The organism is Ralstonia flatus (assembly GCF_958439105.1).
Lineage (GTDB): Bacteria > Pseudomonadota > Gammaproteobacteria > Burkholderiales > Burkholderiaceae > Ralstonia > Ralstonia flatus.
Window position 1 is genome coordinate 112,025 of sequence record NZ_CAUDLI010000008.1, and the last position, 115,343, is coordinate 227,367.

105 protein-coding genes, 1 tRNA gene and 3 pseudogenes (1 of these 109 cut by a window edge) are annotated in these 115,343 nt (G+C 59.4%); 54 read left to right on the plus strand and 55 right to left on the minus strand.

What is annotated here, in order from left to right:
• Positions 1-583 carry the 3' portion of a porin gene (locus R2676_RS18280; protein ID WP_206274101.1) on the plus strand. Its footprint begins 524 nt before the window's first position, so the window shows 583 of its 1,107 coding nt (coding positions 525-1,107); the start codon falls outside the window, past its left edge; it ends in the stop codon at positions 581-583.
• Between the two features lie 420 nt (positions 584-1,003).
• Here the strand turns inward: R2676_RS18280 and R2676_RS18285 are convergent, their stop codons facing one another.
• A complete protein-coding gene (locus R2676_RS18285) occupies positions 1,004-2,218 on the minus strand; it encodes a Do family serine endopeptidase (RefSeq protein WP_027680215.1) in 1,215 nt (404 codons plus the stop codon).
• 19 nt (positions 2,219-2,237) lie between these two features.
• Between R2676_RS18285 and R2676_RS18290 the strand changes: the two genes are divergently transcribed.
• The gene (locus tag R2676_RS18290; protein WP_206274100.1) at positions 2,238-2,984 is read left to right on the plus strand and encodes a Nif3-like dinuclear metal center hexameric protein; all 747 of its coding nucleotides are present in this window, start codon (positions 2,238-2,240) and stop codon (positions 2,982-2,984) included.
• Positions 2,985-2,996: 12 nt separating this feature from the next.
• On the opposite strand, the gene mscL is transcribed toward R2676_RS18290, so the two are convergent.
• Complete coding sequence (gene mscL, locus R2676_RS18295) at positions 2,997-3,425, minus strand: large conductance mechanosensitive channel protein MscL (protein WP_027680213.1); 429 nt, start codon at positions 3,423-3,425, stop codon at positions 2,997-2,999.
• Between the two features lie 245 nt (positions 3,426-3,670).
• Here mscL and petA point away from each other — a divergent pair, with 245 nt between their 5' ends.
• The 7 genes from petA (at position 3,671) to R2676_RS18330 (ending at position 9,038) form a co-directional block, all read left to right on the plus strand.
• Positions 3,671-4,279, plus strand: coding sequence for a ubiquinol-cytochrome c reductase iron-sulfur subunit (gene petA, locus R2676_RS18300; RefSeq protein ID WP_009241960.1), 609 nt, complete (start codon positions 3,671-3,673; stop codon positions 4,277-4,279).
• On the plus strand, positions 4,279-5,682 hold the full coding sequence (locus R2676_RS18305) for a cytochrome b (RefSeq protein WP_206274154.1): 1,404 nt from the start codon (positions 4,279-4,281) through the stop codon (positions 5,680-5,682). The genes petA and R2676_RS18305 overlap by 1 nt, the downstream gene beginning before the upstream one ends.
• 37 nt (positions 5,683-5,719) lie before the next feature.
• On the plus strand, positions 5,720-6,463 hold the full coding sequence (locus R2676_RS18310) for a cytochrome c1 (protein WP_206274099.1): 744 nt from the start codon (positions 5,720-5,722) through the stop codon (positions 6,461-6,463).
• A gap of 150 nt (positions 6,464-6,613) precedes the next feature.
• A complete protein-coding gene (locus R2676_RS18315) occupies positions 6,614-7,225 on the plus strand; it encodes a glutathione S-transferase N-terminal domain-containing protein (protein ID WP_004634649.1) in 612 nt (203 codons plus the stop codon).
• 72 nt (positions 7,226-7,297) lie between these two features.
• Positions 7,298-7,795: a ClpXP protease specificity-enhancing factor gene (locus tag R2676_RS18320; RefSeq protein WP_206274098.1), complete on the plus strand. Its 498-nt coding sequence runs from the start codon at positions 7,298-7,300 to the stop codon at positions 7,793-7,795.
• A gap of 29 nt (positions 7,796-7,824) precedes the next feature.
• Positions 7,825-7,900, plus strand: a tRNA-Thr gene (locus R2676_RS18325).
• Between the two features lie 97 nt (positions 7,901-7,997).
• Positions 7,998-9,038: a tyrosine-type recombinase/integrase gene (locus R2676_RS18330; RefSeq protein WP_316857406.1), complete on the plus strand. Its 1,041-nt coding sequence runs from the start codon at positions 7,998-8,000 to the stop codon at positions 9,036-9,038.
• Positions 9,039-9,120: 82 nt separating this feature from the next.
• Here the strand turns inward: R2676_RS18330 and R2676_RS18335 are convergent, their stop codons facing one another.
• Both R2676_RS18335 and R2676_RS18340 read right to left on the minus strand, forming a co-directional pair.
• Positions 9,121-10,869, minus strand: coding sequence for an SIR2 family protein (locus R2676_RS18335; protein ID WP_316857405.1), 1,749 nt, complete (start codon positions 10,867-10,869; stop codon positions 9,121-9,123).
• A 62-nt stretch (positions 10,870-10,931) separates the two neighbouring features.
• On the minus strand, positions 10,932-12,005 hold the full coding sequence (locus tag R2676_RS18340; RefSeq protein ID WP_316857404.1) for a hypothetical protein: 1,074 nt from the start codon (positions 12,003-12,005) through the stop codon (positions 10,932-10,934).
• Between the two features lie 92 nt (positions 12,006-12,097).
• On the opposite strand from R2676_RS18340, the gene R2676_RS18345 reads away from it, so the two are divergent.
• The 4 genes from R2676_RS18345 to R2676_RS18360 all read left to right on the plus strand — a co-directional run bounded on the left by R2676_RS18345 (position 12,098) and on the right by R2676_RS18360 (position 16,618).
• The gene (locus tag R2676_RS18345) at positions 12,098-12,313 is read left to right on the plus strand and encodes a DNA-binding protein (protein WP_316857402.1); all 216 of its coding nucleotides are present in this window, start codon (positions 12,098-12,100) and stop codon (positions 12,311-12,313) included.
• A gap of 10 nt (positions 12,314-12,323) precedes the next feature.
• Positions 12,324-13,370: a replication initiator protein A gene (locus R2676_RS18350; RefSeq protein WP_316857401.1), complete on the plus strand. Its 1,047-nt coding sequence runs from the start codon at positions 12,324-12,326 to the stop codon at positions 13,368-13,370.
• A gap of 725 nt (positions 13,371-14,095) precedes the next feature.
• A complete protein-coding gene (locus tag R2676_RS18355) occupies positions 14,096-15,427 on the plus strand; it encodes a Rieske 2Fe-2S domain-containing protein (RefSeq protein ID WP_316857400.1) in 1,332 nt (443 codons plus the stop codon).
• Between the two features lie 15 nt (positions 15,428-15,442).
• Entirely contained in the window at positions 15,443-16,618 is a 1,176-nt protein-coding gene (locus R2676_RS18360) for a Gfo/Idh/MocA family protein (RefSeq protein WP_316857399.1), read from the plus strand.
• A 93-nt stretch (positions 16,619-16,711) separates the two neighbouring features.
• Here R2676_RS18360 and nadC read toward each other — a convergent pair whose 3' ends face one another.
• The 5 genes from nadC to R2676_RS18385 all read right to left on the minus strand — a co-directional run bounded on the left by nadC (position 16,712) and on the right by R2676_RS18385 (position 21,940).
• Positions 16,712-17,557 (minus strand): carboxylating nicotinate-nucleotide diphosphorylase, encoded by an 846-nt coding sequence (gene nadC, locus R2676_RS18365; protein WP_316887274.1) that lies wholly within the window; start codon positions 17,555-17,557, stop codon positions 16,712-16,714.
• A gap of 138 nt (positions 17,558-17,695) precedes the next feature.
• The gene (locus R2676_RS18370) at positions 17,696-18,274 is read right to left on the minus strand and encodes a MarR family winged helix-turn-helix transcriptional regulator (RefSeq protein WP_316887276.1); all 579 of its coding nucleotides are present in this window, start codon (positions 18,272-18,274) and stop codon (positions 17,696-17,698) included.
• Between the two features lie 97 nt (positions 18,275-18,371).
• Complete coding sequence (locus R2676_RS18375) at positions 18,372-19,436, minus strand: porin (RefSeq protein WP_316857425.1); 1,065 nt, start codon at positions 19,434-19,436, stop codon at positions 18,372-18,374.
• 119 nt (positions 19,437-19,555) lie between these two features.
• Positions 19,556-20,548 carry a PhnD/SsuA/transferrin family substrate-binding protein gene (locus tag R2676_RS18380; RefSeq protein WP_316857396.1) on the minus strand — a complete coding sequence of 331 codons (993 nt, stop codon included), beginning with the start codon at positions 20,546-20,548 and terminating at the stop codon, positions 19,556-19,558.
• Between the two features lie 45 nt (positions 20,549-20,593).
• Positions 20,594-21,940, minus strand: a complete 1,347-nt coding sequence (locus tag R2676_RS18385; RefSeq protein WP_316857395.1) for an MFS transporter — start codon at positions 21,938-21,940, stop codon at positions 20,594-20,596.
• Positions 21,941-22,194: 254 nt separating this feature from the next.
• On the opposite strand from R2676_RS18385, the gene R2676_RS18390 reads away from it, so the two are divergent.
• Both R2676_RS18390 and R2676_RS18395 read left to right on the plus strand, forming a co-directional pair.
• Positions 22,195-23,157, plus strand: a complete 963-nt coding sequence (locus tag R2676_RS18390) for a PDR/VanB family oxidoreductase (protein WP_316857394.1) — start codon at positions 22,195-22,197, stop codon at positions 23,155-23,157.
• 45 nt (positions 23,158-23,202) lie between these two features.
• The gene (locus R2676_RS18395; protein ID WP_316857393.1) at positions 23,203-23,700 is read left to right on the plus strand and encodes a bacteriohemerythrin; all 498 of its coding nucleotides are present in this window, start codon (positions 23,203-23,205) and stop codon (positions 23,698-23,700) included.
• A gap of 681 nt (positions 23,701-24,381) precedes the next feature.
• Here R2676_RS18395 and R2676_RS18400 read toward each other — a convergent pair.
• The 9 genes from R2676_RS18400 to R2676_RS18440 form a co-directional block, all read right to left on the minus strand.
• On the minus strand, positions 24,382-24,642 hold the full coding sequence (locus tag R2676_RS18400; RefSeq protein ID WP_316857392.1) for a hypothetical protein: 261 nt from the start codon (positions 24,640-24,642) through the stop codon (positions 24,382-24,384).
• Between the two features lie 837 nt (positions 24,643-25,479).
• Positions 25,480-27,036: a hypothetical protein gene (locus R2676_RS18405; RefSeq protein ID WP_316857391.1), complete on the minus strand. Its 1,557-nt coding sequence runs from the start codon at positions 27,034-27,036 to the stop codon at positions 25,480-25,482.
• Positions 27,033-27,311: a hypothetical protein gene (locus tag R2676_RS18410; protein WP_316857390.1), complete on the minus strand. Its 279-nt coding sequence runs from the start codon at positions 27,309-27,311 to the stop codon at positions 27,033-27,035. The genes R2676_RS18405 and R2676_RS18410 overlap by 4 nt, the downstream gene beginning before the upstream one ends.
• 15 nt (positions 27,312-27,326) lie before the next feature.
• Positions 27,327-28,079 (minus strand): TrbJ/VirB5 family protein, encoded by a 753-nt coding sequence (locus R2676_RS18415; protein WP_316857389.1) that lies wholly within the window; start codon positions 28,077-28,079, stop codon positions 27,327-27,329.
• A 7-nt stretch (positions 28,080-28,086) separates the two neighbouring features.
• Complete coding sequence (locus R2676_RS18420; RefSeq protein WP_316857388.1) at positions 28,087-28,272, minus strand: hypothetical protein; 186 nt, start codon at positions 28,270-28,272, stop codon at positions 28,087-28,089.
• Between the two features lie 298 nt (positions 28,273-28,570).
• The gene (locus tag R2676_RS18425; protein WP_316857387.1) at positions 28,571-28,978 is read right to left on the minus strand and encodes a hypothetical protein; all 408 of its coding nucleotides are present in this window, start codon (positions 28,976-28,978) and stop codon (positions 28,571-28,573) included.
• On the minus strand, positions 28,968-29,426 hold the full coding sequence (locus tag R2676_RS18430; protein ID WP_316857386.1) for a hypothetical protein: 459 nt from the start codon (positions 29,424-29,426) through the stop codon (positions 28,968-28,970). Before R2676_RS18430 ends, R2676_RS18425 begins: the two co-directional genes overlap by 11 nt.
• Positions 29,423-30,157, minus strand: coding sequence for a nucleotide-binding protein (locus R2676_RS18435; RefSeq protein WP_316887278.1), 735 nt, complete (start codon positions 30,155-30,157; stop codon positions 29,423-29,425). Before R2676_RS18435 ends, R2676_RS18430 begins: the two co-directional genes overlap by 4 nt.
• A 1-nt stretch (position 30,158) precedes the next feature.
• Positions 30,159-30,545 (minus strand): hypothetical protein, encoded by a 387-nt coding sequence (locus tag R2676_RS18440; protein ID WP_316857384.1) that lies wholly within the window; start codon positions 30,543-30,545, stop codon positions 30,159-30,161.
• A gap of 395 nt (positions 30,546-30,940) precedes the next feature.
• Between R2676_RS18440 and R2676_RS18445 the strand changes: the two genes are divergently transcribed.
• The 15 genes from R2676_RS18445 to R2676_RS18515 all read left to right on the plus strand — a co-directional run bounded on the left by R2676_RS18445 (position 30,941) and on the right by R2676_RS18515 (position 47,662).
• The gene (locus tag R2676_RS18445) at positions 30,941-31,309 is read left to right on the plus strand and encodes a plasmid mobilization protein (RefSeq protein WP_316857383.1); all 369 of its coding nucleotides are present in this window, start codon (positions 30,941-30,943) and stop codon (positions 31,307-31,309) included.
• The gene (locus R2676_RS18450; RefSeq protein ID WP_316857381.1) at positions 31,306-34,155 is read left to right on the plus strand and encodes an LPD7 domain-containing protein; all 2,850 of its coding nucleotides are present in this window, start codon (positions 31,306-31,308) and stop codon (positions 34,153-34,155) included. The genes R2676_RS18445 and R2676_RS18450 overlap by 4 nt, the downstream gene beginning before the upstream one ends.
• 26 nt (positions 34,156-34,181) lie before the next feature.
• The gene (locus tag R2676_RS18455; protein WP_316857380.1) at positions 34,182-34,409 is read left to right on the plus strand and encodes a hypothetical protein; all 228 of its coding nucleotides are present in this window, start codon (positions 34,182-34,184) and stop codon (positions 34,407-34,409) included.
• Entirely contained in the window at positions 34,406-35,110 is a 705-nt protein-coding gene (locus R2676_RS18460; RefSeq protein WP_316857378.1) for a 3'-5' exoribonuclease, read from the plus strand. The genes R2676_RS18455 and R2676_RS18460 overlap by 4 nt, the downstream gene beginning before the upstream one ends.
• A gap of 20 nt (positions 35,111-35,130) precedes the next feature.
• Positions 35,131-35,367 carry a type II toxin-antitoxin system VapB family antitoxin gene (vapB, locus tag R2676_RS18465; RefSeq protein ID WP_316857377.1) on the plus strand — a complete coding sequence of 79 codons (237 nt, stop codon included), beginning with the start codon at positions 35,131-35,133 and terminating at the stop codon, positions 35,365-35,367.
• 357 nt (positions 35,368-35,724) lie between these two features.
• On the plus strand, positions 35,725-36,645 hold the full coding sequence (locus R2676_RS18470) for a hypothetical protein (protein WP_316857376.1): 921 nt from the start codon (positions 35,725-35,727) through the stop codon (positions 36,643-36,645).
• A gap of 385 nt (positions 36,646-37,030) precedes the next feature.
• Positions 37,031-37,552: a helix-turn-helix domain-containing protein gene (locus R2676_RS18475; protein WP_316857375.1), complete on the plus strand. Its 522-nt coding sequence runs from the start codon at positions 37,031-37,033 to the stop codon at positions 37,550-37,552.
• Between the two features lie 4 nt (positions 37,553-37,556).
• Positions 37,557-38,168, plus strand: coding sequence for a hypothetical protein (locus tag R2676_RS18480; protein ID WP_316857374.1), 612 nt, complete (start codon positions 37,557-37,559; stop codon positions 38,166-38,168).
• 709 nt (positions 38,169-38,877) lie between these two features.
• The gene (locus R2676_RS18485) at positions 38,878-40,095 is read left to right on the plus strand and encodes a tyrosine-type recombinase/integrase (RefSeq protein WP_206274097.1); all 1,218 of its coding nucleotides are present in this window, start codon (positions 38,878-38,880) and stop codon (positions 40,093-40,095) included.
• Positions 40,096-40,540: 445 nt separating this feature from the next.
• Positions 40,541-41,629, plus strand: coding sequence for a hypothetical protein (locus tag R2676_RS18490; protein WP_206274096.1), 1,089 nt, complete (start codon positions 40,541-40,543; stop codon positions 41,627-41,629).
• Positions 41,630-41,821: 192 nt separating this feature from the next.
• Positions 41,822-42,112: a helix-turn-helix transcriptional regulator gene (locus R2676_RS18495; RefSeq protein ID WP_206274095.1), complete on the plus strand. Its 291-nt coding sequence runs from the start codon at positions 41,822-41,824 to the stop codon at positions 42,110-42,112.
• Positions 42,113-42,123: 11 nt separating this feature from the next.
• Positions 42,124-43,425: a hypothetical protein gene (locus R2676_RS18500; RefSeq protein ID WP_206274094.1), complete on the plus strand. Its 1,302-nt coding sequence runs from the start codon at positions 42,124-42,126 to the stop codon at positions 43,423-43,425.
• 11 nt (positions 43,426-43,436) lie between these two features.
• Positions 43,437-45,014, plus strand: coding sequence for a DUF3987 domain-containing protein (locus R2676_RS18505; RefSeq protein WP_316887280.1), 1,578 nt, complete (start codon positions 43,437-43,439; stop codon positions 45,012-45,014).
• Between the two features lie 1,017 nt (positions 45,015-46,031).
• Complete coding sequence (locus tag R2676_RS18510; RefSeq protein WP_206274092.1) at positions 46,032-47,078, plus strand: hypothetical protein; 1,047 nt, start codon at positions 46,032-46,034, stop codon at positions 47,076-47,078.
• A gap of 17 nt (positions 47,079-47,095) precedes the next feature.
• The gene (locus tag R2676_RS18515; protein ID WP_316887281.1) at positions 47,096-47,662 is read left to right on the plus strand and encodes a hypothetical protein; all 567 of its coding nucleotides are present in this window, start codon (positions 47,096-47,098) and stop codon (positions 47,660-47,662) included.
• 10 nt (positions 47,663-47,672) lie between these two features.
• Here R2676_RS18515 and R2676_RS18520 read toward each other — a convergent pair whose 3' ends face one another.
• Positions 47,673-48,119: an OST-HTH/LOTUS domain-containing protein gene (locus R2676_RS18520; RefSeq protein ID WP_206274090.1), complete on the minus strand. Its 447-nt coding sequence runs from the start codon at positions 48,117-48,119 to the stop codon at positions 47,673-47,675.
• Here R2676_RS18520 and R2676_RS18525 point away from each other — a divergent pair.
• Positions 48,118-48,318 (plus strand): hypothetical protein, encoded by a 201-nt coding sequence (locus tag R2676_RS18525; protein ID WP_316887283.1) that lies wholly within the window; start codon positions 48,118-48,120, stop codon positions 48,316-48,318. The two genes, R2676_RS18520 and R2676_RS18525, sit on opposite strands and share 2 nt — an antisense overlap.
• A gap of 276 nt (positions 48,319-48,594) precedes the next feature.
• Here R2676_RS18525 and R2676_RS18530 read toward each other — a convergent pair whose 3' ends face one another.
• Positions 48,595-48,840, minus strand: a complete 246-nt coding sequence (locus tag R2676_RS18530) for a helix-turn-helix domain-containing protein (RefSeq protein ID WP_206274088.1) — start codon at positions 48,838-48,840, stop codon at positions 48,595-48,597.
• Between the two features lie 121 nt (positions 48,841-48,961).
• Here R2676_RS18530 and R2676_RS18535 point away from each other — a divergent pair, with 121 nt between their 5' ends.
• Entirely contained in the window at positions 48,962-50,167 is a 1,206-nt protein-coding gene (locus tag R2676_RS18535; protein WP_206274087.1) for a hypothetical protein, read from the plus strand.
• Positions 50,168-50,266: 99 nt separating this feature from the next.
• Here R2676_RS18535 and R2676_RS18540 read toward each other — a convergent pair whose 3' ends face one another.
• From R2676_RS18540 to R2676_RS18605, 14 genes are all read right to left on the minus strand, one after another.
• Positions 50,267-50,563: a hypothetical protein gene (locus R2676_RS18540; RefSeq protein ID WP_206274086.1), complete on the minus strand. Its 297-nt coding sequence runs from the start codon at positions 50,561-50,563 to the stop codon at positions 50,267-50,269.
• Positions 50,564-50,681: 118 nt separating this feature from the next.
• Positions 50,682-51,464 carry a hypothetical protein gene (locus R2676_RS18545; RefSeq protein ID WP_206274085.1) on the minus strand — a complete coding sequence of 261 codons (783 nt, stop codon included), beginning with the start codon at positions 51,462-51,464 and terminating at the stop codon, positions 50,682-50,684.
• A 50-nt stretch (positions 51,465-51,514) separates the two neighbouring features.
• On the minus strand, positions 51,515-52,291 hold the full coding sequence (locus R2676_RS18550) for a hypothetical protein (protein WP_316887285.1): 777 nt from the start codon (positions 52,289-52,291) through the stop codon (positions 51,515-51,517).
• Between the two features lie 220 nt (positions 52,292-52,511).
• Positions 52,512-53,915, minus strand: coding sequence for a caspase family protein (locus tag R2676_RS18555; protein WP_316887286.1), 1,404 nt, complete (start codon positions 53,913-53,915; stop codon positions 52,512-52,514).
• Positions 53,916-53,944: 29 nt separating this feature from the next.
• On the minus strand, positions 53,945-54,601 hold the full coding sequence (locus R2676_RS18560) for a hypothetical protein (RefSeq protein ID WP_206274082.1): 657 nt from the start codon (positions 54,599-54,601) through the stop codon (positions 53,945-53,947).
• Positions 54,598-55,317 (minus strand): RNA polymerase sigma factor, encoded by a 720-nt coding sequence (locus R2676_RS18565; RefSeq protein WP_206274081.1) that lies wholly within the window; start codon positions 55,315-55,317, stop codon positions 54,598-54,600. Before R2676_RS18565 ends, R2676_RS18560 begins: the two co-directional genes overlap by 4 nt.
• Positions 55,318-55,415: 98 nt before the next feature.
• Positions 55,416-55,838 (minus strand): T3SS (YopN, CesT) and YbjN peptide-binding chaperone 1, encoded by a 423-nt coding sequence (locus R2676_RS18570; RefSeq protein ID WP_206274080.1) that lies wholly within the window; start codon positions 55,836-55,838, stop codon positions 55,416-55,418.
• A 130-nt stretch (positions 55,839-55,968) separates the two neighbouring features.
• Entirely contained in the window at positions 55,969-56,415 is a 447-nt protein-coding gene (locus R2676_RS18575; RefSeq protein ID WP_206274079.1) for a PGDYG domain-containing protein, read from the minus strand.
• 45 nt (positions 56,416-56,460) lie between these two features.
• The gene (locus R2676_RS18580) at positions 56,461-57,510 is read right to left on the minus strand and encodes a hypothetical protein (protein WP_206274078.1); all 1,050 of its coding nucleotides are present in this window, start codon (positions 57,508-57,510) and stop codon (positions 56,461-56,463) included.
• 95 nt (positions 57,511-57,605) lie between these two features.
• Positions 57,606-60,830: a DUF4062 domain-containing protein gene (locus tag R2676_RS18585; protein WP_206274077.1), complete on the minus strand. Its 3,225-nt coding sequence runs from the start codon at positions 60,828-60,830 to the stop codon at positions 57,606-57,608.
• A 114-nt stretch (positions 60,831-60,944) separates the two neighbouring features.
• On the minus strand, positions 60,945-62,588 hold the full coding sequence (locus tag R2676_RS18590; protein ID WP_206274076.1) for a hypothetical protein: 1,644 nt from the start codon (positions 62,586-62,588) through the stop codon (positions 60,945-60,947).
• Positions 62,589-63,074: 486 nt separating this feature from the next.
• Positions 63,075-63,989: a hypothetical protein gene (locus tag R2676_RS18595; protein ID WP_316887288.1), complete on the minus strand. Its 915-nt coding sequence runs from the start codon at positions 63,987-63,989 to the stop codon at positions 63,075-63,077.
• 68 nt (positions 63,990-64,057) lie between these two features.
• A complete protein-coding gene (locus tag R2676_RS18600) occupies positions 64,058-64,816 on the minus strand; it encodes a hypothetical protein (RefSeq protein ID WP_206274075.1) in 759 nt (252 codons plus the stop codon).
• A 2-nt stretch (positions 64,817-64,818) separates the two neighbouring features.
• A complete protein-coding gene (locus tag R2676_RS18605) occupies positions 64,819-65,886 on the minus strand; it encodes a hypothetical protein (RefSeq protein WP_206274074.1) in 1,068 nt (355 codons plus the stop codon).
• A gap of 712 nt (positions 65,887-66,598) precedes the next feature.
• Between R2676_RS18605 and R2676_RS18610 the strand changes: the two genes are divergently transcribed.
• The 12 genes and pseudogenes from R2676_RS18610 to R2676_RS18665 form a co-directional block, all read left to right on the plus strand.
• Positions 66,599-67,621 carry a helix-turn-helix transcriptional regulator gene (locus tag R2676_RS18610; RefSeq protein ID WP_206274073.1) on the plus strand — a complete coding sequence of 341 codons (1,023 nt, stop codon included), beginning with the start codon at positions 66,599-66,601 and terminating at the stop codon, positions 67,619-67,621.
• Positions 67,622-67,714: 93 nt separating this feature from the next.
• Positions 67,715-67,849 (plus strand): hypothetical protein, encoded by a 135-nt coding sequence (locus R2676_RS18615; protein ID WP_316887290.1) that lies wholly within the window; start codon positions 67,715-67,717, stop codon positions 67,847-67,849.
• 35 nt (positions 67,850-67,884) lie between these two features.
• Positions 67,885-69,357 carry a nucleotide excision repair endonuclease gene (locus tag R2676_RS18620; RefSeq protein WP_206274072.1) on the plus strand — a complete coding sequence of 491 codons (1,473 nt, stop codon included), beginning with the start codon at positions 67,885-67,887 and terminating at the stop codon, positions 69,355-69,357.
• Between the two features lie 10 nt (positions 69,358-69,367).
• A complete protein-coding gene (locus tag R2676_RS18625; RefSeq protein WP_206274071.1) occupies positions 69,368-70,372 on the plus strand; it encodes a hypothetical protein in 1,005 nt (334 codons plus the stop codon).
• Positions 70,373-70,537: 165 nt separating this feature from the next.
• Positions 70,538-71,851 (plus strand): hypothetical protein, encoded by a 1,314-nt coding sequence (locus R2676_RS18630; RefSeq protein WP_206274070.1) that lies wholly within the window; start codon positions 70,538-70,540, stop codon positions 71,849-71,851.
• Positions 71,848-73,830 carry a phospholipase D-like domain-containing protein gene (locus R2676_RS18635; protein ID WP_206274069.1) on the plus strand — a complete coding sequence of 661 codons (1,983 nt, stop codon included), beginning with the start codon at positions 71,848-71,850 and terminating at the stop codon, positions 73,828-73,830. Before R2676_RS18630 ends, R2676_RS18635 begins: the two co-directional genes overlap by 4 nt.
• A complete protein-coding gene (locus R2676_RS18640; protein WP_316887293.1) occupies positions 73,827-76,484 on the plus strand; it encodes a helicase-related protein in 2,658 nt (885 codons plus the stop codon). Before R2676_RS18635 ends, R2676_RS18640 begins: the two co-directional genes overlap by 4 nt.
• Positions 76,485-76,939: 455 nt before the next feature.
• Entirely contained in the window at positions 76,940-77,497 is a 558-nt protein-coding gene (locus R2676_RS18645; RefSeq protein WP_316887294.1) for a lysis system i-spanin subunit Rz, read from the plus strand.
• A gap of 91 nt (positions 77,498-77,588) precedes the next feature.
• A complete protein-coding gene (locus R2676_RS18650; RefSeq protein WP_206274067.1) occupies positions 77,589-78,371 on the plus strand; it encodes a COG4705 family protein in 783 nt (260 codons plus the stop codon).
• A 30-nt stretch (positions 78,372-78,401) separates the two neighbouring features.
• Positions 78,402-78,851 carry a hypothetical protein gene (locus R2676_RS18655; protein WP_206274066.1) on the plus strand — a complete coding sequence of 150 codons (450 nt, stop codon included), beginning with the start codon at positions 78,402-78,404 and terminating at the stop codon, positions 78,849-78,851.
• A 17-nt stretch (positions 78,852-78,868) separates the two neighbouring features.
• Positions 78,869-79,627: a COG4705 family protein gene (locus tag R2676_RS18660; RefSeq protein WP_206274065.1), complete on the plus strand. Its 759-nt coding sequence runs from the start codon at positions 78,869-78,871 to the stop codon at positions 79,625-79,627.
• Positions 79,628-79,647: 20 nt separating this feature from the next.
• A pseudogene (locus R2676_RS18665) lies at positions 79,648-80,001 on the plus strand (sensor histidine kinase); the annotation flags it as partial.
• Positions 80,002-80,071: 70 nt separating this feature from the next.
• On the opposite strand, the gene R2676_RS18670 reads toward R2676_RS18665, so the two are convergent.
• The 4 genes from R2676_RS18670 to R2676_RS18685 are packed head-to-tail and all read right to left on the minus strand — an operon-like array spanning position 80,072 to position 83,102.
• Positions 80,072-80,326, minus strand: a complete 255-nt coding sequence (locus tag R2676_RS18670; protein WP_316887296.1) for a hypothetical protein — start codon at positions 80,324-80,326, stop codon at positions 80,072-80,074.
• A gap of 29 nt (positions 80,327-80,355) precedes the next feature.
• Positions 80,356-81,276 (minus strand): SDR family NAD(P)-dependent oxidoreductase, encoded by a 921-nt coding sequence (locus R2676_RS18675; RefSeq protein WP_206274063.1) that lies wholly within the window; start codon positions 81,274-81,276, stop codon positions 80,356-80,358.
• 3 nt (positions 81,277-81,279) lie between these two features.
• A complete protein-coding gene (locus R2676_RS18680; RefSeq protein ID WP_316887298.1) occupies positions 81,280-82,137 on the minus strand; it encodes an SDR family NAD(P)-dependent oxidoreductase in 858 nt (285 codons plus the stop codon).
• Positions 82,134-83,102, minus strand: coding sequence for an alpha/beta hydrolase (locus tag R2676_RS18685; RefSeq protein ID WP_316887299.1), 969 nt, complete (start codon positions 83,100-83,102; stop codon positions 82,134-82,136). Before R2676_RS18685 ends, R2676_RS18680 begins: the two co-directional genes overlap by 4 nt.
• 44 nt (positions 83,103-83,146) lie before the next feature.
• Between R2676_RS18685 and R2676_RS18690 the strand changes: the two genes are divergently transcribed.
• Positions 83,147-83,797, plus strand: a complete 651-nt coding sequence (locus R2676_RS18690; RefSeq protein ID WP_206274061.1) for a TetR/AcrR family transcriptional regulator — start codon at positions 83,147-83,149, stop codon at positions 83,795-83,797.
• Between the two features lie 176 nt (positions 83,798-83,973).
• Here R2676_RS18690 and R2676_RS18695 read toward each other — a convergent pair whose 3' ends face one another.
• Entirely contained in the window at positions 83,974-84,117 is a 144-nt protein-coding gene (locus tag R2676_RS18695) for a hypothetical protein (RefSeq protein WP_316887300.1), read from the minus strand.
• Between the two features lie 459 nt (positions 84,118-84,576).
• The gene (locus R2676_RS26205; RefSeq protein ID WP_410482518.1) at positions 84,577-85,311 is read right to left on the minus strand and encodes a plasmid fertility inhibition factor family protein; all 735 of its coding nucleotides are present in this window, start codon (positions 85,309-85,311) and stop codon (positions 84,577-84,579) included.
• Between the two features lie 607 nt (positions 85,312-85,918).
• Here R2676_RS26205 and R2676_RS18700 point away from each other — a divergent pair.
• Complete coding sequence (locus R2676_RS18700) at positions 85,919-88,114, plus strand: ankyrin repeat domain-containing protein (protein WP_206274059.1); 2,196 nt, start codon at positions 85,919-85,921, stop codon at positions 88,112-88,114.
• 49 nt (positions 88,115-88,163) lie between these two features.
• On the opposite strand, the gene R2676_RS18705 is transcribed toward R2676_RS18700, so the two are convergent.
• From R2676_RS18705 to R2676_RS18715, 3 genes are all read right to left on the minus strand, one after another.
• Complete coding sequence (locus R2676_RS18705) at positions 88,164-88,403, minus strand: hypothetical protein (RefSeq protein WP_206274058.1); 240 nt, start codon at positions 88,401-88,403, stop codon at positions 88,164-88,166.
• Positions 88,404-88,597: 194 nt separating this feature from the next.
• The gene (locus R2676_RS18710) at positions 88,598-89,509 is read right to left on the minus strand and encodes a toxin-antitoxin system YwqK family antitoxin (protein ID WP_206274057.1); all 912 of its coding nucleotides are present in this window, start codon (positions 89,507-89,509) and stop codon (positions 88,598-88,600) included.
• A gap of 150 nt (positions 89,510-89,659) precedes the next feature.
• On the minus strand, positions 89,660-91,648 hold the full coding sequence (locus R2676_RS18715; protein WP_316887301.1) for a cell wall anchor protein: 1,989 nt from the start codon (positions 91,646-91,648) through the stop codon (positions 89,660-89,662).
• A 199-nt stretch (positions 91,649-91,847) separates the two neighbouring features.
• Between R2676_RS18715 and R2676_RS18720 the strand changes: the two genes are divergently transcribed.
• A complete protein-coding gene (locus tag R2676_RS18720) occupies positions 91,848-92,192 on the plus strand; it encodes a helix-turn-helix domain-containing protein (RefSeq protein WP_206274149.1) in 345 nt (114 codons plus the stop codon).
• Here R2676_RS18720 and R2676_RS18725 read toward each other — a convergent pair whose 3' ends face one another.
• Positions 92,193-92,555 carry a hypothetical protein gene (locus tag R2676_RS18725; protein ID WP_316887302.1) on the minus strand — a complete coding sequence of 121 codons (363 nt, stop codon included), beginning with the start codon at positions 92,553-92,555 and terminating at the stop codon, positions 92,193-92,195. It abuts the gene before it with no gap.
• Between the two features lie 73 nt (positions 92,556-92,628).
• Between R2676_RS18725 and R2676_RS18730 the strand changes: the two genes are divergently transcribed.
• Complete coding sequence (locus tag R2676_RS18730) at positions 92,629-92,820, plus strand: hypothetical protein (RefSeq protein ID WP_316887303.1); 192 nt, start codon at positions 92,629-92,631, stop codon at positions 92,818-92,820.
• Here R2676_RS18730 and R2676_RS18735 read toward each other — a convergent pair.
• The 9 genes from R2676_RS18735 to R2676_RS26210 form a co-directional block, all read right to left on the minus strand.
• Complete coding sequence (locus R2676_RS18735) at positions 92,814-93,116, minus strand: plasmid related protein (protein ID WP_206274056.1); 303 nt, start codon at positions 93,114-93,116, stop codon at positions 92,814-92,816. The genes R2676_RS18730 and R2676_RS18735 overlap by 7 nt on opposite strands.
• A 257-nt stretch (positions 93,117-93,373) precedes the next feature.
• The gene (locus R2676_RS18740) at positions 93,374-94,102 is read right to left on the minus strand and encodes a glycine zipper 2TM domain-containing protein (RefSeq protein ID WP_206274055.1); all 729 of its coding nucleotides are present in this window, start codon (positions 94,100-94,102) and stop codon (positions 93,374-93,376) included.
• A 268-nt stretch (positions 94,103-94,370) separates the two neighbouring features.
• Complete coding sequence (locus tag R2676_RS18745; protein ID WP_206274054.1) at positions 94,371-95,066, minus strand: hypothetical protein; 696 nt, start codon at positions 95,064-95,066, stop codon at positions 94,371-94,373.
• Between the two features lie 25 nt (positions 95,067-95,091).
• Positions 95,092-95,478, minus strand: a complete 387-nt coding sequence (locus R2676_RS18750; RefSeq protein WP_206274053.1) for a hypothetical protein — start codon at positions 95,476-95,478, stop codon at positions 95,092-95,094.
• Positions 95,479-95,689: 211 nt separating this feature from the next.
• Positions 95,690-97,600, minus strand: a complete 1,911-nt coding sequence (locus tag R2676_RS18755) for a sensor histidine kinase (protein ID WP_206274052.1) — start codon at positions 97,598-97,600, stop codon at positions 95,690-95,692.
• Entirely contained in the window at positions 97,597-98,292 is a 696-nt protein-coding gene (locus R2676_RS18760; RefSeq protein ID WP_206274051.1) for a response regulator transcription factor, read from the minus strand. Before R2676_RS18760 ends, R2676_RS18755 begins: the two co-directional genes overlap by 4 nt.
• 484 nt (positions 98,293-98,776) lie before the next feature.
• The gene (locus tag R2676_RS18765; RefSeq protein WP_206274050.1) at positions 98,777-99,742 is read right to left on the minus strand and encodes a DUF932 domain-containing protein; all 966 of its coding nucleotides are present in this window, start codon (positions 99,740-99,742) and stop codon (positions 98,777-98,779) included.
• 96 nt (positions 99,743-99,838) lie between these two features.
• Positions 99,839-100,054: a hypothetical protein gene (locus tag R2676_RS18770; protein WP_316887305.1), complete on the minus strand. Its 216-nt coding sequence runs from the start codon at positions 100,052-100,054 to the stop codon at positions 99,839-99,841.
• 731 nt (positions 100,055-100,785) lie between these two features.
• Positions 100,786-101,001 carry a site-2 protease family protein gene (locus R2676_RS26210; RefSeq protein ID WP_410482519.1) on the minus strand — a complete coding sequence of 72 codons (216 nt, stop codon included), beginning with the start codon at positions 100,999-101,001 and terminating at the stop codon, positions 100,786-100,788.
• A 186-nt stretch (positions 101,002-101,187) separates the two neighbouring features.
• Between R2676_RS26210 and R2676_RS18775 the strand changes: the two are divergent.
• Positions 101,188-101,295, plus strand: a pseudogene (locus R2676_RS18775) (H-NS family nucleoid-associated regulatory protein); the annotation flags it as partial.
• A 59-nt stretch (positions 101,296-101,354) separates the two neighbouring features.
• On the opposite strand, the gene R2676_RS18780 reads toward R2676_RS18775, so the two are convergent.
• The gene (locus tag R2676_RS18780) at positions 101,355-104,690 is read right to left on the minus strand and encodes a sacsin N-terminal ATP-binding-like domain-containing protein (protein ID WP_316887306.1); all 3,336 of its coding nucleotides are present in this window, start codon (positions 104,688-104,690) and stop codon (positions 101,355-101,357) included.
• 74 nt (positions 104,691-104,764) lie between these two features.
• On the opposite strand from R2676_RS18780, the gene mads1 reads away from it, so the two are divergent.
• From mads1 to R2676_RS18805, 5 genes are all read left to right on the plus strand, one after another.
• Positions 104,765-104,980, plus strand: a complete 216-nt coding sequence (gene mads1, locus R2676_RS18785) for a methylation-associated defense system helix-turn-helix domain-containing protein MAD1 (protein WP_206274046.1) — start codon at positions 104,765-104,767, stop codon at positions 104,978-104,980.
• Positions 104,977-107,898: an ATP-dependent helicase gene (locus tag R2676_RS18790; protein WP_206274045.1), complete on the plus strand. Its 2,922-nt coding sequence runs from the start codon at positions 104,977-104,979 to the stop codon at positions 107,896-107,898. Before mads1 ends, R2676_RS18790 begins: the two co-directional genes overlap by 4 nt.
• Positions 107,898-109,883, plus strand: coding sequence for a site-specific DNA-methyltransferase (locus R2676_RS18795; protein ID WP_206274044.1), 1,986 nt, complete (start codon positions 107,898-107,900; stop codon positions 109,881-109,883). The genes R2676_RS18790 and R2676_RS18795 overlap by 1 nt, the downstream gene beginning before the upstream one ends.
• Positions 109,876-112,557 (plus strand): TnsA endonuclease N-terminal domain-containing protein, encoded by a 2,682-nt coding sequence (locus tag R2676_RS18800; RefSeq protein WP_206274043.1) that lies wholly within the window; start codon positions 109,876-109,878, stop codon positions 112,555-112,557. Before R2676_RS18795 ends, R2676_RS18800 begins: the two co-directional genes overlap by 8 nt.
• A 98-nt stretch (positions 112,558-112,655) precedes the next feature.
• Complete coding sequence (locus R2676_RS18805) at positions 112,656-114,653, plus strand: ATP-binding protein (RefSeq protein ID WP_316887308.1); 1,998 nt, start codon at positions 112,656-112,658, stop codon at positions 114,651-114,653.
• 414 nt (positions 114,654-115,067) lie between these two features.
• Here R2676_RS18805 and R2676_RS18810 read toward each other — a convergent pair.
• A pseudogene (locus R2676_RS18810) lies at positions 115,068-115,291 on the minus strand (hypothetical protein).
• Positions 115,292-115,343 lie beyond the last annotated feature (52 nt).

Here is a 115,343-nt window from a genome sequence, read left to right on the forward strand (position 1 = left end):
CTACAACGGCAACGAAGTCGCTGGCAGCAACAAGACCGGCCGCGAGTGGAGCCTGGGTGCTAACTACGCTGGCGGCCCGCTGGGTATCGGCGCAGTGTACGACCAAACCAACTCGACGACCGTTGGTAGCGACAACAAGGAACAACGCGCCACGATCGCTGGCACGTACGCTTTCGGCCCGGCTAAGCTGTACGCTGGCTACCGTTGGTACAAGGCTAACTACGCAACTGTTGCTGGCAACGGCAACCTGCGTTCGAACCTGTACTGGGCTGGCCTGGGTTACCAAGCTACTCCGGCTCTGTCGCTGACGGGTACGGCTTACTACCAACAGTTCAAGAACAGCGGCACGGGCAACCCGTGGCTGTTCGTGGTCGGCACCGACTACGCTCTGTCGAAGCGCACCGACGCGTACTTCAACCTGGCCTATGCTAAGAACAGCGGCGGCTCGGGTCTGGGCGTGATCGGCCTGAACGACTCCGGCTACGCTGGCACGACGCTGACGAACGGCAGCCAAGTGTTCTCGGGCCCGAACAACAGCAACAACCAGTTCGGCGCTACGGTTGGCCTGCGTCACAAGTTCTAATTTGACGCGCTCGTAAGGGCGCATCGAATTAAACGGTTAAACGCCGATCCCGAAAGGGATCGGCGTTTTTCTTTGTGTGGACGATTTGCAGTGCGCATGCATGGCGGAAACAGTGCCGCGAGTCGGCTTGGCTGGCATGCGAGCTTCAGCGGGTGAGATAGGCGTGCAGGCGAAGCAGGGGCAAGGGGCGCTTGCTGCCTTACGACGGGCATACGTTCAGGGCGGGCAGCGAAGGTGCGGGGCGAGGGTAGCTCGACGTACGTAGCCCAGCTTTTGGTACGTTGGATTGATTGTTCGTGGAGGAGGGAATGAAGCCAAAGTGGCCCTTTCCTCGCCAACGAGTCGGCTTGACGCTCAGCGTGCGGGCATAAAAAACGGCGGCACATCGGCCGCCGTTTGTGTATTCCGGAAACCAATCGCTTACTGCTGTTCTTCGTCGTCCTGCGAGGGCATCGGCACGTTGCGACGCGTAGGCGCGGGCCGTTTGCCGACCACGATGGTCAGTTCCACAGCCTTGCCCTTGCGCGATACCGTCACCTTGGCTTCCGCGCCGGGTTTCAGCTGCGCGATGCTGTTGAGCAGCGCCGTCGTATCCAGGATCGGCTCGCCGTTGACGCTGGTGAGAATGTCCCCCGGGCGCAGGCCAGCCTTGTCCGCTGGGCCGCCTTGAACCACGGCGGCAATGAGCGCGCCATCCTTGCGTGATAAGCCAAACGACTCGGCGATTTCCGGCGTTACATCCTGCGGCTCGACACCGATCCAGCCGCGGACCACGCTACCCGTCGAGATAATCGACTCCATCACCTGCTTGGCCAGCGAGACCGGAATCGCGAAGCCGATGCCCAGCGAACCGCCCGAGCGTGAGTAAATCGCTGTGTTGATCCCGAGGAGGTTGCCGTCAGCGTCGACGAGCGCACCGCCCGAGTTGCCGGGGTTGATCGCGGCGTCGGTCTGGATGAAGTTTTCGAAGGTGTTGATGCCCAAATGGCTGCGGCCCAGCGCGGAGACAATACCCATCGTCACCGTCTGGCCCACGCCGAACGGGTTGCCAATGGCCAGCACCACGTCGCCGACGCGCACATTCTCCAGCCGGCCCAGCGTAATGGCGGGCAAATTCGGGAGGTTGATCTTGAGGACCGCCAAGTCGGTTTCCGGATCGGAGCCGACCACCTTGGCGTTGGCCTTGCGGCCGTCGGTCAGGGCGACCTCGATTTCGTCGGCGCCGTCCACGACGTGGTGGTTCGTTAGAATGTAGCCTTCCGAGCTGACGATTACGCCTGAGCCGAGGCTGGCCGTGGGTTCCTGGCGTTGCTCAGGGGCGCGGTCGCCGAAGAAGAAGCGAAACCACGGGTCAGCGCTGGCTTGAGGGTTGCTGCCGCGCTTCGGCGCGTTCTTGCTGCTGAAGATGTTGACCACCGCCGGCATCGCGACCTTGGCAGCTTCCGCGTAGGAGTTGCTGGAGGTGCCGCCGTGGCCGATCGGCGCGACTTCCTTGAGCGCGACGATGGGCGAGCCGGATTGCACTGCGACCTTGCCGCGCTGCAGCCAATCAGGCTTGAGCGTGGCGATCACAAACCAGACGGCCAGGACGACCGTGACGGCTTGCGCAAAAAACAGCCAAAAGCGGCGCAACATAGAGCGAAATTGAGTCCAAATGGATCGAAAAGAACTTGAATTGTACTTGAACGACCTGTTGCAGGCGCCCCGTTTTCGGGACTATTGCCCCAACGGTCTGCAGGTGCAAGGGCGCGAAACCATTACGCACATCGTGACGGGGGTCACGGCCAGCCTGGCCTTGATCGAGGCCGCCATCGAAGCGCGTGCCGACGCCATCCTCGTGCACCACGGTTACTTCTGGAAGGGTGAGGACGGCCGTGTCGTGGGCCAAAAGCATGCGCGCCTGAAGCAACTCCTGGCGAACGATCTCAACTTGTTCGCATATCACCTGCCGCTCGATGCGCACCCTGATCTGGGCAACAACGCGCAGTTGGGCGCGTTGCTCGGCATCACGCCACAAGGCCGGTTCGGCGACGATGACCTGGGCTGGATTGGCGCGCTTCCCGAGGCGACCACGCTAGGCGCTTTCGCGCAGACGGTGTCGGCAAAGCTGAATCGGGCGCCGCTCTTGATCGGCGACGACAATCGTCCGGTGCGTACCGTCGGCTGGTGCACGGGCGGTGCTCAAGGCTGGTTTGATGCCGCCGTGGCCGCCGGTGTGGACGTGTATCTGAGTGGTGAAGCGTCGGAACAGACCACGCATCTGGCGCGTGAATCGGGTGTGGCCTATATCGGCGCCGGCCACCACGCCACCGAGCGGGGCGGCGTGCGGGCGCTCGGCAACCATCTCGCCGAGCGTTTTGGCGTACGTCACACCTTCATCGATATCCCGAATCCGGTGTGAAGCCGGCTCCAATTACGACTTGTTCTTGAGGCTGTCGCGAATCTCGCGCAGCAGCTGGATGTCTTCCGGCGTTTCGGCGGGGGCCGTCGGCGGGTTGGCGTCGATCACGCGCGTGACGGCGCGCACCATCAAGAACACGATAAACGCCAGAATCAGAAAATTGACCGCCACGGTGATGAAGTTGCCGTAGGCAAAGACTGGCACGCCGGCCTTCTTCAGATCAACCAAGGTATGAGGCACGCCCGCGGGCGCCTCTGCCAGTTGGATGAACAGATTCGAGAAATCCAGCTTGCCAACGATACGGCTGATCAGCGGCATGATCAGATCATTGACAAGCGAATCGACGATTTTGCCGAACGCCGCGCCGATGATCACGCCCACTGCGAGGTCGATCACGTTGCCGCGCATCGCGAATTTCTTGAAGTCTTGCATCAGTGCCATCGGTTTTCTCCGGATTGTTTGATTCGAGACAAACGGTCAAGCTAGCGAACGGTTGACCTGAATTGTTGAAAGCGAGGTTGCAAGAGACATGCCGAAGCCTTGCCTGGACTGGGCTGGCGGGCAATCGGTGCGTCCACTATATCCGCAACGGACGCCCCCCGCGACCGCTACCGTTGGCTAGGTACGCTCGGGTATAATTTTCGGTTGACGCGAATCTATCTTGATTTCTCACCCTGGGGTCTTGAATGAGTGACCAGCAAAACGTGGACAAGGGTCGCCGCAATCTATTGATTGCGACGTCCGTGGCTGGTGGTGTGGGAGGGGTTGCAGTTGCGGCCCCTTTCGTTTGCACATTCGCACCATCTGAAAAAGCCCGTGCAGCGGGCGCGCCCGTAGAGGCGGACGTGAGCGACCTGGCCCCGGGCCAGATGAAGGTGGTGGAATGGCGCGGCAAGCCGGTCTGGCTGCTCAAACGCACGCCCGACATGCTGGAGTCGCTCAAGAAGACCGATAACGAAGTCGCCGACCCCAAGTCCGACGTGCCCTTCACCATGAAGACGCCGGACTACTGCAAGAACGAAACCCGCTCCCGTGCCGAGCATAAAGACCTGCTGGTCGTGGTCGGCATCTGCTCCCATCTTGGCTGCTCCCCGTCCGGTCCGTTCCCCGCAGGTGCCAACGTGCAGCTTGCCGGAGACCCCGGCTTCGTCTGCCCGTGCCATGGCTCCACGTTCGACCTGGCTGGGCGCGTGTTCAAGAACAAGCCCGCGCCGCAGAACCTCGACGTTCCGCCGTACATGTTCCTGTCCGACACGAAGCTGGTGATCGGTAAAGACGAGAAAGGAGAGGCTTGATCATGGCCGAGAAGAAGGTGGAGACAACCGGGCTGCTGGGCTGGATCGATGCACGCTTCCCGGCATCGGATCTGTGGAAGGCGCATCTGTCCGAGTACTACGCGCCGAAGAATTTCAACTTCTGGTATTTCTTCGGGTCGCTGGCGCTGCTGGTGCTGGTGATCCAGATCGTCACGGGTATTTTCCTGGTGATGAACTACAAGCCGGACGGCACGCTCAACGCCGCCGGCATCCCCGTCGCCTATGCGAGCGTGGAGTTCATCATGCGCGAGGTGCCGTGGGGCTGGCTGGTGCGCTATATGCACTCGACCGGCGCGTCGGCGTTCTTCATCGTCGTGTATCTGCACATGTTCCGCGGCATGCTGTACGGCTCGTACCGTAAGCCGCGCGAGCTGGTCTGGATCTTCGGCTGCCTGATCTTCCTGTGCCTGATGGCCGAAGCCTTCATGGGCTATCTGCTGCCGTGGGGCCAGATGTCGTACTGGGGCGCGCAGGTCATCGTGAATCTGTTCTCCGCCATTCCGCTGATCGGCCCGGACCTGTCGCTGTGGATCCGCGGTGACTACGTGGTGTCGGACGCGACGCTGAACCGCTTCTTCTCGTTCCACGTCATCGCTGTGCCGCTGGTGCTGCTGGGCTTGGTGGTGGCGCACATCATCGCCCTGCACGAAGTGGGTTCGAACAACCCGGACGGCGTCGAGATCAAGGCCAAGAAGGACGAGCGCGGCATTCCGCTCGACGGCATTCCGTTCCACCCGTATTACTCGGTGCACGACATCGTCGGCGTGGCGGTGTTCCTGTTCATCTTCAGCGCGATTGTGTTCTTCGCGCCGGAAATGGGCGGCTACTTCCTGGAAGCCAACAACTTCATCCCGGCAGACTCGCTGAAGACCCCGCCGCACATTGCGCCGGTCTGGTACTTCACGCCGTTCTACTCGATGCTGCGCGCGACCACGTCGGACTTCCTGCCGTGGCTGTGGGGCTTCATCGCAATCATGCTGGGTCTGCTCTTCGTGCGCTCCAAGAGCATGAAGGTCAAGGGCGTGGCGGTGGCTGTGGCCGTGATTCTGGCGCTGGGCTTCGCGTTCATCGACGCGAAGTTCTGGGGCGTGGTCGTGATGGGCGGGTCGGTGGTGATCTTCTTCTTCCTGCCGTGGCTGGACCAGTCGCCGGTCAAGTCGATCCGTTATCGCCCGGGCTTCCACAAGACGCTGCTGATCGTCTTCGTGATCGCCTTTGCGGTGCTGGGCTACCTGGGTATCCAGCCGCCGAGCCCGATCGGTTCGATCGTTTCGCAGATCGGCACCATTCTTTACTTCGCGTTCTTCCTCGCGATGCCGATCTGGAGCCAGATCGGGACGTTCAAGCCAGTGCCCGAGCGCGTCACGTTCACGCCGCACTGATAGAGCCCGCGCACAAGGACCCATGAAGGACACAAGAATGAAAAAGCTGCTTGCGATTTTCGCCTTGGCCGGTCTCGTGTTTGCCGCGCCCGTGATGGCCAATGAGGGCGGCTTGCCGCTCGATCCGGCGCCCAACCAGTCCAGCGACACGTCTGCGCTGCAGCGCGGCGCCAAGCTGTTCGTCAATTACTGCCTGAATTGCCATGGCGCCAGCGCCATGCGCTACAACCGTCTGCGCGACATCGGTTTGAGCGAAGAGCAGATCAAGCAGAACCTGCTGTTCTCGTCGGACAAGGTCGGCGACACGATGCACATCGCCATGGACCGCGAGGACGCCAAGAAGTGGTTTGGCGCTGTACCTCCGGACCTTTCCGTGATTGCCCGGGCGCGCGGCAGCGACTGGCTCTACACCTATCTGCGCACGTTCTACCGTGACGACACGCGTCCGACCGGCTGGAACAACCTCGTCTTCGACAAGGTTGGCATGCCGCATGTGCTGTGGGAGCTGCAAGGCCAGCAAGTGCCGAAGTACGCCGAAGTGAAGTCCGAGCACGGCGAGGCCGAGAAGAAGCTCGTCGGCTTTGAGGTGTCGGTTCCGGGCAAGATGAACAAGGTCGAATATGACCAGGCAGTGGCCGATCTGGTCAGTTATCTGGACTGGATGGCGGAGCCCGCCGGCAACCTGCGCAAGCGTCTCGGTGTGTGGGTATTGTTGTTCATTGGCGTGTTCTTCGTGCTGGCCTGGCGCCTGAATGCGGCCTATTGGAAGGACATCAAGTAAAATCCGTGTTTTCCGGGCAAGGGCTAGGCCGGTGGAGAACTGGCTCTAGCCCTTTGCCTTTTCGCTTTTTGTGCCGTGGCGATGTCATTTGTCGTCACGGTTGTACCGTCATCGGGCCGCCCCCGGCCCATGCGCCAAGGAACTACAACCATGATGGTCTTGTACTCGGGCACCACTTGCCCGTTCTCGCAGCGTTGCCGCCTCGTCCTGTTCGAAAAGGGCATGGATTTCGAGATTCGCGACGTCGATCTCTTCAACAAGCCGGAAGATATCGCGGTGATGAACCCGTACGGCCAGGTGCCCATCCTGGTTGAGCGCGATCTGATTCTGTACGAGTCGAACATCATCAACGAATACATCGACGAGCGCTTCCCGCACCCGCAGCTGATGCCGGCTGATCCGGTGCAGCGCGCCCGCGCCCGCCTGTTCCTGTTCAACTTCGAAAAGGAACTGTTCACGCACGTTTCCGTGCTCGAGAACGAAAAGGGCAAGGCCGCCGAGAAGAACCACGAGAAGGCGCGTGCGGCCATCCGCGACCGGCTCACGCAGCTGGCTCCGATCTTCCTCAAGAACAAGTACATGCTGGGCGAAGAGTTCTCGATGCTGGACGTGGCGATTGCGCCGCTGCTGTGGCGCCTGGACCACTACGGCATTGAAGTCTCGAAGAATGCCGCCCCGTTGATGAAATACGCTGAGCGTATCTTCAGCCGTCCGGCGTATATTGAAGCGCTGACGCCGTCCGAAAAGGTCATGCGCCGCTGATCGCCGCCGGGTCGCTGGCCGTGCCCGGGCTGAGCCTGCGCGCGGCCGCGCCCAACGGTCACTGATTTCATCATGTCGGAAACTTCCACCAAGCCCTATCTGATCCGTGCAATCTACGAATGGTGCACGGACAACGGCTTCACGCCGTATATCGCTGTCTTCGTCGACAACAGCACCAACGTGCCGCGCGAGTTCGTGAAGAACGACGAAATCGTGCTGAACGTCAGCTTTGACGCGACCAGCCAGCTCGACATGGGCAACGAGTGGATCACGTTCCACGCACGCTTCTCGGGCGTGTCGCGCAAGATCGAGGTGCCGATCGAGAACGTGCTCGCCGTGTATGCGCGCGAGAACGGTCAAGGTATGGCATTCCCGGTGGAGCGCAGCACGCCGGCCACACAGGCCGCGACCGAACGCGAGAACAATCCGCCGCCCAAGCTGGCCGCGGTGGATTCGGAGTCGGCACCTGCGCCGGCCCCCGCCGAAGCGGAAACCGGCCCGGAAGATGAGCCGACACCGCCAAACGTGCCGCGCATCGGTGGAAAGCCCGCGCTAAAGGTCGTCAAGTAACGCGTGTTAGGTTAGAATCGCGTTTCTTTGCCGGCTTAGCTCATCTGGTAGAGCAGTTGATTTGTAATCATCAGGTGGCGGGTTCGAGTCCTGCAGCCGGCACCAATAAAATCAAGGGGTTACGTGAATTTCACGTGACCCCTTGTGCTTTCTGGGCGTTGAAAAGTACATTTTCGGTACAGTCAGCTCTCAGAACAGGTACATGGCGACCATCGTTAAGACGCCTTCCGGCACGTGGAAGGCGGTCATTCGCAAGCTCGGCTGGCCGACTACGGCCAAGACCTTCCGCACCAAACGCGACGCCGAGGACTGGGCGCGCCGGACGGAAGACGAGATGGTCCGAGGTGTGTACGTATGTCGTGCGCCGTCCGAGAAGCTGACCGTCGCCGGCGCGCTGAAGCGCTACATGGAAGAGGTCTCGGTAACGAAGAAGCCGACTACCCAACGTAGCGAACGATTCACAGCCCAGCACCTGGAGGCGTTCTTCGGGAAGTACTCGATGGCGGCCGTCAGTGCTGACCTGGTCGCCAAGTACCGCGATGAGCGCTTGGCGGCAGGTAAGTCGAACAATACGGTGCGCATCGAGCTGGCGATGCTGGGGCATCTGTTTCGAATTGCGATTCAGGAGTGGGGAATCGGGCTGACATTCAATCCGGTCGCGAATATTCGCAAACCTAGTCCCGGCGCCGGCCGCGATCGGCGCCTGAGCCAAGAAGAGCAGGAGCGCCTTTTCGCGGCGGCAGCCGCCCACAGCAATCCAATGCTGGGGTGGATTGTGGGGCTAGCTGTCGAAACAGGCATGCGCTCGTCAGAGATCACTGGCGTGCGGCGCTCTCAAGTAGACCTGGATCGACGGGTCGTTACCCTCAAGGACACAAAGAACGGCTCCGGGCGTGTCGTGCCATTGACACGTAGGGCAGCCGACATCCTGCGTTCAGCACTCGACAACCCAATACGGCCGATTGATACAGACTTGGTGTTCTTTGGGGAGCCCGGGCGAGATGGGAAGCGCAAACCGTATGTGTTTCAGAAGCTGTGGGCGGGTATCGTGCAGGACCTTGGCCTGGCCGACCTGCATTTCCACGATTTACGACATGAGGCAGTTAGTCGGCTCGTCGAGGCGGGGTTGAGCGACCAAGAGGTCGCCACGATTAGCGGGCACAAGTCCATGCAGATGTTGAAGCGTTATACCCACCTACGGGCCGAGGATCTAGTAGCCAAGTTGGACAAGCTGCAGGCGTAGAAACCGACCGGGCGTCGATGACCAGTCAACGCGTCCTTCTCACAAGATCGAGCGTGCGGGAAATCAATGCCATCAAAGCAAGTCAACGGAACATCATTTGCACAGATGCCTGCTGCACCCAGCTTTGCACATCGTCAAACCTCGGGGGCTGTTTCAGCCCCGCCATGACGGACAGATCGCTCTCCATCGCTCGCTCTTCGTAGTCTGTTCGCCATGAGGTCAGCAGCAAACCGCATAAGCCGCGATTAAGCAGGAAGCGCCCGGGCGGAATCCAAGACAAGCGTTCGTCGGAGGCAATCCTGCGCTCTGCGTATCCGAATGCCAACGCCATCTCGACGCGTGCGAGGGCGTTATCGAATGCATCCGCCTCACGTAGTTCGTGTTTCGATACTGGCCGGAGGATGTCGGCCACCAACTCCGACCCAGGCAGGTGCATATTTTCATAGCCTGTCAGGGACTTGAAGCGACCGGATCCTCCATCAGTAATCACCGTCGAGATATTCAACGCGTCGCCTAGCGTCAATTCGCCGTTGTACCCGAAATCGACGGTCTTGCTGGCGAGCTGCCCGAACAGCGCAGGGCGATGTCCGACCACGGTGCCAAGGCAGAACGCATAAAATGCCAACGTCGCCGGAAATGAGCGCAGATCAATCAGGCTCGTCGAACCGGAGATGCCACGTCTACGATTGCCCAAAGCTGCAATGAATTCAATCCAGGGGCGTGCCTGCTCATCGCTGCTCCACATCCCGGCTGTGTAGGCCAGGGGCAATAACGGCTCTACGGCTGCGCGATACTGCGCTGCTTGGCGTGCAAATTCCTCGGGCGACCAAGATTGGACTCCGAATGTTAAACGGGCTAGCCGATCCCACACTCGATTGAACTCACCGGTGAGGAGATCGTGGAGGCGGATCTGGTGGCGTGGCTCAGGCAGATACTCCTTGAGCATTGCTACTGCGATGTCCGCAGAAAGCGGGTGAGGTTGATTTAGCGCCTCGATGGCCTGTACACGCTGCTCCAGTGCGTCAAAGAAACTGTCGGCACCGTCAATCTGGACGATCCGCGCGCTGCGACGATCGATAAGCGCCTGCGCAGCTACGGTCGGCGTCCCTCTTGCTGCCCAATACATGGGGAAGCGCCGTGAGGGCGCACGATCTATCGCTGCCTTCAGCGCAACATCCCACTCGCCGGACCATCCGCATACGACCAGGCCGAACTGATCAAGCACTTGGTCCAGCATTTGGTCTAGAGCTGGCTCGTAGGCTGAGAGTTCGCCCAGGGTATTACGAATGCGTGTATCCAAATAATCGCCATGTAGCTTGATGATGGTCGGGCCAGCATGAACCAAGGGTAGCGCGCCAGACACGTGATCTGCTGAGGCAATCACGGTTGCGTTGATACCTAGCTCAGACAAGGCCTGTTCAAGTAGCTGGTCGAAGTTGGTTGTCAGTACTACGCGCACATAGCCCTTAGCGATCAGATTCGCGATTGCACGATGCGCCGCCGTCGGAAGCTTTTCGCCACGGGCTCTCTCTTCGCTGCTAGGCTCGATGTATGGCCGAATGACTTGATGTCGCAGGGTCGGCGTCGTAGCGAGAAGATCAAGCAGTTCCGAGTAGTCAGGTTCCTTGGCAAAGGTCGAGGCGTACCAGTCTGCCGGATTTTGGCCCGGGTCCTCGCCCCTCAGGGCCGCAACACGGCGCACCAGATCCAAGGTGATATCCCAGCCAGTAGGGATCTTTGCCGCGCGCGATACGCCTGAGCCGAGTAGAAGCGCAAACATGCCCTTTCCAGCTTGCATTTCGAATGCGATTGCGCTCACGGGATCAAGCATGTGTTTCTCCAAGTGGTGACTGTGGGAGCATGGTCAAAGCGCAGGCTTGTACACGAGTTTGATTAGGCGATCGCACTTGCTTCCGATACGAACGGGGCGTCAAATCGGTAGTCGGCGGGAATGGATTGAAGGGCCTTCGAAACAGCCTGCCGGCTCTTTAGACCTAGCTTCTCTGCCACTTGTGGTTGGCTCATGCCTGCTGACAGGAGGACCACCATTTCCTTCTTGCGGTCTGACATTCGCTGATCCACTAGTTTGCGAGCTTCCCTGCGAAGCAGTAGCTCCAAGTCGGTGTGCGTGTTTCCTGCCTCCCCATCGTCAACTGCAAGGCCTTTGCGGATCGACAGTTGCCGAAAGAACTCGTCCACGGATGGGGCGGTTGATCCCTCGCGTGCAGTTGCAGGGCGACCCCAGTATTGGCGCTCAAGTCGATTCAGCTCGGTTTCGAACGTCTGCTGGCTTCTTCTTGCGCGCTTGTAATTAGCCCTGGCCATAGTCGAGCCACTTTTTTCCGGACTATGGATGCTGCAATACGTTGAGCTAAGCCGACGAGCCTCTCCTGCAGGACAGGCGTCGCCAACGGTGGCAACGTGTGCGGCAAGCTCTGTTTGCCGTTCGCAGGCACGACATGTTTTCATGTCGTCCAGCAAATCAACCTTGCCAAATTTCCCCAAGGCTCTCTGTCTTGGCTTCTTCCCACGGCATCGAATCGCCATCTCTCGAAGAGTGTCTAGCGATGGCTGTAGTTGGTCGAATTCGCGGCCGCTGTATTTCGTCAGCACAGCGCGAGCTACTTCGTGGACGAACTGGTCTAGTGCATCAAATCCGAGTTTATGCGCTATCGAACTGAGTGGGCTCGTTCCCGTTAGACCGGATTCTTCCCTTTGCCTAGTGCGAATCATCATCTTGAGCCGAAACCGCATCCACGCAAGCACTAGGATGTCTTGGCTTAGGGCAGGGTGTCGGTGGCAGAGGGCAGACCAGGCGGGATCGATCAGCTCGCGCAGCAACTTGAAGATCGGATATCCGCGCGACTGAGCTGAGTACGGCCCCCATGCAATACACAAGGCAGCCAAAGCCTGCTCAAGTTGCGGATCGCATCCGCTCCAAATCTTGATCGGTGCAACAGCGGTCATGTCAACCAAATTGGGAACCTTATAGGCTGAATCCTAAGGCTCGCGGCCGCATCCTTCAAGCAAACGTAGCCTAATTGAAGGAAGCAGACGGTATGCAAATCGAAGAGATGCTGACAAAGCTGTACGGCCCCATGCTAACCGTTGCCCAGCTTGCGAAGGTGTTGGACCGCTCTACCAAAGGGCTGACCATCAGCCTTCTTCGCGCGGACTCTGACTGGGCGAGAGCTATCAACGCGGCCAAGTTGAAAATAGGCCGCCGCGTTTACTTCCGTACGCCCGACATCGCAAGGTTCTTAAGCGGAGAGTGAGGCAGGCTTTATGTCGGCGCTCATTCAAGCCCTAGAACGGGCTCAAGCTAGGGCGGCGCAAGCACAGGCTCGTGTCGGATCTAACTCGCTGCCAGGTCCAAAACCGATTCACGGCCTCAACGACGAGCTGGCCGAGCACTTGCGCGAGAAGAGTAAGCGGCGTAGCTCGGATCAGGTGTCCAATGTCCGGAGGCCACCAACTGGCGACCAGCAGGCGGATTTCTTTGTGCCTGCGCTCTATGACATCGGAACCAAGGACAGCCGCAGCATCATGGATGTTGCGGTGTATCGGCTGTCAAAGAACAAGACGCGCGCAGGCGAGGTAATTCACTACGTCTTGCCAGATGGCCATGTGACTGTCTCTGCCGGTCCAGCCGGTATGGCCTCAGTCTGGGACTACGACCTGGTGATCATGGCCGTTTCTCACTTAACCGAAGCAATGAATCGGCATCATGACCGAAGGGCTGACAAGCCGGGTCGTGTCTTTCGGCCGCACGTTGCCGATGTACTCAAATTCGTTCGGCGGTCAGATGGCGGAAAGCAGAAAGACGACCTCGTAGAAACGTGCATCCGGCTCAACACGACCCATGTGGCAGTCCAGAGGACAAAGAAGACTCGCAATGGCCGAATGGTCACGGTGTCAGAGGGAGAACCACTGATCAGCAGGTACAAGGTCATCGCGAACGCAAACGGCAAGCCAGAGTACCTTGAGATCGAGCTGGCCGACTGGATGTACAGAGAAATCGTGGAGGGGAGGAATCCGGATGTATTAACCGTTCACCCAGACTACTTCCTGATTGATCCGGGTATTGGCCGGTTTATCTATCGACTGGCTCGGCGAGCAGCAGGCAAGGGAGAGGCTACTTGGTCGTTTCAGTTGCTGTTTGAGCGAAGCGGTAGCAGTGGGACGCTCAAGGAGTTCTCACGGGGCCTGCGTCGTGTCATTGAGGCCAATGACCTCCCTGAGTACCTCCTGAGAGAGGGGCTCGGCCAGATCGGTCCAGTGCTAGTCATGACGCACCGTGATTCGATTGGCCGCGACGGTCAAATTGTATAAGTCGGGACGTCATCGAGAAGACGCCGTCAGATCCAGCGAAGGCTGTTCAACCATGCAGGTGGCGAAAGTCGGCACTCGACCCTTCTCTGCCGTATGACTTCTGTGGATCGAATGACCGTAATCCCCAGTTGATCGGCCATCGAAATTAGTCTGGTCGCGCCAAACCACTCCAGGGATATGCGCTAGAACAGGCGGCCCAAGAATGGCCCTAAGCTCAGCGAGATGCAGTGGTTCCTCCAAATGCGACGGGCCTGCAAGACAGCCCAATGCCGAGTAGCAACGGCCGCTGGGCAAGTAGCCTTGGCAGGCGGAAATCCTGACGGGAAGCTGTGGAATACGGACGCTTAAACGCCTTCATCGCTGCAACCAACCGCGAAGCCGGGACTTCTACAGCTTCGCCAGCGCTCACGACGGCCAAGCTTCGTTTTGCTCACAACTCATATGTGACGAATTAGATCCCATCATTCGCAGCGTTGTTTTCCGCATCACGCGACCCGCCAGCAGCTGCAGCTTCCACCACCGCTCCATCAAACGCTGCCCACCGTGTCCAGCGCGTACGTCGCCGCGCTGCCCCAACTGGGCTCATCTCATGCCGAACGCTGCACTCGCCCACGCGACCCCTATTCGGGTTGATCCCAATCAAATTTTTTTGTTAGAGTAACTAGATATCTAATATAATTGGCCAACACGAGTTGAGGAAGGCGACCCACCGCCTGGAGACAGATATGCTGACCCATGAAGAGAATGAACTGTTGTGCCGAGTAGAAGGCGATGCCCCGATGGGGAAGCTGATGCGCCAGCACTGGACCCCTGTTTGCTTGATTGAAGAAGTCAGCGAACCGGACGGCGCGCCGGTCAAGGCTCGCGTTTTTGGTGAAGACCTGGTCGTGTTCCGCGACAACGAAGGGCGCGTCGGCGTGATGGACGAATACTGCCCGCACCGCCGGGCATCGCTTGTGTACGGCCGTAACGAAGACGGTGGCCTGCGCTGTCTGTACCACGGCTGGAAGTTCGACGTGCTGGGCAATGTGCTGGAAATGGTGTCCGAGCCGGCCGCCAGCGGCATGACCGAGAAGGTCAAGCACAAGGCCTACCCTTCGAAGGAATGGGGTGGCATGGTCTGGGCGTACATGGGTCCGCAGGACGCCATTCCCGAATTCGTCGCACCCGCCTGGGCACCGATCGCTGACACCCGCGTCAGCATCGCCAAGGCGCTGCTGCCCTGCAACTGGGCACAGGTTCTTGAAGGCGCGATCGATTCCGCACACAGCTCAAGCCTGCACTCGTCCGACTTCGTGCCGGCACGCGTCGGCAGCGCCGAGGCAACGTCGAAGAACTGGCTGCGCCCGTCCACCGACAAAGCTCCGCGCCTGCAGGTTGAACGCACCGAATATGGTTTCCGCTACGCTGCGCTGCGTCGCCCGATCTTCAACGCCAACACGCACGACTACGTGCGTTCGACGGTGTTCGTTGCGCCCGGCACGGTGCTGATCCCCCCCAACAACCTGTATAACGTCGCCAATATCAATGTGCCGATGGACGACACGAATACTGCGTTCTACTTCATCGCGTGGGGCGATCCGGAGACGACGCCGGAAACCGAAACCTGGCGCAAATTCCTCCGTCAACAGATTGGCCCGGACCTGGACGAACGCTACCGTCCACTGCGCAATCACGAGAACCGTTTCTGGCAAGACCGCCAAGCCATGAAGGCTGGCAATTTCACCGGCATCACGGGCTTCCCGAATCAGGACATCGCCATGTGGGTCACGATGGGGCCGATTGCCAATCGCTCGGACGAGCGCCTGGGCGCAAGCGATCTCGCCATTGTCGAATTCCGTCGCCGCATGCTCGATGCTATCGCGGAATTCGAGCAGGACGCCGAAGCCATCGGTACCGGTGCAAAGGCGATCCCGCAAACGGTCTGTTCGTATCAGGCTGTGGTGCCGAAGGAAACCGACTGGCGCGCCTACGCCGCCCGCTATGTCAGCGCGAAGCATGCCCTGCCGGAAGATGAGCCCACTCCGCTCGCGACCGACTATCAGGTCAGGCAATAAGCGATGAAGCCGGCCATGGAACAGCGCCGTCTGCGCATCGGGGTAGCGGGGCTGGGGCGAGCGTTTTCGCTCATGCTGCCCACCTTCCTTCAAGACCCGAGGGTGCAACTCGTCGCCGCGTGCGACCCGCGCCAGGAAGCACTGCAGCAGTTCGCCGCCGATTTCGGCGCTCGGACCTACGCAGACGTACTTGACCTGGCTGGCGACCCCGCTGTGGAGATTATCTACGTGGCCAGCCCCCATCAGTTTCACGCGCAGCACACCGAAATTGCCGCAGCCAACGGCAAGCACGTGCTGGTCGAGAAACCGATGGCGCTCAACGCGGCCGACTGCGATCGTATGATCGCAGCGTGCCGGGCTGCAAACGTGCATCTGATCGTCGGGCATTGCCATAGCTTCGATACGCCATACCTGCGCACGCGCAACCTGATCCGCTCGGGCGATTTCGGTGCGGTGAAGATGATCCAGGCATTCAACTACACCGACTATCTATACCGGCCGCGCCGTCCAGAAGAGCTGATGACGGCCGAAGGTGGCGGCGCCGTATTCAGCCAGGCCGCGCATCAGGTCGATATCGTGCGGATGCTCGCGGGCTCGCGCGCGACGCGCCTGCGCGCGAGCGTCGGCCGGTGGGATTCGAAGCGCCCCACCGAAGGCGCGTATTCGGCACTGATCTGGTTCGAGAATGGCGCCTATGCTTCGCTGTCGTACAGCGGGTATGGCCACTTCAACAGCGACGAGTGGATGAACTGGATCGGCGAGATGGGTGACCAGGCAAATCCTGATGCCTACGGTGCCGCCCGGAGGCGGCTGGCGACCATCGCCTCATCGAATGATGAAGCGCAGCTCAAGGCGGCCGGCACGTATGGCGGTGCCGCATACAAGCCGCCCTCGACCGCAGCAGACGAGCCGGCACGCCGGCATCAGCATTTTGGCCCCGTAATCGTGGCGTGCGAACGCGCCGACCTGCGTCCCATGCCTGATTCCATCATCGTGTACGGTGACCGGCAACGGGAGACTTTGCCGCTTGAGCTCCCCACCGTGCCGCGCGGAGAAGTGATCGACGAACTCTTCGAGGCCGTCATCGCGGGGCAGGCGCCTCTTCATGATGGTGAGTGGGCAAAGGGCACGCTCGAGATTTGCATCGCCATCTTGGAATCGAGCGAATCGGGCAAGGACGTATCGCTTTAACCCTCGCCAGAAAGCAATGAGCCCTCGCTATCGCGAGGGCTCTTTTTTTGCGGCACGGCGGGGCGTCCGACGAGGACTGCCCACAAGCGCACACTACGCGCCCAACGCCTCGACCCGTAGCGAAAAATCCACCGCCCTGACATGCTTTGTGAGCCCGCCAACGGAGATGCGGTCCACGCCCGTTTCCGCAATGGCACGCAGCGTTTCCTGCGTCACGCCGCCTGACACCTCTAGGCTGGCGCGCCCGTTGTTGATTCGCACCGCCTCCCGCATTTGCTCCAGCGAGAAGTTATCAAGCAGGATTGCGCCGGCGTCTGCGGAGAGTGCTTGCGCCAGTTCATCCAGCGTCTCGACCTCCACCTGTACCGGCACACCCGCACCAAGTACCTGCGCGGCGCGCACCGTCGGTGCAATGCCACCACCTGCTGCGATGTGGTTCTCCTTGATCAGGATCCCGTCATAGAGGCCTCGTCGATGGTTCTCGCCGCCACCGACGCGCACCGCGTATTTTTGCGCTAGGCGCAGTCCGGGCAAGGTCTTTCGGGTATCGAGAATCCGCGCCCTTGTGCCCTTGACGATCTCCACCAGGGCGTGCGTCGCCGTGGCGACGCCCGACAGCAGTTGAATGAAATTGAGCGCCGTACGTTCCGCGGTCAGAATGCCGCGTGCCGGCCCGGTGAGCTGGCACACCGCCTGCCCTTCGCGCATCCATTCGCCTTCACCCAAGAACCATTTGACCGTGATGCCGGACTCACACTGCCTCAGGGTTTCTTCAAACCATGGCCTGCCACACAGCAGCGCAGGTTCACGCACCGTGAGGACAGCCTCGGCCGAGGCGGCCGGATCGACGAGCTGGGACGTCCAGTCGATATTGCCAACATCTTCCGCGAGCGCTTCGCAGACATTGCGCGTCATTGCCGCGCGGGTTGCCACATCCATTTTGAAAGGTCCGATTTTGAGCGGAAAAACGCGTGAGATTGGCAGCGGCAGCACAGGTGTGCGCCCCCAATCGATTGAATATGTAAGGAGGGAAAATCTGGCAAAGACCGATGCAGGCCGCACTGTTCAGCGACTTTCTTACTCCTCGCCGCGCGCGGCGATCAGGCTGCCCATTTCCCGCGTCGAGGGGATCCGCAGCGCCGGATCATCGGTCTCGGCTTCGTCGCGGGCCATGTTTTCGATGATCGTCAAGAGCACCTTGCGCGCAACGTTAATCTCCGTGGCCTTCAAGCCCCTGACGCTGATCTCGTTGACTTCTTCAGCCAGTGGAACGAGCTTGTTTTTCAGGCTGCGGCCGCGAGCCGTGAGATACACATGCGTGTTCTTGCGATTGCCCGGGGCATAGTGACGCTCGACGTAGCCGAGCTTTTCCATTGCGGACACCGCGCTGAAAGTGGTCGGCGTGGTGGTCCCGGCCTCGTCGCTGAGTTCCTTCTGCGTGAGACCGTCGGTAACCCACAGGATGCGCAGGAACGCCCAGTGACCGAATGAGACCTCATGCTGAGCCAGCCGCATCTGCAGCCCGCGCACCATCGCGCGCGCCGCATCCTTAACCAAGTGGGCAAGACGATCATCCGGGACGGCCTCATGCCAGTGCCGCAGGATGGGATTCTCTTTGGAAGCCTTTGCCCTGCCCGAAGAACGTGTTGCAGCCATGCTTTCCTCGCCGTGACCATCACCAAAATGGTTCACATCATAGCGTGTTCAACAGTGCGCGTGCCGCCTGATGGCGGCACACCGAAGCCCTGAAAGTTCAGAAGAGATGACGAATGCCGATCGTCACGCCCGCCTGGTCCATACCGGCAACCACGTCCACGCCGGTACCGCGAAGGCCGACATTGGTCGTTGACCGGTTGGCAACGTACGCGCCCTCTGCATACACGTCCGTGCGCTTCGACAACGCGTAGTCGACCAGCAATGCCCCCATCGTCGGACCGCCGTTGGAATCGCGGAAGTGCGTGTGGTAGACACTGGCTGAAATCGACAGCGGCGCGGTGACCTGCCAAGCCATGCCCGCCCAGTACAGCAGCGAACTCGGCGGCGCATCCGTATTGCGCGTGTTCAACCAGCGCAGACCCGCCAGCGCCTTGAGCGGGCCGATCTGGTACGACAGGCCCAGTAACGTGCGCTGCTGAGTGTGGCTTTGCGTGGCGATTGAGGTGCCCTGCAATTGATCATAGGTCACGCCGACGCTGAACGGACCCTGGTCGTACAGGATCGCTGCGCTCATTTCGCGCCCCACCTTTGTCGCGCCTGGTACCTCGCCGCCGTTCTGAATGGCCGCATCGTAGCCGGTGCTATACAACGCTGCAAACGTCACACCGCCCAGATTCACGCCGTAGCGCAGGGAGTTGTCCGCGCGATTCACGAACTGGCTGTCCATGCTCTGTGCGGAATAGCTTGGATTGAACGTTAGCGGGTCATACTTGAACATCAGCTCATAGAGTAGATTCTGGTGACGCCCCGCCGTCAGCGTACCGGCCGGCGTGGCGATACCAACGAAAGCCTTGCGACCGAAGAGCCGCCCACCCTGCCCGAGCGTGCCGGTATCCGAGTTGAAGCCACCCTCGAGCGTCATCACTGCCTTGTAGCCGCCGCCGAGGTCCTCCGAGCCCTTGAGCCCCCAGCGCGATCCGGCGAGGTTACCGGACTGCTCGCGCACCACCGAGCCTTTGCTGGCACCCTGCGCCACGCGGTTGACGTATTCCACGCCCGTATCGACGATGCCGTAAAGGGTTACCGAACTTTGCGCATGGGCTGCCGTCCCGGCGAGCGCCAGCAGCGCGCCACCGGCGCGCGCGATGATTTGTCTCGTCATTTTGATTTGTCTGGTCACTATTTTCGTAGTTCTGGTGGGCGCTGTCCCGCCCCCTTGGTGTTCCCCGCGCATCTGCCTCCTGCCAGATGCGCGACTGGCATCACTACCTGCTGCGGGATTCAGATCTTGAAGCTTTCCAGGCTGGCCGGATGGAACAACTCGGTCGGCTGAAGGCGTCGGCTCGACAGCCCCTCGGCGTAGTGCTGCGCCAGGAAGCGGTCGATCACGTGCTCGTTGTTGGCGAATCCGTACGACCAGAAATCGTGGCCCATCAAGCGGCGCGCGTTGCGCAGCTGGTCTTCGATGAACGGCAGCGTGACCTTGGTAGCCGACGTGTCGCTCAAACGTGCAAGCGCGACTTCCTTAGAATGCTCGAACGCCTTCACGATGGCGCCGGGCAGCCACGGGTGCTGTTCGGCCAGTGTCTTGCGGATGCCGAGTGTGTGCATGATCGGGAACAATTTGCGGCGCTCGTACCATTGCGCCGCGCTCTTTTGCGGGTCATCGAAGAGATACTTGACCTGCGGATGCCCGCGGTCGAAGCACGACGGTGCCCGCGGCCCGATCACCCCATCGATCTCCCCTTCGGCCAGCAGATTCGAGATCGTCTTGCCTTCCGGAGCGTTTTCCAGCGTGACGCCTTCCGGCAGCTTCAGTGAGATCTTCTCCACGCGTGTCGGATCTTCGTAACCACCGCGTATCCAGTGGATGTCCGACGCTTTCACACCGTACTCCTCTTCGAGGAACATGCGGACCCACACGTTCGCCGTGAGTTGGTATTCCGGCACGCCGATGCGCTTTCCCTTCAGGTCTTCCGGCCGGTTGATGCCCCGATCCGCACGCACATAGATCGAGCTGTGGCGGAACGCGCGCGATGGGAAAACGGGCACGGCGATGTACGGCGAGGTGCCTGCGGCCGTTTTGACCGAATAGCTGCTGAGCGAAAGCTCGCAAATGTCGTAGTCTGCGTGGCGGAAGGCACGGAAGAAAATCTCTTCCGGGTCCTGCAACATGAACACGGGATCCACGCCATCGATCTGGACGTCGCCGTCGATCAGCGGACGCATCCGGTCATAGTTGCCCACGGCGATGGAAAGTTGAAGCTTGCTCATTGATGTTCCTTTTAAACAATCGAAATCAATCCGCTGCGTTCGTTCTCACGCACCGGATTTCGGCGCCTGCTGCTGACGTGGTACGCCGAGAAGGACCGCAACACCACCAGCGAAGACGAGCACGGCAACCAGCAAGATGCCGGCCGAGAAACTTCCGGTCACGGTCTTTACCCAGCCAAGGACGATCGGGGCGAAGAACGCGCCGACCTGGCCTAGACTGCTGATGACACCGATCCCACCCGCGGCTGCCTCACCCTTGAGGTAGCTCGGCGGAATGGTCCAGATGATTGCCGCGGCGGCGAAATAGCTCAGCGAAACGAGGCTTAGGCACGCGATCGCAGCGGCCGGATTGTGGGTCAGCATCGTCAACATCGTGGCGCCCGCGGCACCCGCTGTCGTCGACAGGAAGAAGTGCCAGCGACGCTCAAGCCGCATATCGGAACTACGCGCAATCAGCAGCATGGCAACGGCGCCGACGATGTATGGCAACGCCGACAGGAGACCAATCTCCAGCATGTTGGAGATGCCGGTCTGCTTGATGATGGTTGGCGTCCAATAGTTCAGGATCGTGCCGCAAATGGGCACCGTGGCCCACCCTGCTGCAATCACATAGACGCGCGGATCGCGCAGCGCAACCATCAGGCGGCTCGGAGCGCTGTCAGGTTTCTGGCGATGTTCTTCCTCCAGGGCTGCCACAACGAGCCGCTTCTGCGCGGCAGTCAGCCACGTTGCATCCTCCGGTTTGTCGACCAGGTAGAACCAGGCAAACACCCCGGCAAGCACTGCCGGCAGGCCTTCAAGGAACAGCAGCCACTGCCAGTTTCGGAAGCCCCAGACGCCCATGAAATTCTGCAGAATCAGGCCAGAAAGCGGGCCGCCGATGATGCCGGCAGCGGCAATCGCCAGCAGGAATCGCGACGTGATACGGGCGCGACGCTGCGCGGGATACCAGAATGAGAGATAGAGAATGATCCCCGGCCAGAAGCCCGCCTCCGCCGCACCTAGCAACGTGCGGGCGAGGTAGAACTGCCAAGGCGCGTTCATGAAGGCCATGGCGGTGGAGATAGAGCCCCACAGCAGCATGATCCGCGTGACAGTCTTGCGTGCGCCGATGCGCCTGAGCAGCAACGTGCTCGGCACTTCGAGCAGGATGTAGCCGATGAAGAACAGACTCACGCCGAGCCCATATGCGGCGTCGCTGAGTCCCAGGTCCTGCTTCAACTGCAATTGCGCAAAGCTGATATTGACGCGATCCAGATAGTTCAGAACCCAGCAGAGGAACAGGAAGCTCATCAGCCTGAGTGTGATCTTTCGATAGGTCGCCTCAACGGCTACGGAGTCAGTGCTCAGATGCGGGGGCGCATCCGCGTAGGTCAACGTGGAGTCTTTCATTTCCTTGTCTCTGGGGGCGTTTTGTCGACTCGATCACTCAGACCTCCGCGTGGGACGGTGTTTGCTTCTCGTTGTCGAATTTTGATTAGACGTCTAGTTATAAGACTACGAGGCCTTGCCCCCCCTGACAAGTGAGGGTTTATACCGAACCCGCGTTTTCCTTCGCCGATTACATCGCTTGCGTAATTAGATCTCTAGTTATATGATGCGAGCAACCGACTGAAGTCAAAACGAATGAAGTAGACGGAGACAGCATGACCCACCCTGACACCGGCTTGCTGCGTCTGAAGATCGCGCAGAAGGAAAAGATTGCGCGCGACATCTGGCGCTTTGAACTGACCGATCCGCAAGGCGCGCCGCTTCCGCCGTTCGAGGCCGGATCAAATTTGACGGTCGTCGTGCCCAATGGCATGCGCCGCAGCTATTCGCTCTGCAACGATTCGCAGGAAGATCATCGCTACGTCATCGCGGTCAAGCGTGACAGCAACGGTCGTGGCGGTTCCATGAGCCTGATCGACGACACGGCCGCAGGTGATCTGATCGACGTATCCCGGCCCCGAAACGAATTCCCGCTCGACGAACGCGCAAAGTCGTTCATTCTTGTCGCGGGTGGCATTGGTATCACGCCGATGCTCTCAATGGCACGCCAACTGAAGGCGGAGGGCTTGCGGGATTTCAAGCTGTACTACCTGGCCCGCGACCCAGACGGTACGGCTTTCCTGGACGAACTGAGCAGCGACGAGTGGCGCTCGTCGGTGAAGATTCACCACGACCTCGGCGACCCCACCAAATCATTCGACTTCTGGACACTGTTCGAGCGGCCAAAGGCCGCACACATCTACTGCTGCGGCCCGCAGGCGCTGATGGACACGGTGCGTGACATGACCGGGCACTGGCCGTCTGGCACAGTTCACTTTGAGAGCTTCGGCGCCAACAACGCGAACGCGCAGGTGAACACGCCATTCATGGTTCAGCTTAAGCGCACCGGCACGTCGCTGGACATCCCGGCGGATCGCTCGATCCTTGACGTGCTGCGCGCCGCAGACGTGCACGTAGCAAGCTCATGCGAAAGCGGCACCTGCGGATCCTGCCGGACTGCACTGTGCTCAGGCGAGGCGGATCATCGGGACATGGTACTGCGGGACGACGAGAAAGCCACGCAGATCATGGTCTGTGTGTCGCGCGCAAAATCGGCTGAACTGGTACTGGACCTCTGAACCATCTCAAGTTCGGACGCACGAAGCCAACACGAGGACTTGAACATGCGCGACCAGACTCCCTCCCGCACCCCACCCACCCGGGACGCCAGTGCACCAACGCCGGCGAGCGACAACAGTCTCGCCTGGTCTGATGCACGTCTGCTCGGGTTCACGCCCATGGACGACGTGCATGAGGAGTTTTACACGCTTGCACTTAAACTGGTGACCTGCTCGGATGCGAGCGCCGCCGATTCAATCGAGCGATTCGAGCAGCACGCGATCAGCCATTTCGAGCAGGAAGATGAATGGATGCGCTCCACCAACTTCCCCCCGCGCGACTGTCACATCGACGAGCATGCGGCTGTGCTTAAGTCAGTTGGTGAAGTCAAGCAATCCGTGGCACAGGGAAAGGCCGGCGCCGACGTGGTTCGAAATCTAGGGATGGCCCTCTTTGACTGGTTCCCGGGTCATGCAGACTATCTGGATTCCGCGCTGGCAGCCTGGATGACAAAACAGACCATGGGCGGAAAGCCCATCGTGTTGCGCCGCACGCTCGCCTGAATTGGCTCACGGGCTCACCCCCACTTCGGGGGCAGCGCCCTGCGCAGACGTGGAGCTGTTTAGTCCTTCGTCCGCCGGCGAATCATTTAAGTGGTGCCAGCGGCCGAACGTAATGCTACTTCGGCCGTTCGGCAAATGCGTATGGTTGGCTGCTTCCTGGCCGCGAGCTGCCGTCCACGACGTGACTGTCGGTTGTCGCCTGCTGGCCGAACTGAGACCGACGACCGACACCGCTTGTCAAATCAAGTCCAGACTTCTACAGGTCAATCGACCGGTGGGTAATGTACGGATTCCATCCATGCCCCGATGGAGCCAGTTTGAAATCTGCAAAGGGGGCGGTCGTATTCCTAGTTGGGTCTTCACGTTTGAAGGCGCAACCCGTGGATAAGCCCGTACCTTACCCACTGCGATACGTACGTTACCCACCCAAACTCGTACATTGCCCACCGAAGTCCGTACATTGCCCACCGGACCTTTCCGCAGGCCGTTGTTCTATAAGGGGAATTTCACGATTTCCGTGCCTAAAACTATTTAAAACATATTCAAAACTCTAAAACGCCACCGTCTGTGGACAACTAGCGCCATTGCGCGCCGTAGCGCTTTGCTGCAAGAGTTTCCGCAATCTTTCTGCGAACGGCCGAATTGCCGGCGCACCAGAGCACGCACAGTGGCGGGCTCTCCTCATCGATACATATCAGGTCTGGGCGGCCAGTCGTCATCCTCTTCCTCAACAGGTTCAACCGTTCCGGCAGGCGGTTGGGGGCGCTCGCCCTCAACTGCGCTAGCCCGCAGGCGTTTTAATTTGAGCTTGGCCAAAATTCCCAGCGCGTCTTCAAGGCTCAACGCCGTGCCAGCGACTTTCCCATCTTCATAGACATCGAAGCGGATCGCCCCGTCGGGCAAGTCCCTCTCAACAATTGCGCCGTTCGCATGCGTTGTCATTGCGTTCTCCGTGGTCTGGGTCACGCCATTCTAGGCGTAAGTGTCACCCCCCAAGAAAGCAAGAACCCCGCTCAAAGGCGGGGTCAATGGGTGCGGCAACGATAGCGCCCAGGCCGGCTCCAGGGCACCAAGTCTTGTCATGATACAAAGGACGACGCACCACACCCATGACGCGGAGGCATGCCCTTGGTCAACAGAGCCGCTGGGCCTGCAGCACTTTTGCTGCAAAAGATTCCTTCGTCCTTCTTTGCGAAGGTTTTCCGGGTGAGGCCGAGGTTAGCTAAGAAGAGGTTGGGAATGACAACGGTGCGTGCTGGGCTAGGAACGCTTCCAGTGAGCCCGGCCCATGCTCTGCCTCGTATCGTTCAACCAGCGTTGAACGCACTATGAAGGCTTGGATTTGTTGTCCGCCCGGTTCTTGAGCCTCAGGCACATCCTCAGTAATTCTCATCATCAAATCCATTTGGCGAAAATTACATCAGGCGGGCATATACACGCGCGTCTGCCGCCGCAGGGCGCGCTAAGCGCACCGTCCGCGCAGCCTACGTAGAGGCCGCGTTTCTCGGCTGCTTTTTTGGCTTCGCACAATAGCGTGTCGGGATGGGGATGGTGCCTCATCCATATTAAAGATTCATACGTGAGCTTCTAGGGGAGTCCGAGCAAGGCCAAGGGCCGGAGCGTTCGAGACCTTGCTCAGAATGTTACGCCTTGATGCCGAGAGTTAGCTCCAGCAAGGGAACCACGGCAATTTGAGGGCATTGATCAGACAGACTGCTCACTGACAACTTGGACCGGACGCGACTGATATGTGAGCTGTTTTGGGAGTCATTTTCAAGATCAGTCGTGGGCATGCGCACTCATCGCGATGCGCGTCTCAGCCTGCTCTTGCTGCAGATGGCGGTTGGCTTCGCCCAGGCGCTCGCCGAGCGACGGCTTCTTCGGCGTCGCCAGCTTGTCCAAGTGGCTCGCCATCTTGTCTAGCGTCTCTTCCAACTTTCTTGACGTAGAGCCGGTACTGCCAGCAGATTGAGCGCCACCAATGGTTGCGGGGCCGTCCATATTGCTCTGCGAGCCGGTCGAAGCTGGGCCACTAGTCGCAGCGGTGGAGCCGCCTGCCCCTTCAATTGCGGCACCTTTTTCCGCGCCCGGCGCGTTTGGAGCATTGCTCTGGCCTCCTCCTTCACCTTCCAATTTAGCCCCGTATCGCCCAGAGGCAACGTTGATCTCGGATGGACTCGAAGCCGCTCCGCTTTGCGGCCTGCTGGGTGGCTGCGGTGCCGACGCACCACCTCCCGCACTACCCCCGGCAGGGGCGCCAGCTGACAAGGCCGGCTTGGGCGCGTTAAACGAAGGCGGGTCACCGCCACCACTGCCCATAGCGGAAGCACTCGAGATCGAGCTACCCCCCATCAACTTACCCATGAAAGAGGCCATGGACTTAGGAGCTGAGCCCGCTGCACCGGTGGTAGCCGATCCGGCCGCGCCGGCCGCAGCACCCGCAGCCGCGCCGGCCGCAATTGCCTGCCCAACGTCTGCAGTACCGAGCGACGACGATCCACTAGCCAAACTCGCGGCGATCGAGTCGGACTTGAAGGTGAGGAACAGAAGGATTGGATATGCGACAAGGCTGCTTGCTAATGTCCTGATGTTACTGACTATGCTTGTCGGGTCGGCCCAAATGATTCCCTTCAGCGATTCCACCGTAGAGTCCCAGACATACGAGAACGCACCGAAGATGACGCCAAGCAGCACCGCTCGATACACCAGCGATACGAGCGACTTGAGTGGTGCAAGGCCTTGATCCCTGAACGTGTCCAGCCCGAGCAGCGCGAAACTAACCGGGGAGACCAGGACAATCATCCCAAGCTCCAAGTAGAACATGAAGATCTTGCAGGCCAGATAAATACCACCACCCAGCACGATCCAGAAGATCGTAGTTAGCACGCTGGCAAGCGCATTGTTGACCGCGCTAACAATGCCAGCGGCGGCAAGGATGCTCGTGGAAAGTGTAATCGTGCCGACGAGAACAGAATTGGCACTTGGTACTGATGACAAAAAATGGCCCAACAAACCAGTACCAACGCTGTCGATGAAGTTAGGGCCATACGTTATCGCAGCAACACAGAGCCCCCCCGAAACGAAGGCGCCAACCGCTTTTGCCATAACGTCTTGCAAATCAGCGCCACGAGTCAGTAGTCGGTAATTGGTCAGAGTAAACTGGAGTGTGAGCAAGACCCCAAGCCATCCCATGACCTTGGGCGCAATCAGGTTGGCGGCCGACGATGCGAGGGATTGCTTGACCATGTCTGCGACGCCATCAGGCGACGCTTGAGCCACGGCCGCCCCTGAAATCAGGAGAAGCGCGCCGGCACAGATGAAACGATTGATTTTCATCGCTGCTTCTCCAACAGCCCTGCGGCGTAGGAGATATTGCCGTTGGGCAGTATCTTGAGATTGCCGATATGTGTTCCCTCGATCAGGATGTCATCGCCTTCGATGGCGTACTTCTGGCTTCGCGATGTGTTGCTGGCGGTCGCAATCACCATCGTGCCATCACTGCGAAATGTGTACTTTTCCCCGGTGAGATTGCTGACATAGACCCCGTCAATGGATTTGCCGCCGCAAGCAGCAAGGATGAGCGCGACAAACATGATTACGATCTTCTTCATTCTTAATCCCTTCAATCAGTTGGTCTTGTAGAGATTGAACTTGTTGAATTGCTGCGACGTACCGCCCTGCCACTTCGGAATCGGCTGGGACAAGATGTTTTGCGCCTCATTGTTGACATTGTCCTGAAGCTGATCTTTCGCCGAGCGTGCCGCCATGTACGTCGTCGCAGCCGTGGCTTGGCTTGCCATCAGTTCTCTGAGTGACTGCAACTCCTGTATCTGGCGGATGTTGATCTGTGAGAGTGTCTGCAGGGCGTCGAGATTGCCGTTGGTGGACTGACTGCGGTTGTACAGGTCGGTCAGGGCCGCTTGGCTCGATGCGTATTGGTCGCGCTGCGTGCCAATCGCGCGGAGCGCAGACTGGAGCGTGTCCGTATTGGTCTGATGCCAGGAGGTGAACATCTTGGCGAAATTGTCGGCCTGGGGACTCTTGAACGTCCGCGCAAAGTTCCGGTCGATCTGCGTGAGGTTGTAGCCAATGGACTGCCCGCCATTCCAGATCGACCCAATAGTGTTGATCATTTTGCCGACGTCGTCACCCATCAGCGAGGTCGGATTGGAGATCAGGTTCTTCAGCTCGGCTTCGACCTGAACACCCTGGCGCACGTAAGCCTGCACCTGCTGCTCGTAGCTTTGGACGAGCTGCACCATGTTGATAAGTTGCGTGACTTCGGTCGAACCGCCAGTCCCCGCGACGGAGCCGGACACGGCCGGCGCGGCAAAGGTGGCGGCAGTGATGAAGCCTGCGATGCGGGTCTTGAGTTTCATCGTTCCCTCACTTGTTCAGTTGGCGGCGGCGAAACGGCAGGTAAACCCAGCTCGCGACAATGAGCGCGGCGCAAGGCCAAGGATTGCCCTTGATGGCTAGGTAGAGCGGGATGGCACCACCGACTACAACAATCGAGATGGCCTTGGCCATTTGCCGATCCGTGAGTGGCTTGCGGGCTTTTTGAGCTTCCATGGTTCAGATCCTTCTTATTGGTCTTCGGCGGGCACAGTGCCAAACGGGCAGCCATACATCGCTGTGAACTCGCGTCGTTGACGCTTAATCTCGGCAGTCGTCTTTGCCGACGGTTGTTGGTGAGGGGCAGGGGCTTGAGCCTGAATCGCCGTGCGGTCCTGCTCGGGCAGCTTGTATTGGGTTGCCAAATGCGTTGCAGCGGGTAGAATTTCCGCAGCCATATGTCGATCCCGTGCTCTTGGATTGTCTCGGTCAGAGGCGCCCGACTGTTCCCGCAGCTTGGGCGCTTCGTTCTTTTTCAAGCGCGAACTCTTATTTCGCATCTTCCATCTACGTAGTCGGCACCTATCTGATCACCTGCTTTTAGCCCTTGGCTTAAGTCGTCTATATCGGATAGCGGGATGACGATGGCAGCGTTCGTGCGACTCGCAATTAGGATTCCCGTGGTATTGAGATCCAGAACCACGCCGAAATACCGCCCTCGCTGTCTATTCAACTCCAGTACTTCTCGATTCATCTCCTTTGCTGTTTGAATTAGGTTGGAAATATTGCCCCGCATGGCCACGTCAACCTGGCTGTCGATGAGTCCGAATATGGACTGGACATACAGATCCAGCTCGACGCGGGCCATGCAGTGCATGGCGTAGAGCACCTGTACCTCGGCGCGGATCTCTTGCAGCGATTGGATGAAGTCGTCAGGCGCCATCACATAGACCTCGCCTCCAGAGCAGCAGTCCGCACCCACCACCAAGGCCAGCAAGTGCCATCGATGCTGCCGCGATCCCCACGTAGCTCGGATCGATGTGCCCGTGGGACAACCAGATTCCCAGGAGCAGACCTACGAATCCGGCCCCGGCACTCAAAGCAGCGGCCAACGGCCAAACCGTGCGGGTCTCTTTGCGCTGCCGGAGATGAATTCTGTCCACCGTCGACAGGTACTGAATCTGGACCAGGTCGAGCAGGAGGAAAAGCGGGTCGTCATTGCCGATCCTGCATCCATGCTCGATGAGGATTCTTTTCACCTTGTCCCGGTCCTGGGGTAGGGTCTTAATAACTTCCTCCCCCATGACCTTGAGTAGGATCAGGAGCGGCTCATTCGCCGCCAGCTTGTGCCCCCTGTGGCCGAGCAGGGATCTGGCAATGTCAGGCTTCATTGCCAGTCGACCTTATTGAGTTCAGAAAAAATATCGCCGACCACTTTGCTCAGTCGGTTCTTCACCAAGAAGCCAAATTCAGACGAAGCCTTCACATCATCAATCGTCAAATGCGCTGACGTCATTGCGGAAACGGCTTCGACAAAAGCATCGTTGCTGCTCCGATCCGCAATCTTGACTCGACCAGCAATCCTGCCGGCCCGGTCTGCATCCTTGAATAGCTTGGTGGCCGCGATGGAGTGACCATCATATTCAACAGGACCCCAAAACTCGTTTTCCCAAACAACGATCTTGGCGTTGCCATTGGTCTTGCTGATTAGCTCACAGAACCCATTGTAGGTATCCGATTTTGCTTGACCTCCGGTCAACACCGAATGAATGAAAACCTTTTTTCCGGCTGCTTCAAGTATTTGGTAGATGTCGTTGTCGACAAGATACTTCGTCAGCGGCAGAAACGTTGCGGCTCCGTTATCAATCACAAAGTCTGAATCGTCGCCGATGATTGCTTCCATCAGTGGGTCAAACCGGCTCTGGATAACCGTGCCGTCTTTGGCAATATCAATGTGAGTGACATCGAGACTTTTGTACTGGGTGAATGTTGCATTCACGGGGTCGGTGTCGGCGCAAACGACTTTCGAGCCGATACTTTTCAGGTACTGTGCCGTCATCACAGACACGAGCGATTTGCCGACGCCCCCTTTTCCTTGCAGGATCATGTGCACGTTATTCATATCAGTCCTTTGCTATTTCCACAGGTTTTGGGATTGGGTTAAATGAGTCAGCGCTTTTAGCGCCTTCAAGACGTCTTAGGGGGTTGTTGGTTGATCTGCCTTCGTTCACTACTGCATTCTGTGCTTGCTGAGGTGCTTGCTTTCTTTGAAGCTCCCGTTCAGTGCGTCGCTGAATGTACTTGTGCAGCCCGGAAACCGAGGTTTCGACGCCGCAGTGTTTGAGGTAGGTGACGATTTCATCAAGCGTGTAGTCGCGAGCCCGAAACTTCGCTATCGCGTCCCAGTACGGGGCCAGCACCGACTCAAGCTTTTTACGCCGAGGCGGGTGCTGGGCCATGTACTCGTCTTCATCCATATCCATCCAATCCTGGTTGTCCTGACTGGCCATCTCAGTCGTTCGTTTCTAGGTGGCGTTTAACTCTTTTCAATTTTCCACACTTTCCTTAACTTTCCTAGCGCACATGTGCGTGTTTTGATAAAAAAATTCACTTTTCTCTAGGTAAAGTGTCAATTAGGTGTTAATTCGGCTTTAATGGACGTTGTTTTTCCGTCTTTTTCCATTCGTGCACTGTGTTTCCGCGACCGCGTTCAGTAGGATCGAATGACGTAGAGGCACGACAGCCATGTTTGCAAGAATTCAGCAGAGCTGAATTCTTGCAACCACGGCGCGTGCAGATGGGGTTCCCCCCTCCACCCCCAATCGCACTCCACCTCACGGTGTCGAGCGCTTGGCCAGCCTGTGGGCTGGACGTGGGCGGAGCCCACTGGTTAAGGACTGGATAGATGGCTAGGCCGCCAAAAGACGAGAGCGAGAGGCTGACTAAGACGGTGGCGTTCCGGCTGACCGTGGCCGATTACACCGCCTACCGGGCAAAGTTCGGGGTGTCCGGCATGTCGCAGTCGGAATTCTTTCGCGAGCACATCTTGGCCAACACTACCCAAGTGATCGCCAGAGCCGTTGCGTCTGCCGATACCAAGCGTGCTGTCTTTTTGCTGCAAAAGGCATCGAACAACATCAACCAGCTCGCGCACCGGGCTAACTCCGAAAACCTCGCGGGAGTCTTGTCCGAGCAGACGTATTCTCAAATATTGGCTCAGCTCGAAAGGCTGAATGACTTCCTGGTGTCGCAGGCCGAAGGGACTCGGCGATGATCATCGACGTCTCAAGCGGCAAGTCTGGGTTCAAGGAGTACTTGGAACACGGCCAAAAGAAGGGGCGTGAACTCCACCGCGACGAACTGGACCAGCGCATTCCCTTGGTCGGCAATTTGGCGGCTTGGGCTCTGGCTTGCGAGGATCAGGCCGCAAAGGGAAATCGGTACGACACATTTACGCTTTCGTTCAGCGAGGACTATGTGTCCGATGAGATGCTGCGCAAGGCGGCAGAGGAGTTTCGCGAACACATATTCGCCGCGTGGCCAGAAGCTGAACGGGACCGAATCCCCTTCTATGCCGAGGCTCACCGTCCCAAGGTCATGACGTATGTCCATGCCGAGACTGGCGAGGTCATCCAGCGTAAGACCCACATTCACATTGGCGTTGGGCGGCACGACCTGTTGACTGGCAAGCATGTCCAGCTCACTGGATATCTTGGGCAGGAGGCTTCGGACAACGCAAAGTATCTTGACGCTTTCCAGGAGTCGTTCAATTCCCGATACGGTTTTGCCAGTCCGAAGCTCAGTCCCCGGGTAACGCCTGAGACGGCTATCGACATGTTGGCTCGATACACCGGCCAGAGGCCGAACGAGCTGGGCACGTTCAATCAGCGCAAAGCAGCCCTTGAAGCTCAAATCCAACAGGCGGTGATCGACCAGGACGTGGTTACTTGGGACCGCTTTGGGCAGATCTTGAATCGGTTTGGTGTTGTCTCTAAGGTTCGTGCGGGCAAGTTCAATGAGTCATATGCCGTTACTCCCATGTGCTCCTCGCGGCGGGTTCGACTCGATGGTGTGTTCTTCCAGCGCGAGTTCATCGAGCGTCCGACGGCGGAGAAGGTGTCCATCATCTCGGACCGTGCGCGCCGCGCCTACATCGAACAACTGGCTCCATACACCGCGCCGGATTACCTAGCGGAGACCTTGAGCGAATGGCACCGCCTGAAGGCCCGTGAGATTCGCTATTTGCACACCAACAGCGATTTCTACAAGAACGTCTATCTCCCCGCTGACGCTACACAGCGTGAGCATTTACTTGATGCGATTGAGAGGGAACACCGTGGAATCCAAAGTCCTGCAGATGATCGCGAGCGACAAAATGCCGCCGCCAGAACTGGCTTGCCGAGACTGCCAGTACGCGACCTGGATGGAGTTCAGAAGCGGAGCGAAATGCTATTGCGCCGTGACCATGACGTGGATGTACGAGTCAATGTTGCCGACCGGCCAGTTGGTCGTGGCATGCGACAAGCAGATGGAGCCGGAGCAAAAGCAAGGGGGCGGGCCCGAGGCCCACTGAGCCAGCCATCCAGCGTCTTGACCAAGCTGCAGGACAATTTGCGCGAGCGTTATGAGCAGGCCCAGGCGCGGCAGAAATTTGCCGAGATCCGCCACAACATCGACGGCCAGCAGCTCTTGGCGAGACTCAGCCACAGTCACGGACTGCGGCCCGAGATCCATGGCGTCGAAAAGGCATTCGATGGATCGACCCGAATCCGCTGTGGCACAAAATCACTGTCAGCCAACGATTTTCTGACCAAGCATCTCGGTATGCCATGGCGAGAGGCCGCCCCCATCCTGCGTGAGGTGTACGAGCTGCAGATTGGAAAGCGTGTCGTCCGTGCTCGAAGCAAGCAAGATGGCAGCGAGGCACGTCGGCTTTGGCGGGAATTCCAGGCCACGCGGAAAGATCAAGCGACAATCACTGAGCGCCTGGCACAGTTCGATGTGCAAACAAAAGTTGGCAGGGCCGAACTAGTTGCTAGGCTGCGCCGCGAGAAGAATCAGGTGCTTGATGGGCTCGGCCGCGAGCGCCGCAAGGCGGTGCGGGCCGCAGAAACGCTCCGCGCCGCGACGCTGAAGGCTGAGTACAACGAGGCCCGTAGGGAAGAGCGGCGCCGGCTCCGACCTCCGCAAAAGGAGGTTTGGCGGGCGTACCTGCAGGAGCAAGCTCAGGCCGGCGATGGTGTCGCACTGCGCGCCTTGCGCCGGATGGACGACAGCGCACGTGCGGTCGATGGGCTCACGATCTCAGGTGTTGGACACCAGGTCGACGAGCGCAAGCGCCACGCCCTGGCTGTGTCGACCGTGCTCAAGACCCTGCGTGTCCATGTCGGGCGCAATGGTGATGTGACATACAGCAGGCATGGCCGGGCTGTGCTGCGCGATCAGGGCGAACGTCTGCAGGTGCTGGACTCGAACAGCGATGAGGCCATCATCGCAGGCCTGACGCTGGCTCAGCAGATGTACGGCCGAATACTCACTCTGACTGGTCCAGAGGACTTTCAGCTCCGCGTGGTGGCGCTTGCCGCTGAACGCGGTATGCCTATCAGGTTTGAGGATCCGCGCCTTGAGGCCATGCGCGCCCAGTTCCACGTCAGCAATGCCAAACCGCGCTCCGTTCGAATGCCGTCCACGGATCATGCACCGAAGAAAGAATCGCCGCAGGAGGTCTCGCCAGAACCTGCGCTATCCTCTTCAACGACGCCACCCTTCGATGACTTGGCAACTGTGCAAGAGTCCGAGGCCGCGCCCGCGCTTGCCATCGATCCCAGCACAGCGCTACACGCAGAGCGGACTGAGCTGGAGGCTGCGCTGCAGGCCCAAGGTCGTGAGATCCGTAAGATCTCCGACGGGGTGCTGTATGTTGGCCAAGTGCGTGTCATCACGCCGTCCGGCCTCGTGGTCCAGTCTGTATCTAGGGATGCGGTGGTGATCCATGATCTCGCACACCTCGATGGTCGCTACGAAGTTGGCCAGTCCACTGAGATTGAATACCGTGAGGGCAGTGGTGCCGACCGTTTGCAGGTCCAAACACCTGACCGTGGTCAAGGCCTGGACCGGTAACGAACAGAGGCCGCCTAGGAGAAGGAATGAGCACGCCAGAAAACGACACGGATCGGCTCATCAATGAGCTGTTTGGGCCTCCCCGGCGCCCTGAGCGCAAGTTGCACTGTTTGACGCTCTACAACCCGTGGACGCGGATGTATCACCTCTACCGGCTCGGCGTGGCCGGCCTGATGCCAATTCGCACCCTCGGGCCGGTCAACCTGCGCGATGCCAAGGACATCGAGCAGTGGTATCGGCAGGACTCCGCATGACCCGCGATGAGCTGATTGCGGCGGTGCCGATACGGGAGTCCAAGGGCCGTTTGTACGTTCGCATCGATGACGTGCCAGAGCCATGGCGCGCGCAGTTTGCAGCGGCGATGGAAGGGAGCGCATTCATCGCGGTCCAAGGCGAGACGTGCATCACCCCGTTTGCCCACGATTGGGATGCTTGGGTCCGCGACCAGTGGCACGGCCGTCCCGGACCAACAGGGCTGTGCAACCGAGGCCCACGCAGCCCCTGGAAAACCAGGTACTTTGTCGATACCGAGTTCACAGACTTCATCGATTGCCGGCTCATCAGCGTAGCGATCGTGGGCGAGGACGGCAGCGAGTTCTACGGCGAGTGCTCGGACGTGGATCTGTCCGTGTGTAGCGAATTCGTGCGCGCGGCTGTGCTGCCGCAGCTCGGCCAGTTTCCCGGCCGCTCGATGCCGGCCGCGCAACTGCGCGACGAGCTAAGGGCATGGCTGCTCGCCATGCCGGCAAAGGCCAAGCGGGTATTGTGTTTCGACTACCAGGGCGACTATGACCTAGTGCTGGATCTGCTCGATGGAGAAATGCCTGTTGGCTGGAAGTGCGAGCACGTACGCGGCAAGCTCGATGCTGAGCGGCTGGAAAGGTACTTCCGTGAGCATGGCGGCCGGCATCACGCACTGTACGATGCGCGCGCGAATGCGTTCGCTTTTCTCTAACGATCGGCTTGGGGCGCAAAATGCGCATCACTAAGGCTTTCAAGAATGGCAATTCACAGGCTGTGCGAATTCCGGCTGACTTGGCCTACGAGCAAACGGACGTGGAGTTGGAAATTGAGCGGGTGGGGGACGAGCTGCGCATCCGCCCAGCGCGCCGGCCGCTCGCCGGGGTATTGAAGAAGTTCGCTGCGTTCGGGCCGGACTTCCTGGCCGAAAGGCCGGGCGAGCAACAGCAACGTGAGCGCGACGCCCCGTAGTGCCGCGTTACCCTCAAGTCGCGAACGCTGTCGCGGCCAACGTGGTGCTGGTCGCTACAATGGACGTGACTTTGTAGGCTATCTCAGCATCAAGATATGAGCACACCCACCTACACCAACAAGCCGGCGACAACGGCCAAGCCGAAGGTAGTGGTGCGCCGTTCGGCCAAGCGCCTCATTGTCACTATGACTATGAGGCGCCAATTGCGCGCCAACGCGAGGGTGACTACGCGCTGTACCTTCCCCGAGCTGCCAGAGTGGCGGCGGACCGGGCGATAACGTGCGGCTCGCACCAGCAGTGTGGTCGCTGGAGTTACGCGCCAGCGTCCAAAACAATCTTGTAGTGAGACCTCAGAGATGACCAGCACAGGTCCCGAGAAGCAACCTGACGAGTGTGTTGTTCACGACCATCCCGTCCCTGCCAGCCAACTCGGGAGATACAGCGTTGATCGTGACCCGCATTCCGAGCATGACATTGCTAGCTATGTCGAAGGGCAAGCGCCGGATGAGGAGGTTCAACATGTTGAGCACGTCAAGCGCGAGGTTGTGTTGGGCGACGTCTATGACATATGGGATGTCACTACCAACAAGGACCGTTGGTGGGTGATCACGAATCTTACGAACCTCTACTCTCAAAAGTATTTCCCCAGTCTCGACTACACGCTTTCGTTTCACATCGGGTTGATGGCGCGCCTGCGTAGCAGGTCCGGGCGGATAGACGCGGCGGAGCCAACCCCCTTCGACGAAGTTTTGCGTCGAATGGATCAGGCCGAGGAGCGGCACGATGCCGCTGTTGAAGTTGAAGACTTCCAGGCCGTCGGAATGCTTCTTCGTGAGGGTCTCATCTCACTCGTGTCTGCCATGCGCCGCCGTGTCTCGATCGCAGAAGGCATTGATAGACCACAAGATGCCAATTTCATTGGATGGTCCGACCTGCTCATGAACGAGTTGTGCGCCGGCGGTAGCAACAAAGAGCTGCGGCAGCACCTGAAGAACACTGCGAAAGAGACGTGGCAACTCGCGAACTGGCTTACCCACACGCGAAGTGCCACAAAAACGTCGTCATCCATTGCACTCCACTCGTGTCAGACGATCGTCGGGCATTACATCCAGATTCTGGAAGGCGGGCGCTCCGACCGCATTGGCAGTTGTCCAGTGTGTAAGTCCCGCGACATTCGAACGCACTTCGATTCCGCCATTTCTCCAGACGGGGACTACTACTCCAGTTGCGGTGTGTGTGATTGGAACAATCACCCCGCGTATAAGGCCGAGGTCTAGTTCATATCTCAATCGGCCCCGCTATGGCGGGCGGCAGAAGCGCGTATGGGCGAGTTGGCCCGGATGTTGATCAACTGCGCGTTTTTGCGGTTCATGCCACCAAGGCCAACTGGGACGGACCATCCTGCCGTGCAGCTATAGTTCCGGTTGCCCGCGAGTAATGTACCCACTAGTCATCCGTGACCGATGCCGGAGGTTACTCGTTTGTCTGCCTTACCCGGTTGCTGCTTACAATGGCATCCTTATTTAGCGGTCATGCACGACTGGACATCATCGGTCATCGGTGTCTGGTGCACCAGTCATTGATGTCTTATGGGCTATCATTCTCTTTGTCAGTAGATGCGCGTACATTGCGACTCAGCGACAAAGAAGAAGAGAGGACCACATGGCGACCGCCACGACAGGGAAGACTGCCACCGTACTGCCGATGCGGCGGCCCGCCAAGCCGGACCAGGCCTCTGACAAGAAGTGGGGCAAGGCGGTGATGAAGCATGGATTCTGCATCATCCCGTCGATCCTTCTGCGGGCCCAACAACGCCTCGGCTTGAATCCGACGCAACTCGCAGTGCTGTTGCAGCTTGCAGACTACTGGTGGCAGGCAGACCGTAAGCCCTATCCGAGCAAGCAGACTTTGCACGAGCGACTCGGCATTAGCCCACGGCAGATTCAGCGCCACATTGCGGATCTGGAGGAGGCCGGTCTGGTTAAGCGCGTGGAACGGCGAGCTACAAACGGCGGAAAACTGAGCAACGAGTACGATCTGTCTGGTCTGGTCGAGCGGCTCAAGAAGATTGCGCCCGAGCTTGACGAGGCCAAGGTTATCAGCCGAGCAGCGACTAGCAAGGGCGGACTGGCGAAGGTGAGGGCGACAAAGGCCAAGCCAGCAGACGCACAACAAGAAGAGTGATGGGATGGAGTGGAGAAATCCTGCCCGCTGGGAACGGTGGGAAGACAGAACGATCGATGGCGCTGACTATTCGTTTGCACACCTGGTGCAATTTGATATGCGGTTGGAGAGGCCGGCGAAGGGAGAGCTGGAGGCGTTCAGTATCGGTATTCGTGTGATATTCGATTGCCATGTCGTGACTGAGAAGGACGAAGGCAAGGGCCCAGGGGACGTGGTCGGCGATTCGCGCTATTGGGTTGATGCAGGGGACAACTGCCGGCTTTTCCATGCGGAGCGCTATGAGCAGTCGAAAAGCCTGCCTGACCTAATTCGCGGCCTGCCCGAAGGAAAGACCAAGTGTTACGTGGCCAAGAACACCAACTACATGGTGTGGCGCCCGATGGGGGCGGGCCTAGGTGGGCCACACTACCAAGTGTTCTTCGACCTCTACCGCACAGCCGACGCCACGCCGCGTCTGGTGATGTATGTGCAGAGCGCTTACGTCAAAGACAATCCCCTGAAGGCGCAGCGCGAAAGCGAGAGGCCTTTTGCGACGGTGTGTGCCGAGTTGGCCGGTCTTATCAAGAAGGCGCCCAAGGGACCGCGCAATAAAGCTAAAAAGGGGAAGGGGCGGTAGAAAAGCAGAAGCCCGCGTGAGCGGGCTTCTGGTACATCGGGTCCGGGTCCTCTTATCAGCGATTGCTGGACCATCTGGCGATGGTGGGCGGCTCCTCGCACCGGCGTAGGGAACCTCACTTTGATTCGAATATGCTTGCCGCATATTTGATTGCCATTTTAGCACCATGATCAAAAAAGAGTGAAGGCCCGTGATGTAGCGTGAGGTGGAGTCTCAGAGAAGTGACTCAAGATTCACTGTGCGTGTGTCTGTGCCACGACATGTGCTTAGAGAGAGGCGAGAGCCACGCGAGCGAATCATCCAGTATGAGTGCCAGGGTTCACCTGATTACCCGGTACGATCCCGGTACACATACCAGCTAGCCTCAGCTTCCCACGCTTACCCTAAGTTACTGATTCCTAAAGGAAAGCTAGTTTGCTCTCGTTAGCCTCACTTTCCCTTAATTATCAGTAACTTATTGATTTATAAGGAAATTTGTAATCATCAGGTGGCGGGTTCGAGTCCTGCAGCCGGCACCAAACACCTATCCAAGGGCATCCTTGGAAGTCTTGAAACCCGTGATAGCATAAGGCTTCACGGGTTTTTTTATTCCAGCGTTGTCCAGCGCTGCCCGTCTGAATCCGGGGGCATGTGGGGGCACCTCTGGGGGAATATGGCCATTTGGTAAGTGCCCCCGAGAAAAATGCCCCCTCGGGTTGTAAGGTGCCCCATGCCATTGACCGACATCGCCATCCGAAAAGCGACGCCCCGTGAAAAGCCGTACCGCCTTGCTGACGGGGGCGGCATGTATCTGGAGATCGCACCCTCGGGCGGGAAGTACTGGCGCCTCAAGTACCGCTTCGCCGGCAAGGAAAAGCGGCTCGCGCTGGGCGTCTATCCGGATGTTTCGTTGGCGGCAGCGCGCGAGAAGCGCAACGACGCCCGGAAGAAGCTCGCGGCCGACATTGATCCAGGCGAAGCCAAGAAAGCCGATAAGCGGGCGGTACGTCTGGCAGCGACCAATTCCTTCGAGGCAGTTGCGCTTGGCTGGATGGATGAACTCAAGCCGTACGTTACGGCTGGGTCGATGGCGAAGACCAAGGCTCGCTTCGAGAAGGATGTTTTCCCTTGGATCGGCAAGCGACCGGTAGCGGAAATCGATGCCCCTGAAGTTCTAACGGTCCTAAAGCGGATCGACAGCCGTGGTGCTCGTTTCACGGCTCACAAGGTCCGTGGTGAGATCAGTCGTGCATTCCGCTATGGAATCAAGGAGGGCTATTGTAAGTTTGACCCGGCTCGTGATTTGGTCAATGCCATCCCACCGGCGCAGACGACGCACTTCGCTTCGATTACCGAGCCCGCGAAGGTTGGAGCCATGCTTCGGGCATTCGACGGGTTTTCCGGTACGTTTCCTGTCCTCTGTGCGCTCAAGCTTGCGCCCATGTTATTCACTCGGCCCGGCGAACTGCGCAAGGCCGAATGGGCTCAGTTCGATCTTGATAGGGGAGAGTGGCGATACCTTGTCACGAAAACGAAGACCGAGCATCTGGTTCCGCTCGCGACGCAATCTGTTCAGATTCTGCGGGAGCTTCACGCACTGACCGGCAACGGTCGTTACGTCTTTCCTGGAGCCCGTTCGGTCCAGCGCCCAATGAGCGATGCCGCAGTCAACGCGGCTCTGCGTCGCTTGGGCTACGACACGCGGACGGAAATTACCGGTCACGGTTTTAGGGCGATGGCGCGCACGATTCTTCACGAGGAGTTGGAGCAGAAGCCCGAAGTGATCGAGCATCAGCTTGCTCATGCCGTGCCCGACACGCTCGGTAAGGCATATAACCGCACGAAGTTCCTCAAGGAACGGAGGGCGATGATGCAGAAGTGGGCTGATTATCTGGACAAGTTGAAGGCCGGAGCTGACGTCGTTTCGATCGCGGCGAGAGCTGGATAACTGGTCGATGGGCCGCCTCTCACGCTCGCCACGCCGGCCGTCATTGGGCAACACATCGACGAATTCGATTATGTTTTGCCTTGTGGCACATCGGCAGGTGGTAGCCGATCAGCGGCTTCGCGACAACGCTGACCGACGGCGTTGATGTAGCGATCAGCGAAATGATTGTGAGCGATATCGATAGCTTCGAGGCCGCCCGGATGGCAGGAGCATCAATTGAGCTAGTCGACAAGCACTACCGACATTTGAGGCATGACCGGATGCGGGCCAAGCTGGACGCAATTACCCTCGCCTAGTCCGGGAATGCCGGCATCGTCGTCGGCGCCAATTGTGTGAAGCGATCGGCCGAGGCTACGTCGTGCTTGGACTTCTCATACCGTCTGGCGGCGAGTACTTCTGTCCTTATACTCACCGAAATTAGCAACAGACATTGTTGGGGGTATAAGTGCAAGTCCGCGTCAACCTGCCGCCCGGTTCCCTGATCGACTACCTGGATTTTTGCGAAGCCATCGCGCACGCGGTCTACCCGGACCCCGAAGGCATTGACTGTATTGTCGCGAAGAAAGTCATCTCTAGCGTCCCCATTCTTCCAGGGAGCAATCCGCCGGCGAGCAATCCGTACCACCCCGGGTGGCAGAGTGTGTTGATCTCCGAGGATGGCCAGACACTTGATCAGCTTTCGCCGTCGGATCGGACTGCCCAAGCAGGGACCAGGCAGTTTGAGCTTTCTTTGACAGATCCCGAATTCCCCTGTTATCAGCTCGGCGAACTGACGGGTCAGGGCCCCCTTAGCGACGATGATCTCCGGACGCTGGAAGCGTTGTTGCCACAGTTGCCTCCGTTGCGATACCCGATATCGGAAGATGATGCGGCTGCGTTCATGAGCGCCTATCTCAGGTTGCCTAACCATCCCGCGTGGCAGCCAGTTCTGATCTCGGCGGGGGGGATCGAGCAGCGCAGGATGAACGCCAAACGTAAGCATCAGCGGGTGCTCCAAAACGCGTTTGCCGGTGGTCAACTGGCTTCGGTGGACTGCGACCACGTCCCGGTTGCAGCCTTGGGCGCTGGTTACTTCATTCCTCGAAATCACGCAGTCGCGTACTTGGAGTGGGCTGGTTTGGCGCATTCCGACATTGTGATGGGCGACGATAGGGGCGTTGCGGAGCTCCGGGAGCAGGAAACCCCGCTGGAATCCCAAGGACAGGCAACCCCTCCGGAACCGACTGGCGGCAAGCAGAGCGTTTCAGCAGGCGATGTACGCGATGCTCAAGAACCTCAACAGCCTGGAGTGTCCCCGGAAGCCTCTACCAAGAAAAAGAGGGCTGTGGGCGAACCAAAGTACGGTGCCGAACAAATAAAGAAAATCGTCTACGAGTGCCGAGATTTGGAGAAAAGAGGCGTGCACGATTTCGCAAAAGTGATTGCACAGAAGTACGGGTACAGCGAGAGGCGGTTGTACACCCTTAGAAAGGAGGTTGAGGCGGAAGAGGAGGCGCAAAAAGCCATCGGTCGGCGGGTTGTGAGGGCTCAGTAGTTCCGACCCATTTCCGACTCATTTCCGACATGGACGTCGGCAAGCTTTGTCTGACAAGGGCGGACGAGGATCGCGAAAAAGCGCTTGCCCGGAAATGCATTTCCGACCGGATTCTTCATCACTCACGGCAGCCGCCGGACTACGGCGGACGAGAACAGACAGCGTCGTCCGCCACACAGTGATGGAGAAATCATGTCCAAACAAGAACACGCCGCTGTTTCGCGGCAATCCATTCCGAACTGCCAAGGTGTGGCAGCGGATGCGAGCCTGACGACTCGCCAGCTCGACAAGGCATCACGCATCCTTCGGATGAAGGAGCTCGTCGAGCGCACGGGCTTGTCGCGTGCGACCATCTACGTGCTCATCGCTAGCGATCCGATGTTTCCCAAGAAGATCCCGTTGACGGAACGCGCAATCGGATTCTTGGAATTGGACGTCGAGCGTTGGATTGCGTCGCGTGCGGAAGCGCGCGCAGCTACGTAATTGGGGGCAGGATGACTACTTTTGCCCCGATTCCATGTCTTCAAGGCGAAGCCAGTGTCCACGGCCGTGCTCACCACGATTTCGCCAGCAAGTCCCTTTTGCCGCTGACGGCGGTGTTCGCAGCGTCCGCCACCGCAGTGTCGCTTGGCATCGCGACGTGCGGAGGCTGGCAGCGTGGCGGCACGCTCACGGAGCAGGTGATGAGCGTCGCTTTGGGGGGTGTGGCCGTTCTGTACGTCCACCTGTTGCCCATGCGCTGGAATGCGTTCCACGCGCTTTCGCGGGCGGCCACTTTCGTCTTGTGGTGTGTCAGCGTTGTGGTCGTGCTGTACGGGCAGGTTGCATTTTTCATGGTCTCGCAGCAGCACGCCGGCAATCTGCGGGCAGCAACGGTTCCAGCACCCGTCGTGCGGCCCAGCATGAACCTTCCGCCTGGCCGTACTCTGACCGAGATCGCAGTAGACACCGCCAAGGTTGGTGCCGACCTCGCGCGTGTTGAAGCGCGACGCTGCACGGCCGATTGCCCCGCGCTTAAGGCGCGCAAGACAATCCTGGCCGCGCAACTCGCGGCGCTGAATACCGAGGCCGGTGAGGTGCGCCGCCGCGAAGCGGAAGAGGATCGCCTGACCGCGCAGGCTGACCAGACCGAAACACTGCGCGCGACGCTGCGTGCCGATCCAGTCGCGTCGACGGTCGCGTCTTGGTTTGGCACGACAGAACGCCGACTCGAACTGATGCTGGCGGTCGCGTGCGCGGTCGTGCTCGAAGGCGCGGCCATCGTGGGCTGGCTGCTAGTAGCGATTACCACACGACAGGCCTGCGGTCACGAAACGGGCGGCTCCGGTCGCAAGGGGGACTTGCCAAAGCATGACGCAGTGGCGTCGGAACCTAGCACGGTCGCGTCTGCGCGGACCCATGTACCTGACGACCGTATGGCCCATGTCGATGGCCCGCTAGCGGTCGCTCTCGATCAAGCAGTTCCGGGAGCAGAAAGCTCCGGTCGCGTGGTCTTGTCCGAGGACGAACATCTGCTGGCCAAGATTCATGAGGCCGTCGTGACGGGGCAGATCAAGGCGACGCAGGAGTCAATCCGCACCTTTCTTCGTTGCGGGCAGCCGAAGGCCGGCAATTTGAACCGCCAGTACCTAGCTCGCTTTGGCCGCGTGGCCAACAAAGGAAACAACACCGAAAACGCTGTGGGGGCGCAGCCTGACGCTGCATCCTCGCACGTTCCGCCGCTTATCGCGCATGCGCAGCAAGAGCCCAATGTCCATGCGCAGGCTGGTGCATTGCCTGCGATGGCAGACGCATGAAGGGGATAGACGTGCCAATTCTGGAGTATTCAGACGGGCGTGCGATCCATCAGCCGCCGAAAATGCAGGGTAGTTTTCCGACGCATGCTTTCCCCTCCATCATGGGGGACGCCATTCGAGAAGCCAGCCAGACGCTCAATCTACCGGTGGAACTGCCAGCTCAAGCAGCGCTCGGGGCAGTGTCACTGGTCAGTCAGAACTTCATCAGCGTCAAGTGTCCGAACTATGCCCCCGCGCCGTGCGCCCTTTTTTTGATGGCAGTGAGCGATTCCAGTGCTGGGAAATCACCGGCGGAGGAGCGCTTTCTTCGCGCGGTGAAGGCGTTTGAGCTTAGACAGGAAGAAGATCGTGCGGCCGGGATGCCGATCTACCATGCTGAACTGAAAATTTGGCGTGATGACGATCTGCGGCTTGCTAAGGACTACCGGGATGCCGAGCCGGGTTCAGCGGAAGCTCAGAACATTCGCGAGATGCGTCTGCAGCATGAGCGGGATCGACCCGTGGAGCCTTTGGTTCGGGAACTTCGATATGGAGAACTGTCGCCACAGGGACTGCGGGATGCGCTGGTGGCCAACGGCGCTGTCGGTATTCTCTCGCCGGAAGCCGACCCGGTTATTAACGGGATGACTTTCAGCCAGCCTGCGATCCTCAGCGGTTACTGGAGCGGCGAGGATCGCCCTGTGGGCCTTGCTAGCGGAAAGCGTCGCCCTCCGGCACCGCAATTGACCATCGAGGTCATGTGTCAAACACCCAAGTTCGCGGACTATATGACGAGTCGCGGCAGGGACGCATTCAGTACGGGCTTGTTCGCGCGAATGTTGGTCATGGCTCCCCAATGCAATGACATGGCGCAACAGGAGACGTGCATTGAGGAGGTGCCGGAGCCGAAGCTTAAGCTTTTCAACGAGCGGGTTACACGCATTTTGAGCCAAGCTATCCCAGCTCCTCGTGACCGCGTCGTGCTGCATCTGTCGGAGCATGCAAAACGCTACTGGAAAGCCTATAAAGACGCTATTTCTGCCGAGCTTAACTCAGACTACTCGATAGAAATCAAACTGTTCTTCCGGAAGCTTGCTCAGCAAGCGAGTCGAATTGCCGCATTGTTTCACTACATCGAGGACCAGCCTGGAGATATTTCCGCCGAAGCAATGAGGAATGCGATTACCCTCTGCGAGTGGTACACGTTTGAATATGTACGCATCTTCACGCCGTACGCTCCGTCTGAGGGACAAAAGTGTACGGCGTGGGCAGAAAAGCTCTTGGCATGGCTTCAAGATGTAGATACGGGCCGGTTGTTCTACCGGAACCTGCGGATTGGCGAATATACGGAGCGAGACCTGAGAAACTACTCAAGCCTTCGAGGTGATCATCAGGCATTGCAGGCGGCAATTGATATTCTTCAGCAACAAGGTCATATCGCCGTGGTGTGCGGTAAGAAAGGTGGGCGCGTGATCATATACCCAGCATTGCGCACGAGTCAGCAGTATCCATACCAGCCGTTCCCTTCGAATGTTCAATTCGCGGCGAACCCGAACCTAACAATCCCGACTAGATGGAATAGCCATCTTGGTGAATGGGGAAATGGCTAGGTTTGGTTGGGGGGAAAGGGCCGTGTAGTTGAACCGGCATTAGTTCCATCACGAGTAGGCTCCATGATCGCGATCTTGGGGCTTTTTTTTGTCGTCCGATGAGCGCGTAGCCGACGATCTTTGGTACGCGTCGTCATCAATCCACTGTCAACCCGTTCCGATGCGTGCCGCTTTCCGCCCGCAAGCTCGCCCAAAAATGAGCAGATTGTGATTGCTACATCCACTACCGTAGCATTTGTAGCAGCGTAGCTTTGCGAGGTGCCGTGCCATCATCCTGCGCGATTGCGCTAGGTTTGGGCTTGGACGCACATACGTTTTTGATCGCGTGGCAGAGGTATGCGGTCTTCGCTCAGAGCGAGACGTGACGCCTGTCCCAATACTGACTAGATTTTGAGGGCAATCTGATCTGTGGGCGGCGTCCATCTGTTTATGAGTGGTGCCATATTTTTGCCCGCTTCGCCTTGTGAAGGTAGAGAAAAGAGGCTTTGCTCTTTCGTCTTTGTCGGGATAACTCTGCAGTGCAGGATAACCAGGAAATCCTCGAATCTATTGGCAATTCTGTCGCGTCGCGACCGGAGATTATCGTGGTTCCGGCGGTGCGCCATTTCCTCTCTTCTATATTAGGATAGAACGGAGTAATTATTAATCAATAATTATCAGCATAATCATCGACACCAAACAAAAATAAAGCATCAACACCCACTACAAACACAACAACAAAACCTACTTCTACAACCAACTTGGGACCCTCTACTCAAACGACATAGCTTTCTCCTACACACACGCTCATGCAACGCATGAGTGGAGCGGTGAAGGTAGGTAATGGTCGGTAGCGTTTACTAGATTAAAAATTACAACACTCATTCATCTCTTGACGGAACGAAACAGGAGATGAACATGAGTGGTGAATTTGGTAGAGGTAATGAAGGCGTAGGGAGAGCCCCTCCCGCGACTTGCGTGGGTGCATATGGCGCAGCCAGCAATGTGCAACGGTGCTGGGAGCTAGGGGAATACAGCTTGCTCTATCAGCAGCTTGTGGACTTTATGACAAGCGTGCTGGACGGAGACCAGCTTCCGTTCGAGATTCGCAGTGATCGGGGTCGAAAGATTGCTGTCCGTAACGTCGCTCCCCGAGGGTTGAAAAACCTCACAAGCTATTTCGATCAGTGCAGGACGTTGATGGACCTGTACTGGCCTGACTACGCTTACACGGCCGATTTCCAACTGTTCTTCGATTGTTACCGGGAGCACCTGTTCGGTCAGTGGGGCCTGGGCAGGAACCCGAACGCGCTGTACGCGAATGACTTGCTTGAGGCGGAGATGTTCAATGATTTCGTCGCTTACCTTCGAAGGCAAGCAATCGAACGCGGAGTACGTGCGAAGTTGTGGGAGTTGCGCAAACGCGGGGTGCAATACCAGTACGAAGCGATCGACCGCTGGTTCGAGTTCGATATCCCCAAGGGAGGACGGTTGCTGCCGGTGCGGGTGGATCTGTACTACCAAGAAGCAGCGGTGACGTATCAGGACGCCATGCCCCGTACAGGGTGGCGACTGGGCGCGTTTGGTGATTGGGTGCAGGTGCCTGTTGCGGCCAATGCATGGGGTGGCATGGCTGAGCATCGCTCTCGTTTCGACGTGCGAGCTGCGCTACGAGACCGAGAAGCCTTCTTCGGAAGTCGCAATGCGGAGTTGTTCAACAGCTTGGCGGGCTATGTCTGCAAGTTGGAAATGGGCGGTGATCGCCATGCGTACCACTTCCACGCGCTGTTCTTGTTCTACGCTAGTCCTGGCTACGGCGTGCCCCACTGGGTCAATCTGATCGATGGGCACTGGCGGCGCGTCACAGGCGGACAGGGCTTGGTGTATGACTGCAGTGCGAGGTCAGATCGACACGCGTTGGAGCAGCGGGGCTTGTGGGCCTTAGATTCGCTGGTAAGCGGTGATGCTCAGCAACTAGCGAAATTGAAGCACTACGTTCTGAATTATTTCGCCAAGGACGAGCAGATGTTGCGAGTGAAGCCGACCCCCAAGGCCCGCACCCTGACGACGGGCCGCATCTGTTGAGGACATCACCCCTCAAGTTGGAAGCCCATCGTACCGATCTCCATCCTACTGGTCTCGTACTGGCGGGCAGTGCGAGCCTAAAGTCTATTTCCGAACTGGAGGTTGCATTGACGCTTACAGAACTGGTGAAACCCGTGAGAGGCCGCAGTGTCTTCAAAGTTTTGGAATGGATTACTATCGTTTCCGTCGCCGCTCCCGCCGCCATGATGCTGTTCCGGCAGCCTGTGTGGCCCTTGGTATGGGCCTCGTTAGCGCTCATCGTTACATCGACCACTCTACAATGCGCGATTCTGTGGGCGGCGATTGGCTATTGGCGCACCACCCCTGATCAGGTCGCCAACGCGCAACGAATTAAGGTTCTTGTGCGGTACCAAGTCGAATTCGTCAACGTCGCGGGGTGGTTGCTCGGTTTCGTCGCGGTTGCCTTTTATGCTTGGATTCTTAGCACTGGACATGATGCGCCGGCATCTGCGAAAAACGCGATGAGCCTAGCGGCTGCATTGGTGGGACTATCAATTGCTGTCGGCGGTGGTTCACGCAAGCTGCTTCTCGCGGCGGATGATCGCTTCCGTCCTCAGCCATAGTCTGCTTCCGCTAGCGGACCTCATGTTCGACAGTTGGTGGAGTGGTTCCGCGCAATCGCAGAAGGTGATCTTTCTCTCCCTTCTTGACTTCGACGACAGCATCCAACGCTTTTAGCATCTCACTGAAGCTCGCGTAGCCATGGTCCTTGGGATTGAAGGTTGGGTCCAATCGCTTGATCATCGGCAAGACACTCGCCTTGTAGACCCAGGCATCTCCCTTAGACTCGGCTAACAAGCGGATCGCGCGCCGGAGCATGTCCGCAGCGAGATCTCTCGGTGGAGCGGAAGCATCCGCTGCTGCTGTCGGTTTCGCTTCCTCAGCGGAGGCCGGCTCTACTAGGCTGTCGTTGTACCGGAATTCGTGGCAGCTTTTTGCCCAGTGCTTGTTGGTGTTCCTGCGATTGCCGATACCGATGAGAGTGCGGCCTGCGGCTTTAATCTTCTGGGCAACCGGCATGAAGTCGCTGTCACCGCCGATGGTGGGCCTATCAAGTCCAAAGCTGACGTTTCGTCAGCGCAATTTGTACTGCCTGTTCGATCTGGACGCCTTGCCCGAGGATGAGTTGGCGAAGCTAGAAGCCAGGGCTACCGCCTTGGGGGACTACATCCTTGCCGGCCACCTGCTGCGTGATGTGGATGGCCGCTGGGGCAAGTAGGGCTCACCTAACATAGACGATGCCCCAGTTCGGTGGAAACGTCTGGAATATTTCTGCTGCTCTGGGGGATGACGCTACCCAAGGAGAGCGCCCTGCGTGGGCGCCGTGCTTGTTGCCTGCCGGAATCCAGCGAATACAGCGATGCCGGAGCAGTTCTCCTGGATCGAAGTGATGTTCCTTGTGCTCCCGATTTTTCGGTGGGACGCATTCAGAGGGCGTCTACGTCTGGACGGCCCCCTTGCTGTCGAAGCCATTTGGCCGCATTTCGATGGCGCGCTACAACCCCGCCTCTGCCAGTAACTCCGACGGTTTGCAATCGAGTGCCTGCGCAATTCTCAGTACGTTGAGCAGCGTCACATTGCGCTCACCGCGTTCGATCTTGCCCATATGCGAGCGATCGATTTCGGCGCGGTCGGCAAGGGCTTCCTGCGAGAGCAGGGCTGCCTTGCGCCGTGCGCGCACGGCTGCGCCGAGCAGCCCGAGCTGACCGTCCTTGTCTGTTTTGAATGACACCCTTGGCATGCTGCAATCGTCACGTTATGATTGCTTTACAGCCACGGTATTTACGACCCATTTTTTCTTGGGAAGTGCCCTGCTTTGGCTCCGTTTCCACCCACACTCTCTTTGTCCGTCACCGATCCACATGAAAACTGCCCTGGCACATAAAAAGACGCGTTTCCTGACCCTTCCCGGCGCACTGGCCATCGCGGCGGCGCTTGCCTTGACAGCATGTGGCGGTGGGGGCGATGGCAGCAGCACATCCACGCCTGGCAGCGGCACGCCGTCCGGGCCGGCGCCGCAGGACGCGGTCAGCCAGTCTTCCGCCGCGCTGGTCGCCCAAGTGGGCGCCACCACCGTGCCGGGTGCCACCGCGACCGCACAGGCATTCGATCTCACCGCAGACATTGGTGACACGTGGCGTCTGGTGCTGAATCAGAACGGCACGTTCACGATCAAAGTGCTGTCCACTCAGTACAACCTGACGGGCACCTCGGGCACGTTCACGCAATCGACCAGCGGCAACATCATTACGTTCGCCGGGGCAAGCGGCAGCTTCACGCTCAAGCTCGACACGCGCACCCAGACTATTTCCGGCACAGTCACGCTCGGTTCCCGAACGTCCGGCGTGGCGGGCTCGGGCTATACCGTGCCGGCCGATACCACCAAGCTCGCGGGCGACTACTTCTACATTGGTGCGACCCGTAACGCGGCCAACGGTGCGTCGCCGTCGTTTGTTGGCGGCACGTTCCGCATTGCCGCCAACGGTACCGACATGACGCTGTGCGACGGTGGCCTGATCAACGCATCGGGTTCGTGCGATGCCGTAGCGGGCAGCAACTCCCCCGGCCAGTTTTCGCTCAAGCTGGTGAAGAACACCACGGACGGACTGACGCACGTTCAACTCGCGGGTTCGGATTTCGGCCTGCTGAGCTTCCAGGCCGGCGATCGCGGTCCGGTTCTGCTGATCGACCGTTTTGGCTACAACCAGGCCACGCCGCCTGTGCTGCGCACTGGTGCGGTGTATGCGGCCAAGCAGCAGCCACTGGCCGGAACCGAAGCCAACGGCACGTGGGAATGCATGGATCGCGGCACGCTGATCGGCACTGCGACGTTCAACGGCACGACCGTGCAGACTGCAGACACCACTGGGCAACCAACGGCGGAAACGCTGTACTACAACAACATCAGCACCAACACCGGGTTGGTGGCGGTCAACGGTGCGGCGACCTCCGTGGTAAATGGGCAGGCCGCCAGCGCAGGGGTGATCGTTTTGCCGCTGTCGTCCAGCCTGCTCGTGGTGGAGCGCGATGCAGCGCAATCGGTGGCTGTCTGTCACGTCAAGGGCTGATCGCCTGAGCCGCCTCACTCGGCGGTAACCGAAACGCTCATGGTCTCGCGGGTGCCATGAGCGTTTTTTTATTGGGCGCGCTGCGCTGGCCAACCGGTGTCAATTCCGCAGATAGCGGGCATAAGCTGCCCGCACGCCTGGGCTTTCAGCAAGGATAGCCTCGCAGAGGCTGGGGAACTGTTCAAGCAACGCGAGCAGCGGATAGCTATCTTGCTCTGCAAGAAAGCCGTCCTGCCGGCAATCGACGGTGTATTGGCTGCGGCCATCCCAGATCAGGATCTGCGGATACACCAGCGCGATGAAGACCTCGCCGATGTCGGCATTGCTGTCGGCCTTGAAGAGATCAGGGATGGCGTCTTGAAAGAACCGCAGCGGTGTTTTGCTGATGGCGTTCACGATCGTGGCGAACCTGCGGTAATTATGAAAAGAAGCACGGCGCTCGCTTAGCGAGCAGGGCGAACCGCACCCTTGGCCGCCGAGTGCGGCGGAGGGGGCGGTCCTTCCGGGGACCGCGCTACTGCGCCGCCAGAACGTTGCCCTGCTTGTCAACCAGGGCGACCTTGACGATCTGCGCGGTGACGATCTTCTGCGCCGTGTCGGCGTTCTGGTAGTAGCCGTACACCGTGAGCTTGACCGCGTCATAGCGGGCACGCTGGGCCTCGATCGAACGCGCGGTAGCTTCGCTGTCGACGCCCAGGTAACGGAATGCATCGCCGTTGCTGAAGCCGAGCTTGTACTCACCGTTGTCGAAGAAGTAGCGGTAGGCGCCGGCCTCCCACAGCGAGTTGTCCAGCGGGAAGCCTTTCTGTTCAAAGCTGTACTTCCCGATGGGGTTGGGGATCGTCATCTTGAAATAGCGGTGCGACTTGGCGGCGGCGATATCCGCATCGATCTTGGGCGTGAGCGCGGTGAGCAGGTCGTGCTTACGGAACTCGTCGGCCGCGCGGGCGTAGTCCTTGGAGACGCTGTTGGCGACTTGCGCATAGTCGGGCGGCATGCCCGTGAGTGCCAGGTACGTGTACATGAGTTGGTTGCCGCTATCGAGCGTGATATAGCTGCTGTCAGGTGTGGCCTTGTCGGCCTTCGGCAGCGCTTCGCGCGCAGCGGTTGCTTGTGCCTCACGCACGGCCTGCGGCGAAGTAGCCTGTGCCAGATTGGGGGCGGTCTGGACAGTAGCCTGGGCTTTGGTGGCATCGGTTGCCTTGTCGCCGCACGCGGCCAGGGGCAGGGCGCCGGAGAGCGCAAACAACAGCGCGCAGGTGCGGGCAATGTGGCGGGTGGAGCAAATCGTCAGCATGGTGATCTCCAGGAGTGAGCTGCAGGGATGCGTGAAACGTGAGGCTGGGATCAGCCGCGCTTGGCGAAGAACTTCAGCACGCCGGTGGCCGCGAAATACAGGCTCACCGCACAGCCGAGATAGCCGCCCGCGCCAATCGAGATCGCACGCATGACTTCGCGCGTCATGGCCCCGACGACGTCGGCCGCACCATTGCCGCCAAACGCCATGGCCGCGCCCTGCGCTTGCGACAGGCTGCTGCTGATGCCCGAGTAGAAGGCCAAGGCAATGCCAAGCAGGAACAGCAGCGGCAGGCAATTGGCCAGTTGCGCGCGCGCATCGCGCACGAAGTACGACGCAGCGGGACCCGCCAGCGCCACGATGGTCAGCACGCCGTACATGCCGGCGCTGCCGCCGTTACCGCTGAGCGCCGCCATGGCATCGCCGGAAGCATTGAGCACGCCCAGCAGTTTCCACAGGCTCATACCCATCTTCATGCCCGGCGTCAGTTGCACCGAGACCGTGTTCAGCGCGAACCAAGCCACTGCCAGCAGGCCCGTCCCTACCAGCGTGCCCATGCCCACCCGCGCTGCCAGTTGGCCGCCGTGGGCCTTGACCGCAGCCATGGCTTCGTCGGCTTTCTCGCGTGCGAGTTGGGCGTCGGGCACCGCCAAGAGCGCGGTGAGCGCGCCGGTTTCGTCAAACTGCGCATCGACCGTCATGTTCACGGCAGGCGCTTCACTTGAGCGCCAGATGCCTTCAAGCGTGAACGAATATTGGTGGCCGTCGACGATGACCAGGCCAGGGCCGGTGCGCGTATCGCGCAAGATTTTTCCGCGTTGCTGCATGGTGTGTTCTTCCTGTTGGAGGTTGCCGTGAAGTGGTGTTTCCACAGGCGTTGCGCGTCGTGCAGTCGCGCTGTGGATACCCTCTATTCGCAGCGACGATGCGAAACCGGAAGACATTTTTTTTGAGGCAGGCGGCCGAGCAGGCGCACACGGGAACACGCTCGGCAGTGGCGTGTGCCAAGCCGAGGTGTGCGACGCAGAGAAAAGGCGGGGTGGGCCGTTACTGGGCCTTGCGGGTGGCGGCGCTGAACATGTTCATCAGCGATTGCGGCGTGACTTGCCCGGTTTCCGCCTGCACCTGGAAGAGGTTGAGCCGAGCGGGCATGTACCCCTGCGCAGCAGCGGCCTCGTAGTAGCGGCGCGCTTTTGCCACATCGCGTGTGGTGCCGTGCCCGAGGTAGAACATTTCGCCCAGCTCATTGAGTGCATAGGGCATGTCTTGTGCGGCCGCCAGTCGGAACCAGCGCATTGCGATGGTGTTGCTGCGGCTGATCTGTGTACCCGCGCCAAAGCCATTGCGGTAGGCGGTGCCCAGTACCGAGGCCGCTACCACATTGCCGCCCCGCGCCTGGCGTTCCAGGCGAGGCAGGTCGTCGCGATTGACACCTTTGGCTTCGCGCTCGATCTGCTGGGTCAACATCATCTGCTCGTCCTGGCCAGCGGTCTGGAACCACTGCAGCAGGGGTTTGCCATCGGCGGTGCTGACGGGTGCCGCTTCGCCGGATGCAGGCACGGCGCCGCGCGCGGGCGTGCCATCCACGTTGCGTCCTGGGCGCGCGAGCATAAGACGGGCTTGTGTGTTGGGGGCTGGCACGAGTGCAAAGTCGCCGACCAGCGAGGTGGCGATCCACGGCCGCTGCTCGTCGCGCGTGCTGGCGCGTACGTCGGTCATGACGTGCTTCATGACGTCTTCGATGGACATGCCCGGGCGTGTGAGCCAGTTCGACAGCGCCTGCGCGAATGGGCCATTGGCGCCGCGTCCGTCCAGTGCGCGCTCGCCGGGTTGCGTCGCGTAGGCCACCAGCATGCCGTTGGCGGGCTTCTGCGCTACGAAGCCGGCTGGCGCACCCCCACCGCGATAGGTACCGCTGAAGCCGCCTTCATCGGGGTCGTTGCGGCAGGCGTCGAGCATGAGCAGCGACAGATGCGCGCCGCTATCTTTCAGCCGGGTGATCAGGTAATCGACCGGCATGGCCGTTTGCGACAACGCATCTGGTCGATCCAGGGGCGCGCCGACCGGAATCAGATAGTTGCGCCCCCGGATCTGCATGCCATGGCCGGCGTAGTAGAACGCAGCGGCGCCGCCGGCCTTCATGTGCTCTGCCAATCGGCCGAGCGCCTGGTAAAGCGTGTCGCGATCGGCATTGACGAGCAGTTCGGTGGCGTAGCCGGCCTGCTTGAGGCGTGCGGCGATCAGGCGGGCGTCGTTCTCGGCGTTGTGCAATGCGTACCGGCCGGGGTAGCGCGTGTTGCCGATCACCACCGCAAACTTGGGCGCGCTGCGATAGTCGATGACCTCGGCCTGCGTAGATGCGGATGCGACCGGCGCCGGTGTGCCGGCAGTCGCCGGCGCGGCGCCGGAACACAGCAGCCAGGTCGCAATGGCCGTGACGGCGAGCCGCATACCGCTGCTTGAGCGTGTGTGCGGCCCGTTCATGGTCGGGGTCTGGTGATGTGCGCGTCGAGCACGATGCCTGTTGCCTTGAGTCTGTCGAGCGCCTGCTGGGCGTCACCCTCGCGCGCGGTAATCCACATCATGCCTTGCGCATCGGGGCCTCGAACGATCTCGAGCTTGAGCGCCGCCAGCGTCTTGCGCAGCTCACCCAACGTCACGCCATCGGCAAACACGGCCTGGATGAGCGGGGAGGAGGTCGCCGAGCCGCCTTCCGTGCCGCGGAAGACCGGCGCGTTGGCATCGGTCCTCAATTGCTCCAGGCGCATGGTTTGCACGCCGGCCAGCAATGCCAGCGCCACGATCGACGCGAACGCCCAGGCACCGGCTGCCGGCCGTTGCCACCAATCCATCATGCGTTGCCACCAGGGCTGTGCGAGTGTGCGCTGCTGGTTCTTGGCAGACGGCAGCTTGGGTAGCGCATCAAACGGTACAAGCGGTTCGGTGTGTGCGGCGGCGCGGGCGTGCACGGCGGCACGGGTGTGCTCGACGAGCACGCGATCCGCATGGGCGGTTTCGGCCAATTCCGGATGCGCGGCAATCATGTTGGCCATCCAGGCCTGCTCTGCGGCGTCGAGCTTGCCGCAAGCGAACAGGAACGACTGCGCTTCAAAGCGCGCTACGTCTTCGCTCTTCATTTGGTGGTCTCCTTGCCCATGCCGAGCTTGCGGCCCAGGCACGTGCGCATGCGTTTGGCCGCCTCGCGTACCCAACCGCGCACCCGTTCGGTATTGAGCAGATTGTCCTCGGGCATGTGGGCCTGCAGGACCGTCATCATGCCGTCGTAGGTCAGGTCTTCATCGATCGCCAGTTCCATCGCCAGCCGGTAGTTCGGGTCGCTGCCGGGCGGCAGCGTTTCAAGACATGCCAAAGCGGCTGCAACGACTTGCTTCTGGTATACGGCATCGGACACTTCATCATGCGGTAGCACCGGGCACACCAGGCTGCTGAGCACCTCGCTAGGGCGGTCTTCATCGGCAGAGGCGTCGCTGGTATCGACGGCGGTGCCGCCGTTGCGCAGGGCATCACGAACGCGCACTTCCTTGTAGTGCTTACGCAGTTCGGTGAGCGTGCAGTACCGTGTGATGCCTTGCACCCAGGTCTTGACCGAGGCGCGCTTCGGGTCGTACGTATGCGCGGTCTTCAGGATCTGCAGCCACGTCTCCTGCACCGCCACGACGGCGATCTCCTGATTGAACTTCGCCGTTTGCAAGGCGCACAGGTCGATGGTCTTGTAGATGCGGTTATAGAACTCCCGCTGCGCACGCTCTACGGCACGGCCATTGGCACCGGAGTCGCTGAACTTGCGCAGCAAGTGTGCAAGCTCTTGGTTTTCGAAATCGTCGCGAATCATTCACAAGGTTCCCGCGTGGTGTTCTTCCAAGCCCAGCCCGAGGAGGGTTCGTGTCGGGCAGGCGCAACCGGCTCTATGTGGAGATGCATGAGTGTCGTTCAGTTCAGGGTGATACTGGCCACTCCAGTAGTACGTGCGTGCTGCATGGTATCGGCAAACATCGTGACAGAACGCATGATTGTCCGCACTGCGCGAGACAAGCGGCGCTCCCACGCGGTCTGGTCATCGAACAAGAGCTCGACGGTGAACCACACCGAGCCTGCCTGTGTATGGGCTTTGACCAGCTTCATGCGGCGATTGACCTCGTCGAGCGCGGCCAGTGCCTGTTGCATCTCCAGTTCGGAGTCGATGCTCCAGACGTTGGGCAGGATCAGTTTGGCGAAGTCAGGGTCGTCGTTGTCAAAGCACAATGCGTAATTCATACCCTCACGCTTGAAGCGGATGTCGCCGTCTTCATCGAGTTCAGCTGGATAGCCTTCGGTGCGCAGGTAGTTGAGCAAGTAGTTGACGTGATGATTCATGGCTTCCTCTAAGTCACGCTGATGTTGGCCAGGCCTGACAGCGATACACATGTGCACTGCGTGGCAGGTTGGTGACTTCTTATTCGGTGAGGAAGGCAAAAACCGGAAGAAAATTTTTTCGTGGGAAGACTCAGCAGTTGGCAGCGGGTTCGTACAGGGTATGGAACACATCTGCTGCCACGACGGCCTGGTCACCGGGGCCGTATTGAACCAACCAGTCGCCTGGCCGGCCCGAGAGTGTTTGCCCGCTTGCGATGTTGACCTGGAATGCCGTGTCCTGGCGCCGCGCCAGAATTTCACGCACACGCTTGGCAAACAGGCCATCGGTATCCGGGGCGTGCCCTTCGTTTGCCGGGACATAAGTGGCATCGAAACGCGCACGCGCAATCGGCCAGTGTTCTCCTTTGGGGCCAGTCATCAGAGCATCACCGGCCTGGTATCGCACGGGTCCCTCCAGCGTCTGGATGATGCCGTCGCTTGTGGCAAAGCGCACGGCCAGTACAACCGGACGGCTGCGAAACAACGCCGCAGCAGGGTCGTTGCGCAAATCGACGTTGATGGGAAAGGACATATTCATGCGAGTTGGGACGTGCAGAAGCGGGAGCGGGCCCGCCGCTGCATCCTAGGCCACCTGGACGTCCTTGTCACGCAGGGTGACGTGCCAGCCGAGGGCCTCGCGAATGACGAGGTCATAGAACGTGGTGACCTGTTGGCGCAGTCCGTCACCGGCGTCTTCCGCATGCGGGTCGACCTGTTGTTCGAGTGTCTTGAGCGATTTGCTCATCTCTTCTGACTGCTCTGCGAGTTTGGCGAATTCACCGGAGGCAAGGATGCCGTGGCAAGCCGCCGCGAGCGCCGGCAAGCCGGCGGCTAGTACCGACAGGATCGGGTGATGCCACACGAAATGACTCAAGCAGGCGAGCAGCGTCAGGTAGAAGCACGCATCTGCAATGCGGTGCAGTCGGTGGTGGATGCGGTGATAGCGATGCGCGTTGCCTTGGTGATACGCGCGCTGGCTGGCAATCAGCTCTGCGAAATAGCGGCGGTAGCGCGTGTTGTAGACCGCATCTTCCGGCGCATCCGGACACTTGGCGGAAAGTTCGGCCAGGTGCATCGCGATTTTGAGGCTTTCCTGCCCCGCTTCACCCAGAAGATTGTTTGCCGACAGCTTACTTCCAGGAAAACCCAGCATCAAATCTGCGTAACGAACCTGTTCAGCCGCCAGCCGCATGGTTGCCCACTGACCGCGCCAACCCTGGTTGATCCTGCGCAGGCCAATTCGCTTGAGAAAGCGGCTGGGGAAGGACGCATCGAGCTCGGAATCGCGGCCATACCAGTGGATCAGCAGAATGGTCGAGATGCATACCAGTTCGGACAGCGTCAGCACCCACGCGTAGGTGTGCAACTCGTGCTCGGGGATCAGGCCGCTCAATGGAATTAGGGCCAGCACCACGGCAACGAAACCCAGCGAGAAGTTGATCAGAAACGCGGCACGATAGCGATTGCTGTAGCGCGTCGATTCGGCTTCGTAGTCGGTATCCGGCGCGAGCAGCGCAGGCACGTACAAAGGCGTGACGCTCGGGCCGGCATGCGGTTGGCCACCCATCCTGTTACGGAAGGTCAGGAAGATCCATGCAAAGATGCGATCGGGCAGGGTCGGCAGTGCTGTCATGAGATGGGAAGAAAAGGCAAAAGGGAACGCAGTACATGGCGCAGGAAACCGCTGTTTTCCTGCGCAGCGCGCGCTAAGCGCCGTGCCTCCAAAGGCTAGGCCCGGCTGCCGGATTCCAGCCAGCGCGCTTGTTCGAGTTGGCCAGCGTTGCGCAGATGCTGCAAAAGCCAGCCCTGCAGTTCATCGCGCATTTCAGGCAGGCTGGAGCCGTAGGTAACGAAAGCTTCTAACAACGGCCGCACGCGTGGCCACTGCTTCAATTCGATCATGCAGATGGCCAGAAACGTCGTGTTGAGGAGCAACGGGATGAAATCGGTGTTGTCCTGCGGTTCGTGGGTCAGTGCATATTCGAGTAGTTCAGCCGCCTCATCCCAACGTGCGACACCGAGCAGCGACTGTCCCGTCGCTCGGGCGCAGCGTGCACGCAGCAAGGCCTCTTGTGGGAAGGGAGGCGTCTGCGTTGCGAGTACCGCAAAGCCTGCAGTGACTGCCTCATCGAACTTGGACTGGGAACGCAGGGCGTTGATGAGCGGGAAGCCCATCAACAGCCGCACGCGGCCACCCTCGGCTCCAGGCAAGTCGTAGCTCATCAGCATTGCGCGGCGCGCCAGTGCTTCCGTGAGCGTGAAGTGAGGCGTTCCCAACAGCAGCGGCATGGCGCAACTGATGAGCACCAATTGCAGTTCCGGGTCGGTTGACGGAGCCATCTCGATCAACGCCTGCAGCACCGCGTCGAGCGTTGCGCTCCACGGGGAGCCGTCGATCTCGCCATCGACGATCAAGCCCATCAAGATGCCAAGGCTTGACGGTGGCAAGGCGGCCTGCGGCGCTTCAGCCCACGCGCGGATGCGTGGAGCGATCACATCGAGTGCTTCGGCAACACGCCCTTGGTTGACCAGTGCCACCCCAAGTTGGTAGTCAAAATGCCCGGCTTCGGGAATATGCTGTCCGGCAATCACGCCTCGCGCGAGGCGCTCCAGGTCGGCCCAGCATTCGAATTGCGTCAGCAAACGTCCAAGCAAATACGGCCACGTCGAGTCCGTACTCTCGACGGTCATGTCAATCAGTGGCGTCAGCGAGAAGCCCTTGTTGACCAGCACGCGCCAACCCTCGAACAGGAGTCCGCTGTCGGAGACGAACAGCGCACCGATGTTGTTCCGGACGCTCAACGTTTCATACAGGCCTTGCACGTCGTCCGGGCCACCCGCATGTGTGGCGAGCCAGATCATTTGCTGCGTGCGTTCGATCAGCCCAGTGACATCCCAGGGCTCGGGCACCGCACCGATGTAGGCGGCCAAACGACGGCGTGTGTCCGCCTGCGCTGGCGCATCGGGGGCGTCACCAAAGCAATGCTTGAAAAGGATGTTGCGCAGGTGCGCGTTGCGCAGCCGCCAACTGCCGCCAACGTCGACCAGAGCAGGTTCAGCCAGACCCTGCCACGTCATCCATTGCAGCGTGCTCAGCCCCAAGCCCGCGCTCGACGTAAAAAAATCGTCCGGCACGCCCTGGCGTGCCAGGCACAAGACCTCCAGCATGCCGCGCCACCGGTCGCTGTCCCGGTGCCCGGCGCCAACATACCCCAGCCACGCTTGCAGCGAATGCAGGAATGCCTGCTCGATGGTCGACATGCCGGCATAGACGTCCAGCGTGGCATCCAACGTCTCGAACAGAGCGCTGTGGCGAAGCTCGTCGAGCACCAACGTCAGAAAGAACGGCGACCCCGCGAGCGGCATGCTGACGAGCTTGTGCATGGCCTGCGTGTCGAGCGATTTGCGATACCGGGCCAGGTATTCACGCGCAAAGGTCTCGCGCTCTTCGGGCCTCAGATCCCCGACGGAGCGGACATTGAACGCCCCCGTCGCGCGCTCGCCAAGGGCGGCGTCCGTTGTGGTCAGGATGATCGCAAGGCGGGGGTTTTGCACCAGTCCCAGCAGATCCACCAAGTCGGTGGCACCGCCTAGCAGGTCAATATCGGTGATCTGCAGGATGACGGGGCGTTCGATCCCCTGGAGCAATTCGCGCAGGCCGGTACGCCCGAGCGGTTGCGATGGTGGAATGGCGCTGAACGCTGCCATAGCACTGCGAATGAAGCCGAATGCGCCGTCCACGTTGGTGACGACACCCGTGCGGCAGTGCAGGGCGATCACTGGCGCGCCAAGTTCCCAGAACCGTGTGAGCGTCGCGAGGCCCATGGCTTCGTGGGCCTTGCCGATGCCGGGCGGGCCGACCAATATCAGCCGGATGTTGCCCGGCTGGTCCTTGTCGGCCCACGCGCGCGTCACGGCATCGGCCTGCGGGTCACGTTGCTCAAAGATGACGCGCTCGGCATCCATGACGTCGTTCAGCGTCTGGTTGGCTTGCCAGCCCAGCGGCAGTGGCGCTGCCGTTTGCTGCTGAACTGCTGCAACGCTTCGCGCGACACGCATGATCGCAGCGGTGATTGCGCGCTCGATGTCCTCTCCCAGTTCCTGCACCGAGCGGTAACCATCCATCCGTACCAGGCCCCGTTCGCGCAGCGCTTGCTTGAGTGCCTCCTGGCGTGCAGTGCCAGTAGCGTCGGCTTCGTAATAAACCTGCGTGGCGTTGGGCTCGGCCGTGTGCTGAGCGAACATGCGCGTCAGTTCGGGCGAGCGATTGTAGAAGAAGGCATGGCCGGTCATTTCCGGCGTGTCGAGCACGCCGTAGCGGATCTCCATTTCGGTGACGCTGTACGCCTCCCGACGGGCGCGGCCACGCATCTCCAGACTGGATTCGCCGTTGGTGCGGCTTCCCATGGCCTGATCAAGCGCATCGAGTGCCGCTGTATCGGGAATCCAGCCGTAGCGTTCTCCGAGCAGGCCGATGAAGAAGGGTGGGCAGGCGCGGCATCGGTCGATCTCGTCCAGGCAGATCGCCACGGTTTCGCCGCGATGCGCTTCCTCCGCCGTAATGCCCCAACGCAGATCGATTTCCTGGAGCAGCACCCCGTGAGACTGCGCCAGACGCTTCAAGCGCGGAAACACGACCGTCACCAGATAGTTGCGCTCGACCTGCATGTCGCGAAACGTCGACGACAGAAAAACGCGAATCGTGCGCTGATTGCGGAAGACCGGCGTGGAGAAGCGCGCACGAAGGTCATCGACCTCCTCGCGGCAGCCATCGGGGCCCTGCCGGAACCAGTGCGTCGCCTCGCCGTCATGTTGCGGTGCGAGCAGCGTCAGCCCCGGCGCATCGCTGTGGATTTCTTCAGCGTTCGGGTTGAAGCGCAAATCTGCCGTGTCAACGTGCGGTGCAGCCACGGGTGCCTGCCACTGATACATCTGCCCCTTGTCTTCGTACATGAACGTCCTTCTCAGGCCCGAGATTTTGGCCTTCCGCTATTGAATACGCACCCGACATGGGCGATCTTGGAAGCCATACCAAGGCGGCGTAGTACCGCCTTGATATGTGCTGGCTTATTGGACCCAGGCTCCAACATAGCCGCGGTTTGTGTTGCTCGAATTAATGCCGTGCTCGACGATTCCAAATCGCGTGCGGCCCTCCGACACAAAGCGGTACGCCTGGAACCACACATTGCCCGGTAAGCCGATGGCGGCGGCGGGTGCACCGGACAGCAGCGTCGAGAGTTTGTCCGCAGTCAGCGTGACGGGCGCCTGGCCTGCAATGGTGATGGTGGCGTTGCCGGAGGCGTCGACCGCAATGCTCGAATGCACGGTCGCAGGCGACGCCGCAGGCAAGCCGTCACGGCGGCAATCCTCCCAGTATTGCGTGAACGTGATGCCCGCCAGGTCGGTGGCTGACGTCACCTTCGACGCGGTCTGCGCGACCAGCACGTCGGTCGACTTGAGCCCGTCGGTACCGTCTCCCACATTGGCCGCCATGCAGACCATCGAAGCCGCTGGCAGGTTCGGATCGCTGGCCAGGCTGGAGAAGTTCATGCCGTACTGGACCGGGCTGCCCCACAGAAAACCGCCATCCGGCTGTGGCGTCACCGTGATGGCCTGCGAGCCGAGGTTCAGCGTTCCGGCCGCGCCCACACCGTTGTCGACGATGGTGGCGACGCCGGGCGTCATGCTCTGCGTGTTGTAGTGGTAGTCCGCGTACCCTACCGTGCCTTGTGGAACGACCGGGGTAGGGGCGGTGGCGGCGCAGGCCGGAGCAGGGCTCAGGCGCGTGGCCGTCCAGTTGCCACCAACCGACATAGTGGGCGCGTCCTTGTAGGTGCCTGACGCGGTGTTCGTATCGGTGAATGCGCCGGCGAGGAAGTCGTTGTTGTACGTGAAGCTGCCCGGCGGCATCGACGCGATCTGGACTTGTTGCCCGGAATTCGCCCCGATCGTCCATTGCCCCGTCCCCGGAACGTAGATCACCGCGCCGGTCAGGAATGCCTGGGTGCCATCGTTGCGCGTGACGGTGCCTGTAATGCTGCCATCCGCCTCGCTGATGGTGGCCACATACGTGTCGTGGCTGCGGTCAGCGCTGTTGAATTGCCACTGCCCGGCAAACAGACACATGCCCTGGCTTTGCATGTGCGCCTGCGCCACGGCGGGCGACACCAGGGTCTTCTGTGGAGAGGCCGCCTGGATCGCGGCGACCACCGCCGGGTCGGCTGCAAACGCGGCGGGCGCCTGCGCAAAGTTCAGTTGCGTATTGGCCAATGCGGCAACGGATGCCGCCGAGATTTGGATGCTGCTGCCAGGGTTGCCACCCGAATCCAGCGATTGCAGGAACGCGCCGATGTTGGTCACGGTGTCGTTGGTCACAGCAGCTGCGTTGGGCACGAGCGCGAGCGGGGTCACCACGGCTTGGCCGATGGTCGAACCGATGGTGACGCCGCCCAGCGAGAAGGACACGGGTTGGCCGGGCACGTAGCTAAAGTGGCCGGCGGCATCCGTCGTACCGCTCAGGCTGCCCGACACGTAATGCAGGCCGGCAACCGGCGCATCCACAAACACGCCTTGTGCGGTTTGCGGCGTTCCTGGGTTGGTGTTGGAGGAACCGGCGGCATTGCTGGAACCGTCGTTGCCCCCGCCGCACGCGGCAAGGGCCGTACAAAAGGCCAGACACGTGAAACGCAGGTTGTTTGTATTCTTCTTCATCGTAGTTGGGTTCCGTGGCGCGCACGGAGATAGGTGATTTGATACGGCAACCAAGCGGTTGCGGGCACCCTCCTTTGGAGGGGGGTGTCTCTACTTGATAGGACGGCTTGACGGGCGCGTTGAGAGACCGATTGGGCTTAACCGGTTTGGTCGGAGCGCGGCTCGTAGCGAGAAGGGACGTGGGGGCTCATGGGTTTCTCCAGGTTGAGCGGCGCTTGCTGGGTGACGTACTGCCACGTCATTGCAGGGCCGTTGTCCCCTATTCGCTGGAGTGAGCCAAAACCGGAAGATTTTTTTCCGGAAGACTTGAGATCAAGCCCGTCGGCTCTGAATGACAAGAAACCTTAGGGGGTGACCAGAGGAGATTCGCGATGGGCGGATGGCTAAGATTGCCGCCGCGTACGACTGAGGCGCGCGCGCGAGCACCATGCCTCGCTCGACGCTCGCACCAATCCGGCTGAGTTCAAATTGTGGGGTGGGGCCGTGTCAATAGTGGCAATAGTCGACAAACGGCTCAAGTGAGACGAGCGGGTAAGTCTTTTGCACTTTGCGAAAGCAGGCTTCGTTTTTCTCTGCGCGTTCGTTCTGCACTTTCTCCTGCGCCTCTCGTGCCTTCTTCCAGGCGGGATAGCTGTCCGTTTTCACCCCAAGCTCGGCAAGATAGGCGGCCAGATCCTCGCGGCCTTTGTCCTTGGCCAAGGCGTAGAGGTTGGGGGGCTGCGTGGCGGGGTCAGTGTGATAAATCGAAGAGAGGTGTGGGTCGTTCAAGTCCACACGGTTTTCCTGGAGCAGTTTCAGTTGCTCCTTTGCGTTCGGGAAATTTTGGCTCACGATGGCATATGGCAGGCTTGCCAGCGCGTCTGAACCGTCGAGCGTGACGGGCATCTTTCCTTTCAGGAAAAGCTCCACCGCTCGGAGGTCCCCCATCTTGGACGCAGCAATGAGCTTGTAGGGGCTCCACTCCACGCCGATGTTCTTAAGCTCCACACGCGGGTCGTCGCTCTTGCCGTTCTTGATCTCGGCCAGCGTGGTGTTCATCGTGAACAACGTCTTCTGCATCTGGGCCGCCCACGGGAAACTGGCCGCACTCATGCCCCCCTGATCCGCATGGCGGGCGCTGGCAATGGCGCCCACGCTGAATGCGGCCGCGCAAACACCCGAGCAAAGTACTAGGCTGGAATGCAACTGCCCGTTCTTCGGTACGCCAAATATCTTCATCGCCAGCAGCACCAGGAACACCAACACCGCCAGGGCAGCCACGTAGCCAATGTAGGGGAAATGGGGCCGCACGAAGTCCAGCACCGGGATGAGAACGGCGGTCATGATCGTCATGATCGCGTTGATCGGTCCTATATGGTCCGTGACCCATCTCCCGCGTTCTACATAGGCTTCTGTTTTCATTGGTATTTCGAATACGTTGCGTTAGACCAGTGCTGGCCAGCCTCGGGGAACGCAGCAAGGATTGCTCGTCAGCGTCCGGTATGCGTTGACCAGTAGACCAACCCCCAGAATGCAAACGGGCCGACGCCGAGCAGCCATGCCGCGACTGTCAGAAGCACGGGCGCGGCTTTTTTGTTCTTGTTGAGCCGGTCTTGCATCCAGGAATAGAGCAGCACCGAGAACGGGATCGCTGCGAGAACGGGAAGCCCGTAAGCCAGATAGGTCTGTGTATGGTCACTCAAGCCAAAGTAATGCTCCAGAACGCGCACCCAGAAGATCCAGATGTAGATGGAAAGCACGCCACAGACCACCACCGAATTCAACGTTAATCGTGTCGGCGCGTTCGGCCAGAACTTGAGTGCGACCCATCGCGAGCCCGAGATGCACAGCGCGGCGGGAACGTAAGCCAAGCTGAAGGCGAGCTGGAAAGCCAAGTAACCCGATAGCACCGAATCCGTATGGGCGTGGGCGTACGTGTGCATGCCATATAAGACCGTGGTGCCGGCGAGCAAGGCATAGCCCCACTTGCGGCTGCGGATCAACAGGAACAGCAGCAGCGGTGCACCCAACAGCCACAGAAACAGCAGCAGGCCCGCGTCCCCGCCGAAGCCTCCCGAGGCTTGGCTGGCTTGCGCTGCGTCTTTTCGTTTCTGGTTGTTGTGCTCCCACAGCAAGAAGTGAAAAAAACCGCTCGGAGGTATGGGCTGAGTCTCTGCGTTCAACTGTCCCGAGACGGCGAGCGTGTTGAGCCGATGCGCTTCGAGGTCGGCTTGTTGTTCGGTGTTCATGGCTATTTGTGCTCGCGATGAATGCGGGCCGAGTGCGTGTGTGTCGGTGAAGAGGGGACTTGTTGTACGACTGGATTGGTAGGTTGGAGAGCCTGAGCATCGAGAGCGTTGTGGACCATGCTGCGGCCAAGCAGGCCGGCAAAGAGCAACATCCACGCCCACGCGGGCACCGACAGCGCCACCAGCCACCACGGCGCGCCGGACTTGCCGGCGGCTTCACGGTGCCGGAACCATGCTGATGCATAGGTCATTACCGTTGAGGCTGGCATGGCTGCAACGACGAGTATCAGCAGCATGTCGGCGTTCATCATCGAAAGCAGAGTCAGCGTCCGTGGCGGTACCACGGACGTCAGCAGATATCGGACTGGCACTGACAGCCCACTGAGCGGGGTGATGACTAGGAGCATGGACACCACGGTCATGACGGCGACTGCAATGCCAAACAAGGCGAACACGTTGCGCGCCGACCAGTTGGCGGCCAGATTCTTTGCCCGTTTGGCAATGACACGGTGGTTCAAGCACGCAAAGGCGGCCCACGGCAGGATCAGCAGGTCGGCAGCCACGCCGGCATGGAACAGCGTCTTGCCGGCAAGCTGGCCGGTCTGAACCCAGAAGAGAGCGATGACCCCGAGCGCGGCGACCACGATGGCCGTCGCATAGCGCCATCGGTTTTTGTAGAGCAGCCACCCGAGTAACGCCGCTGTCAGCAGCCCTGGAACAAAGCCAATGGTTACCACCCCCGCCACAAGTCCAAGTAGTGCCAGGAGACCTTTGAATAGCCCGCCGAGATCGATGTCTCCCGAGCTTACGTAGGAGGACCCTCCGTAAGCCGGACCGATGTTGGTCGAGGTTTCGCCGGTACCTGTCGCGCTGTTGGCGAACCAGACAGGTTCCATCATCTGCTTGAAACGATAAGCGTCGAGCTTTGCGGCCGCCGATTCCGGTGTATCGAACCCATCGACGCCGGCTCGCTCCTGGTCGTATCCCGAACCGTTCAGATTGGAATACGTATTGCTGTAGTTGAACGTGCCGTTGTCGTTACGGTAGTTTTCCGAATCCTGATAGCTCATGGCAGCGCCTCGCCTCTTCGTGTTCTAGTAGTACACACCGCACGCCAACTTGCCGGCCATGGAGTCCACACTCTTTGCATTGCAGGTGCGTCGACTGTGTTTTGTAAGTCGGCCGGCAATTGATACGGTAACCGATTGGTTTGGGGCACCCTCCTTTAGAAGGGTGTCCTTGGTCGAGCCTCGCTCGGTTCAATCAGCTTGGTGAAGGCCGCTTCCGATGCGCGACTAGGCCGCACCGATACTCCCTTATTCGCTGGGAGCGGAAAAAAGCGGAAAATGATGCAAAGGCGCTCGTGACAACGGGCGCACAGTCGCATTGCTCGGAAGGGCGTAATCCACTTCCAGAGGTTTGCCTGAACCTCACGAGCCTTGTCCCTTCGAGGACGCACGCATGCTTGGTGACAACTGTGTTACCTCACATGTCTGAGCCGGGCTCATCCGCCAAGGTAGCTCAAACCATGGTTTGTGATCGCGTGTTTCTCATTTTTGGAATGGCGAGTGTTAGTTCGCCAATCTTGGTGCGAGTCAGTTGTGGCGCCCTTGCGAACGGAGCAGCCTTCGGGGGGGGGCGAAATTTTTTAATTGGCGCCAACTCGGGCAGTTATGGGCCCTGAAAGGCTATTAACCTCAAGAGGAAGCTCGGTATGCCGTTAAACAGTTGCTTGCATGCCTCGATCGCCATTTCAACTACTTCCGACCGATTATTTTCGACATGCTGGATCGCGAAATCATGCAAATCCTGCCTGACGCGGGCAAGGATGAGGTTCCGATAACCACGTCAGAGGTACATCAGAAGTTGGCGAGGTGTGTGACCGAGGTGCCGGTTGTAAAGACGGTGCAGCGCCGGTTGGAGCGGTTGGTTCTTGCCAAGCTAGTTGAACAAACCAATCGCGGGAACGCGCATGCCTGGCGCAAGGTAGCAGGTGCCAGTGGGTTGGCTGCGCGCGCCTCTGGTTACCTGACCCATGACGAAGCACTGGCGCTGCAAACGCTGCGTCGTTTCTCCTCGCGGCAAATTCCCGCACTGGTCGCGAAGACACTATCGCCACTGTTTGATGTGGCCGACAAGCGCTTGGAAGCCGCCAACAACGACACAGAGCGACGTTATCGTAAATGGATCCACAAGGTCGAGGTGGAGAGCGGTGGTTTCGCACTCAAGTGCCCGGCGGTTGATGCGGCGGTTTTCGAGGCCGTCTCACAGGCGTTGTTCTACGAGCAGCAACTGAAGATTGTTTACCAACCACGCTCCAAGACAGACAACACCGAGCCAAAAATTGTCCATCCGCTTGGCCTAGTTGAGGTTGGCGGCTTGGTCTATCTAGTAGCGTTGACATCGCGCCATCCTAATCCGGCCATGTACCGTCTTGATCGCGTGGTGGGCGCGGTCATGTTGCCCGAGCCTTTTTCCTACCCTCACGACTTCACGCTTTCTACTTATGTGCGTCAGCAGCGCCAGTTTGACTTCATGGTCGAAGGCGAGATTCACCTAAAACTGCGCTTTGCGAACAGCGCCGGTGACCACCTGTTGGAAGCGCCGATGTCGGACGATCAACGGAGCCGACGGGATGGGGATTACCTTGAGGTGCAAGGTACGGTGCTGTTGAGTCAGCGGTTGCGATGGTGGCTGAGGGCATTCGGGCCGAACGTCGAGGTGCTTGCGCCTGCGAGCCTGCGCGGCGAACTGGCTCGTGAGGCCCGGGCATTGGCCGTGTTGTATGGCCAGGGCGTGGGGTAGGAAACCGGACATGATTTGTCCGGAGCGCCGGCTATCTTGGCGTTGGGTGAACGACCTCAACCGAAGTTTGCTAAACCACGACAGGAGAACGCCATGTGGACGAACGGCAATGCATCCCCGCTTGAGCATTTGGCCGCTTTTGCGATTGTGTTTGTGACAGCAGTGGTTGGGACCACTGCAATGGGAAAGTATCTCGACAAGGTACGGCGTGATGCCGGTCTTGCCTAGAGAACAAACAAGCAATATCACAAGGTGATGAGAGTATGACCCCCCATAGCCAAGAAGCGCTTCAAGGGCTGCCCCCATTGGCCAATGCCATCGTGGACCGCGCCATTGACAACGTCACGCGCAAGCTTGTTGCCGGCTATCGCAACAAGAACAACTCGCGCCCCAACGCAAAAAGCACCGATATTGGGGCCGTGGCCAAAGACACCCTAGATGCGACGTCAGCCAGCAGCGTGATGGCGGTTGCCAATCGTGGTGCGGCCTGGAAGGAGATGCTACAGAAGAGCCTGTCTCACGGGATCTCGTCCATCAGCACCATGAAATTTGACGGTGCGTTCACGGTCCAAAATGGCCAACCCCAGGGCTTGGATGCCGTGCCGAACAGTCCCGGCGTGTACGTCGTGTTCAACAAGAACGGGGAGGCCGTCTATGTTGGCGACAGCGTAAAACTCAAACAGCGGTGGTATGCCGGGCACCTGAACGAGCACAAGCAAGGGCAGGGATCAGATAAACCATACAAGCTCGCAGAGGAGTTCCAGGAGGGGTGTACCGTCAAGTTTGTTCAGATGGAGTCAGAGGCAACTGCAGCCGCTTTGGAGGCGCATCTAATCAAGACCGACAAGCCGAAGAAGAACGCGCGGCAGGAGTTGGAGACGGAGCAGGGCAAGCGCTCCAACATCGAAGCCAAGAAGATGAAAGACGCCTCTGGTGGCGTCAGGACTCTGGCTGCCGGCGCGGCAAAGGAGGCGGCTGCCAATGTCGGCTGGAACGTTTTTGAGCAACTGGCATCCACTTTGACCAAGGCTTTGAAGGATGAGTTGGTAGAAATTGTCAGGGGTGTTTCCCGGTCGATCAAGTTTCGCCTGAAGCGGCTGTTTGATCGCGTCTGGTCTGTCGTCCAGGCGATTATCGATGCGCCGTTGAAAATCCTGGCCGGCATATTCGAGTTCGTTGTGAATGCTGTGTCGAAGACGATTGCGCAGTTTTATAGCTTGGCAAGGAATATCTACGACCTTGGACTGTCCGCGTGGCAGCTCTTTCAAGGTGCGCAGACGATGAACACGGAAGCGCTGGTCGAGAAAGTGACGGAGACTATTGTTCTCAGCGGTACGCTCATTCTCTGGGATGCGCTGGATCCGGTGCTCGAGGCTAATCTGGCCACTGTTGTTGGGCCGGTTGCTCCTTATCTGTCTGCGGCAATTTGCGCCATCGGCTATGGGATGTCGAGTTTCTATCTGCAGAAATTTGTCCCCGCCATGGTCAAGATGCTGTTGGCCATGAAGTCTGGTGCGCAAGAGGCGGCGCAGGAAATGAGGGCAGCGTGCGAGAAGCTGATCGCCATCCAAGAGCGAGAGCTGAGGCTGCTGGAAGAATTAAAGGATTACGCAGAGGAGTCGTTCCGATTTGAGGACGAAACGCGTAAGCACATTCGCGCGTTAGATCAGCATGAGGCGATTGAGCCACTAGACATCCAGGCGATGCTGGCCACTAGAAAACAACGACACGGGTAAGGTGCGGGAATTGGAACTTGTCAAAACAAGCGTTGAACATCGTGTGGCTGTTCGTGACGACGCGCGTAACGCGCCCGACAATGCGCGCGAAGAGTTGTCGGCGGCGATTCAAAGGATGGTCACCGCCATTGAGTCCAATCAAGATATCCAAAAGAAGGCGAACAGCCTCAGTCAGAAAGGATTCTTCGCATCCTTTACAGGGGTTGTCTCAGGATCGAACGACAAGGATTTAGCCGGACTGGTCAAGAGTCTTGGGGGCAGTCTTGAAACGACGCAAGCGGTGGTGCAGGTGATGCTGCGTCTCCAAACTCAGAAAAACGTCGTACTTCGGGATTTTCATTCGACTCTGGTCGATAAGATCAGCAAGATCGAGGCCGATACGAAGACCCTAGACTCCAATCAGCGGGGGGCCGCGTTGGAGATCCTCTCTGCTCTGCGGGATCAAGTCGAAGATCACCTACGACAATCTGAGGCCGTCGACAGCCACGAGCTCCGGCTGGAAGAGATGGGCCAGGAACTAGGGCGAATCGCCGAGGTTGAGAATGAGTTCGGGGAGCGCTTAAAGGCTCTGGACAATCAAGCGTCGAGCTTGAAGAACTCGGAAGCTCACCTCTCGCGGGAGGTGGAAATGCTGCAAGGCGAAGTGAAGGCGCTCGAGGCCGAACTGCGCTCAGAAGCCGCCAAGGCGGATCATCGAATGCAACGCATTCAAACGGGGCTCGATGCGTTGGTGTCCAAGCGCGTTGAGGACTTGGCTTCTGTCGGGGCGGGGCAGGAGCGGCTGCGTAGCGCAATCGAAGGGGACCGACAGGCGTTCAAGTCGTCCATCGACACGCTTTGTCTTAAGCTCGATCACCTGATTGTTCAAGGGAATGCTCTGGAGCAGAGGGTCGGTAGACTCGAGGCAGCGTTGGCGGCAAAGCCCACGTGGCGTGATCGTGTACAGCAGCACTCAATCGGCCTCGTTGGCTTATGCATTGCCCTGGGAACTTTCGCCTACGCCTATAGAGGTTGACAAGCGGGCTAGATTTTGTCTCGCGCTACGTTGAACACGGTGCGCGCCACCGTTCAGGAGGGAAACTTCGATGCTCCAAGGTGAGCCGGACGTAAGTACAGCGCCGTTTGGCGATGCGGTGTCCAAGGTGCGGCGAGAGCCAGTCTTGTTGCCGATGGAGATGACGTGACGAAGAGCCTCCCTTTGATGGAAGACATATGGGGGCTGCTTGGCCCAGATTCGGTGGAGAGTTCGCGTCGCACGCGCACTCTCGGCCTCGGCGCCTCAGTGCGTTTGTTCAACGACTTGGCCGTGCCTGGAATTGGCGGCGTCTGGTATGCCAAGCAATTGCTGCTAGCAACGCTCGGCGTGTCGGTTGCGGAGCAAGCTCGAAAGCTTGGGGCGAAAGTCCAGAACGTCGAGGTGGCGAACGCTATCGAAGCGCTGGCATGCCGGCTGGCCTTTGATAGCAATAAATGGAATCGCGATGCGCGTCTGAGGGGCAATTCCAAGTTGCAGGGCAAAGGTGATGATTTGCGGTTTTCGCGTGTCCGCCAGCGCAACTTCTATGTCACGCAGCCCATGCGGATGGCGATGGTTCAGGCGTTGCCGGCGCTTGGATTGGTGAAGACGGACAGTACACGTTTCAATGCATTCCGCCCCTCTGAAGCGGGGATGAAATTTGTAGAAGAAGGCTGCAAAAACTACCGTCCCTACAACCGATCGGTTATGGAACACCTGTCATTGTGGGTACAGGATCAGGATGATCGGGTTCGTTCGGACGTATGTCGTGATTGTCTGTCTCCTCTTGTTTCGCTCGAAAAGGACGCTCTCCGCTTGCTGCGAGAGAGGCTCCTGCAGGGCGGCCACGAGCGCCCGGAAGACAAGGAGCGACGGCGCAATGCACTGGCGTGGGTCGAAAATATCCGGGTATCCAAGCGCGACCCACTGACATGGGGTACCAAGCCGAAGGAAATTACCGATGCCCACTGGCAGGACCTCTTGGCAGGAGCTCGGTTTTTTAACGCACGAGCAGCGGCGATACAGGTTCTCGATGTTCTAGAGGCGCACATGGGCAACCAAGCGCACGGGCAATCATACGCGGTGCGAACAGCGACTCCCGAATCTTTGTCGTCCGCGCTCGACTCGTTGAGAGCTGCCGCGCAGGCATTCCTAGAAATGCAGCACAAGGACCTTGAGGCCAACTCATTTTGCCGCGAATGCGCTAGCGGCGACGACTCACAGATCTTGCAGCACTTGGTGACACGCGACGGCCATGTCCTGCGGCTGGTCGGTGATGAAGTGAAGCCCGGCCGTGCATTTAGAGGTTCCGCGCCAGCAGAAGTGAATGGAGACGAGGCCGAATCCCCTGAGGGGGGAGGACTGTTATTGCCGGAAGGAATTTCCTACCGCGTTCGGAACCTCTATCTCTTGAATCTGGATTTACATGGACAGCTCGATCCGTGGCTGAATCCGTCCGCAGTGGGAGACCATCCATGAGTCGTACCAGTGACAAGTTGAGTGTGCCGTCGTTGGCACGGCATTTCGACGCGCCGGAGCATTTTGTTGGTCACTTCGGTTGGCTGTGCGGCTATTCGGCGGACGCCCTGTTTCTGAACGATGCAGCCGAGCGGTTTACCGGACTAACGTCCGCGCAACGTGCCCATCAGGGGCAAGTCAGCCTTGCTGTAGCACTTGATCCGGGTAATCCACAGATTTCGCTGCTGGATGCGCCAGGCGTGGCACATCTACCTATCAAAGATTTCTCCAAAAAACCCTTTCGCTTACTCCACGCAAAGGTCGCCCTGCTGGGGTTTCGACACCAGCATGATAGAGAGCGATGGTGTTTGAGGCTCATTGTTTCCACCGGCAACTGGACGCGTCAAACACTCGAAGAGAGCCTAGATCTCGCGTGGCGCATCGACGTGACCAGTGATGCGCTGAATGAACTCGACGACCAGACTCAACGTTGCTGCGCCGATCTCAAGGCCGCGTATGGCCTAATAACGTGGATCCACAACTTGTTTGACGGTCGCTTGTTGGAGGCCGCATCCTCGACAGGCCGCCGAGAACAGGTTGATGCTTGGATCGCGTTGTGTTCGAAAAAGGCAAGCGGCCAGCCAAGAGTCTTCGACAGCCGCAAAGCTTCCTTGCTGGCGCAGCTACCCGCAAAGATAGCCGCGTGCAGCAGTGTTGTTGCGCGCAACTACCTGGCTATGGGTTCCGGTTTCTATGAAGCTGCCGCAACTTTAGGGGCTGTGCCAAAAGTGCCCCAGAAGGTCGTTGACACGCTTAGCGAGGAAGCGCTGCTGACTCGTTCTCCTGAGTTAGATCTCTATGTCAATGACGCCGCCTGCCAAGGCGTCGCAACTTCAGTCAAGGCACTGAATAGGCAAGGTTTCAAAATCCGGAAAGCAGTTCAACCCACTGCTGTGTTTGGTGCCGATGCAAAGCGCACGCTGCACGCTAAGTTTCTTTTCAGCGCCAACTATCGTGACAACTCCAGCGTCTGCAATAGTGCTTGGGTATATCTAGGCTCAGGCAACCTCACCAACCCCGGCTTTGCCAGCAAGATGAACGCAAGCACAGGCAATCTCGAGGCTGGTGTCGTGTTCGCTCCGCACCCCCTGTACTGGGCGAGCGGGCAAGGCATTCAATCATGGCAAGTCGTGACGAACCTGTTACCCATTCAGTGGGATAGCGAATTCGGCGACGATGACCAGGGCCTTCTATCCTCGGGGGGCGACTTTGAGCTACGCGACGAGCCTTACTTGGCGTCACCCATCGCATGGCTGAGGTGGCATGAAAGAAAAGAGGGGAACGAATTGAAGGCAGATGGTGACCTTCGCGATTTTTCCGATGTTGCAGTGCTCGATGCCGCTGGCAACGAGTGCCCTAAGTGCCAAACAGGATTCAAGTGGTCCGCTGCTCAGCCCAGACAGGTGCGCCTACGCTGGAAGTCAGCTGAGGAAGAACACGAGGCGAATATCCCGGTTATCGACCAATACGGCCGCGTTGCCGCGACCGAGCTGCCAAAACTGGATGTTGTCGACGCTTGGTGGCAATTAGCCAACTTTCCGATGCCTCCTGATGACGATGAGGACCTCGGTGAGGAGCGCGGCAATTCGCCACTTGGATTGCCAGGAAGTGCTGGTCGCGCTGCACACTCAATTAATTATCCAATTCGGCAGATGATGGAACTGGTCGAGAGCATCGCGGCCAAGCAAACCGAGATCAACGAGGAGGACTGGGTACTTTGGTGTAACCGTCTGGAGCAGGCACTAAATCAAGCCTCGGAGAGCCCTGTTATCAAAGCTTTCCACGAATTGAGAATTAACCCGCTAAGCCCGCTTCGGGCCGTGCCCTTTCGTCCTTTCTTTGCTGAAACAAGCCAATCGAGCGGAGGAAGGTTGTACGAAGACGTGCTATCGCGTGTCGAACACGCCTGGGTGGTCGAACAGTTATCTGAGATCAGATGAAAGCGATGCGTCAGCAGTTCAAAGGATGGAATGCGGTTTCCCAAGAGCTTTGCGCCATTGCTCGCGGCGATCACTTGGAACTCAACGATGGGCAGCGTGCCAGCCTTCTCGCAATCGCCGCGCGGATTGCGCAGAACGGCGTAATCATCGCCGACGAGGTCGGCATGGGCAAAACACGTATCGCGGCCGCTGTCGCAAAGAGCGTCATCGCAGTTGGTGGCCGCGTCGCGATACTGGTGCCTTCTGGCCTTGGGTTTCAATGGGCGGACGAGCTACGAAAAGCGGACGTCGAAGTTCCACCGGTTCTGCGCAGTCTTAATGCCTATCTGAACGCATGGGACATGGGAAGCGGTCACAGTCGCGCGCAAAAGGTATGGGGCGAGCACGAAGCTTTGTTGATCTCACACGCTTTTTGTAATTGGTCGCTAAAAGGTACGACGAAGACCCACTGGCGCTGGGCACTGTTGCCAGAAACGCTTGCACATTGGCGAGCAAAAACGAGTGATAGCAAGCGGATGCCGAGAGGCTATCGTAATAACGCCAAACTCCTTGACCCTCGCGTCACGGCTGCCGCGAGCTGGATCGCTGAAAACTCAGCACATTTGCCAAGTGAGCTTGTCGACGATCCGAGTCTGGACGCGTGGGGAAGAGAGTCGCCCCTGCTGGACCCGTCCAACTATGGGCGAGAAACGGTCTTTCGTCGCGCGTTGGAGAAAGTCGTGGGTTTGGGGCTAGGTCGTTTTGACCTCGTCATCATTGACGAAGCGCACAAAAGTAGAGGGCAGGAAAGTGGCCTGAATCGCTTACTGGAACGATTGATTTTTCAGGCGGACCAGGGCAGACGCGTCGCAATGACCGCGACGCCCGTCGAGCTCGATGCCGAACAGTGGAGGCAGACGCTGAGTCGAATTGAGGTGGATGTGCCGTCCACATCTGATGCAATCTCGGCTTATTCAGATGCAGTGGCCAAAGTTCGATGCTGCCCGAGTGACGAGTCGGTCCGGGAGACCTATAAAGAGGCTGCGAAGAAATTCAAGGAGTTCTTAAGTCGCTATCTGTTGCGTCGCGATAAACGGGAAGATCCATGGATACGGGCATTCCATGAAAGATCAGGCGAGATGATTCACGCATACAGGCGAGAACGCGAGATCTGCGTGAACACTTCTACACTGACACCGGATTGGAAGCGAGTGGTGTGTGCTGCGGAAGCGCTCGCATTTGTGACAAGCCAAGCGGATGATTCTGCCGCCAAGCTCAAGCGTCTGCGCTTGACGCTGGGAAATGGCCATGGTCTAGCAACACTAATCGATACGCCACAAGAGCGTGACAACGCGAGCGACATTGAGCAAAGCATGGATCACAGCGCTTCATCATCGCCCTTGGAGCGCGACGACCAAGATTTAGCGATGCTCGACAAACGCCTGCAACGTGTCCAGTGGTGGCAAGGCATCGCGATTAAGCCATTTGTGGGAAGTGTTTCGGCGCTGTTCGATCATCCAGCCATTCTGGCAGCTGTGCGCGCCATCGAAGAGGTGTGCCAAGAAGGAGAAAAGGTCTTGGTTTTTGGGCGGTTCACCCGCCCACTACAAGCGCTGGTTCGCCTGTTAAGCGCTCGAGAGATGCTTCGGAGCATTGACGGACAGCGGCCTTGGCCGAAATCCAAAGTGCACGAGAATGAGTGGGCCGCCGTCGAGGCTGCGCATCGGCATTTGATGCGACCTGGAGAACTGGATAGGGGTGCGCTCGATCAGCAACTTGCCGACCAATATAAACGGCTCGAGCAGCAACGTCGCGGTATCCGTGAGAATCTGATTTCCGGTATCGAAGAGGGCCTCGGCAAAGTGCAAGCCACTGACCGCGTGCGAGTGCTATTTGATATCTTCAAGAACGAAGTCTCATCCGTTCCGGAACACGGGAAAGGCAGCGATGATCATTCCGTGGCGGTGATTGCTCGAGCAATACAAGAGCTCATCGAGTCTGCAATGGAATCTCCATCGCCAACGGATTTAGCCGCCGCATTCGTTGACCTGATCCATGCCGCGAGTGATCGAGACAAAGGTGATGCCGACGAGGATGGGGACCTAGATGAGTTGAGCGCAGCGGCTCTTTGGCAGGATCTGGTAGACCGTCTCCGAGAGGAATACAACCGGCCGGAAGGCGGGTTTGCGCGCCTTATGGACGGAGATGCGAAGCCGCATACTCGGCGCTTGCTGCAATTGGCTTTCAATCGCAGGCATGGTTACCCGAAAGTGTTGGTCGCGCAATCGGCGGTGGGCCGTGAAGGTCTCAATCTTCACAAAGCCTGCAGGACAGTTGTGCTCCTTCACCCGGAGTGGAACCCGGGTGTGGTGGAGCAGCAGATTGGCCGGGTGGATCGGATCGGCAGCCTATGGGAACGCAAGGTTGAAGAGGCACTCAACGGAGACTCAAGCAACGACGGTCTTCCCAGAATCGAAATCCGTCCGGTTATTTTTCAAGGAACCTACGACGAGAAAAACTGGCAAGTACTTCGCGAGCGGTGGGATGATCTGCGCGCGCAGCTCCATGGCATCGTTATTTCCCCAAGGGTCGCAGACGGCTTTGGTGACCTCAAGTCAACGATAGGGGAGATAAATGATGCGGCACCAAATTTCTCACCTACGGCCTGCAATTGACTACGCGAGCTGGTTGGCCTTCTATAGAGCCTTCGCCTTATCCCTGAACAAAAAAAAAGCGGGCATGGCCACTCCTGAGAGAATAGCCATGCCCGACGCACTGTCCGCTGCACTGCGCGATCAGTGCGGCTCCTTGCCAGCGCGACATTGGTCCACTCAGTCCCACGCTTGCTGGGAGCTCACGAGGGTGTCTTCACCGTTTGCCTTCTTGAAGGCGACTAACCAGCGCTCGGTGCAGGCATTGCTTTCAGTGGGCCAATCGTTGCGGTTGTCACTTTTGGTGCTGGGCTGACCGCCTGATGGGTTCTGATTGACCGACGCAAGATAAGCGTTGGCCGTCTCGCTTCCACCTGCCATCGCGGACAAGATGGACGAGTCCGCCTTCGAGTCGGTGCCGGCTTGAAGACGGTGCTTACATTGCTCAGCGAGGTCACGTTCCTCGCTCTTCTTGAGGCTTGCGTACTGGCGTTTCTGCGCTCAGCCAAGTCGTATATGCAGCTGACGATGTCCTTCCGCAGTCTGATGCTGCGTTTGTCTTCAGCCGTCAGGCTCAGAACGCCCTTTGCCCACGTTTTGTGGATCGTGATGTCGTACGTTGGGTCGTACTCTTCCGACACGCCATCGAGCGCCAGGCCGCCGTCGATACCGTCGTGACCGCGCTGCGGGCTGCCATCGACCGGCACCAGCAGCTTACCGACCAGCTCGACGCGCTCGACCGTACCCATTTCTCGGAGATGCAACGTGCCACCGCTGAAAACACGCGTCTGCAGCGCGCTCTTGCTGCAGGTGATGTACGGATGTCAGTGCGCGCCCGTTGCCAGCCCGACGCCGGTGCCGGCGCAGGTGAAGGTCAGTCCGGCGCCCGCGTGGGCGATGGAGCCGCCGGCCGATGTGAGCTATCTGGAGAGGATGCGGCGGATCTTGTCGATCTCTTCGCCGGGGCGGAGCGGGATGGGGAGAAATTGAGGTATTTGCAAGCTAGGGAGCGAGCGTTGGAAGCCGCGCTTCGCTGAGCTTTCGAGTAGCGCATTCGGTCCTATGTACGAGCTAAGTCAGTTTGTCCAGACTGGCGCCATACCCCTTGCGAATTGGCCTGAGCGCACCATGACTAAATCACTTGTTGTCACGACCAGTGGATTGCTCAACAAAGTCCCGGAAGTCACCCTGGCGTTCTGGATCATCAAAATCATGTCCACCACCGTCGGGGAGACTGGTGCGGATTTCCTGGCAGTGAATGCAGGCCTGGGCCAAGGGTCGACCCGCGTGGTGATGTTAGCCGTGCTGGCGGTGGCTTTGTTCGTCCAGTTACGCACTAGCCGCTACACGCCTTGGATTTACTGGTTGACAGTAGTGTTGGTCAGCATCGTCGGGACCCAAATCACTGACATGCTCACCGATAGTCTGGGCGTCAGCCTGTACATCAGTACCACAGTGTTTGCCAGCGCGCTCGCTGTGATCTTCTATCTCTGGTATCGCGTCGAGGGCACCCTCTCCATCCGCGACGTCGTGACGCGGCGGCGGGAGCTGTTCTACTGGGGCGCCATCCTCTGCACATTCGCACTGGGTACCGCTGCTGGTGACCTTGCGACCGAGGCATTGGGGCTTGGCTTTGTCTGGGGTGCAGTGGCATTCGGTACGCTGATTGGCATCACATATGCGGCATGGCGGATGGGTGGCAATACAGTGTTGACGTTTTGGATCGCCTACATTCTGACCCGACCCCTCGGAGCCGCGCTGGGCGACCTGCTCACTCAGGCAAAGACCTATGGCGGCTTTGGCGTGGGTGCCATGTGGACCAGTGCGTTGTTCCTGTCAGTAATCGTTATGTTGGTGGCAGTCGCGCAGCTCGGCATAAGCGGCCGCCGCTCTGCCGAAGTTGCTGAATAGACCACTTTCTACTCCACAAGGAGGAAACAAATGCTGATGAAGCACTCCCTCGCGCGCCCCGTGGCGGCCGTGTCGGTCGCCATACTCGTAGCCGTCGCGGCAGGTTGTTCCAAACAAGCGGATCAGAACAACCCCGCAGTACAAACAACGCCATCGCAGGGCGGAGCGCAATCGCATCGTAAAGCGGCCACCAAACTCGGAGATTTGTCGGCGTTCCGCAGCATCGCCAGCGACGTAGCCACCCTCGTTGACAAGGGGGATTTGGTCGCAGCCAAGGCACGCATCAAGGATTTAGAGGTATCTTGGGATGCCGCTGAGGCCGGACTGAAGCCTCGTGCAGCAGACGATTGGCATGTGCTCGACAAGGCCATCGATAGGGCATTGGCCGCGCTGCGCGCCGATACGCCAAATCAAGCCGATTGCAAAGCGGCAATGGCGGACCTGCTGAAAACATTCGATGCGCTCGAAGGCAACGCCTAACCTCGGAACGCACCCTCATGAAAACATCGACCGAACATGCTCTCACCAAAGTGCCCGAAGTGACGCTAGGGTTTTGGCTCATCAAGATTGCCGCCACTACACTCGGTGAAACCGGTGGCGATGCCGTCTCAATGTCCATGAACCTCGGCTACTTGGTCGGCACAGGCATCTTTGCGGTGGTGTTTCTGGCTGCCGTATTTGCCCAGGTTAAGGCCAAGCGGTTTCATCCCTTTTTATACTGGACCACCATTATCGCGACCACCACTGTCGGCACTACGTTGGCCGACTTTGCGGATCGCTCGCTGGGCATAGGATACGCAGGCGGGTCTTGCCTGCTGCTTGCTCTGTTACTCGGCTCACTTTTCGCTTGGCACCGCACGCTCGGCTCTGTATCGGTGAGCTCTGTCAGCTCACCCAAGGCCGAGGCGTTTTACTGGCTGACAATCATGTTCTCCCAGACCTTGGGTACGGCGTTGGGTGATTGGACTGCTGATACAGCAGGCTTGGGCTACACCGGAGCGGCTGTCGTTTTCCTCGCTCTGCTTGCCGTCGTCGTGGCTGCCTATTATTGGACTGCTGTGTCGCGTACGTTGCTCTTCTGGGCCGCGTTCATCTTGACGCGCCCGCTCGGTGCGGTGGTCGGGGACTTCCTGGATAAGCCGCATAGCTCCGGAGGGTTGGCATTGAGTCGCTACTCGGCATCGGCAGCGCTACTGGCGTTCATGTTGACCGCAATCCTGTTGTTCCGGCAGAGAGCGGCCAAAACGGCACACTAAAAGCGATCTAAGACACGCAAGATGCGCAGGTCTGGGCGAGCGAGTTGGACATGATCGCCATTGTCAAAAATCTGGTCGATAACGCCATCCGATATACGCCTGAGGGCGGGCGTGTCGATCTTTCAGTCGGTGTAGCCGAAGACAACGTGGAACTGCGTGTTCAGGACAGTGGGCCAGGAATCCCGCTTGCCGAACGAGAAAGAGTGTTTGATCCCTTCTACCGCACGCTGGGTAGCGAGCAAGTTGGCTCAGGGCTGGGGCTTGCCATTGTCTATGCGATTGCCCAGCGTATCGGAGCGGAAATTCAGCTTGGTTTCGCAGACGCCGCCCGGCAAACCTGGCTGGTCGGCACTGTTGTATTGCCGATGGCATGATCCGCATCGTCTTCCCGGTGGGGGCGGGAAGGCGATGCAAGCCCCATCCCACCCGCTCTACACCCCCGCATCAATCAAATCCGAAATCTGCACCGACGCGCGCGCAAAGTCCGTCAGCGCGCGGGCGCGCTTGTGCTGATAGCTGCCGGCGGATGACGACGGGCTCTTTGGCGTCGGCCTGCAAGACGATGAGCATGCCGGTGTAGCGGTCGGCCTGGTAGATGTGTTTGTTGAGCAGCTGCAGCGCGCGCTCGACGTCGGCGCGGGGTAGAGGCTGGCGAGATCGGCGGGTGAGCGGGCGGCGGAGGGCGCGGCGTCGATGCACGGTTGCGCGGTGAACACTTCATCGCCTATTTATCCAACGCTTCTGCGCGTAGCGGGGCTGATCGATGCGTCAAGATTGCCGGAAGGACCGTCTTGACGTTCTGCAGGCAAGTTCCATCCGGTGGACGATGCCAGCTCGATGGCTTTCTGGATGTTTTTGCCTCGGAAGCCGGCGCGCTCGATAAAGCGTCGGAAGAGTCCTGGCGCTTTCGCGATGAGGGTATTTCGCTTGGGCACGACCACCATGTCCGCGCGCTGCTCGATGCCAGCCACAATGTTACGCACGACCGATTCGCGCGAAACCATTTTCCAAATGCCTTTGTCATTTCCACCCCACAACGCATGGCCTGCGGGATCGGCCACGACGTCGTCCATCATCGGTGTTGGGAAAAAGGTCGGATGCACGCTGCCGACACCGACTCCCAGGTGCTGCAACTCCAGCCGGACGCTGTCGCACAGTGCCCAAACTCCTGCCTTGCTGGAGGTGTAGGACGCCTGGAGCGGCGAATGGACGAAGGCAGCCATCGACGAAATACCCATGAGGTAGCCCTGCCGCTTTTGCACATAGGGCAGGCCGGCGCGGAAGGAGCGCCAGACGCCGTTGAGGTTGATGTCGATGACGCGTTCGAATGCCTCCGGATTGAGCGTGGCCATGGGCGCCATGGTGTCGATGCCGGCGTTCGCGATCACCACGTCGATGTGACCAAAATGCGCCGCGGCATCCGCCATGGCCGCCTCCAGGCTCTCCATGCTGCGCACGTTGGCGATCCAGCCGCGGGCTAGGGAAAGGTCGCCCAAGGTCTTTGCTTGCGCCTCGACCTGTGCCAAGTCGAGGTCGAACAATGCGAGGCGGGCGCCTTTGGCGCGCAGCGCTGCGGCAAGCGCTGACCCCAAGCCGCCGGTGGAGCCGGTAATGGCCACCACTCGATTGGTCAAATCATATTTCGGCATGGTTCATCCGTGCTTTGATTCCGCTTCGAGTTGCTGGATCAGGGCGTGCATTTCTCTGTGTCGACTCAGCATGGCATCGGTCAGTACACCGAAGAGGCCGCGGAATAGTGAAAACGGTACCCACCGCCATGGCGCGTAGATGCGGGGCCTGCGATATTGCATCCCTTTCGCGACAGCACGTGCGACCTGCTCGGGAGGAATGGCCCGGCGCAGCCACCCTGGAAATCCAACCTCATTCATTTTTGTCACGGTTGCATTTCCGCCGAAAGCAACCTTCGCGATGGCCGTAGCCGTCCAACCGGGGTAGACGACGCTGGCGGTAGCGCCCGTATATGCGAACTCGGCTCTGAGGCAGCGCGTGAGCATTTCGACCCCTGCCTTCGATGCGGCATAAGGTGCATTCGCCATGCCATTGAGAAATGCGTATGCGGAAGAGGTGACCAGGACTTGGCCCTTGTTGCGAATAATCTCCGGCAGCGCCGCGCGAACCGTGCGCCAGACGCCAAGCAAATCCACTTCCACGATTTTCTCGAACTCGGCCTCGTCGCAATTGGTGATTGTTGAGGCGCCGCTACGCCACGAAATGCCAGCGTTGGCAAAAACCACATCTAGGCGCCCGAAGCGTTGGATCGTCTGCTGGACGACCGCCTTCGTTGCTGCGGCGTCGGTGACGTCAAGCGCCACAGGTAGCACACGGGATGGGGTGAACTCCGCTGCAAGTGTGTCCACTGCGGTTTGCTGCATATCGGTCAGCACCAAACTCGCACCGCGGGCATACAGCTCACGTGCGGTCGCGGCGCCAATGCCGCCCGCCGCGCCGGTGATCAACACCACCTTGTCGTTCAAGTCGTAAGTCATCATGCAGTCTCCTTTTTCGACATGGCTCGTCCTTTCACCGGGACATGGCGCTTGAGAAAATCGAGCTGATCAGCCACCACCCGTTCGAAGGCTTCTCCGACGTAGATGTCGAAATGGCCTTCTCGGTAAAGGCGGATTTCGCCGTGCGGCGCTTTCGTGGCATAGCGCTGGGTTGGCCCAGGGGGCGCGACAGAGTCGGTCTCGCAGATGCAGAACAGAATCGGGCAGGACACCTTCGCCGCCCGCCGGCCGGGACGGTAGCGCAGGATGTTCAGTGCGAAGCGGGCTGCGACGTGGTTGCGGAAGGACACTCCGCTTGGCACCAGGGCCAGATAGCCGCCGTGGGCGTCGGGCGCGGTCATAAGGGCGGCGGAATGTGGCGGCCCGGAAGTGGCCACCATCAAGGGGGGCATGCCAACCAGACCGCGCAGCATGTCGGCCATGGCCATCGCCGTTACTTTGAAGCTGCTGCGCAGATCCATCGCCAGGGCGGAGGCGATACCGTCGGTGAAAGGGCATTGGGCAATGGCAGCCGCCACGGCCTGGTCGCGCGCGGCGGACGCAATGACGTGGCCGCCGCCGAAGGAGGTACCCCACAGGACGACCTTGCTCCGCATCAGGCTCGGCTGCAGCCGGGCAAAGGCAATTGCGCTGGACCAGTCTTCCAACTGTTGGCCGATGTCCAATAACTGCCTGGGTGCCCCCTCGCTCGCCCCGAAATTCCGGTAGTCGAAGACCAAGCATGCATAGCCGGCATCGCAAAAACGCTCGGCAAACGCATCCAAGCGCATCTCCTTGATGCCACCCAGCCCGTGGGCCATGACAATGACCGGGAAGGGCCCGTCTCCTGCCGGTTCATAAAGCCAGCCCAGGCAGCGCTCTCCTCGCCCCCCAGAAGAGAACTCCACGTTCGTTCTTCGCCACATTGCTCCTCCGATATGTCGATGTATGAGAATATTTGTAGCCATCAACAAACTTGTAACCGGCTCAAATAGTGTAATAGGTTCCAAAAATGGAAGTCAATCCAAAAAAGAAGAAAGCTGACCAGGAAAAGGAGACTCGAACGCAGCGCAAGGCCCAGGCGACCCGGCTGTCGATCCTGGAGGCTGCGGAGGCACTGCTGGCGGAAGGAGGGCGCGACGCAGTAACGCTGGAGGCGGTCGCAACACGTGCAGACGTGGCGGTGCAAACCTTGTACAACCGGGTGGGCGGTCTTTCAGCGCTTCTGATCACCGTGGCTGAGCGCGCTCTGGAAGAGAATCGGCAATACATGGACGCCGCATACGCCTCGCCGGGCGGGGTGGAAGACCGCTTGTACGCGGTGGCGACGGCTTACACCAACTTCGCCAGGGAGCGCCCGCACCAGTTCCGTATCCTGGTCGAGCCGCCGAACGAACCCGAGGCGCTGACGCGTGTTGCAAATTTGATTCGTGAGCAAAACGCCAAGTTGGGCGCCTTGATCCGCCGGGGTATTGACGAGGCGGTCATCGACAGCGGGTTCGATCCGGAACTGACTTCCACCACCCTATGGGCCATGATGAATGGCGTATTGAGCCTGATGTGGCGCACCGACAGCCTCCGGGCAGACGGGGCACAAATTGACGCCATGTTCGGAACGGTGACGAAGATTCTCACCGACGGCATCAAGAAGCGCGGGGCGTGAAACTCCGCCGCGGTCCGGATGGGCTTTCCCGCAACGCCGAACTGGAGACGTATGTGGCCGAACAATCTTCAACTGAGAACGGCGGGCGCGGGTTGCAATTTCCCAGCCAATAACGACAAGTCTCGGGGCTCGCCGCTGCCAACCCTGCCAGCGATGCGAGCCCCATTCCACCCGCTCTACACCCCTGCCTCAATCAAATCCGAAATCTGCACCGACGCGCGCGCAAAGTCCGTCAGCGCGCGGGCGCGCTTGTGCCGATAGCTGCCGGCGGAGATGACGACGGGCTCTTTGGCGTCGTCGTGCTGCAGGACAATGAGCATGCCGGTGTAGCGGTCTGCCTGGTAGATGTGTGTTGAGCAGTTGCAGCGCGCGCTCGACGTCGGCGGGATAGAGGCTGGCGAGGTCGGCGGGTGTGCGGGCGGCGGCGGGCGCCGCGGGAGGTGATCATTTACAGCTGGGATCGGGCGGTGGAGCCGGTGGGGTTGTTTTGAACGCCGGAGGGCCGCAGACCTCGCCGCTGCATTCACTCGGTTAGTCAGTCGGGCGATACGGGGCGGACGAAATAAGTACCAACAAGTCACGCCTGCACGCGCTCAACACGTTGCTGATACGAAAAAAAAGCGCCCCTGCACACACGGGCGCTGACGCCCCTACTATCGTAGGAGGCGTCGGAAAACGCGGCAGACGCAAGAGTTGGGACCAATGTGCTGCGCGCGTATCGCCATTTTCGACAGATTTAAAGAAGACTGAACCGCCCATTAGGAGGGGGAATTGCCTTTTTATCCAATCATTAAGCGTATGAAATGGTAGTGCGTTAAAAGTGAAGCGGAATCGAGTTTAAATAAGGAGCCGCTGTGCCGTTCAAGCTGTTCCGCTTCTGATAGCTTAACCTCAACGGGGAGTTCCGTGGCTCCGGCGAGTGCCATGTAGCGTACGCGGTGCTCGCCATCGGTCCACCTGATGACGGCTTCCGTGTTGGCTATCATCAAGCCGATTGGTGCGTGTCTGCGCTGCCGCCCGACGGTGACGCGGGGCATGCGTGGAGGCTCCGGCGTAGCTGTTGCGTACCGTTTCGAGAATTGCCCAGAATTTCGCCCGTCATCATGGCGCCCGCGCAGAACCATATGCCTCACCAGCCGGCCACCTCTAGTACGGATCTTCTCACTCCCTTCTTGGCGTGTGCCGACGCGTGTGAATGCTTGGCTCGGGTGCCTGGCCTCTCCGAGGAAATTGCCCTTGCCGCGCTGGAATGTAGCCATGCGTGCTACTTGGCCGCCGCGTTGCAGGCGCCTGATGAGAGGCAGGTTGCAGCGTTGGTTTTCCGCCAATGTATGCAGCGCTGCGTGGCCCTGTCTTTGGCATGCGCTTTGGTCAGCGACGCGGCCCACTGCGTAGCGTTGTGTCGGGAATGCGAAGCCATCTGTCGCGAACGTTCCCAGCCTACAAAGCGCTGAGCCCGAGCCGGTTACATCAATACGATCATCGGAGGGAGGAGCAAGGCCTTGTGGCGACATTCACTGGGTGACTTGCCGATGCGCGTAATACGGGCAAAGCTTGTCCTCAAGAATCGCCTCTGACGCCTCGAGGTCGTGCGCTTCCGCAGATTCTGGAAATTTTTGACCAACGGCGCGGAAGACGGCCGAGTGGCAGACCGATAGCCTTTCGAGCGTCCACTGTGGACCACAACCTCGGAAGGAATAAACATGTCATTCAAGTCGTCCAAATCCCCGTCCCCCATGACCTGCCAAGCTGCAGCCCGTATCCAGTCCAGTACCGCAAAGGCGGGTGGTGGGCAGGTAACGGCGAGCTCCTTTGCCGCCCGCGCGCAGCGCGCAGCCACAGCTCATCAGGCCAGCGCGAAGCGTTTCAAATAAGGGAGGAGGGCTCGGTGCCCTTTGTGCCACCGAGTCCGCATTTCACCATGTACAGCAAAGACAAAGACATCGCAGTCACGGTGCGGCGACTGCTAGCGCAGGGCTGGCGCTACGTCGCCGGCCGCAAGCATGGCAGGCTGATCGCCCCGAACGGACGAACACTCGCTGTGCCATGCACGCCCAGCGATTGGCGTGCCAGTCGAAATTTCGCGCGGGACGTCCGCCGCGTTTTGACGTGGACTCAAGCATGAGTCAGATGGTGCCTCCGTATCCAACAATTGGCGAATGTATCCGTGCGTTAGCCGGTGCTCTGGATGTCAAGCACAGCGACCGCCATGTGGACCGCCTGGCGCGGGAAGGCGACTTTGACTGGGCGAAAATTGATGAGGTGATTCAGAAACTGCTGGTCGACGGCATGGCGCGGGTGATTGGGGAGGATGCGCAGACACTCGTCAAACCGTGGCTTCTTGATGTGAAAGAGCGCTACTGTCGTCTGGTTCTGGTGGTACCTCTCGATGCTCTCGACCGATCTCACGCGCTGCCGGTCCTGATCGAACACTTCTTTGTGCCCAATGCGGGGATGCTGCTGATGTCGCTTCACCAGCGGCGAAGCGGGCCGGATCTCCGTCTGTTGCTTAACGAGAAGCGCATGCCTGTCGCTGTGCTGCTGGATTGGCTTAGCGATCGCCTCGGCAGTCCCGTCGACCCGTTCCTCTATCCGACGAGTACCGGGGCGGATCGAACTGCGCGGGACAAGCTCAGCAAGTGGCGCACTGGTATCGATGTTCCGTCATCGCAAAGCATCCAACTACTGGTGACGCAGCTTCGCAAGCGATCCGATGACGATCTCGCCGCGTCTGCGGGTCTCTGGTTGCTGGTGGCCGCAGCACTTGCACGATTCGAGCGTAGCTGGATGCAGTCACTCCGGCCGTTGCTCTCGCGACAACTGATTAGCCCCTCAACAGCGTGCGATCCATCCGAACGGCTGGCCGAATTGGTTCGCAAGGTTGGGGCCATGTGGCCCGAGTTGGCGGAGCGCGGTCAAAGGCTCTGGAGCGAGCTAAAGCGAGCGGCGCCCAAGGTAGCCGGGGACCAGTCACGACTGTGGAGCGAGATCGAGCAACTTCAGGCGCTGGCAAGTGTTCACGACCCCGAGGGGCGGACCGCCTATCACTACGCGTGGATGAAAGCCAGATGGCATGTGCTCTCGGGCCAGTATGAAGAGGCGTTTCCACACTTTGAAAACGCGTTCGAGCAGGCTTGCTACCGCGCGGGACACCAGCTCAGGGACGTTGTGCAGGAGGCTGCCTGCATTGCCGCCTTCCTGGGAAAGACGCCCGCCTTGAAGCGACTCAAGCACGTGGCCGTCGCACTTGGGTTGTTCCGGCAGCCAGAGGGGCACGTTGTCGAGGATTGGGAAGTCGAGCAGTTCCGCCAGCAGTTGCCTTTGCTGTTTCCGCCCGATGGCCGGTTTCCAGAGTGCCGGCAAGATTTCGCAATGCAGCCTCTTGCGGGGCTGCTGTTGATTTCTGACGAGGCGGTTTCCGCGATCGAACCTGACCTGAAGCGTGTTGATCGCGTTCGAGCTGTTCACTTTGAGGGCGGCCGAGTCAAGCGGTGGCCACAGATCAGCCTCTTCGTCGCGTTCGGACAACCTGAACAGGTGAGGCGTCTGCTGAATGCTGGAGCGTCCGTAGACGCGTTGGACAGTTCCGGTGGGTCGCCGTTGTTATGCGCGCTGCAGCATGCGCTTCGTACTGGAGAAAGGATGACAGTGGACCTGCTGCTGAAGGTTCCACATCATCCTGACACCCTGAATTCTGCGACGGCGCGCAAGAAGCTGACACCGCTCATGTGTGCGATTGAGCTTGGTGAACCGGATGTGGTTGCGGCGCTCCTGGCTCAAGGGGCTGACCCCAATATGCGGGCACAGACGGATCAACAATCGCCGCTCTATTACGCGATGGGCCAATTGTCTGGCAAAGTTCATCCCGACCGGATGATGGCCCGGCTCGTTGCGGGGTTTCGGAACGCCCCTGATCTAATGCTGCAAGATACGCTTCGGCGATATGGAGTGGGCTCGGCGGGTCTCTTCGGATCGCAGAATCGATTTGCGGCGGGCAATCCTGCCGTGGCCGTGCAGGTTGCGAAATTCATAGTCGAGCAGCACGTGCGTCGCCATCGCGTAGACCGGCTCCAGCGCATCATTGAACTATTGCTGACTTCAGGAGCCAATCCGAACGCGGGACACAGCTACCCGGTGCCGGGGCGAACGCCCCTGATGCTGGCTGCCGAAAGCGATTTGCCAGAGGCATTCGACCTCATGGTGCGCCACGGTGGAGAGCCAATGCAGCCCGACGCAGCCGGACAGAATTGCATGCGTATCGCACTGGCGTTCGGCTCGGGTCGGGTTGTTCGATACATCAAGACTGCATGCACCTGACGCCCACACCATGCAGACCATTCGACGTGCTGCGCGCCGCCGCCGTTGGTCAGCATATGGGCCGTAAACCCAGCATGTGATAGGCGATCAGGTGACCGACGACGAGGTTGGTACAGGCGAGCACGACCCAACCCAGCACCAATTTGTTGCGCCGCCTGAGGCTAGTCTGTTCGGTCGCCGCAAGACTATCAGCGGGGCTCGGCAAAACCCGGATGCACAGAACGACGGAGAAGAGAGTGCAGCCGATGAGGGATGCTGCAACCCAGAGTCCCTGAGAATGGATGTCCATGATGTACTCGCTGGTTCAACAGGCGATTCCTCTCGATGGCTTGTGAAGGCGGCAACCGTGCCCAGTCTAGCGTGCTTGTTCACGTGCAACGACACGGTATGACGCTCGCTTGCCACTGAGCAAAAAAAATGCCGGCATGGCCCCTCGCTGGGAGGAAGCCATGCGCGGCAAGCGTGACTGGCCGCGCCACCCGGTCATGTCGGTTCTTTGCCGGCGCGGCAGTTGTCCACCCACTCCCAAGCTTGATCGAGCGTGACGAGCGTGTCTTTTTCGTGCGTCGTCGTAAAAGCTGTCGACCAGCGCTCGGTGCAGGCATTGCTTTCAGTCGGCCAATCGTTGCGGTTGTCGGTGGTGGTCGGCTTTGCTGCGGCGGCATCAAGACCTGCTGAATTGGTAGCCGCTGGCGGCGTGTCGATTCGCTTGTTCGCCGCGTAGCGCGCTTCTTCCACCACGTTTCCGCTGCCGTCGTACTTGCGATAGACACCATCCATCTTGCCGTCCTTCCAGTCGAGCTGCGCGATGAGCTTGCCCGTAGCTGGATCGAACCCTTCCTCCGTGCCCTGCATGGCACCGTTCTCCCAGGGGATCACGTGCACGAGCTTGTGGGTGTCCAGCGTGTAGAGCCGCAGCTTACTGTTGGGCTGTCCATCCTTGAAATCGACCTCGGCAAAAACGTCGTCGCCGGTTGGTGCGTTGAGCTTGAACGATCCATCCAGCGTACCGTTGCTGAACGAGAATTTCGCACGAACGATGTCCGATTCCCTCTGCTTACACGTGACCTTGCCATCGGGCAAACCATCGTTCACCGGAACCTCACAGAGCGAGGTCAATCCCATGCTTCCGATTGGCGTCACCGGAAAGTACAGGCCGAGGAGCCTGAAGATCTTGTTGAAACCCGTTTGATTCGAAGTGGCGGTCATCAGCGGGACATTGGTGACCTTGCCGGAGAACGGTGAGTTCGCTCCCTTCGCGTAGACCTTGCCGTTGACGATTTCTGCGTTGCGGTAGTCAAGCGTTCGATTGCCGCAGGCGCTCAGGAGCAATGCACCAGTGGCGAGCGTGCAGAGGGCCAGCGCGCGACGAGCGGAATACAGAGTGGTGTTCATGTGAAGTGTCCTTGTGAAATGAGGGTGATGGATTCGGTGCGGGTGAGCAGCGGCTGTAAAAAAAGCCGCGCCTGCAAAACAGGCACGGCTCAAATGCTCCCCGTCACGGTTGCCCGCCTCTCGGGGCGGGTTGCCGTTTTGCGTCATGGTTCAGTTGTTGTATTGGTACGTGTTGCTGTAGTAGAGGCCTCCGGCTTGCCAGCCCAGTTGCACCTGCTGGGCTTTGACCGCGCCGCAGCTAGCCGTCGCCGTCAGCCCGCCGACAGCATTGGCAATGGTTGAGGAATACGAGCCGTCGCTGTTGCCCGTCGGCGTGGCCGAGTTGATCGCCACGGCCGATTCCAGTGCGGAGGGCACGCCGTTGACGATGGAGCGTGGGAACGACGAGGCGAACGCTGCCCACAGATTCGGATACGCTGGGGCATTGGCCGGGTTGGTCCACGTGACGGTTGCAGGCGTATTGGCCGTGACGCACCCCGGCGCGGTGGTGCCTGCCGTCAGGTAGTTGGCAACGGTTGTGCTGCTCAGCGTTTGCCACGGCGCGTGAATACCTGCTGCGGCTGCCACGTTGGGACCGACATTGAGCACCTTCTGCGGCGTGCCGATAGCGGTCCCGGTCGCGTCGTACAGCGTGACCGTGTAGATACCGTACTGCCCAATGCTGGAGACATCCACCGGTTGCGAGGCATATTCAGCGAGCCCGTTGGGTACGTAGGAGCTGCTTCCGCCCGACAGCGATGCCCACGACCACTTGTACTGCGTCGACATGCCGATGTCTGGCCTGGGCACGGGACCGTTGGCGACGAATGGTGCGGTCAATGCTGTTGCCGGGAAGGTCAGGCGCGGACTGAGGTGCATCGCCTGATCGATCGCCGTCATGTAGACCCCGCCAGCCGGCAGGCCGGGGCCTTGCACGGAGGCCGATGTGACGGTGGTCGTCGTGCCTCCCACCGTGAAGGTCGCAGGAATCCGAATATCCAACCCCGACTCCAAACGCCCGTTGCCCGCATCGGCCGCGTTGAGGAACTGCTGGCGGCCCAGGAACGAAGCGATGTAGAGGTTGAACTGCTCCTGGTTACCGATGATGTCCCAGGAGCCATCGGGCAATTGCTGCACGATGTCGGTTGCGAAGTTGGCCGCACCCGTCGCGTCGGTGAAGAGGAAGTACACCAGAGCGGCATTGCCGGTGATGTTCGGCAGCGTGTTGGGCTTGAGGAACGTCACCGTCTTCACGCCCGTCAGCTTCGAACCCGCTGCCGAGATGCCAGGATGGCGCGCCTGGAAGGTGGTGAAGCCTTGGCTTAGATAGCCGGCATCAACGGCTGTGGAGCAAGCCGAAACCGTACCGGCCAAGCACTGTCCCAGTTGCGAAACCAGTGTCGCCAGATAGTTCGCCGGCTGCGGCGGCACCGCGAGAGGTGCTGTAGACGAGGCGTTTTGACTGAGCTGAATCGCCGTGTTCGGATCTGCAATGCTGGAAAGCTGCAGGCCGCTTCCGGTGGTCGATTGCGTAATGGCCACTGCATCGATCACCGCATCCGCCCCCGTCTGGTTTGGCGTGAAGGCGCCCCCAATCGGATCAAACGACCCAGCATCCAACCCCTTGGCAGCCAGGATGGCCGACAGCGCGGTATTGAGCTTCGCCACCGAGGCAGCAACGGCAGAAGAAGACACACCCGCCAGTGCAGACGACGCTGCCAAGCCCCCGGGATTGCCATCGGAGGTTAGCTGCGCAGCAACGGCCGTGGTCAGTGGCGTCACGTTGGCAATGACTGGTGCCGAAGTGCCAGTGGCCGTGCTGGCGACGACGGAATACAGCGGCAGCGAGATACCGGCCGGGTCATTGGCGGTAATCAGCAGCGGAGCGGTGAGGCCCGAAAGCGGCACGGCGTAGCTGCCGTTAGCGTCACTCGTGGTTGAAGCGGTGTTGCCCTGGGCATCGACAACGACAACCTTGGCGTTTGCCAGAGCCGTGCCGACAGCCACAGTGCCTGTCAGGCTCTGCGGACTAGCCGCTGGCGCCGTTGTCGTGCCGGTCCCGGCAGTGCTGCCGCCGTCTCCACCACCACAGGCCGTCAGGACGGCGGCCATCATGGCGCTCAGGATGAACTTACTGCCCCCTACGGTGATGTTCTTCAATTTCAGCTTCCTTTGTTGATGTTGTTGGATGCGAGGCCGCCGAGCAAACGCAGGCTCGCTTTGTCGTGTTTACTCGACAACTCGCGGCGTGACGAAACCCCTTTGCCTTGGGGTTATCGGCAACTGGTCGCAAGATTGTAGAGTATAGACAGCAATAACTGACGTGTTTATAGCGTCGAGAATCAGTCGTCAGGTGGGCATCCTGTTCGCCATGACAGCCAAGCGCCCCGACACATCCGCAGTAGTCCGCCCGGCCGCGATTTCGGTGGCCCTGGGCAAACGCATCAAGCAGTGCCGGCATGCTGCTGACAAGTCACAGGAAACACTGGCCTTTGAGGCGCACGTTGACCGGACCTACATTTCTTCGATCGAGCGTGGTGTTGCCAACCCATCGGTCGAGACCCTGGCCAGCATTTGCTACTGCCTGGGTGTGACGCTCTCCGAACTGTTCGCGCCCTTGGATAGCGTGTCGCTCAAGCCAACCGGCCAGCGGCGCGCCAACGCGGCGACACCTCCCGAGATCAAGCGCAGCCGCTTGCGGTAACTACGGTGGCTTCAGCCTAATCGACACCGCGCCTTCCAGGGTCACCGGCTGCACTGCTGCTGAGGTGACCAGAAACGGCTTGCGTTTGCCAAGCTCCAGGCGGGCATTGGCGCTGGCTAGCGCCGGCTCCGACTCGGCGGGATCGAGCAACAAAAGCGCGTGAGGTGCAAAGCGTCGGGTGTGCCGCCGTCCTTCGATGCCGACCGCCAGCGCCGCGTGGGCGCCGTGCCGGCTGCGCCAGCCCAGAATCACCGGCCAGCCTTTGGACAATTCCCGAGTACAGAACCGCAGGATTGCCGATGAGTTGCCCTGGGTGGTGATCGGCCGAGCGCCGCAGTTCAGCTCCCAGATGAAGGACGCCAACTCCGATAGCGTTAGGCCGTGCAGGTAATGCGGCCAGGCCCGATCCCAGAAATTGGCTTTCGGGACCGTTCACATGCTGCCGAATCTGGACCGGATCGGACAGCTTGCCGAGCAGCGCAAGCGCCATGGCGACACAGTGCAACGGACTGCCACCGTCCCAATCGCCTTGTCGGCTGAAGAGTGGGTTGCCGGAATCCGCCACCGTCAACCGCTGCCCGGAACTCAAGGCCGGGTGCAGTTTCTGGACCAAGGCCTCCATCAGTAGTCCTCCGGCAGCAGGACGGTCGTCACCGAGCGGTCCCATTCGGTGATGATCCACACCTTCTGTCCATTCCCCAGCAGGTAGCTGGACAACACACGCTGGCCGGTGATGGCCGCTAAGTCGTTCAGTGCGAGATCTTCGGATGAGAGGTCGCCCCAGTCGCCTCGGGCGTGGCGGTTCAGCAGTTTGAAAACTGACACTTCAGCCGCAGCCAGTGCGGCAACAGCGGCAGGCGTCGCCACCAGTTGTCCGAGTGGTAGGCGTGGTGGAGGCAATGCAGGTAAGGACGGTTCTGTCATGGTGTGTTCCTGAAAAATGGACGAGCGCCGGCCTCCAGCGGAGCCGGATGCAGGGTCGTCGGGATTGGGGAAGTTGAAAGAAGAGAAGGCCGGGCGCGAAGCCCGGCTTATGCCTGCAATGCCGTCAAGCTAAGGGCAAAAAAAAGGCCGCTCCGATTTGCCGGAGCGGCCTCATTGCTTGTTTCTAACGCTGCGTTTAACTGAACCGCGTTCGGCCCGAGGGCCGGTTTTATGCTGCCTGCGGCAGCGTGCAACGATCAGCCTGCCGCGAGGTTGCCGTTCTCCACGTGCACGCGGTCGCCCACTTGGAAGCCCGGTGCAGCCTTGTATGTGAAGGTGCGGGTCGCGCCGTTGTCCATGCGTACGCTGACGTTGTAGGACGTGTCGCGGTGGTAGTAATTCTCGGCTTCATGGCCTGCATACCCGCCACCCACCGCGCCGGCGACGGTTGCCAGCGTGCGGCCATTGCCCTTGCCGATCTGGTTGCCCAGAAGGCCACCCACCACTGCGCCGCCGATCATGCCCAGACCGGTTTCGTTGCCTTGCTGCGTGGCGATCGGCGTGATGGCGGTGACCTGACCAGCATACGGGTTGGTAGCCGGGCGCGGCTGCGCATAGTCGTTGTTCGACGACGGGTTACGTTCCGCATACGACGGGGCCGGATGATGCACCGCGTGGTGTACCGCGCTCGGCTGTGCCGGATAGGTCGGGGCCGCTTGATTCGGCGCTGCCGTCTGGCCGGGTGCAGCCAGCGCCAGCGGTGCGGAGGCCGGTTGCGCGGCGACGTTCGGGTTGGTGCTGCCCTGCATAGCCTTCGAGGTGGGCAGAACGCCAGTCATGGCAGCCACGCCCGTCACGCTCGCGATGATCACCGCGACGGCAGCAGCGGCCATCAGCGGATGCATGCGGCGCGACTGCGGCACCTGGCCCAGCGACGTGCCTGTGTACTGTTGACCTTGGATGTTCGGCTGCATGTTGTCCATCATCTTCTCCCTAGGCCGTTGAGGTGTTGGCCTTTCGATGGACAAAGTTTGGTCGATCGGTCGACGGGAATCCGTTTTAAATTGTGAGAATCTGTAGTGCGCTATTCCCCTTATAAATCAACGGATTGAGCACCTTCTGTGCAAGGTGTGGAAACCTGACACGGTTACAAATGGTGGGGTGGGGGCCGTCGGCACTCGACCGACTTCGTGCCGCGTTGCCGTAGCGACGAGAGCGGTATCACTTATTAACACCCCAGGGATAATTCCCAGCCTATCGGTCAGTCCGAATCGGCGGCGCCAATTCGCTTCTCCCCGATCCGGGATTGGGTGCCCCAAAGTTGCAGGTACGGAAGCCGCGTGCTGTACAGGGATCACCAGTCGTGCGAGTCCCCTGTGATTTGCTCGGTTGGCTGCCACTTTGGCGGGCCAACTGGCTCTGCAGTTGCACGACCGAGTCCATTACCGTATCCCTGGAGCCGTATGGCTTCGGCTGCAGACTTCCTCCTTGCAAGCCTTCCGACACTAGGCGCTCAACCTCAGCTTGCTGCGCACGCGCTTCAGCTTCCGCTTTCTGCTGCTCGTCCTTTGCCCGATCGGCGGCTGCCTGATCCGCAGTCTTGCAGATGCGGCATGTCTGCAGCACGATCTGCTTCTTGCGGATTGGCTTTTCACTGGTGCCCATGACACGATCACCCTCTTCCTTGCCATTCGGAAGGATGGTGAAAGCCGGAGTGCTGTCGACCAAGTATTCGACCTTCGCACATGCCGGCGCATCGGCTCGTATGAGCAAGTCGGCGCCATACAGCCCTTTCTGGCTGCCGGTCGGCGTCATTTGAATATTGGCGTTGCAGGTGCCAACGATTTGCGTGCAATCGCACTCCTGGGCTTGTGCCAGAGTGACTGCGCCAAGAGTTAGGAATGATAACGTCCTGAGTGCCCAAGGCAGCATACGTAAAGAGGTGTGCATGTTATCGACCGTCGGCAAATAGGGCTTAGCTGCACTTGCGCACCGCGCTGACTTTGTCGAGCAGTTCAGTGCGGCGGGCGTAGGCGTCTGCGGTTTCCTTGCTGCTGTCGTGAGACTGTTGGAGTTGGGCGTTTGCTGCATGCTGCTGACTCGCGAGAGAAGCATTGCCCGCTCCCATCGCCAGCCCCTCGGCCACCGCACCGAGGAGGTCGATAAAGCCGAAGCTGCTGTTATCTTCGTGGTAGTTCTTGTTTGCTTCCACGGCGGCGCGTTCTCGACTCAACGCTTCGCAATTCATGGTTGTGTAGGTTTGCGGATCTTGCATGGGCGGCAGCGAAGTGCATGCGCCAAGAAAGGCCGTTGCCGCCAACATGGCAGCACAGACAGCGTTCGATTTTTTCGAGTTCACCATATTCCCCCCTGAATTTACGCGGGCGATTTGGAGCACGTGCCCGTGTGCCTGAGTCTGCCTTGGTAAGGACGCGCCATTTGTCGCGGCGGAACTCACCTTTGCTTGAGCTGAAGATAGGGGTTCTCGGGGGGGCGGTCATCCCCAGTTTTGGGGATGCCATAACCCGCAGCGGCGCCAGACGTTTTACTTGGAGCGTCCTGGCCGTCGCAAACTACTTAGGAGGGGGCAGCAGCAAACGCACCACAGTACCTTCCGTGGATGACTCGATCGACAGTTCGCCACCAATGGCCGCCGCTCTGGCGCGCATGTTGGCCAAACCGTGGCCGTGTGCCACGGTGGCGATGTCGAAGCCAGGCCCGCTGTCTCGGACTTCGATCAGCAACGTACTTGCTTCCGCGCTCGGCTCGCCAAGGCTGCGCCCAACCACCTGCAGCACACCACCGCCGGCATGCTGCATGGCGTTCGAAAACGCTTCGAGGAGGATGTACTGCAACTCGCGCACGATCTGCGGTGTGAGGCCAGCCACCGGCGGTAAGCGCTCGACTTGCCAGTCCACGGTCAACCCGGCGGCCAGCAGTCTATCGCGCAGACGGTAGCGTAGGTTGCCCAGCACCGCAGCCAGATCGCCCCCGGTATCTTGCAAGGCATCGACCGAGAATTTCAGGGTATCCAGGGCCTGCTGCAGATGCTGTTGCAGAGCCAGGGGCGAAGCCTGACCGGAGCGCAGTAGGCTGAGCGCGCCAACCAGCGTGCTGCCGAGCCCGTCGTGCATATCGCGCATGATGCGTCCGCGTTCCCTGAGGGCGGCCTGCTCGCGCTCGATTCCGCGGGAATGGGCATAGAGCTTGTGCAGCTCAATCTCTTTTTGAGCCACCTTTTGATCGAGGTCGCGGTTCAGCTCTGCCAGCATCCGGCTCGTGCGGGTGTAGCGTTCCGCCAGCAACCAAGCCATGGCCAAGCTGAACAGCAGCGACACGTACTTGGTCAGTGCAGTTTCCCAATAGAAGTCACCGATTATCGTGATACGCACGATATCCGCAGACGTGAGCGCGGTAGAGAGCCCCACCGCAGTGGCCAGGGCGATGCGCTCGCGGTTAGGGCGGCGTAGCGTAGACCACACAAGCGCACTGCCCACGATGCACGCCATCACAACGTTGATGGCCCAATCGGCCATCTTGAGCAAAGGCACGCGCAGCACGCTGGCCATCAGTACGATCAACGGGAGCTTGAGCCACAGGTACATATTGACCAGCCGGACTGGCCAGCGCGCGCGGACGTCAATGATGATCAGTGCGAACCTAGCTGTGGCCACCATGAAAACCGCGCGACCTGACAGGATGATGACTTGCCATACCCCGCGCGGAAGTGGGGCGTCGGTTAGAAAAAACTCCGCCAGGCTCACAGCCCACGCGATCTCGGCCAGCGCGTACAGCCCGAACAGCGGGTCGCGCTGGCGCCACCAAATCAGCAGCGAGATACCGGCCAGCACCAGACTGACGGCGGCAATGACCAGCGGCCCGATCACGCGGAACCACAGTGCGCCCTCGTAGCGCGCGCGCATCGTGCTGCCCGGCCCGAACTCCACCGGTGACAGGCCGCCACGCGCGTTTGCAAGTGCTGCAATCGTGATATCGAGCGTGTTATCGGCCTGCAGCATGGCCTCGGGCACCGGCACATAGAGGGGGCGCTGACCACCATACGGAGCTGGTGCGCATAGGTCGCCTGATGAAGCCAGCAGCTTGCCGTTCAGCCGCATCTCAAAACTGTTGGCGGCGCGGGCCAAGTAGAACGCCGGGCTGTCATGTCCACTGGGGACATGGTGGAATGTCAGCCGGTAAGTGGTACGGCCGTCTTTGCCCGGAAAGGCACGATCCCAGTAGTGCGGAAGTTGGATCGGTGTGAGCGCGGCATCGACGCCATTGTTGGCATCGAGCTCGCTGTCTGTCGTGCAGAGGGTAAAGCGGATTGCCGCCTCGGCATTGCGAAGCACTTGAACGTCGTGGTCGGTGCCATCGCCCGCCGCGCTGCTGACGAGAGGCCAAGCAACGACCAGAAGGATGAAGCCGATCCACAGGGTTGCGTTGCGGATCGCGGCACTGCGCGCTATGGCGAGCTTCCTCACAGAGATTTCAGCAGGCCGAGCTTGTGCGCCTCGAAGACAGCCTCGGTGCGAGAATTCACTGCCAGCTTGCCGTAGATGTTGCGGATATGCGATGCCACCGTATTCACCGTAATCGAGAGATAACCGGCAATTTCCGCGTAGGTATAACCGCGCGAGATCAGATCGAGGATTTCGCTTTCGCGCGTTGACAGCACGATGCTATGCGCCGACGGCGGGGCGGTCTGGCCGCGCGAATCCGACTCGCGCAGCCGGTTGATAACCTGTCGCGCTATCACGGGGCTCATTGGCGAGCCTCCGGATCGCAATTCCAGTACCGAGGCGCGCAGTTCATCATCGGACGCATCTTTGAGCAAATAGCCAGATGCGCCTGCAGTGATGCTGGCCAGGACGTTCGATTCATCTCCGAACATGGTGATCACCATGCAATCGCATTGTGGATGCTGCTGGCGTGCAAAGCGGATGACGTCAATGCCCGATCCATCAGGTAGACCGAGGTCGCAGAGGACAACGTCTACCGTATTCGCGTGCAGCCAGGACAATGCACTTGCGCGATCACCGCAGCTTGCCACGACACGGATGCCCGGCACACTGCCTAGCGCGGCATGCAGATGGATACTGGTGGTACGGTCATCCTCAACGAGAAGGACGCGAATCTCAGTATTCGTTGTCGGCGGTGGGGGCGAGTGGCGCATGTTCGGAGGCGAGCTACTCCGGTTGTTCAGGGTGGTTACAGACAAAGCAGTTTGATGCTAGCGGTACGTTTTGGGCCGGTCAATGTTGGGAGCGGGAGGGATTTGTCGCCGAGCGCGGCTGCCTTCTGCGAGTTCTTCTGCACTGCATTTGCTCCTGCGGTCTGGCCGATCGGCTGCTATGGCGAAAATCTACCCCAACTGTGGTTGCAATCCCGATAGCGCTCTGAAATATCGCTCGCCACGCGAGTTCAGGCGCAGGACGGAATCATCAACTCAAGTGTGAGGCGGTGTCCGGAGATACGGGGGGCGAATCCACTTTGTATGGCAGCGCTTGTTGGAGCGCATCCCCAGTTCAGGGGATGCATTCATTGCCCGGGGGCCTCTATCGACATCGAAATTGCTGCGCTGTCGCCGGGCGGCGTCTATGCTGGTGCTAAGCTAGTTTCGAAGGTCGCCTTGAGCTATGTGAGAAGAGAAGTGGTGATCAGACGACGAGTTTGAGCGCCTCGTCCCAGGCTTTCTGCTTGAGGGCGGCACCCTGGCCAAACCAGGCTGCATCCAGGCGATGATCGTCACTGCGCGCACGGCGACGGTGGTCGACGAACTCCGTGATGCTGTTGACCAAGCCCCAAGCCGTACCGGCCGCAGATGTTAGATCCGCGCCTTTGCCGCTTCCGGCATACAGCTGGCCCACCGCTTTGATGGCTCGTTCATTGAGGACGACGCGATCGGCCAGATTCGCCGTCGGATAGGTCAGCACCCGCCGGAAGAAGGTTTCTGCCGCCGAATTAGGGACCTTGCGCTCGGCGAGCGCCTTAGTGCGTGCCATGAAGCTGTCCCAGGACGAGACTGCAATGCCCAGTTGACGCTTGACGGCGGCGGCATCGAATTGCGAACGGTGAGGGACCTTGACCACGCCGGTACCGTCGCCCAGTGCGATCTGCAGTGTGTTGTGGCACACAACGCGCACACTCGTAAACTGAGCCGTGGTGGCGAGCGTGCCGTCACAGGCCGTTGCCAGCAGCAGGTAGCCGTCCACCTTGTCTCGGCCCTTCAGGAGGCCAGTCTGGCCGGTTTTGGCGAGTGCCCAGAACTTGCGGCCTTCCTTGAGCACACCGGCGGTTTCCAGCTCGAAGCCACCGACTTCCGTCAGGTCCCGATAGAACTCCAGGATCTCAGCTGGTTGCACCACGTTATATCGGGCAGAAACTACGGACAGAGGGGCTTTCGTATCAGAGCGGTAGAGCACCTTCCGTTCCGGAAAGGCGTGAATGGAGCCAAGGTTGGAGCCGGCGCTGCCCGAGACGAAACGCACTTCGGTTTCTTCGATCTGCCAGTTCATGCCGGCCTGCTTGGCCCAAACCTCGACGGGCTGACGTGGAGTCAATTGATTACCGAGGCCGTGCCACGGGGTTTGACCAACATAGGCCATGGTTTGCACGAGATGCATGGAATGCTCCTTGGGAAGACAAATGCATAGAGCCCGGCCAAAGCCGGGCTCTATGGCAGATGAAAAGAGAAGACAGAAAGTGTGTCGTCGGCTAGGTTAGCGATCGCTGAAGGTGTGACCGCAGTCGAGGCAGTGATGGTTGTTGAGTACTTGGGTATCGACGGCGTCACCGAGGGCGGCACCTGCAGCGCAGCCCGTTGTGCCACCGATGAGGCCGCCGAGAATGGCGCCGGCGATGCCGCCGAGTGCAGCGCCGACGGGGCCGGCGAGCATTCCAACTGCGGCGCCGGCTTCGGCACCTGAGACGGTCATGGCGACGCCGCCGGCAGCACCTGCGAGGGCGCCAACCGTGCCGCCGACCTTGGTTGCGAGGTTGAGGGTGTCAGTTCGAGTGGACTGACAGCGAGGACACGGAATGGTCATCAAAACTCCTTGTAGCGTTTGGAGACGCGGGCAGCCCCACCGGGACCGCTTCAAGAGAGTTATATGTGACCCAATAATCCTGGAATCCTGAGGCAGCACAGCGGACACCGCGCTTAACGGCGTCCGCTGTGCTACTGCCTGGCGCTTCGGCTCGGATGAGCTGTTTCTTCGGCCACCGCCCAATTTGTTGCCGGTGGTGCGAGCCATCTCGGGCGATTTGCGACCGGCCGTTATTACTGCTCTCTGCCAGACTCACGAGCCCTCCGATCCAGCTCATCTTGCACTGCTAGCGCTGCGGACCGAATCTGCGCTAGGTGTGCCGCTTCGCGGGACGTCATCCCGGCGAGGGTAATCTGTGCCCTAGTCGTAGCGGCGCTCTCTTTAGCGGACCGCTGCTTGGCCCGCGCTAAGTTGGCGGCCGCTCGTGCGGCATTCCGCAATGCCTTCATCCCAGCCTTTTTCTGCTTGTGCGCGGCAACCTCGGCGGCGCGTTGCTCCGCTTCCTGAGCCTTACGTGCTTTTCGTTCCGATGCAATTGACATGGCGGACTCCTCCCGAGCAGGACGCCTGGCTGGTGCTTCTACCACTGGCGGCACGGAATGCAAGCGTAAGCCGCTCACTCATACGAGGTAAATAGCACACACGGATAGCCACGACAGCAGCAGCGCAAGGTAGACAAATACTAACGTCTGTGTGTATCTCGGGCGCCAAATTCTCGCGAATCCGCTGCTTGCAACAAGCGCAACAAGCGTACCTCCGTTGAGCGTTGGCAATGGAAGTAGATTAAATGCGGCCATCTTGATTGCCACCAGGGCGCTCAGCGAGATAAATGACAACTGCTAGACGGATGGCTTGCGAGCGCCAACAATTTTTGCCCGCGCGTGAGGGGTGACATTGCACCGCCGACAATCTGCCCGAAGCTCTCGCGAATACGAGAATGGTGTCGCTGTGCATTACGGCAAAGCTTGACCGCAGATGACATTTGACTCTCGGTCAAACGCGGTGTGGCTAGCAAGAAGAAGACTGTAGCCCCGACGTATCGTGATCCGAAGACTGGTGCAACTTGGTCGGGGCGGGGCCGTGCTCCGACATGGATCGGTAAGAACCGCGACAAGTTCTTGATCGACTAAGTTGAGTAGGAGGCATGGTTCGCTGAGGGCGAACCATGCCAATTTGATCGCGATGCCGATCAGTGAGGTGGATCCGTCTGGGCGATCTGGCTCCAGCCTCGATCGAACGTGAAGGTCCGGGCCTGAGTAGCGGGATCTTGAATCCTGAGCACGCGAGCCTTGTCCGGGTCAGTCGCATGTTCGACAACATACAACCAGTAGGCGGTACCGTGCTCGAGGGCGCATTCAAACTGGGGGCGCGATAGTCCCACCGGCCGGTCTTCTAGGCTGCCCGTCATTGCCTTGACCTCGACCCAACGAGCCGGCTTGCCGCTGTTGTTGACCTCGTAAAGGTCGAATCCTCGGTTGCCCTGCGGCGTGCGTTGCAGTTTTGGCTCAAGTTCGATGATCAGTTTAATGGCCTGATATTCGATGTGCATCCGTGCCGCTTGATCGAGGCCATCGGGATCGGGCTCGTCATCATTCGGATACGCGCCGACGTAGGAGATGAAGGGACGTGTCCCGGTTTTGCCAGGTGTTCTCTTCCCATGACCACCTCCGTGTCCACCGCTGCTGCCCGAAGCACTGTGGCTACCTGAACCGTTGAGCGCTTGTCCATTGCCCTGTCTATTGCCACGTGATGTTCCGGTGCCAGTACGGCCTGGAGCACCCGGACCAGCGCCGCCGCCCACACCGTCACTGCCGTCGGGATCATGCGTGCCGGGTGGGATGTCTGGCATGTCGTCGCCGTACAGATCCTTAGCATCACCATAAACGTCGTCGATGCCAGATGCCTCGTCAATTTTCGCGCCGGGATCTGAAGGTGGTTCGACCTCCTCAGGCGGGTTGGTAATACCAAGCCGGGACGCCAGGTCGGCCACGCTTGTGATGCCGTACTTGCGCAATAGGTCGAGCGCGGCAGGATCGATGCCCGCCTCTTTGGCCAACTGGTCGATGATCGGCGGCTTGAAGTCGATCTTCGTCAGCAGGAATGGATTGGGCTTCCAACCAAGAGTCTCGAATACCACGAGACTCGGGGGCACCAGTTCACCGTCGGCGTCGGGTACCCAAGCTGATTTGTTGAGCTGACGCAGGAAGGCCGCCGGGAAAGGCGGTGTCTTGCGTTCCCCATAGTGCGACCAAGTGTAGAAACCATCAAAGATCCCGCGCCCGCGACGTTCTTCCAGGTCGCCCAGGCTCTCCCAGATAAGGCGGGCGCGTTCGGTGCGTTGGTCCGGATTGAGCTTTGGCAGAAGCGCTATGAGATCGTCAAACCCTTGAAGGAGCCAGTCGGTAACCCGATCGTTGACTCCGGACGTTTCCTCGTGGCCGGTTTGTCGGCGCAGTTCCTGCCTCTCATCCCGCGTCAGTTCGTTCGGGGCTTCGACCGGGCGCGGATACCGCAGCGCACCGCACGCCTCCAGCAACTCGCGCATGTTTTCGCCGCGAAGGCAGCTGTACCCATCATCAACCATACGGACTTTACCTACGCCCGCGAAAAGCTGCTTCAGGCGGTCGGTCGCTATGTAAATATCGCCCGGTTTTGCGACAGAACTCTTGCCGTCACCGGTATCGATCGCCTTCACAAAGGCGGTGTCGCGCAGGGCAGCACGGAGCTTTTCCTTTTGTGCTGTCGAGTCGCTGCTGAACGCCGACCGGATACGTTCGATGTCGGAGGCGTAGACATCGCCGTCCATATCTGCTTCATTCTTACGATACTTCGGCAGGATATTCCAAACCACGTCATCCACTGGGTCGGGTTCAGTGATGCCCAGAGAGGCGAGAAATGCACGCACTTCGGAAGTTGTGCACACCGTGCGGCGCATCGTCGGGAAGTTTGTTGCAATGGCGCCGGGCAGGAAGGCCTTGATCTTGCCACTTTCGCGGGCAACGACGTGGGTGCCATCATCCAGGCGGATGAGTGGAACAGCGTCGAGGTGGCGAAGCAAGGCCTTCTGGCCGCTCAGGAACTCGTACAGCCGCAACACCCACTCGTCGGGCTGCGCCTCAAGGAACGGCTTGGTCAAGCTCGCCACCAGTTTTTCTGGCCTGATTTCATCGATATCGAGTTCGTCCATCAGGTACTGTCGAATCTCGGGTGCCCTGTCCGGGGTGATGTCACTCGATAGCCAAGCGGTGATTTCAGAGCCGAACAGCGCAGCGACATGCTCCGACGTGAAAAGCTTCTGCAGCTCTTGCCCACGGGCAAGCTTGGCCTGACTGGCGGTCACGTAGTTGCCATCGGAAGCGGGAAGCAGTGCCTCATCTTGAAATGCCTGCCGGACAGCTTCAAAAATCGGCGCGAATCGCGAGCCTTGCGGGAATTTCTCATGGTCGAGTGGTAGGCAGCGCAGTGCGGAGACGTCAAGAATTGCCTTGTCCCGCATCCAACGCATTGCCTCCACCAACAAACTGGCCGTTTCCTTGATCAAATGCTGGTTCCAGGGATTGCCGGGTGGAATGTTGTCTCGACTTGGCGTGGTGCGATACGGCCCTTGCACCAGAAAGCCAAGGTGACTTTCCACCACGGTCGGGAAGAAAACGACCAGCGGTGAGTTGGGCAGTGGCCGGACGGCCCAGTGATCAGGGGTGTCTTCTTCTACCGCCACTAACGAGAAGGCGATTTCTACCTGCCCTACCTTCTGCTGTTCGGTAGAGACCACGTCGCGGTGGAATACTAGCCAGCTCTGATCAACTTCGGGCTGGCCGCTTTCTTGACCAATCACGGTAACGCACTGGACGTTTGGGCCGAGCAATTCTGGACTATTGCGCAGATAGAACCCGGATGCCCCGCCTTCTACGCTCCAATTGATTTCGTCGATGTGCCGAAGGAATAGGAGCGCGCTAGAACCCAGGTGCCGGAATCCAGCAGTGATGTCCTGCAGGACAGTTGCGTCTTCTGTCTTTAAAGGCAAGATAATCTGCGTTTCGCCTGCCTCGCGCGCCGTGCGGTTCGCCCGCTTGGGGAACACATAATCTTCAATGGCAAAATCTTCATCGCCAGAGTGAATCTCAGGAAGATCTGTGACCGTGTAGACCGACTTGAAGCCGAGGCCGAAGCGGCCAATGGAGGACTCGTCCTTTGTGGTCTCGGCGATGTCACACACACTCCGAACGTCGGCTTCGTCGAACGGTTTGCCGAAGTGGGATAGGGCCAATTTGCTTGGCTCCAGCGTGAACGTGACCTTACGTGGCCCATGCCGATCGCCGCGCCGCTCCAGGGCATCTTCGGCATTTTGTAGCAGCTCGAAAATGAAGTGCGTGCGATCGTCGTACAGACCAGCAGCCAACTCCCCGGATTTCTGAGCGCCTTCGGTCCCATAGCGCCGACGATTTTCTTCGCAGATTGCTTCGTAGTTCGATGTCACCGCCGCCCCCTCTTTGTCAGGCATCTTCTCGATGCCATGTTTGCTCAACCTTGCTCAATCCTGCCATTCTTGTGCCAAGATACGCCAGTCATCGAATTGAGTAGTCAGCCGAGAGTAACTAGATGAGCGACCAGCCGGACGAAATCCTCACCATTGATGAGGTCGCGACCTATCTAAAAGCCGGGAAACGCACGGTCTACCGTCTTGCTGCGAGCGGCAAGATCCCGGCTTTCAAGCTCGGCGGCACTTGGCGATTCCGTCGCGATGAGCTTAATCAGTGGATCGCCAGCAGCATCGGCAAAGCTGCGGTCGGTGGCGAGGACGGAGGCGCAGAATGAGTGGCACCGACCCTGCGCTTCAAAGCAAGGCCAATCCGCAGCAGCTTGAAGCCATCCTCGCTACCGATGGCCCTGTGCTCATCATCGCGGGTCCTGGCTCGGGCAAGACGTTCACGCTGGTCGAGCGCATCGTCTATCTCATCACGCAAAAAGGCGTCGCACCGGAGTCGCTGTTTGTCGTCACGTTCACCGATAAGGCGGCGCGCGAGCTCACCACCCGCATCTCGAATCGGCTGTCCGAGCTGGGCATCCAGTTCAACCTGAACGAGATGTACCTCGGCACCTTCCACTCCATCTGCCTGCGCCTGTTGGAGGACTTCCGCGAATTCACGAGGCTCAATCGCAGCTTCACGTTGTTCGACCAGTTTGACCAGCAGTACTTTCTGTATCAGCACATCAAGGATTTTCGCGGCCTCCCCGACGCTCAGCTCGTCATGGGGGATGACGAGTCGGGCCGCTGGTCACAGTCCGAACATCTGCTCAAATGGCTCAGCAAGGTCAGCGAAGAAGCGCTCGATGCCACCGCACTGTCGGCCGCTCCTGAAGCGGAAATCCGCGCATTGGCCGCGTGTTTTACCAAGTACCAGGAGTTGCTGCATGAGAACAACTCACTCGACTTCTCCGGCATTCAGTATGAGGCGCTGCAACTGCTCGAAAAACGTCCGGAGGTGCTGGCGCAACTGCGCGAGAAGCTGACCTACTTGATGGTCGACGAATACCAGGACACCAACACCATCCAGGAGCGCATCCTCCTGCTGCTGGCGGGCAAGAGGCGCAACCTGTGCGTCGTGGGCGACGACGACCAGGGCTTGTATCGGTTCCGGGGCGCGACTATCCGGAACATTCTTGAATTCCCATCGCTATTTCCTGACGGGCAGTGCAAGCAGGTCAAGCTCACTGTCAACTACCGCTCGCACCCGGACATCATCCGCTTCTACAACGAATGGATGCGCGAGCAGACATGGGACGATGGCACGCGCGTATTCCGCTTCGCTAAACAGATCGAGCCGCGCCAGGACGACTTTCCGGACGTGCCTGCGACGGTGCGGTTGGCGGCCACCGACAACAAGGACGAAACCACCAACTGGCATGCTGAGGTACTGGCCTTCCTCAATGGCCTGAAGGCATCGGGCCAGTTGTCGGACTGGAATCAGGTCGCCTTCCTGTTTCGCTCTGTCAAGAACGATAAGGTGGTTGCCCTGGCTCGCTTCCTCGAAACCGAGGGCGTGCCCGTGTTCTCGCCACGCTCGAACATGTTCTTCGAGCGCGAGGAAATCCGCTTGATGATCGGCGCGCTGATCTTTCTGTTCCCGCAATTTCCTAAGGTGCGTGCGTGGGCGGAAGGCGTCACGCTGGACATCTGGGACTATTACGACCACCAATGCTTTGCGGCCTTCGCCGCAGAACTGCGCAAGCCGGAGAACAAGTCTTTGCTGGATTGGGCGCGCCCGCTGGCCAAGCGCCACGCCGTGCTTACGCAGAACACTGACTACGCCTTCTCCGGCCTGTTCTACCAATTGCTCCAGTTCCCGTTGTTCTCGCGCTTCGTCACTGACGAAGTTGTGCAAGGCGTGGACAAGGGCCGTGCCGCGCGCAATCTTGGGAGTTTCTCCAAGCTGCTCACCAAGTTCGAGTACCTGCACTACGTCAGCGTGTTGAACCCGGAGTGGCTGGAAAAAAATATCCGCGATCTGTTCAACCAGTTTCTGCGCTTCCTGGTAGACGGCGGCATCGGCGAGTACGAGGACGAAGCCGAGTACGCGCCCAAGGGCTGTGTGTCGTTTCTTACCATCCACCAATCGAAGGGGCTGGAGTTTCCGGTGGTCGTCTGCGGTTCGCTGGAGGCTGTGCCGCGCAAGCAGTACAGTGCGCTCGACGTGCGGCTGGAAGACGGCGGCTACCTTTCCAAGGAGCGCTTCGAGCCACTCGACCACATTAAAAACTTCGACTTCTGGCGGCTGTTCTACACGGCTTTCTCCCGTGCCCAGAACCTGTTGGTGCTGGCCGCGCAGGAGCGGCAGGGACGGGGATTGGGCAAGTCGCCGTCCAAATACTTCGAGCGCTTGTTCTACGAGCTTCCGAGTTGGCGCAGCGTTGACCTACCGGCGCTGACCTTCGAGGCGGTCAAGCAGATCAACCTTAAGCGCGAATACTCCTTCACATCGCACATCAGTGTGTTCGAGAACTGCGCCGAGCAATACCGCTTCTTCAAGGAATTAGAGTTCGCCCCCATTCGCGAAAGCCCGATGCTATTCGGTACGCTGGTGCATCAAACCATCGAGGACATCCACAAGACAGTGCTGCGCGGCGAGGAGGGCACCCTTGGCCGCGAAGCCATTGAAGGTTGGTTCTCGGCCAACTATGCCATGCTGTCGAAGAAGGAGCGCGTATACCTCGCGCCCACTTCGCAGCAGGCGGCGCTGCAGCACGTGCTGCGTTACTACGAGCGCGAGAACGGCAACTGGGATCGCGTCAAGGAAGCCGAGGTCGAGATTTCGCTCGTCAAGGATCAATACATCCTCAAGGGTAGCGTTGACCTCATTCGGGGCGAACACGACACGGTCGAGATCATCGATTTCAAGTCGGAGAAGAAACCCGACATGGAGAAGGATCGGGACCGACTGCGCCAGTATCAGCACCAGTTGGAGGTGTACGCCCACTTGGTTGAGGAGCGCACCGGCCAGAAGGTCAGTCGGATGCATCTGTACTACACCGGCGAGGATGGCGGCAACCCCTACGTCTCCTTCAACAAGGACAACCGCGCTATTGGCAAAACCATCGCGCGCTTTGACGATATCGTCGCGCGCATCGAGCGGCAGGACTATCAGATCGCAGCACGCCCGGCCAAGCTGTGCCAGAACTGCGATATGCGCGCCTACTGCGACAACAAGAACTGGACGTTCAGGAAAGACGACTAATGAGCAAGAGCACCCCGGCGCAGGAAAGCCTGCAACTGGCCACGCCCGACGGCGGTACCACCAACGTCGAGAAATACGAGTTCCAGCCGATCAAGGGCTACCCGATGCTGAACTGGCGTGGCAAGCGCCCGTTCACGTCGACACAGTACTACCCTGCGCAATTGAAAGAAGTCCACGGCGAGGAGGTGGACGGATGGCGCAACAAGATTTTTTGGGGGGACAACCTTCAGGTAATGAGTCACCTGCTGAAGCAGTTCAGAGGCAAGATCGATATGGTCTATATCGACCCGCCCTTTGACTCCAAAGCTGACTATCGAAAGAAGATTCACCTGAAGGGGAGAACGGTCACGGGTGATATGGCGGCTTTTGAGGAAAAGCAGTACGGCGACCTATGGACTAACGATGAATATCTCCAGTTCATGTACGAGCGGCTGGTTCTGCTTCGAGAGTTGCTTACAGAGGAAGGAAGCATTTGGGTTCAATGTGACTGGCATCGTAGTCATCACATCCGCTGCCTGTTGGAGGAAATCTTCGGCTCCGCGAATTTTCTAAATGAAGTCGTTTGGCAGAGAACTGATCCTCACAATGATGCCAAGAGTAGGCTCGGCATCATTCACGACACCATATTCTGGGTTGCCAAGAATAAGGAAAAAGTGTTTTACGATTGGCAAGCCGCTGCAGGCAATCTTTCTGATTCCGCACTCAGTGAATATAGCCTGGTGCGTCTTGCTGATGGGACGGTCGTTGATTATTCCGAGGAAACGGCGAGCCTTGGTAAGCGTTTCAAGGTGGAAAACACAACCTACAAGGGAAAGGACTCCAAGCGCCAATTCGAGTGGCGCGGCGTGAGACCATCGCCGAATCGCGTTTGGGCCTATGCGTCTCCAGAGGAAATGGATCAGGCTTTGGAGCGGGGGGAGTTGTATCTGCGTGATCCAAGCAGAGGTTCTACTCGTTGCAAGGTTTTCTTCCTTGAAGAGAGTAACGGTCGCCTGTTGCAGTCCATCTGGACTGACTGTGGCCGAATGAAAGGCGGATCAGATTACCCAACCCGAAAACCGGAGCAGTTACTGGAGAGAATAATCACTGCTGGCTGCCCTGCGGGCGGAATCGTTCTAGATACTTTTGTTGGATCAGGAACTACTGCGGTAGTTGCTCAGAAGCTTGGCCGAAGGTTTGTCGCCGCCGACATCAATCTGGGAGCAGTTCAGTCGTCGACGAAGCGACTCATCAGTTCGGCTGATGAGCTTCGTCAGCAGTCCCTCATTGAAGAGGAGAGGCTATTCATTGGATTTGAGATTCACAACGTCAATAATTACGACATCTTCCGCAATCCAGTTCAAGCCAAAGAGCTACTGATCGAGGCACTGGAGGTGCAGAAGCTGGAGTTTAGTACCGTGTTCGACGGCGAGAAGGACGGGCGCATGCTCAAGATCATGCCCGTCAACCGTATCGCCACACGTGCCGATCTGAACGAGCTGATCCACAACTTCGACCAAAAGGCATGGCAGCACCGGCACAACGAACATCCGAACCGACCCGTCGAGAAGATCACCCTCATCTGCATGGGCCACGAGCCAGATTTGGCCGCGCAACTTGAACTTGCCGCCAAGCCCTTCAAGATCGACGTGGAGGTAGTGGACATACTGCGTGACAAGACCGATCTAGAGTTCAAGCGCGATTCGCAGGCCAGACTTGCTATCAGAAAAGGCGAGTTGGTCATCGAGAAGTTCTACCCGATGAATCTGCTGCAAAAGCTTTCGCTCCAGAAGGAATCGGTCGAGGATTGGAAGGAGCTGGTCGAGTCGGTACTGATTGACTGGAACTACGACGGCGCGGTGGTGCAGCCGGCAGTGGTGGACATTCCTGGAAAAGACGCTCTGGTAAAGGGCGTGTACAAAGTGCCGGAAGACGCGGCCACCATCCGCGTGAAAATTACCGACCTGCTTTCGGAATCGTGGGAAGGGAGTATTAGCAATGGCTAAGCGTGCCGCCAAGCCAGTGAGCGCGTCGCTCGATTTTGCCTTCTTCCAGTTTCTCTGGCAGTTCTACCAGTCCAACCGAGGCACGATCCGCAATCACTACAAGGAACTGACCCGCAAATTCCTCGACTTCAACAATCCGGAGAAGAACCCTAAGGCCTTCCTGCGGCAACCGCAGTTCGAGGCGCTGGAAACCTACGTCTTCCTGAAAGAGTTTCTTGGCAACGCCAAGGTCGAGGAGATATTCCAGCAGTGGTTCGAAAAGCAAGGTCGGTTTGCCGGGCGCACTGAGGGCGGCGTTGTTTCCGGGAATGCGGGCCAAGTGGGCCTGTTCGACAAGATTACGCAGGATCAATACAAGGCCGTGTTCGCGGCGATGCGCAAAAACTCTCGCGCCTACCCGAACTACATCTTCGCTCTAACGATGGGCACCGGCAAAACCATCCTGATGGCGACCTGCATCTTCTATGAGTTCCTGCTGGGCAACAAATTCGAAAAGGATGCGCGCTACTGCCACAACGCTTTAGTGTTCGCGCCGGACAAGACAGTGCTGCAATCGCTGAAGGAGATTGAAGCGTTCGATCTGACTCGCGTGGTACCGCCGGAGTATGTCAACTTCCTAACCACGCACCTGCGTTTTCACTACCTTGAAGAAGCCGGCACGTCGCTGGACACGCTGGATCGCTCGCGCTTCAACATCATTGTCTCAAATACGCAGAAGATCATCCTCAAGCGCCAGCGTAGGGAGAAAACCTCCGTTGACAAGCTGTTTGGTACGACTGGCGAAACGCTCGCGGCTACCGGTGTCTATGCGGACGCCGCGGATCTTTATAACTTCGACCAGCCAGAAGAAGAAGGTGAGCTGAGCACCAACCAGCGGTTTGAGAAGCTGCGCCGTCTGGAGCAGTTAGGCATCTACGTGGACGAGGCTCACCACGCTTTTGGCAAGGCGCTGGCCAAGGATATGGGTGTTGGGGCCAAGGAAACCGATACTAGCCTACGTACAACCATCGACATCCTGGCCGCGAGCCTGAACGCGGCGGGCACGCGCGTGGTGGCCTGCTACAACTACACCGGCACGCCCTATGTGGGGCGCGAGGTGTTGCCGGAGGTGGTCTACGCTTACGGCTTGAAGGAAGCCATCGACAAGGGCTTCCTTAAGAAGGTAACGTTGCACGGCTATGCCAACACTCGTACCGACGAGTTCATCGATATCGCCATCGAGAACTTTCTGAGGGCATCGGGCGAGCTGCGCCCTGAAGGCTTGCTGCCCAAGCTGGCCTTCTTCGCTTCCACCATTGATGAGCTGACCGGCGAACTGAGACCCGCCGTCGAGCGCGCGCTCCTCAAGCACGGCATCCCGACCTCGCGCATCCTGGTTAACGTTGGCGATGACAGGCTCACGACCAACGACGACATTCGCGAGTTCAACCGCCTTGACACAGAAGGCTCGGAAAAGCAGTTCATTCTGCTAGTGAACAAGGGTCGCGAGGGCTGGAACTGCCGCTCGCTGTTCGGCGTGGGATTGTTCCGCGAGCCCAAGTCCAAGGTGTTTGTGCTGCAGGCTACGATGCGCTGCTTGCGCGCCATCGGTCAAGCCCAGCATACGGGGCACGTCTTCCTTTCGGACGGCAACCTGAGCACATTGAACGACGAGTTGCAACAGAACTTCCACATCAGCGCCGACGATCTGCAGAAAACCGGCAAGGACAAGGAGCCGGTGCAAATCCGCGTGGTCGAGCCGCCGGTGAAGATCAAGTTGGTCCGCGTGCGCAAGCTCTACGAGATGCGCGAGAAGGCGCTCGTGCCAGGCCAGATGCTAGGCCTAGACCGCGCGGACAAGGAACGCTGGAGCACGCTGGTCGAGAGGTATCGCCTGATTGAGACGCAGCAAGATGGCCTGACCGCCGCCGATGCCGCACGCGCCTCGGGCAGCCGCACCTTCGACCTGACCTCCCGCCGAGAGAAGCGCACCTTCTCGCGCATGACGCTGGTGGCCGAAGTGTCGCGCTATCTCAATCGCAGCCCACTGGAGATAGAAGAACTGCTAGACGCGACCCGGGAAGGCACTGACGAGCTGGTGGCTATTACCAATGAGTTTAATGAGCTGCTGTACGACGAGATCATTCCGCGCCTGTTCCGCCAACTCTACGACCTGGACGAGTCGCAGAAAACTGAGGAACACGAGGTCGATCTGATCAAGATGCCGCCCAACGGCTACTACGAGGTGTCAGCGGCGAAGGACAAGATCGTCCGGATGAACGACGCGAGGATCAAGGATGAGGAGCGCGCCAAGAGCTTCCACCTCGACACCTACTGCTTCGATTCGGGCTCGGAGAACTGGCTGTTCTGGGATCTGCTGCGTGAGCAACGCGTGAAGAAAATCTACTTCACCGGGATGCTGACCCACGGTCAATCCGACTTTTTCATCCAGTACATCGACCCGGATTCGCACATGGTGCGCAGCTACTATCCAGACTTCATCTTCCAGCGCGAGGAGCCGGACGGCAGCTTGAAGTACGTCATCGTCGAGGTAAAGGCCGACAACCAGATCGAGGACGCCGTCGTGCAGGCGAAGAAGGACTTCGCTCAGCAGATTGCGGTGGCCAGTGGCATGGAGTACCGCATCCTCAAGTCGTCCGATGCGGACAAGCGGCACTTCCGAGTGCTGCTCTAGCTGGCTTGACCAGCCACTGAGCTGAATCCCCATAAAAGAAGCAACCATTTCGAAGAGAAAAACATGCATCTCGCGCTGCTTGGATCGACCTGGAAGAAATGGGACTTGCACGCCCGCACTGGGGACTAGTGATGGTAAAGTCAAGAAGAAAAACAGACACTGCGACGGTATCGTTCTTTGAAGAGGACTATTTGGTGCGCACGCTTGGGCGCATCGCGCACGATCCGGAGATCGCGCTTACCGAGCTTGTGGCCAATGCCTGGGATGCAGGCGCGTCGCTGGTCGACCTGACGATTCCACTGACGCGTGAACTGGCCTTAACCGTCATAGACGACGGGCATGGCATGAGTGGGGCCCAATTCAAAGGGCGCTGGATGAGGCTGGGCTACGACCGCATCAAACATCAAGGGCCGAACGTGGAGTTCCCTGCCGAGCGCAAGGATTGGCGACGCAGAGCCTATGGCCGTAACGGCGTCGGCCGCCATGGGCTGCTGTGCTTTGCGAACCAGTATTCCGTGGAGACTTGGCGCGACGGTAAAGGTGTGAGCTTCGATATTGGGACGCAAAGCCACGAGACGCCGTTCCGTATTGAGAAGGAAGCGTCGTTTTTACGCCAAGGCCACGGCACGAAGCTCTCCGTAGTGGTTGAGCGCCACTTGCCCGACGCCGATCGGATTCGTGAAATTCTGTCGGCTAGGTTTCTGCACGACCCGCAGTTTGTGGTACGAGTCAACGGCCAATCGTTATCGCTGGCCGATCAGACTGGGCTAATAGAGAGAGCGGATTTGGCAATCGAAGGTTGCCACCCCGCTGAGGCTTACGTTGTGGATTCAACTCGTGCTGCCAAGTCGACTCTCTACCAAGGCATCGCCTTTTGGGTGAACGGCCGGTTGGTGGGAACCCCAGGTTGGATCGTGGGGACCGAGGCCGTGATCGACGGCCGCGCACGCTTTGCCAAGCGCTACTCGATCGTGGTCAAGACCGACGATGGTTGGATGGCCGAGGTCGAGCCGGATTGGTCCCGGTTCAAGCCGGGGCCAAAGGCGGACGCCTTGTTTGAGGCGGCGCGTCAATACGCACAGCGCGTCTTCGCTTCCCTTTCGTCGACGATGGTGGAAGAGAGCTCGGAAGAGGCGCTGGTACGCAACAGGGAGCAATTCAAAGAGCTCTCACAGCTTGGCAGGGCGGAGGTGGCAACTTTCGCTCGCGAGCTGGTGAAAACGACGCCCACGGTTTCGCAAGATGTCCTGTCCGCCGCGGTGCAGGCGTTGATCAACCTGGAGAAGGCAAGGGGCGGGGCAGCTCTGCTCGAAAAGCTCACCAAGCTAGATGAATCGGACATCGAAGGCCTCGATCGCTTGCTTGGCCAATGGACTGTGCGCGATGCCCTTTCTGTCCTTGACGAGATTGACCACCGGCTTGCAGTGCTGGCGGCTATCGAGAAGCTCTGCGGCGATGAGGCGGCCGACGAGCTTCACACCCTCCACCCGCTGGTGACGCAGGCCAGGTGGCTCTTCGGCCCTGAGTTTGACAGCAGCGAATACGCCTCGAATGTGAGTCTTCGGACAGCGGCGGAAAAGGTTTTCAAGAAGCGGGTGTCCCCCGAGGCCTTCGTCAACCACAAGCAGCGGCCAGACATCATGGTCTTGGCTGATGCAACTTGCTCAATTGTGGGCACTGAGGGCTTCGATCCTGCCGAGCAGACGCTCACGAGAATCCAGAACGTCTTGATCATCGAGCTAAAAAAGGGCAAGTCGGCGATTGGCCGCGATGAAATGAACCAAGCCGACGGGTACGTGCAAGATTTCCTTTCCAGCGGCGCTCTGGATGGAGCCCCAATGTTCAAGGCCTTCGTGGTCGGTCATGAGATCGCTCCGAAAACCTCCAAGGAAAAGGAACTCAAGGAGGAGGGGGTATTGCGCGGGCGTGTCGTCGCAGCCACCTATGGGCAGCTAACGCGCTCCGCACACCAACGGCTCTTCCGGCTCAAGGAGCGGATTCCTGCGAGGTATGAAGACATGTCGGGCGCAGATTTGTCGGCAAAAGTCATGCAGACTGCCACGCAGGCCGCGCTCGCATTGCCAGCACCAAAGTAGGATAAGGGTTGAATTGAGCAGGGCGATGTGACGTTCCAAAATCACGAAGCACGTCGCTGGAATCGCTGGTTGCCAGCCCGATAGGGCCCGGTCACGTTCGTTCGAGATACGCGGTGTGCGAGTTCGTTCATCCAGCGTTGCCTAGTACGTTACGATTGCGTCCGATAGTCAAGCGTTGAGGCCAGTGGTACTTGGTTGGGCGAAAGTGCTGAAGTCGGGCGCGCAATCGAACCAAAGTGTTCCCGAAGATTGGGGGCACATTTGGGGGCATGGAAGAGCTTGTGAGTTCTGAAAGTCCTTGTGCATCAACGATGTGCAAGACGAATTCCATTCCTGCAGCCGCACCAGCATCACAAAACGGCCTCCCATGTGGAGGCCGTTTTCTTTTGTCGCGCCTGTTCAATTTCGCGGGCTTCACCCGCGCCGAACCCAAATCACCTTGCCGCCCTGGATGCCGAGGTTGCGACGTTCTTCGCGGTAGTCCATGGTGCCGGGCAAGCCCTGCCATCGCGCTCGCTGATGCGCCAGAGGCAGCCATTCAGCAGAGCCGTGGCTTCCTGTTCGGATTTGCCGATCAGGGCGTTGTCGGAAATGGCGGCCGCCTGACAGGTGGCGGCTTGAGCGGTGTGCTCCGTCATCTTGGATTCCCCTGCGTTTCTGCGTTGCTCTGGGCCGGCCGCCGAGCAGGCT

Coding starts and splice junctions, on each gene's coding strand:
- R2676_RS18285 (WP_027680215.1), bottom strand. CDS start 2,218: ATGTTGCGCCGCTTTTGGCTGTTTTTTGCGCAAGCCGTCACGGTCGTC.
- R2676_RS18290 (WP_206274100.1), top strand. CDS start 2,238: ATGGATCGAAAAGAACTTGAATTGTACTTGAACGACCTGTTGCAGGCG.
- mscL (WP_027680213.1), bottom strand. CDS start 3,425: ATGGCACTGATGCAAGACTTCAAGAAATTCGCGATGCGCGGCAACGTG.
- petA (WP_009241960.1), top strand. CDS start 3,671: ATGAGTGACCAGCAAAACGTGGACAAGGGTCGCCGCAATCTATTGATT.
- R2676_RS18310 (WP_206274099.1), top strand. CDS start 5,720: ATGAAAAAGCTGCTTGCGATTTTCGCCTTGGCCGGTCTCGTGTTTGCC.
- R2676_RS18315 (WP_004634649.1), top strand. CDS start 6,614: ATGATGGTCTTGTACTCGGGCACCACTTGCCCGTTCTCGCAGCGTTGC.
- R2676_RS18320 (WP_206274098.1), top strand. CDS start 7,298: ATGTCGGAAACTTCCACCAAGCCCTATCTGATCCGTGCAATCTACGAA.
- R2676_RS18330 (WP_316857406.1), top strand. CDS start 7,998: ATGGCGACCATCGTTAAGACGCCTTCCGGCACGTGGAAGGCGGTCATT.
- R2676_RS18335 (WP_316857405.1), bottom strand. CDS start 10,869: ATGCTTGATCCCGTGAGCGCAATCGCATTCGAAATGCAAGCTGGAAAG.
- R2676_RS18340 (WP_316857404.1), bottom strand. CDS start 12,005: ATGACCGCTGTTGCACCGATCAAGATTTGGAGCGGATGCGATCCGCAA.
- R2676_RS18345 (WP_316857402.1), top strand. CDS start 12,098: ATGCAAATCGAAGAGATGCTGACAAAGCTGTACGGCCCCATGCTAACC.
- R2676_RS18350 (WP_316857401.1), top strand. CDS start 12,324: ATGTCGGCGCTCATTCAAGCCCTAGAACGGGCTCAAGCTAGGGCGGCG.
- R2676_RS18355 (WP_316857400.1), top strand. CDS start 14,096: ATGCTGACCCATGAAGAGAATGAACTGTTGTGCCGAGTAGAAGGCGAT.
- R2676_RS18360 (WP_316857399.1), top strand. CDS start 15,443: ATGGAACAGCGCCGTCTGCGCATCGGGGTAGCGGGGCTGGGGCGAGCG.
- nadC (WP_316887274.1), bottom strand. CDS start 17,557: ATGGATGTGGCAACCCGCGCGGCAATGACGCGCAATGTCTGCGAAGCG.
- R2676_RS18370 (WP_316887276.1), bottom strand. CDS start 18,274: ATGGCTGCAACACGTTCTTCGGGCAGGGCAAAGGCTTCCAAAGAGAAT.
- R2676_RS18375 (WP_316857425.1), bottom strand. CDS start 19,436: ATGACGAGACAAATCATCGCGCGCGCCGGTGGCGCGCTGCTGGCGCTC.
- R2676_RS18380 (WP_316857396.1), bottom strand. CDS start 20,548: ATGAGCAAGCTTCAACTTTCCATCGCCGTGGGCAACTATGACCGGATG.
- R2676_RS18385 (WP_316857395.1), bottom strand. CDS start 21,940: ATGAAAGACTCCACGTTGACCTACGCGGATGCGCCCCCGCATCTGAGC.
- R2676_RS18390 (WP_316857394.1), top strand. CDS start 22,195: ATGACCCACCCTGACACCGGCTTGCTGCGTCTGAAGATCGCGCAGAAG.
- R2676_RS18395 (WP_316857393.1), top strand. CDS start 23,203: ATGCGCGACCAGACTCCCTCCCGCACCCCACCCACCCGGGACGCCAGT.
- R2676_RS18400 (WP_316857392.1), bottom strand. CDS start 24,642: ATGACAACGCATGCGAACGGCGCAATTGTTGAGAGGGACTTGCCCGAC.
- R2676_RS18405 (WP_316857391.1), bottom strand. CDS start 27,036: ATGAAAATCAATCGTTTCATCTGTGCCGGCGCGCTTCTCCTGATTTCA.
- R2676_RS18410 (WP_316857390.1), bottom strand. CDS start 27,311: ATGAAGAAGATCGTAATCATGTTTGTCGCGCTCATCCTTGCTGCTTGC.
- R2676_RS18415 (WP_316857389.1), bottom strand. CDS start 28,079: ATGAAACTCAAGACCCGCATCGCAGGCTTCATCACTGCCGCCACCTTT.
- R2676_RS18420 (WP_316857388.1), bottom strand. CDS start 28,272: ATGGAAGCTCAAAAAGCCCGCAAGCCACTCACGGATCGGCAAATGGCC.
- R2676_RS18425 (WP_316857387.1), bottom strand. CDS start 28,978: ATGGCGCCTGACGACTTCATCCAATCGCTGCAAGAGATCCGCGCCGAG.
- R2676_RS18430 (WP_316857386.1), bottom strand. CDS start 29,426: ATGAAGCCTGACATTGCCAGATCCCTGCTCGGCCACAGGGGGCACAAG.
- R2676_RS18435 (WP_316887278.1), bottom strand. CDS start 30,157: ATGAATAACGTGCACATGATCCTGCAAGGAAAAGGGGGCGTCGGCAAA.
- R2676_RS18440 (WP_316857384.1), bottom strand. CDS start 30,545: ATGGCCAGTCAGGACAACCAGGATTGGATGGATATGGATGAAGACGAG.
- R2676_RS18445 (WP_316857383.1), top strand. CDS start 30,941: ATGGCTAGGCCGCCAAAAGACGAGAGCGAGAGGCTGACTAAGACGGTG.
- R2676_RS18450 (WP_316857381.1), top strand. CDS start 31,306: ATGATCATCGACGTCTCAAGCGGCAAGTCTGGGTTCAAGGAGTACTTG.
- R2676_RS18455 (WP_316857380.1), top strand. CDS start 34,182: ATGAGCACGCCAGAAAACGACACGGATCGGCTCATCAATGAGCTGTTT.
- R2676_RS18460 (WP_316857378.1), top strand. CDS start 34,406: ATGACCCGCGATGAGCTGATTGCGGCGGTGCCGATACGGGAGTCCAAG.
- vapB (WP_316857377.1), top strand. CDS start 35,131: ATGCGCATCACTAAGGCTTTCAAGAATGGCAATTCACAGGCTGTGCGA.
- R2676_RS18470 (WP_316857376.1), top strand. CDS start 35,725: ATGACCAGCACAGGTCCCGAGAAGCAACCTGACGAGTGTGTTGTTCAC.
- R2676_RS18475 (WP_316857375.1), top strand. CDS start 37,031: ATGGCGACCGCCACGACAGGGAAGACTGCCACCGTACTGCCGATGCGG.
- R2676_RS18480 (WP_316857374.1), top strand. CDS start 37,557: ATGGAGTGGAGAAATCCTGCCCGCTGGGAACGGTGGGAAGACAGAACG.
- R2676_RS18485 (WP_206274097.1), top strand. CDS start 38,878: ATGCCATTGACCGACATCGCCATCCGAAAAGCGACGCCCCGTGAAAAG.
- R2676_RS18495 (WP_206274095.1), top strand. CDS start 41,822: ATGTCCAAACAAGAACACGCCGCTGTTTCGCGGCAATCCATTCCGAAC.
- R2676_RS18500 (WP_206274094.1), top strand. CDS start 42,124: ATGACTACTTTTGCCCCGATTCCATGTCTTCAAGGCGAAGCCAGTGTC.
- R2676_RS18525 (WP_316887283.1), top strand. CDS start 48,118: ATGAAGTCGCTGTCACCGCCGATGGTGGGCCTATCAAGTCCAAAGCTG.
- R2676_RS18520 (WP_206274090.1), bottom strand. CDS start 48,119: ATGCCGGTTGCCCAGAAGATTAAAGCCGCAGGCCGCACTCTCATCGGT.
- R2676_RS18530 (WP_206274088.1), bottom strand. CDS start 48,840: ATGCCAAGGGTGTCATTCAAAACAGACAAGGACGGTCAGCTCGGGCTG.
- R2676_RS18535 (WP_206274087.1), top strand. CDS start 48,962: ATGAAAACTGCCCTGGCACATAAAAAGACGCGTTTCCTGACCCTTCCC.
- R2676_RS18545 (WP_206274085.1), bottom strand. CDS start 51,464: ATGCTGACGATTTGCTCCACCCGCCACATTGCCCGCACCTGCGCGCTG.
- R2676_RS18550 (WP_316887285.1), bottom strand. CDS start 52,291: ATGCAGCAACGCGGAAAAATCTTGCGCGATACGCGCACCGGCCCTGGC.
- R2676_RS18555 (WP_316887286.1), bottom strand. CDS start 53,915: ATGCGGCTCGCCGTCACGGCCATTGCGACCTGGCTGCTGTGTTCCGGC.
- R2676_RS18560 (WP_206274082.1), bottom strand. CDS start 54,601: ATGAAGAGCGAAGACGTAGCGCGCTTTGAAGCGCAGTCGTTCCTGTTC.
- R2676_RS18565 (WP_206274081.1), bottom strand. CDS start 55,317: ATGATTCGCGACGATTTCGAAAACCAAGAGCTTGCACACTTGCTGCGC.
- R2676_RS18570 (WP_206274080.1), bottom strand. CDS start 55,838: ATGAATCATCACGTCAACTACTTGCTCAACTACCTGCGCACCGAAGGC.
- R2676_RS18575 (WP_206274079.1), bottom strand. CDS start 56,415: ATGAATATGTCCTTTCCCATCAACGTCGATTTGCGCAACGACCCTGCT.
- R2676_RS18580 (WP_206274078.1), bottom strand. CDS start 57,510: ATGACAGCACTGCCGACCCTGCCCGATCGCATCTTTGCATGGATCTTC.
- R2676_RS18585 (WP_206274077.1), bottom strand. CDS start 60,830: ATGTACGAAGACAAGGGGCAGATGTATCAGTGGCAGGCACCCGTGGCT.
- R2676_RS18590 (WP_206274076.1), bottom strand. CDS start 62,588: ATGAAGAAGAATACAAACAACCTGCGTTTCACGTGTCTGGCCTTTTGT.
- R2676_RS18595 (WP_316887288.1), bottom strand. CDS start 63,989: ATGAAAACAGAAGCCTATGTAGAACGCGGGAGATGGGTCACGGACCAT.
- R2676_RS18600 (WP_206274075.1), bottom strand. CDS start 64,816: ATGAACACCGAACAACAAGCCGACCTCGAAGCGCATCGGCTCAACACG.
- R2676_RS18605 (WP_206274074.1), bottom strand. CDS start 65,886: ATGAGCTATCAGGATTCGGAAAACTACCGTAACGACAACGGCACGTTC.
- R2676_RS18610 (WP_206274073.1), top strand. CDS start 66,599: ATGCTGGATCGCGAAATCATGCAAATCCTGCCTGACGCGGGCAAGGAT.
- R2676_RS18615 (WP_316887290.1), top strand. CDS start 67,715: ATGTGGACGAACGGCAATGCATCCCCGCTTGAGCATTTGGCCGCTTTT.
- R2676_RS18620 (WP_206274072.1), top strand. CDS start 67,885: ATGACCCCCCATAGCCAAGAAGCGCTTCAAGGGCTGCCCCCATTGGCC.
- R2676_RS18635 (WP_206274069.1), top strand. CDS start 71,848: ATGAGTCGTACCAGTGACAAGTTGAGTGTGCCGTCGTTGGCACGGCAT.
- R2676_RS18640 (WP_316887293.1), top strand. CDS start 73,827: ATGAAAGCGATGCGTCAGCAGTTCAAAGGATGGAATGCGGTTTCCCAA.
- R2676_RS18650 (WP_206274067.1), top strand. CDS start 77,589: ATGACTAAATCACTTGTTGTCACGACCAGTGGATTGCTCAACAAAGTC.
- R2676_RS18655 (WP_206274066.1), top strand. CDS start 78,402: ATGCTGATGAAGCACTCCCTCGCGCGCCCCGTGGCGGCCGTGTCGGTC.
- R2676_RS18660 (WP_206274065.1), top strand. CDS start 78,869: ATGAAAACATCGACCGAACATGCTCTCACCAAAGTGCCCGAAGTGACG.
- R2676_RS18675 (WP_206274063.1), bottom strand. CDS start 81,276: ATGCCGAAATATGATTTGACCAATCGAGTGGTGGCCATTACCGGCTCC.
- R2676_RS18680 (WP_316887298.1), bottom strand. CDS start 82,137: ATGATGACTTACGACTTGAACGACAAGGTGGTGTTGATCACCGGCGCG.
- R2676_RS18685 (WP_316887299.1), bottom strand. CDS start 83,102: ATGGCTACAAATATTCTCATACATCGACATATCGGAGGAGCAATGTGG.
- R2676_RS18690 (WP_206274061.1), top strand. CDS start 83,147: ATGGAAGTCAATCCAAAAAAGAAGAAAGCTGACCAGGAAAAGGAGACT.
- R2676_RS18695 (WP_316887300.1), bottom strand. CDS start 84,117: ATGCTCATTGTCCTGCAGCACGACGACGCCAAAGAGCCCGTCGTCATC.
- R2676_RS26205 (WP_410482518.1), bottom strand. CDS start 85,311: ATGTCGCCACAAGGCCTTGCTCCTCCCTCCGATGATCGTATTGATGTA.
- R2676_RS18700 (WP_206274059.1), top strand. CDS start 85,919: ATGAGTCAGATGGTGCCTCCGTATCCAACAATTGGCGAATGTATCCGT.
- R2676_RS18705 (WP_206274058.1), bottom strand. CDS start 88,403: ATGGACATCCATTCTCAGGGACTCTGGGTTGCAGCATCCCTCATCGGC.
- R2676_RS18710 (WP_206274057.1), bottom strand. CDS start 89,509: ATGAACACCACTCTGTATTCCGCTCGTCGCGCGCTGGCCCTCTGCACG.
- R2676_RS18730 (WP_316887303.1), top strand. CDS start 92,629: ATGCTGCCGAATCTGGACCGGATCGGACAGCTTGCCGAGCAGCGCAAG.
- R2676_RS18735 (WP_206274056.1), bottom strand. CDS start 93,116: ATGACAGAACCGTCCTTACCTGCATTGCCTCCACCACGCCTACCACTC.
- R2676_RS18740 (WP_206274055.1), bottom strand. CDS start 94,102: ATGATGGACAACATGCAGCCGAACATCCAAGGTCAACAGTACACAGGC.
- R2676_RS18745 (WP_206274054.1), bottom strand. CDS start 95,066: ATGCACACCTCTTTACGTATGCTGCCTTGGGCACTCAGGACGTTATCA.
- R2676_RS18750 (WP_206274053.1), bottom strand. CDS start 95,478: ATGGTGAACTCGAAAAAATCGAACGCTGTCTGTGCTGCCATGTTGGCG.
- R2676_RS18760 (WP_206274051.1), bottom strand. CDS start 98,292: ATGCGCCACTCGCCCCCACCGCCGACAACGAATACTGAGATTCGCGTC.
- R2676_RS18765 (WP_206274050.1), bottom strand. CDS start 99,742: ATGCATCTCGTGCAAACCATGGCCTATGTTGGTCAAACCCCGTGGCAC.
- R2676_RS18770 (WP_316887305.1), bottom strand. CDS start 100,054: ATGACCGTCTCAGGTGCCGAAGCCGGCGCCGCAGTTGGAATGCTCGCC.
- mads1 (WP_206274046.1), top strand. CDS start 104,765: ATGAGCGACCAGCCGGACGAAATCCTCACCATTGATGAGGTCGCGACC.
- R2676_RS18790 (WP_206274045.1), top strand. CDS start 104,977: ATGAGTGGCACCGACCCTGCGCTTCAAAGCAAGGCCAATCCGCAGCAG.
- R2676_RS18795 (WP_206274044.1), top strand. CDS start 107,898: ATGAGCAAGAGCACCCCGGCGCAGGAAAGCCTGCAACTGGCCACGCCC.
- R2676_RS18800 (WP_206274043.1), top strand. CDS start 109,876: ATGGCTAAGCGTGCCGCCAAGCCAGTGAGCGCGTCGCTCGATTTTGCC.
- R2676_RS18805 (WP_316887308.1), top strand. CDS start 112,656: ATGGGACTTGCACGCCCGCACTGGGGACTAGTGATGGTAAAGTCAAGA.